The following is a 115343-nucleotide window of genomic DNA, read 5'->3' on the forward strand; positions in this document are numbered from 1 at the left end:
CCTGCGCGGCGCGCGCGGCCATCTGGTTGCGGTCCCAGCCCTTCATTTCGCCAGACATCAGGCTTCCTCCCGCTTGCGGACAGTCCGCTGTTCGATGCGTTTCTCGTGCTGCCCCTGGATCAGGCGATGCACGTAGATCCCCGGCAGGTGGATGTGATCGGGGTCGATCGAGCCGCGCGGCACGATCTCTTCGACTTCGGCCACGCAGACACGACCGCACATCGCCGCTGGCGGGTTGAAGTTGCGCGCGGTCTTGCGGAAAATCAGGTTGCCGGTGTCGTCGGCCTTCCAGGCCTTCACGATGGAAAGGTCCGCAAAGATCCCCTCTTCGAGGATGTATTCCTTGCCATCCCAGACCTTTACTTCCTTGCCCTCGGCGATCTGGGTTCCCACGCCGGTCTGGGTGTAGAAACCCGGAATGCCCGCCCCGCCGGCGCGCATGCGCTCGGCCAGGGTGCCCTGCGGGTTGAACTCCAGCTCCAGCTCGCCGGACAGGTATTGGCGCATGAACTCGGCGTTCTCGCCCACATAGGACGACATCATCTTCCTGATCTGGCGGGTCGCCAGCAGCTTGCCCAAGCCGAAACCGTCAACGCCGGCGTTGTTGGACGCCACGGTCAGGTTCTTGACGCCGCTTTCCACCAGCGCGTCGATCAGCAGTTCGGGGATGCCGCAAAGGCCAAAGCCCCCGGCTGCGATCAGCATCCCGTCGTGCAGGAGGCCGTCCAGCGCCTCTGCCGCCGATCCGTATACCTTTTTCATGCTGCTTGTCCTTTCCTGGCATTCTCAGGCAGGCGCAGGCCAAGAATGCGGCGCGCGTCCTGCCAGCTCGCCACGGGGCGATTGTTCCTTTCACAGATGTCGACGGCCCGGCGCACCAGCGCGGCATTGCTGGGGGCAAGCCGGTCGCGGTCGAGGCGGACGTTGTCCTCGAGCCCGGTGCGGGCATGGCCGCCTGCGGCGATCGCCCATTCGTTCAGCGTCAGCTGATTGGACCCGATGCCTGCCGCGCACCAGGGCGCATCGGGGCCGAACAGGCGGCGCACCGTGTGGATGTAATAGTCGAACACGTCCCGATCGACCGGCATCGCGTTCTTCACGCCCATGACGAACTGGACGTAGGGGGTGCCCGCCAGCTGACCCTTGTCGGCCATGTCCTTGGCTTTCAGGATATGGCTCAGGTCGAAGGCCTCGATCTCCGGTTTTACATCGTATGTCAGCATTTCACTGGCCAGCCAGTCGACGAGGTCGGGCGGGTTCTCGTAGACCCGGGTCGGGAAGTTGTTCGATCCGACGGACAGAGAGGCCATGTCGGGCGACAGCGGTAGCATCCCGCCGCGTGTTCGACCGGCGCCTGAGCGCCCTCCGGTCGAGAACTGGATAATCATGCCGGGGCAGTGTTTCTCGATCCCCTCTTTCAGAGCGGCGAATTTCTCGGGGTCCGATGAGGGCGTCTGATCGTCGTTGCGAACATGGGCGTGGACGATGGTGGCCCCGGCCTCGAAAGCCTCGTGAGTGGATTCCACCTGCTCTGAAACAGTGATCGGAACCGCGGGGTTGTTGGCTTTCGTGGGCAGGCTGCCGGTGATCGCCACGCAGATGATGCAGGGAGTGGTCATGTGATCTTCATCCGTTGGACGTTGCGGGTTGGGGGCCGGTGCGCCCGAGTCCCTCAGGCGCCAAGAACGCAAAGCCGAAACGGGTGGGGCTTGCGTTCGATTCCTCGATGGCCCGGCGCTCATGCTCGGTGAAGAACATCCAGGCGGCATCGGCCTTCTTGTGTTTCTTGCATCCGGGGCATGGTGTTTCGGCGTTCTTGCACATGGCTCCTCCTCCTGCGCAGGGTTGAACGGTCAGGCGGCCGCCGACGTCGACTTCGGCATTTTTTCCAGCGCTTCGACGAAGAATGGACGGAAGCCCTCGGGATGCTCGCTCATCGGGAAGTGACCGAGCTCGTCCATGACAGCCAAAGTGGCGCCGGGGATGGCCTTGGCCGTCCGCGCCGCATCTTCGGGTGTGCAGGTCAGGTCGTAGGCGCCAACGATGATGTGCACCGGTGTTTTCGCCGTGTTGATCGTGGGCAGACGCGGGATCAGGCTGTCGTCGCGGGTGTAGAAGCTGAGGTCACCGCGGAAGACACCGGGGCCGCTCTGCATGAACATCCACAGCGTATTCCAGCGCTCTGCATCTGGGGCATAGGGCGAGATATTGGCCGAAACCAGCGCCGCGCCCATCTCGCCGCCATGGGCGTCGGGGCGGTGGAACCAGTCGATGTCGTACCAGGCAGGCTGGAAATCCGAGGCCTCGATGGCGATGAACCCGCTGAACTTGTCAGCGTGCAGCGCCGCCAGTTGCAGCGCGATGCGCCCGCCCATCGAACAGCCGGCCAGCACAGGGCGATCAAGGCCCAGCCCGTCGATCACCGCCAGAACGGTTTCGATGTAGGCCTCGGTCGTCAGCAAGTATTCCTGGGTCTCGAAGCCTTCGGGCGGAAGCGACTTGCCATGCCAGGGCATGTCGAAGGCGATCAGGCGATGCGACGCCGTGATGCCTGCGTCGTTCATCAGGTGGCGCCATTGGCGGGTATCGGCGCCTGCGGTGTGCAGGCAAACGACGGGGCGCCCCTGTCCCGCCTCTTCGAAATAGATGCGGCGCGGCGCGCCTTCGATCTCGACAGTCAGGTAACGGCCGGTGATGGGTTCGATGCTCATGCTGCAAGCTCCTCTTTCGCACGGGCCAGCGTCAGCACATCCTTGAAGAAGCGCAGGTTCTTGACGAGGCTGAGGATGTCGCCATCGATCCGTCCGCGGCCGATCTTGACCAGGCCAAAGATGTCGTGAAAGCCCGGCTCGGGACGCGCCTGCCAGAACTTGTCCAGCGCTTCGGCATCCGTGCGCAGGGCAAAGCGCCACGGCGTCTTGCGGCTGGGACCTTCGGCGATCGAGACGATGCGCCCCTTTTCGAAGGTCAGGTAGTATTCGGCGCCGTCGACGTCGATCAGCACCGTTTCCGAGAACAACCGACCGAGTCTCAGCAGGTGCGGCGTCGCCTCAAGGCTTGTCTGGATTTGTTTGAAGGTATCGAGCACCTTTGCCTCCCTGTGCGCTTGTTGGTCGGGACCGAGATGCCATGACCGTGGGTCAGCAGGCCATGCCAGCGAGGGTATGGGGCAATACTCTTCGGCGGCGTCAGCCAAAGCGAAGGTTCGAGAAAGGCACGTTCGACGGTTCTGCAACGCGCAGGCCAGCATGGGTATCACCCGATACCGCAGCAGGCATTGGGCAGCGGCGTGGTTTCGACGACATCTATTCCACGACGAGAGGCGGCGAGGCTTCTCGTAGCCGAACACCGCACTGCCAGGAGGAGGATTTACCCATGGGCATCGTCAACCAAGACAACATCACCGACGTCGTGATCGACAGCCTCGGCAAGAATGGCGAGATCACCGATCGCCAGCGCGAGATCATGACATCGCTCATCAAGCACATGCATGGTTTCATCAAGGAGGTGAAACTGCAGCACAGCGAGTTCCTCGAAGCCTGCAACTACCTCGTTCGTGCGGGCAAGCTCAGCAACGACAATCGGCAGGAATTCATCCTGCTGGCCGACATCCTCGGCGTCGAGGTCCTGGTCGACATGATGACCAACCCTGCCGACGGCACTGCCAGCGAATCCACCGTGCTGGGCCCGTTCTATCGCGAAAACCCGCCGGTGCTGCCGAAAGGCGGCTCGACCATCCAGAAGCACTTCGACAACGAGGAAACCGCGTATTTCGAAGGCTACATCAAGGACGAGAACGGCAAGGGCATCGCCGGTGTCACGCTGGACGTCTGGGAAGACGCCCCGAACGGCATCTATGAAAACCTCGACCCCGACCAGCCGGAATACAACCTGCGCGGCCGCTTCGAGACCGACGAGAACGGCCACTATGCCTTTGTCGCCGTGCGCCCGGTACCCTACCCGATCCCCGAGGACGAGACCGCCGGTGAGCTGCTGCGCTTCATGGGCCACCACCCGAACCGCCCCGGCCACATGCACTTCATCATCTCGAAGGACGGCTACCGCCCGCTGATCAGCCAGATCTACGACGCCGACAGCAAGTGGCTGGAAGACGACAGCGTCTTTGCGGTCAAGGAAAGCCTGATCGGCAAGTTCAAACCCGCACCGAAAGAGCTGGGCACCGACCTGCACTTCGAGTTCGATTTCGTGCTGAAATCTGAAGCCCGCGCGCAGGCTGTCGCCGCCGAGTGATCCCCGATACCTCCCTGAGAACTGGCCCCCGTTTCGTCGGGGGCCTTTTTTCGTTTCGCGCAATCGCCTAACGTCACGGTGCGGGGGAGAGACATGAATGAACTTCAAACAGTTGACATATTTCATCGCGGTCGCGGAAGAGCTGCATTTCGGGCGTGCCGCCGAACGGCTGGACATGGCTCAACCGCCGCTCAGCAGGCAGATCAAGCAGCTGGAGGATGAGCTTGAAGCGGTTCTCTTCAACAGGGGCCGCAGCGCGATCACGCTGACGCAAGCGGGTGAACGCCTGCTGCAAAGGGGGAAGGCGATCCTTGCACAGCTCGAGGACACCAAGCTCGAAGTGCGCCGGCTTGGCCAAGGGGCCGAGGGCAGGCTTCGGATCGGCTTCGTCGGATCGGCAACCTTCGGCATCCTGCCGAACATCATCAGGTCCTACCGGGCAAATTTCCCTGACGTGAACCTCAGCCTCGTGCCCATGAACAACGCGGAATTGTACCGGGCACTGGTTTCGCGCGAACTCGACGTCGCCTTCGCGCGACCGGCGCTGAAGGACCCAGAGTTCCTGACGAAACACCTGATGGAAGAAAAGCTGATCCTTGCCCTGCCCGATACCATCGATACCGAAGCCCGGACAGTCGCGAAACTCGAACGCCTCGAGACCCACAATCTGATCCTCTATCCCGAACGGCCCCGGCCCAGCTACGCGGACATGGTGCTGAACGCTGTCGAGGCTGCCGGGTTCAAGACGCCGCTGCGCATCTGGTGCATGGATCTGCAAACCGCCCTGAGCCTGGTCGCTGTCGGAGAAGGCGTCTGCATCGTGCCGGAGTCTGTCGCAAACGCGCCCCGCAAGGGTATGAAGTTCCTGAACATCGAACCCGAGATAGCGCGGACCGAGCTGTCGGTGAATTACCGCCTGGACGAACAGGGCGTGCACGTGAAGAACTTTGTTGCGATGGCGCAGAAGGTCGCGCGGAAAAGCCCGATCAAGAAATGAAGCCAAAGCTGTTAGCGCCAAAAAATATCGGAGCCTGACAGCTTGATGCGACGTCCCCCGCGGAAGGCGGACCCGCGTGGGCCTTCCGCCTGCGGGGTCGGATGCACCTTCCCCGCAGAACGTTTGCTCAGACGCCGAGCCAGGTATGCTGCGTCTCGTGGTCGGCCCTGATCTCTTCCGCGCTGCCCGTCCAGACAACCTGCCCCTTGCCGACGACGACCACATCGTCGGCAAGCGACGTGGCAAAGCCAAAGTTCTGCTCGACGATGATCATCGACAGGCCCTCGGCCTTCAGCTCCTGCAACTTGTCGTGGATCAGCTTGACGATGATCGGGGCCAGCCCTTCGGTCGGCTCGTCGAGGATCAGAAGGCGTGGGTTCATCAGCAGCGCCCTGGCGATGGCCAGCATTTGCTGTTCGCCACCCGAGAGTTGCGTGCCGCCGTTGTCCAACCGCTCGCCAAGGCGCGGGAAGAGGTCCAGCACCCGCTCCATCGTCCAGCCTGAAGTGGCAGCTCCAAACCGCTTGGCCGCGATCTCGAGGTTCTCGCGCACTGTCAGGGACGGAAAGATGTCGCGTGTCTCCGGCACGTAGGCGATGCCGCTCTTGGCCACATCGAAAGGGCGGTCCGCGATGGGCTTGCCGTCAAAGACGATCCCGCCCGATTTCAGCGGAAGCAAACCCATGATCGTCTTGAGCGTCGTGGACTTGCCGGCCCCGTTACGGCCAAGGATGGCCAACACCCGGCCCTGTTTCGCTTCGAGGGACAAGCCGTAGAGAACCTGCGTCTCGCCATAGCCGGACTGGACTGCGCTCAGTTCAAGCATCTTCCCAACTCCCCAGGTAAATTTCCTTCAACAGCTTCGAGCCGCGTGCCGCGTCGGGCAGGCCGTCGAAAACCACTTCGCCATAATTCAGCACGGTGATCGTGTCGGCGACATCGAAGGCGAGATCCATGTCATGCTCGATGATCAGCATGGTCAGGTCCCTCGGCAGATTGTTGAGCAGGTCGTGGAACCCCTTGGACATCTCGGGGCCGACGCCGCTCGTGGGTTCGTCCATCAGCAGGACGAGCGGCCGGGTCGCCAGAGCGACGCCGACCTCCAGTTGCCGCCGCACGCCGTAGCTGATCTCGGAGACCTTGGCATGCAGGTAGGGCATCAGCCGGACCTGCTCTGCCACCTCGTCGACGATCTCGCGCACTTCGCGTTTTGCCAGGCTGTCGGACCAGAGCTGCGTCGCATTGCCGGTGTGAACAGCCGCGGCGAGGCCCAGGTTCTCCTCTACCGTCAACCCGTCGAACAACGTGTTCTTCTGGTAGCTGCGGGACAGTCCGCGCCGGGCGCGCTTCGCCACAGGAAGCGCGGTCACGTCCTCGCCCGCGAGATGGACCGAGCCGCTGTCCGGCGCCAGTTCCCCCACCAGCAGGTTGAACAGCGTGGTCTTGCCGGCGCCATTCGGCCCCAGGATCACCCGGCGCTCACCGCGTTCCAGCTTCAGCGAAACCTTTCGCGTGACGTGAACCGCACCGAAACTCTTGTCCAGATTGCGTGTCTCAAGCATCGTTCACCACCTCCCCGGGCTGCTGCTTGCGCGTGGCGTCGGCCACGCGTCGGTCTATGCGTGCGCCCCAGCGGGCTTCGATCCAGCCGAAGATACCGTTGGCGCGGCTCATCACGACGGCGATCAGGATGACGCCGACGACGAGATGCCAGTAGGTCGTCACGGCGCTCAGTTCATGTTTCAGGACGACGAAGGCCGCAGCGCCCACGAGCGGGCCGACCAGCGTGCCGAGGCCGCCCAGGATCACCACCACCAGCGCCTCGCCCGAGACGGTCCAGCTCAGAAGACCCGGCGAAATGAACATGATGTGTTGTGCGGCCAGAACGCCCGCGAGACCCGCGATCATGCCCGACAGCCCGAAGACGTCCGCCTTTACCCGCCAGACCGTCAGGCCGAGCGCGCGCATGCGCTGTTCGTTGTGCATGACACCAGACAACGAACGGCCAAGGCCGGAGCGCAGGATCAGGACCGAAGCACCGTAGACTGCGCCCAGAACGGCAAGGCAGAACACGGCAAAGGTCCGGCTGTCGTTCAGGTCGAGACCGATCAGGCTCAGGTCCAGCCGTTCGATCCCACCAAGGCCGTCGTCGCCGCCAAAGACCGGTGCCTCGAACACGTAGGAATAGGCCATTTGACCAAAGGCGAGCGTCGCCATGATGAAGTAGATCCCGTGGCTGCGCGAGCAGACCGCCCCGATCACCCAACCCGCGACGCCGGTCAGGGCGACGGCCCCGGCCATTGCCACCGGAGGTGCGACACCGGCCTTTGTCGAAAGAAGCGCGTAGGCATAGGCGCCGACGCCCATCAGAGCACCGTGGCAGAGCGATACCATGCCGGCGAAGCCCGCGACGATATCAAGCGCCAGCACAAGGATCGCCAGGACCAGGATCTCGGTCAGGATCTCCAGCCCGAAATACTCAGCGGTGAAAGCCTGAAAAAGGGCAGCGACAGCCAACAGGATCAGGACGGCATAGCGAAGTGAGTTGTGACGAAACATCGACTTATCCTTTCGCCGGGAAGAGGCCCACGGGCTTGATCACGAGGACCGCGGCCAGCAGGGCGTAGATGAGGACAGAGGCGAGTTGCGGGGCCAAAACGGCGCCGAAGGTCTGCACGAAGCCGTAGATCAGCGATCCGGCGATCGCGCCCTTGAGTGAGCCAAGACCGCCGATGACGATCACGATCAGCGTGGGGATCAGGATTTGCAGCCCCATGTCGGGCGTGACGCTCAGAAGCGGTGCGGCCACGGCCCCGGCAAGTCCAGCCAACGCACAGCCGAAGCAGAAGACGATGAAGAAAAGCCGCTCGACGTTGATACCTAGGCAGGCGGCCATGGCGTCGTTGTCAACGCCTGCGCGGATCATCGCGCCGATCTGGGTGCGGCTCAGCACGAAGGCCAGCGCCGCGAAGATGGCGAGGCCCAGCCCGATGATGAACAGCCGATAGGTCGGGTATTCGACCCCGAGAAAGGCCAAGCGGCCCTCCAGAAGCGCCGGCACCTCGATGGCAAGCGCGAGGTCACCCCAGAAGATGCGGGTGAGGTCGAGAAGCGCGAAGATCAGACCGAACGTGACCAGCACCTGTGCCATCGGGCCGGACTTGCGCATCCGCTTGATGAGGCCGGAATAAAGCAGGACACCCACCCCAGCGACCGCGACCGGCGCGAGGAAGAAGCCCATCCAGTAGCCGCCAACCGCTGCCAGTGACGCCGCGAAGTAGGCACCCAGTGCGTAAAGCGACCCATGCGCGAGGTTGACGAAATGCATCAGCCCGAAAATGACCGTCAGGCCGATGGAGAGCAGAAAGAGAAGCATCGAGAGTTGCAGCGCGTTGAGCGCCTGAAGCGTCCAGAAGCCGAGATCATGTGCCATTGCCGGGTCCTCCTCCGGGGTAGATCCGGCCGTCTGCGACGGCCGGGCGCTGTTGGGTCAGTTGGAGACAGGCGCCATCTGGCAGCCGTTGACGGGATCGGCCTCGGCCGGCAACTGCGCCAGGACCTTCTGGGTCAAGCCGTTCTCGCCAGCGACGGTCTCGTAGACGTAGATCGGCTGCACCACGTTGTTGGTGGCCGGGTCGATCGAGGTCTTGCCGCGCGGGCCGTCGAAGCTGACCTGGCGCAGCGCAAGTGCCAGAGCTTCGCGGTCGGTCGCCCCGGTCTTGGCGGCCTCGATCAGCGCGCGGGCGGCGTCATAGCCCTGCACGGCGAATTCGGAGGGCACCCGACCGGTTTCGGCGGTGAAGGCTTCGGCAAAGGCTTTGTTCTCGGCGTTGTCGATGGTCGGCACGTAGTGCAGCGCCGTGATCACGCCTTCGGCGGCGGGGCCTTCGGCGTTCACATACAGCGGCGAGGTCAGGAAGCCCGAACCGTAGAGCGGCAGCTCGGCCTTGAGCCCGAAGCTGTCGTACTGCTTGACGAAGGCGATGGCCTCGCCACCGGCATAGAAGACATAGACGGCGTCGGCGCCGCTCGCCTTCGCCTGCGCCAGGTAGGGACCGAAGTCCTGCGTCTTCTGGAAAGGCGTGAACTCCTGCCCGACGATCTCACCGCCGGCGGCAGTGAAGCTCGCGGAAAAGGCATCGATCATCTGGCGTCCAGCGGCGTAGTCGGGCGCCAGCGTGAACACCTTCTTGATGCCCTGCTCCGCCATCCAGTTGCCCATCGGGCGGTTGACCTGCCCGTTGGAGAAGGACACGCGCGTGATGTAGGGCGAGCAGTCGGCGCCGGTGGCTTCGTCATTGCCGGCATTGGCGACGATCAGCGGAACGCCCGCGCCGTCGATCATGTTACGCACTGCGCCCAGCACGCCCGAGGAAACGATGCCGGCGACCACGTCGACCTTGTCCTGCAGGATCAGTTTCTTGGCCTTGCCAAGCGCAACCGGCGGCTTGACCTCGGTGTCCTCGCGGACAATTTCGAAGGTTGCGCCGGCATCGGAGCCAAAGTGCTTGAGCCCGAGTTCAAAGCCCGCATCGATGTCGTTGCCGAGTGCCGCGTAAACGCCCGAATAGGGCAAAAGCAGGCCGACCTTGATGTCTTCGGCCGTTGCAGGCAAAGCGAGAGTGGTGGCGAGCCCGAGGGCCGCCAGGATTGCGCGTTTCATTGTGGATCTCCTCCAGTTTGTGTCTGACCCCACCTCGGGGTCTATCCCAGGTCTCCCCCACCCACCGGTACCGTAACGCCGGTGATGTAGGAGGCTTCGTCCGACGCAAGAAACAGGATTGGCCCTGCCTGCTCGTCGAGCGTTCCGTATCGTTTCATGAACGAGGACTGGATCGTCTGGTCGACGATGGTCTTGTACCAGTCCTCGCGCTGTTCCTCTTCCGCGTTCGGGTTACGCGGCACGACGCGGGGCGGCGCCTCGGTCCCGCCGGGCGCGGTGGCGACGACGCGAATGCCGCGTTCGGCCACTTCCCAGGCGAGGCTGGCGGTGATCGCGTTCACACCGCCCTTGGCCGCCGCATAGGGCACGCGGTTCAATCCCCGCGTGGCGATGGACGAGACGTTGACGATCACGCCGCTTTCACGCGGCAGCATGTGGTCGATGGCCGCGCGGCAGCAGTAGAGCGTGGGAAACAGCGACCGCCGCACCTCGGCGTCGATCTGCTTCGGCTCGTAGAACTCGTAAGGCTTGGCCCAGATCGTGCCGCCGACGTTGTTGACGAGGACGTCGATCCGGCCCCAAAGGTCCACGGCCTTTTGCATGGCCTTCTCACAGCCCGCCCAGGTCTCGAGATTGACCGAGATCGCCTGTGCCTCACCACCTGCCGCGCGGATCGCCTTCACCACCTCCGAGCGGGCCGGAGACCGGTCGACGATCAGCACGCGGGCGCCTTCGGCCGCGGCGCGTTCGGCGACGCGGCGGCCGATGCCCTGTGCCGCGCCGGTCACGACCATGACCTTGTCTGCAAAGCGGCCGGTCATGCGACCGCCTTCTCTTCTGTCGGGTTGAACTTCTCGTAATAGAAGTTGGCAGGCTCGACACCCAATTTGCCGAAATGGCCCCGGACGGCATCGACCATCGGCGGCGGGCCGCAGAGGTAGACGTCGCACCCGCCCTGCACCAGGTCGTCGGCGGTGACGTGATCGGTGACAAAACCCTTGCGCTCATGTGCGTCTTCCGCGGCGGCCAGGATTGTGATGACCGTCACGTTGCCGATCCGGTCGGCCAAGGTCTTGACGCGGTCCAGTTCCACAAGGTCCGCAGCGCGGGTCACGGCGTAGTAAAGCGTGATCGGATGATCCGTGCCTTGTTCCGCCACCTGTTCCAGCATGGACAGGAAAGGCGCAAGACCGGTGCCTCCCGCCAGCCAAAGCTGCGGCCGTTCGATTGGACGCAGGTAGAAGGCGCCCATCGGGCCGGTCAGCGTGACGGCATCGCCGGGCCGGGCATGCTGGCCCAGATACGTGCTCATCACACCGCCCGTCAGGTTGCGGATCAGGAATGTGGCTTCATCCGCGCCCGGCGCAGATGAGAACGAATAGGACCGGTGCTTGCCGGTGCCCGGGACCGTGACGTTGACGTACTGACCGGGCAGGAAACCGACCGGCTTGGCCAGCTTCACCCGCAGACCGAAGGAGGTTTCCGACAAGTGGTCGACGCCGAGAACTTCACCGTCAACCGCTTCCGGAGCCGTCTTGCAAACCGCCGACGACGCCGGGACGCGCAGGACGCAATCGCTTTCCGGGATCATCTGGCAGGTCAGGACATAGCCCTGCTCGGCCTCCTCGTCGGACATCGACTCGTCCATGTAGAATTCCAGCTCGTACTCGCCCTTTTCGGCAAAGCACTTGCAGGTGCCACAAACGCCGTCGCGGCAGTCCATCGGCAGGTTGATCTTCTGGCGGAAGGCGGCGTCCGTCACCTTCTCGTCGTCGTCGCATTGGATGACGCGCGTCACGCCATCTTCGAAGTTCAGGGCGATGTTGTAGGTCGTCATGGCATGCTCCTCCCTTGGCCGCGCACCGGGAACGGTGCGCGGAGGTTCGTTTGTCGTCCGCTTGGGCGCGATCAGATGTGGTAGACGTCGATCACGTGGTGGATGTGATCGTTCTTCAGGACCACCTTCTTGTCGGTGATGAGCGGTTTCGGACCACTGGTGTCGATCGAGTAGAACGACGTGCCCCAGTGCTGGTCTGTCTTGCCGTAGCGGTAGCTGAGCGTCTGCCAGTTGAAGCGCAGGTCGATCTGCGATCCATCCCTGCTCAGCACCTCGATTCCGGACAGGTAATGATTGGTCCGCGGCTCCGGCAGCGAGGTGGCCGAGGACCGGTCGGTCTTGATCCGGAACACGCGATCCTCGATGCCTTGCTTGTTGGGGTAGTACATCAGGGACATCTCGTTGGCCGGATCCTCGGTCAATTTGTCCTCGTCGTCCCAGGTCGGCATCCAGAACGGGCAATCCTTGTGGTAGAAGGCCAGCCAGGTATCCCAGTCGCGGTCGTCCAGAGCGCGGGCCTCGGCGAAGAGGAAGGCCTGGATGTCCTCGAAGGTCATTGCGTTGTCGGCGGCGCGTTCAAGCGTTGCGGTTGTCATTGTCTTTCCTCCTCACTCGGCTGCGACCGACGCCTTGGGCGCGGTTTCGCGTTCCTTGGCGATGGCGTCGCCCATCCGCTCGGACCAGTTGCTGTGTTGAATGACGAAGAGACCTTCGTCTTCGGTGCGGGCGCCGGACAGGATCGGGTTGATCCCCAACGCCTTGGCGTCCTCATCCGGGCCTTCGATCCACTGGGTGGCACCGCGGGTCAGGTCGTTCCACTTGGCATGCGCCGCGCCGGCATAGCCGCGCTGGGTTGCCCGGAACTCCTCGGTGTCGTCCGGCGTCGCCATCCCGGAGGCGTTGAAGAAGTCCTCGTATTGGCGGATGCGGCGGGTGCGCGCCTCCTGGCTTTCGCCCTTGGGGGCGATGCAGTAGATCGTGACCTCGGTCTGGTCGACACTGATGGGTCGGAACACCCGGATCTGGCTGCTGAACTGGTCCATCAGGAAAACGTTGGGGTAGAGGCAGAGGTTGCGCAGCACGCCCACCATCCAGTCGGCTTTCGTCTTGCCGTACTTCTCGGTCCACTCCTCCTTGCGCGGATAGTTCGGGCGGTTGGTCGGGTCGGCCCATTCGGTCCAGAGCAGGATGTGGCCGTTCTCGTAGGCGTGGAAGCCGCCGCGCTGCTTGGCCCATTTCGAGGCGTCGGTCGCCTTGATGTTGTCTTCCTTGCCGTCGTCGGTGCGGTGCGCGGTGGTGGCCACGTAGTTCCAGTGCACGGCCGAGACGTGGTAGCCGTCGGCGCCGTTTTCGGCCTGCAGCTTCCAGTTGCCGTCATAGGTGTAGGTCGAGGAGCCGCGCAAAACTTCCAGACCCTCGTCGGCCTGGTCGACGATCATGTCGATCATCTTGCGCGCCTCGCCCAGGTATTCCTCCAGCGGTTTCACATCGGCATTGAGCGAGCCGAACAGGAAGCCGCGGTAGTTCTCGAACCGGGCAACCTTGGTCAGGTCATGGCTGCCGTCCTTGTTGAACTGCTCGGGATAGCCGGCACCCTTGGGGTCCTTGACCTTGAGCAGCTTGCCGGTGTTCGAGAAGGTCCAGCCGTGGAACGGGCAGGTGAAGGTCTTCTGGTTGCGGCGCTTGAACCGGCAAAGCTGCGCGCCGCGGTGCGAACAGGCATTGACCAGCGCGTGCAACTCGCCGTCCTTGTCGCGGGTGATGACGACGGGCGTCCGGCCCATGGTCAGGGTGAAGTAGTCACCTGGCTCGGGAATCTGGCTTTCATGCGCCATGTAGATCCAGTTGCCTTCGAAGATGTGCTTGATCTCGAGCTCGAACAGTTCTTCGTCGGTGAAGATGTCACGGCGGCAGCGAAAGACACCGTTTTCCGGATCGTCCTGGATTGCGCCATCAAGCCGCGCTTCGAATTCGTCGAGATTGGATTGGGTGAACATTATTGGTCCTCCTCCTGACTGCCTCGGCGCTTTGGTACGCGCCTTGGCTGGGTTTGATGTGGTGTCGCGGGCTTATTTGCCGACGACGGCTTTCATGGTCCGCCCGCCATCGCGGCGGAAGAAATCGATCTTGTCGGTATCGAGCGTGGCGCCGATGCCGACCCCCTTTGGGATCTCGACGCAGAAATCGCGGTAAACGATCGGTTTCGCGAGAATGTCTTCGGTCAGCAGCAGCGGGCCAAAAAGCTCGGTGCCCCAGGCCAGATCCTCGACGGTCGAAAACAACTGCAACGCCGCGGCGGTGCTCAGCCCGGTTTCCAGCATCGTGCCGGCGTAAAGGCCAAGACCTGCGGCCTCCCCGATCGCAATCACCTCGGACGCGCGCTTGAGCCCGCCCGACTGCCCGATCTTGACCGCGAAGACATCCGCCCCGCGCACTGATGCGACTTCCAAGGCATCCTCGGGACCGTTCAGCGCCTCGTCCGCCATCACGGCGATCTCATAGCCTTTGGTCAGCTCTGCCATGGCGCGGCGATAGCGTGCGGGAACCGGTTGTTCGACCAACTCGCAACCTGCGCCCTGAAGACCCTTGAGACCCCAGCGTGCGTCCTGCAGGGACCATGCCGTGTTCACGTCGACGCGCACGCTCGCGGCGTCGCCGACGGCTTCTTTGATCCGCGCCACATGCGCCACGTCTTCACGCACGGACCGCTTGCCGATCTTCAGCTTGAAGATGTTGTGGCGGCGGGTTTCGATCATCTCCAGCGCCTCGGCGATGTCGGTGTCCGAATTTCCAGAAGCCAGGGTCCACGCAACCGGCAGTTTCTCGTGAACGGCGCCGCCGAAGAGTTGCGACACCGGTACGCCCAGGCGCTTGCCCAGCCCGTCCCAAAGCGCGATCTCGATGGCTGTCTTGGCGATGCGGTTGGCCTTGACCAGCTTGTCGATCAGCTGGATCGCGCCATTCACGTCGTCACCATTTCGTCCGAGCAGCGCCGGTGCGATATAGGTATCGATCGCGGACTGGATGCCTTCGGGGCTTTCGGGGCCATAGCTGAGGCCGCCTATCGTCGTGCCCTCACCGATGCCTTCGGAGCCGTCCGAGAACTTGATCTTCACGAGAACGGCGGTTTGCGTCCGCATCGTGGCCATTGACAGCACGTGACCGCGAATGGTCGGGATGTCGAGGATCATGGTCTCGATCTGGTCAATCTTGGTCACTGGGGCTCACCACATCTGCAGGTTTCACTTGGGTGCAGATTGCCCGCCCGAGCCGGATTCTGTCGATGATTGGGGGGGTCTTGGGTGATACCCTGGCGAGTCACAGGCTGCCTGCGACCCCCGGAAACGAAAACAGGCGTCACGAATTGCGACGCCTGTCTCGGATCGTCTTCGGGAATGGCGACAGGTCAGAAATCGACCTCGATGGCAACGCCACGCGCAACCGCGAGATCGACCACCGCCGCGGCAACGGCAAGGTCTTGCAGGCCGACGCCGGTACCGTCGAAAAGCGTGATCTGATCGTCCGAGCCGCGACCCGGATGGGTGCCGTTGATCACGGCACCAAGCTGCGCGATGTCGCTTTCCGCGATCAGGCCCTGTTCAATCGCGTGCTGCGGTTCGCCGATGCTGATGGACTGGGCCACTTCATCGGTAAAGACCGCCGCGCGGGCCAGCAGCGCGGCCTCGACCTCCTGCTTGCCTTTGGTATCTGTTCCCATGCAGGCGATGTGGGTGCCGGGGCTGACATGGTCGGCCATGAGCGACGGCGCAAAAGCCGAGGTGATCGAGACGATCACATCTGCGGCGCGCATCCCGGGCAGGTCCACCGCTTCGAATGAAACACCGGCTTCCGCCGCGACCTTTTCGATATTTGGCAGCATCTCGGGGTGGTAGTTCCAGCCGATGACCTTCTCAAAGGTCCGTTGTTCCAACGCAGCCCGCAGCTGAAAGGCGGCCTGATGCCCTGCACCGATCATGCCGATGACCTTGGCATCGGCCCGGGCCAGGTGCTTGATCGACACCGAAGACGCCGCTGCCGTGCGCAGCGCGGTCAGCAGATTGCCGCCCACCACCGCAGAGGGCTTGCCGGTATCGGGATCGAACAGAAACACGGTTGACTGGTGATTGATCAGGCCACGTTTTTCCAGATTGTTGGGCCAATACCCGCCCGCCTTGAGGCCCAACGTCAGGCCAGCACGGTCGAACCCACCTTTGAATCCATAAAGCGCATCTTCGTGACCGATCGCCTCACGCACCACCGGAAAGTTGTAGGCATCGCCTGAGGCCATCGCGGCAAACACCTTTTCGACGGCATCAAAAGCCGCTGCGCGCGTCATCAGATCGGCAATTTCCCGTTCCGGTACGATCAGCATGGGTTTCTCCCCGGTTGAAATGTCATGGGAAAAGCAGGTCCGCCTCTAGTTGGCGGACCGCAACTTGCTGCAATCCGAAGGTCAGTAGGCGCGGCCGCGGGCCGAGACCGGCCAGACGCATTCGACCTTGCCGTTCCGCACGCCGACATACCAATCATGCACATTTGCCGTCGGATCGCAGTGGCCGGGCACCAACCGCAGCTTTTCGTTGACCTTCAAGACACCGTTCGGATCAGAAATGACACCATGCTCATCCGAGCACTTGATGTATTCCACGTCGTCGCGCCCGTAGATGACCGGTAGGCCACTGTCGACCGATTGCGCCTTCAGACCCGCATCGCAGATCGCCTTGTCGGCCTTGGCATGGGACATGACCGAGGTCAGGATGAAGAAGGCGTTTTCCCATTCGCCCGCGTCGATGCGCTTGCCCTCGTGATCGAGGATACGGCCATAGTCGGCATCCATGAAGGCATACGAACCGCACTGCAATTCATTGTAGAGACCGGAATTGCTCTCGAAGTAATACGAGCCCGTGCCACCGCCTGATACCAAATCGGTTTCTATCCCTTCGGCTTTCAGCGCATCGACCGCGGCCTGCACCTGGGCAATCGCTGCGTCGATCTTGGCCTTGCGGTCTTCGAAGCTGTCCATGTGCTGCATCGCGCCCTGATAGGCCTGAATGCCGCGATAGGTCAGGTGGTCCGCCGCGACGACAGCCTTGGCGATCTCAACGACCGCCGGAGTCGTTGTCACGCCGCAGCGTCCGGCACCGCAGTCGATTTCCACGAAGACACCCAGCTGGGTGCCCGCCTTAACGGCAGCCGCCGACAGGTCCGCGACGTTGGCGACATCATCGACACAGACGATCACTTCGCCACCGCTCAGCCTGGGCAGTTGCACCAGCCTCTCGATCTTGCCCGGGTTCCGGACCTGATTGGACACGAGGATCTCCTTGATGCCAGCGCGGGCAAAGACCTCGGCCTCGGACACCTTCTGGCAACAGACGCCGACGGCGCCGCCCATCTCCATTTGCAGTTTCAGCACATCGACGGATTTGTGCATCTTGCCATGGGCGCGATGCCGCATGCCTTGCGCCTTTGCATAGTCGCCCATCTTCTTGATGTTGCGTTCCAACGCATCGAGATCGAGCACAAGAGCAGGTGTCTGGATGTCCGCCGCGTCCATTCCGGGTTTGGCCGGGATGTCAAAGCCGACCTCGTAGGCGTCAAAATCAATCATGTCTTTCATCGGAATTCTCCTTCTCAGCCCAGCATCCAGGGCAGTTTGTCCAGATCGACGTTGCCGCCGGTGATGATCACGCCGACGCGCTTGCCTTTGAAGGCGTCAGGGTTCTTGAGGATGGTGGCGAGCGGCACGGCGCTCGAGGGTTCCATCACGATGCGCAGGTGCTTCCAGATCAGCTTCATCGCATCGACGATTTTCTGTTCCGAGGCGGTGTAGATCTCGGACACGTGGTTCGACACGAAATGCCAGGTCAGGTCCTTGAGCGGCACCAGCAGACCGTCAGCGATGGTCTTGGGCGCATCGTCGGCAATGATGTGACCCGCCTTGAAGCTGCGATAGGCATCGTCCGCCTGTTCGGGCTCGGCGGCAATCACCTTGGTCTCCGGGGCCAGCGTCGACAGCGTCAGACAGGTGCCCGAGATCATCCCACCGCCCCCGATTGGAGCCACCACCATATCCAGCCCGTCGGTCTGCTCCATGAATTCCTTGGAACAGGTGCCCTGCCCCGCGATCACGCGCGGATCGTTGTAGGGGTGGACGAAATCGCCTCCCGTCGCGGCCTGCACTTGCGCGAATGTTGCCTCACGGCTCGTCGTGGACGGCTCGCATTCGGTGATCACGCCGCCATAGCGGCGCACCGTGTCCTTCTTGGCCTGCGGCGCGGTGCGTGGCATCACCACGTTGCAGGGGATGCCGCGCAGCATGGCGGCGTAACTCAGGCACGAGGCGTGGTTGCCCGATGAATGCGTGGCGACACCTTTCGTGGCCTGGACCTCGTCCAGGCCAAAAACCGCATTCGTGGCCCCCCGCACCTTGAACGCGCCGGGTTCCTGGAAATTCTCGCATTTGAAGAACAGTCGGCACCCGGCCAGTTCGTTCAGGTAATCCGAAGTCCGCACCGGCGTACGGCGGATATGCGGGGCGATCCGGACATGCGCGGCGAGCATGTCGTCGTAGGAAGGAATTTCCATCACACGGCCCCCTGCGTTCTCAGCGAAGCGGGAGCGCCGATGGATGCGCCGTTGGACCGATTCACCGTGCGGGATTCCGCGACGGCCTCCGCCACCATCTCCGCAGTCACGGCTGACAAGGTCCATCCAAGGTGGCCATGCCCGGTATTGTAGAACACCCGGTCGCGAACACCCTGCCCGACCTTCGGCATCATGTTCGGCATCATCGGACGAAGGCCCGCCCAGGGAATCGCGTGCTCGGTGCTGACGCCCGGGAAGAAGCGTTCGCACCACTTGACCAGCGGGCGGACACGGTCATCCCGGATATCGAGGTTGTAACCGTTGAACTCCGCCGTTCCGGCGATGCGGAACCGGTCCTTGCCAAGGCGGCTGGTCACGACCTTGGCCTCGTCGTCGAGCAGGCTGATCCAGGGTGCAGAATGCTGGCTTTCCTCGTCATCGAGCCGAACGGTGATGGAATAGCCCTTGACCGGGTAAACGTTCACCCGGTCGCCTAGCTGCGCCGCGATGGCCCGGCTTTCGACACCGGCACAGACAACGATGCCATCAAACGTCTCGGTCTGGCTTTCGTTGTTCCGGCTCCAGGTCAGGCGCACCTCGTTCTTGTCCACAGTCAGGGCGTCAACGTCCGTTCCGAACCGCAGTACCGCCCCACCCCGCTCAACGGATTTGGCCAGAGCCGCGCGAATTGGCATCCCGACGATCGCGCTCGCCGGGACCATTGGCAAGGGCGTGGATCAAACCTTCGCCCACGGGATCTCGGCCTTCGCGTCGATCCTCAAGCGTCCCTGCACGCTGGAAGAGGCCATCCGCGACGGAGAGCGCCTGCTGCGCCGCGCGGCGGAAGACGCCATGCGCATGATGAGCGTTGGCATACGCATGTCACGAAGACACAAGGCGGCGTGACGTTAAAATCGGTGCCGGTCTGCAATTCTTGACCGGCACCAAAACCCACGGGCGATACGGAATATCACGAAATCACACGATCGAAACTTGAACCTTGGACCTGCACAAAGCCCGTCGACCTGTTGAAATCGTGTTTCTTTCGCCGCCACCAATGACCGAGACCGGGAACAACCAGCGCGGCCGCGATGGTTGCGCTGAATGGCATTTGGTGATCTCCTCGGATCGACTTGCGTTCGGAGTTGGCCCGCGATGCGCCGCTTGCGCACAGGACAGGTACTCCGCCGCCCTGCCCCGTGCGTTGACAGGCCGCCGTCGGGGATTGGGTGTGGCGCTCGGATGATCGAAGGAGCGAACGCCAAACCGCATTCCATGAACGGACACGGGTTGCGCCGTCTCTTGGTTCATGCCGGATCCGTGCGATCTCAACAGGCCGCAGTCACGATGATTTCGACCTTCAGTTCGGGGCGGGCCAGTCTTGCCTCTCCGCAGGCTCGGGCCGGGGCATGCCCTTGGGGTACCCACGCGTCCCAGACGGCGTTCATCTCGGCGAAATCGGCCATGTCGGCCAACCAGATCACCACCTGGAGCATCTGCCTGCGCGAAGACCCGGCCTTGTCCAGCAGGGTGTCGACGCGCGACAGGCAATCGCGGGTCTGTTCGGTCACTGTCGCGCCGTCGCCCACCTGGCCGCAAAGATAGGCAACGCCGTTGTGCTTGACGATCTTGCTCATGCGCTGCCCGGTGTCGATCCGTTCGATCATGTCGCTGTCTCCTTTTCGGCGGTTTCTGTCGCGGACCCCTCCATCGCGGCCAGTTCACCGAGGGTCACGGGCTTCAGGGGCGGACGGATGCGATAGTATCCCGTGTCGTCCGGGCTGCGCCCGCTGGCCTCGGCAAGAAGTGCCGTGACCGTGAGGCCGCAATACCGCCCCTGGCAGGGCCCCATGCCTGCGCGACCGAATGCCTTGGCCTGGTTCGGACCCAGGCAACCCAGCCGGGCATGTCCGCGGATACTGCCGGCGGTTACTTCCTCGCAGCGGCAGATCACGGTGTCGTCCGCCGGCGACAACGCCTCGGCAAAGGGCGGAAAGGCCGCATCCAGAAAAGGGCGCGCGGCCAGATCACGGGCCAGCGCGACGCGCAGGGGCGCGGCGTGACGGTCGCGTTCGGCTTCGGTCAGGCGTCCTGCCTGCGCGGCCAACCCGAGCACGGCCAGACGCCCGGCGATCTCGGCCGCCTTTGCGCCGCCGATGCCGGCGCCGTCGCCCGCGATGAAGAGCCCCGGCACATCGGTGCTGCCCCAGTCGTCCAGCACCGGCGCGAAACAGCTCTGCCCGGCGCGCCAGCGATGGGTCACTCCGAGCGACCGCGCGGCCTGGGTGTTGGGCACCACGCCGTGGTGCAGGAAGACCGTGTCGCAGGCGATGCGATGCGCCCTGCCCCGGCGGGTAAAACGCAGGGCTTCTGCCCGGCCCTCGCCCTCGATGGCGATACCGGTCGCGCCGATGTGGCGCGGCACCCGCGCGCGGGCGATCTCGGCCAGCATCTTCACGCCCTTGAGCATGTACCGCCAGCCGCGCAGCGCGCCACCGAGATGCCGCATGGCGCGCACCCGGTCGGCAAGCGTCTGGGTTTCCACCATGGCCAGGGGCGGCGTGCCCGCCCGCACCATCTGCGCAGCGATCAGGTACAGCAGCGGGCCCGATCCGACCAGGACCGCGCGGCGCGCCAGCACACCCGATTGCTTGAGCATGATCTGCCCGGCGCCCGCCGTCATCACGCCCGGCAGGGTCCAGCCCGGCAGTGGCATGGGCCGCTCCAGCGCCCCGGTCGCCAGAAGCACCCGGTCGGCCGCGACCTGAGCGCCGCGCCCATCCTTCGTGTAGCACAGACGGAACCCCTCCTCGATCGCCCAGACCACCGCGGCTGTGACATGGTGGATGGCGTCGTGCCGCAGGCCCGCCGTCAGGCGCGCGCCGTTTGTGTAGTCGGCGCCGAGGATGTCGCCGCGCAGCCGCGCCACCCGGTCGACGTCGCGGTATATCTGACCGCCCGCCCGCGCCTGTTCGTCGAGAAGCACAACCCGCAACCCATGCCCGGCCGCCTCCTGCGCCGCACTCATCCCCGCCGGGCCGGCCCCGACGATGGCGAGATCAAACCGGTCCATCATCGCCCCCGTGCGGTTTGCGAATATCCATGCCGCCCTTTACCGCCACCATGCAGGCCTGCCGCACGACGCCCTCGATCTCGACCAGGCAGTCGAAACAGGCGCCCATCATGCAATAGGGCGCCCGGGGCGCACCCGAGACGGGCGTATGGCGGAAGACATCGACACCGGCGGCCAGCATCGCGGCGGCCAGGTTCGCGCCCTCGGGAAGGTCCAGCGTCGCCCCGTCGAAGGTAACCGACACGCGCGGGCCTTCTTCAAGCTCAAGAAACGGCGAAACGGGCTTCACTGAAGACCTCCAGATCAGGGGCCGCGTCGGTGCCTTCCAGCCAGTCGGGCAAAAGGCGCGCATGGGCGGCAGCCAGCGTGATGCCACTGTGGCACGTGACAAGAAAGGCGCCCGGCATCTCGGCGCTTTCCTGATAGATCGGCAGCCCATCGGGCGACAAGACACGCAATGCGCCCCACGACCGGACAAGCTGCGCCTTGGCCAGCGCCGGGTAGGCCGCGATGGCCTTGGCAGCCAGTCCGGACAAGCCCGGCTGCGTCACCCGGTCGTCCAGCCCGACCTCCTCGTTGGTTGCACCGATCTGGATGCCGCCCTCGTCGACCTGGCGCGCGATCAGCGACGGGCGGTTGATCAGCTTCGGCATTTTCTCGGTGATCAGGACCTGTCCGCGCTGCGGACGGATCGGCGCCTTGAACCCCATCTTCGGGCCAAGCTGGGCGGCGCCGAGGCCGGCGGACAGGATCACGCGACCTGCGCCGGTGATGGTTCCGTCGCTGCAGAGGATGCGGAACCCGTCAGGCCTGGTCACGTCCGTCACGGTCTTTCCGGTCAACACATGGCCGCCCATCCGCCGCACATCCGCGGCCAGCGCCTGCAACAGCTTCAGCGGGTTCGCATGCCCGTCCTGGTGGTGCAGGATCGCTCCGACGACCTTCGGCCCGATATTCGGCTCTTCCCTGCGCAGCGCGTTGTGGCCAAGAACCTCGAACGGGTAGTCGCCGCCCAGGTCAGCCTTGAGTTTTCGATATTTCGAGACGGTGTCTTCAAGCGTCTGCTCGGAGAAATGCAGATCATACCCGCCGTTCTGTTGCAGCGGCACCGCTTGTCCGGTGGCCGCGCCCAGTTCGCTGGCGAAATCCGCCCAGATCGCCGCGGATTGCTGCGACCATCGGGCATAGCGCGGCTGGTTCATGCCCTTCGACTGGACCCAGACCAGGCCGAAATTGCCGCGGCTTGCCCGGAATGCCCCGTCATCGCCGTCTAGAACCGTGACCGTCAACCCACGCCTGAGCAGCCCCCAAGCGACCGAAAGGCCGACGACCCCGCCTCCGATGATGGCATAATCGGTATCCATTGATCCGCCCGTGAAGGTAAACGCGTCGGGGCGGCGATCCCCGCCCCGACGCTTTTTCGATCAGTTGGTCGCGGCCGCGACCTGGTCAAGGATGGACTGGCCCCATTCAGCGCCCACATCCTCGAGAACCGCCGGCCAGACATCAGCACGAACCTTGGCCGCCATGGCGGCGAGCTCCTCGTCGGTCAGTGCGATGACCGTCGCGCCAAGCTCGTCGACAAGGCGCTGCTCGTTGCGGCCCTGGTCGGCTTCAGCCACCTCCCAGCGGGTCGCCTCGAAGGTCGCGGCCTGTTCCCTCAGCGCCGCCTGGTTTTCCTCCGAAAGCCCGGCAAGGCTCTCGTTCGAGATGATCATGTACCACACCTCGAAATGGGTGTTGGCGGGGATATAGGTCTTGGTCACGTCGCGGAACGACGCGTAGTAACCTTCGGCACCAGAGCCGATCACCCCATCCACAACGCCGGTCTGAACAGCCGTGAAGGCTTCGGAGAAGGGGATCGGCGACGGGATGTAGCCAAGCGCTTCGCCGGTCAACTGAAAGCTCTTGATACCCGGGACGCGCACCTTGATCCCGTTGGGCTCGATCGAGCCGGCATTCGGGTTCTCGACGTTCAGCGCGATGCCCCCGAAATAGACCGGATAGGCCGCCAGCATGGTGATGTCCTGCGCGGCATAGAGCTCGGCGATCACCTCGCGGACCACACCGCCCGGGCCATAGACGGCGCGCGCCTGGTCCCAGTTTCCGGCGAGATAGGGGAACGAGCTGATCTGCATCCGCCGGTCGGCAGCGGTCGCGGCGGGTTGGGTCGCCATGTCGATGGCACCGACGCTGATCCGTTCCTGCACGGTGGTATAGTCGCCAAGCGCCGAGGCGGGAAATATGTCGACGGTGACGTCGCCGCCGGTCGCCTCGCTCACGGCCGCCGCGAAGGCGCGCAGCTCGACGTCGATGGTGGCGTCCTGCGGGCGCACGTGGCTCATCTTGAGCTGCTGTGCTTCGGCATAGCTGCCGATCGCCATCAAGGCCGCCACGGCGGTGGTCAGGAATGCATGTTTCATTTCAGGTTCCTCCAGGGTTTCTATTGCGAGGTCAGGACGATCAGGGCGCCACGTCATATCCGAAGAAGCGCGGCAGAAAGAGCGACAGGTCGGGCCAGAGCGAGGTCAGGAACACCACCGGCACATAGCCGAACAGGATCAGTTTCATCGCCGGCGGAATGACCTTGGTGACCTTCACCTTGCCGATGCGTGCGCCGAGATAGAGGATCGAGGCATAGGGCGGGGTGACGCCGCCCATCGCGGTGTTCACGCCCATGATCGCGGCGAACTGGACCGGGCTGACCCCGATCGCCTGCATCAACGGCAGAAGCAGCGGCGCGATCAGGATGATCGCGGTCACGTCGTTCACGACCATGCCGACAAGAAACAGCAGGATGTTGATCATGATCAGCAGCAGCACCTTGTTCTCGGTGATCGAGAAGATGCCCTGGACCAGTTGCTGCGGAATGCTCTCGTAGACGAACATCTGGCTCAGGATCATCGAGAACAGGATCATCATCATGATCGCCCCGACTGCTGTCGCCGCTTCCTTTCCGGCCGACAGGAAGTTCTCCCAGCGAAGCCCCTTGTAGATCAGGAACCCCACCGGCACGGCGTAGATCACGGCAACAGCGGCGGCTTCGGTCGGGGTCATCACGCCGCCATAGATGCCGCCGAGAATGATCACCGGCATCAGCAGGGCGGGAAAGGCGTGAAAGCCGCGGCGGGCGACTTCGCCTGACAGTTCTGAGAATGACGGCTTGTCGTCCAGCACCAACGGGAACTTGCGCGCCATGAACAGGTTGATGACCGAGAACGCCACCATGATGAGAAGACCCGGCCCCAGCGTCGCCAGAAAGCAGGCCAGGATCGAGGTGTCGGTAACCCAGCCGTAGACGATCATCGTCACCGAAGGCGGGATCAGAAGCCCGAGGATCGACGAATTGGCGATCAGCGCGGTCGCGTATTCACGCGGATAGCCGCGCTTTTCCATCTCGGGGATCAACAGCGGGCCGATTGCCGCGATACCCGTCAGCCCCGAGCCAGAGATGGCCCCGATCACCGCGCAGGACACCGCGGCCACGACGCCAAGACCGCCGCGCACATGCCCGATGAATGCGTTGACAAAACGCAACAGCGAGGCGGCAATGCCGCTTTCGGACATGATCGTGCCGGCCAGAACGAATAGCGGGATGGCCAGAAGCACAGGGTTGCCAAGCTGCTGGAACCCCCACAGCATCATGCCCTTCATCGTCACGTCGCCGATGAAATACATCACCATCAACGCCGCGCCGAAACAGTAGGGCAAGGGCACGCCCAGCGTCAGCGTGATCACCAGCACGGCGATGGCGAGAAGCGCGATCTCGATCATGCTTCTGTTCCCCCGTGCAGGCTGCGGACGTGGCGGGCAAGGTGCCAGGCCGTGTAGACCATCATCAGCGCCAGACCCGTGAGAAGCGCGATGTCCGAATAGAAGGTCGGGATGTACAGCGTCGGGCTTTCGCGCCAGACCCGCCAGGCATAGCGGGTGTAGTCCCAGGCCCAGGAAAGCAACCAGAGGCCGACGACAAGGCTGATGATCTCGCCGACGATGGCGAGGACGGTATGCCCGCGTTCCGTCTTGATGAAGATCTCGAGCACGTTCGCCCGGATATGCGTGTTCTCGCGCGAGGCGTTCACCGATCCCAGGATGTACAACCAGAGGGTTGGATACAGCATCGTTTCCTCAAGCCCCATGACCGGGACCTGAAGCACATATCGCGTAACGACCTGAACGAACTGGCCAAGCGCCACGACGCAGATCAACGCCGTCAGCAGATATCTTGCAAACTTGTCCATGCACTCCCCCCGCCCCGACTCCCTCCGGGGCTGGTGCAAGTGTCGATGGAACGGGCGCATAAACTCAATTTGATTATTTCTCTGAATTAATAAATCTGCTTTATGCTTGGTCCATGAACCTGTCGTTCCGCCAAATGATGACCTTCCGCGAAGTCATGCGATCGGGCTCGATCACCGAGGCGGCCCGCGCCCTTGGTCGGACGCAACCCGCGGTCTCGACCATGATCCGGACGCTGGAGGATCAACTGGGCCTGCGGCTGTTCCTGCGGTCGCACGGAAAACTGGCGCCCACGCCCGAGGCGCGCTTCTTTCTCGAGGAGTGCGAAGAGATCCTCGCTCGGGTGGAACGCACCGAACGCACGATGGATCGCGTCAGTGCGCTGCAATCGGGCAAGCTCAAGCTCGCCAGCCATCCCGCGGCCTCGAGCGTGTTCCTGCCCCGGCTGCTGACCCGGTTCCTCGAAGGCAAGGACGATCTTGAGGTATCTTTCATCATGCGCTCCTCGGACGTCATCGAGGACCTGATCGCGTCGCAGCAGTTCGATGTCGGGTTTTCCGAAACCCCCGCGCCCCGCGCCTCGATCCGTCAGGTGGATTACGACCTCGAATGCGTCTGCGTGCTGCCGCCTGACGACCCGCTTGCCAGCCGCCACGCGATCACCCCGACCGATCTCGATGGGCGCTCCATGGCGGTGCTCTTCGACCAACACCCCACCGCGATCCAGACAGAGGCCGCGTTTCGCGCCGCCGGCGCACGGTTCAACAAGCGGCTGGAATTGCGCACCTTTCTGCCCGGCCTGCAATTCGTCGCTGCGGGGGTCTGCGTGATTGTGAGCGACATGATCACCGCGTACAGTCACCTGATGCAGGCGCCCCAGGACGCGCGGCTTGTGATCCGGCGGTTCCGGCCGCGGATCTCGAACAGCGTGTCGATCCTGACACCGGGCTATGCCACGCAATCGCTTGCCGCGCGCGCCTTCATCTCCGACCTCGAAGCCGCGGTGGAGCGGATGCGGGCCGAGATCGAACGGGAACTGACGGCGCATTGACGGCCAGCCCAACCGCGCCGGACACGCCTTGCCGGGATCAGCATCCGTGGACCTGATCGACGGGTTTTGATGCCAGAAAGTGCGGCCGGTTCGGACGCGCGGTCGGTAGGGAAAGCCCGGAAATGTCCCAGTCGTCGACCATGGCGCGGACAAAGGCGTCTTCTTCGGCGCCGGTGATCGATGCAAGATCGCCGTCGACCATGTCGGTCGGGATGGCAGCGTGCACCCAGCCGACGGTTTCGATCGGCACCTTGCCCGCGTGACCGATCCGGGGACCGCGCCTCAGCCCTCGTAGGCGTAGCCGACACCATAGACGGACCGGATCGGGTCCCAGTCGGTCTTTGAATGGATCTTTCGGCGGATGTTCCGGATGTGGCTGTCGATCGTCCGGTCGAACACCTCGGTGTCATCGGGAAACGCCAACGAGAGCAGTTGATCGCGCGAAAACACCCGACCCGGGCGCGCAGCCAGCGCCGCCAGAAGCGAAAATTCGCGACGCGTCAGATCGAGATCGGCACCGTCCAGCGTTGCACGCCACTTCTCCGGGTCGATGTGCAACCGCACCGCTTCCGTCTCGGTCGCCTGCCCACCCGAGGGACGCCGCCGCAGCACGGCCCGCACCCGAGCCACCAGCTCTCGCGGGGAATAGGGTTTGCAGACATAGTCGTCCGCGCCAAGCTCGAGCCCGAGAAGGCGGTCGATCTCCTCGACGCGGGCTGTCGTCATGATGATGGGCACGTCCGACCTCTGCCGCAGTTCGCGGCAGATGGTCAGACCGTCCACGCCCGGCAGCATCAGGTCGAGGATGATGAGGTCATGGCGCTTGGCAAGGACCGTCTCGACCGCGTGGGTGCCTGTCGACAACAACTCCACCTCCATACCATCGGAGCGCAGGTAGTCGCGCACCACCTCGGCAAGCGCGATCTCGTCCTCGACGATGAGGATGCGGACATTGGTCATGTCCGCTCCTCCGGCAAGGTGAAGGTGACGTTCAGGCCGCCCAAGTCCGATGGCGCGGCGACGATCCGCCCCCCATGTGCCTCCACGATGGCCTTGCAGACCGACAGGCCCAACCCCGATCCGCCGAGCGCACGCGAGCGCGACCCTTCAGCTCTGTAGAACCGGTCGAACAGACTGGGCAGCACATCATCCGGCGCCCCCGGCGGCGTGTCGTCAATCGAGACATGCGCCAGGCCGTCGGCGCGCCAGATCCGCAACCGGACCTTGCCGGGCGCATCGGTATACCGCGCGGCGTTCTGCAGAAGGTTGTCGATGACTTGCGCGATCCGGGTCCGGTCACAGTTCAGCGGAAGCGTTTCGGGACACGCGCAATCGATCTCGAGCCCGGCTGCCTCGAGCGTCGGGCGCGCGGTTTCGGCGGCCTCCAGAGCGATGTCCGCCAGATCCTCGCGGCCGATATCGGCCACCAGTTCCGGTTCGCGGGAATAGGTCAGAACCTTGAGATCCTGCACCAGGCGCGACAGCCGCATCTGCGCCGCGTGCATCTCGGCCAGCGTTTCTTGGTTGGGCTGGCGCACGCCGTCCTGCAACGCCTCGATCTGTGCGCGCAGCACCGCAAGCGGTGTCTGCAGTTCGTGCGAAGTGTTGGAAATCCACTCTCGTTCGGCTTGCGAGGTCCGTGCCAAGGTCTCGGCCAGTACGTTGTAATGCACGATCAGATCGCCCAGTTCGTCGGTCCGGTCCTTGTCGATCCGCTTGCTGTAATCACCCGATGCAAGTGTCTTTGCCCCGGCTTCCAGCCGCTTGATCGGTACGAGGATTTGACGGGCGATCAGAAAGGCCGCCGCGGCGGACACCAGCAGCGCGATCAGCGCCGAGAACGCAAGCGACGCGTATTGGCCGCGAATGAAGAAGGCATCACTGGTGCTGTCGGAAAACACCGGCGCGTTCAGGCGGATGTAGCCGAGCGGGTCGCCCTCCTCGCATCTGCGATCGATGCAGACGGGACGCTGCTCGTGAACCGGGGTGCGCACGATCGCACCAGCGATGCGTGTGCCGGAGGCGTCAAGCAGCGCCAGCCGGTCGCCGATCATCAGGGGGTCAGCGTTGATTTCTTCCTGGTCCGGGTTGCCCGGCGGCGTGAAATGCGTGCGCACGAAATCGTTCCATGCTCGCGGATCGTCCGCCAGCTCCGGCCAGCCCGGCGCATCGGGATCATGCGCCAGCGCCAGTTCGCGCACCAGCGTGTTGAAGCGGATCATTTCCCCTCTCAGCAGGTATTGCGAGAACCCGTCGCGCATCGACAGCGCCACCAGCAGCGCCATGGTACCGATAACCAGCACCGCGGTGGCCGCGATGGCGAGAAAGATCTTGGTGGTCAGTGACAGGCGCAAGCGGTCCATTCCCCATCCTGGCCCGGGATTGTGCAGAGAGTATGCAGGCCACCGCCGGGAGCCGAGTTCAAATTCGCAGTTTAAGCGTTTGAACGTATTTGTGAAATCCCGCCTGACCTGCCGGCTCCGGAATGACCGGCATCTCGGTATTGGCTGCACATTCCAGCGCCAGAATCCGGGGCAGATCGATTCTGCAAGGACTGCAACCATGTTGAGAAACATCAGGATTTCCCTTTGGGGGCTCATCGCGGGGCTGACTGTGCTTTGGCTGCTTGCCAATCTGCCGTTTCCCGATGATCTGACCGTCATCACGCTCCGCAACCTGCTTGTGCAGTATTCCGGTGTGATCGGCATCAGCGTGATGAGCGTTGCGCTGATCCTTGCCGTGCGGCCCGTCTGGCTGGAGCCCTGGCTCGGCGGTCTGGACAAGTCTTACCGGCTGCACAAATGGCTGGGCATCGCGGGTCTCGTGGCCGCGATCTTTCATTGGGTCGCTTCGAACGTGCCGGAATGGGCCGTGAGCCTTGGTGTGTTGGCAGCACCCGAACGGCGTGCACCGCCCGCAGGTGGCGCAACCGTGGATATCGTGACCATCGAGTCGGTCTTGAACGGGTTGCGGGGCACCGCCGAGGGGCTGGGTGAAAAGGCGTTCTATGTCGCGGTGCTTCTGATCGCGCTGGCCCTGATCAGGCGCTTTCCCTACCGGCTTTTCGCGAAGACGCATCTGTTCATCGCCGTTGCCTACCTGGTTCTCGTCTTCCATTCCGTGGTGCTTCTGGATTTCTCCGCGTGGATGCTGCCGCTGGGCATCGCCACGGGGCTTCTGATGCTGGCGGGCACCGTTTCGGCCGTGCTTGTCCTGACGCGGCAAGTCGGCAAACGGCGCAAGGTCGCCGGGACGGTCGAAGAGCAGCACCTTTTCAAGGATATGAATGTGCTCGAGACCACCATCCGGCTTGATGACGGATGGACGGGCCACAAGAGCGGCCAGTTCGCCTTCGTGACTTTCGACCAATCAGAGGGCGCGCATCCGTTCACCATCGCCTCTGCCTGGGATGCGAGCGATCCGCGCATCATGTTCATCACCAAGGGATTGGGCGACTACACCGACGACATGCCCGAGCGGGTACGGGTCGGCAGCCAGGCGATCGTCGAAGGGCCCTATGGCGGGTTCACCTTCGAGGACACCGCGGCGCGCCAGATCTGGATCGGAGGCGGCATCGGGATCACACCCTTCATCGCGCGCATGAAGCACCTCGCGAAGAATGCGGGCAGTCAAACGGTGGATCTTTTCCACACCACTCCGCGTCTGGCGCCCGAGGCGCGCGAGAAGCTGACCGCAGACGCCAAGGCGGCCGGGATCAGGCTTCACGTCATGGTCGACGATGAGGACGGGTTGCTGACCGGCGAAAGACTGCGCGCCGCCGTGCCGGACTGGCAATCCGCAAGCGTCTGGTTCTGCGGACCCGCGGCCTTTGCCAAGACGTTGCGCCGCGACCTTGCCGCGCACGGAATGGCCTGCGCTGCCTTCCACCAGGAATTGTTCAACATGCGCTGAAGACGCAAACGCCAAGGAGAATACTCATGCCGACAAGATCCATCTTCAGAACCGTTTCGCTGGCTTTGCCGACCTATGCCGTGGCAGCAAGCGTGTCATTCGCCGAAGCCCCGTTTCCGATCCCCGATACGATGCAGAGCGCTTGCTATGACGCGACGCGGGAAATCGGCTGCCCTGCTCCCGGCGAACCGTTCTACGGGCAGGATGCGCAGCATCTGGGTCCGCAGCAAAGCTATACGGACAATGGCGACGGTACGGTCACCGATGAAGTCACCGGCCTGATATGGGTGCAGTCGCCCGACCTGAACGGTGACGGCGTTATCGACATCGATGACAAGTTGACCTACGAGGAGGCGCTGGCAGGCGCAGAGACCTTCGAGCTCGGCGGCTATGACGACTGGCGGCTGCCGACCATCACCGAGATGTATTCGCTGATGAATTTCAACGGCATCGACCCGAGCGGCCTTGAAGGTGACGATAGCTCGGCCATCCGGCCCTTCATCGACACCACTGTTTTCGATTTCGGCTATGGCGACACCGAGGCGGGCGAACGCCTGATCGACGGGCAACTGGCGTCGAGCACACGCTACGTTTGGAACACCATGCACGGGCAGGACGAGACTCTTTTCGGCGTGAACTTCGCCGACGGTCGGATCAAGGGCTACGGCCTGACCCTGCGGGGACAGCCCAAGGAATTCTACGTTATGTATGTGCGCGGACCTGTAGGCTACGGAGTGCCGGACCTTGCCGACAACGGCGACGGCACCGTGACCAATGCCGCCACCGGGTTGATGTGGGCGCAGGCCGATAACGGCGAGGCGATCAGCTGGGAAGACGCGCTGGCCTGGGCGGAGGCGATGAACGCGGCGGACTATCTCGGATACGACGACTGGCGCGTGCCGAACGTCAAGGAACTGCAGGGTCTCGTCGAATACACCCGCTCGCCCGATACCACCGGCTCGGCGGCGCTGGACCCGGTGTTCCGGATCAGCGAGATCATCAACGAAGCGGGCGAGCCCGACTATCCGTTCCACTGGAGTTCCACCACCCACGCCAATTTCACCGACCATCCCGGCACCTTCGCCGCCTATGTCAGCTTTGGCCGGGCGATGGGCTACATGAACGGCTGGACGGATGTGCACGGAGCGGGGGCCCAACGTTCCGATCCCAAGGTCGGCGACGCCGCGAATTACCCGAAAGGCAACGGCCCGCAGGGCGATGCGATCCGGGTATTGAACCACGTTCGGCTCGTGCGCGACGCCGACTGAGCGGCGAGGGCATGAATTGGCCTATGTGACCAGCTACTCGGTGGGGAATCCACCGATCAGGCGCGCGATCCTGGATATCGCAGTGATCGCCGCGCTTTGGTCGCTGTCTTCGGTCGGCTACTACGCGATCAGGGATCAACTGGGCCTGGCGAACGGCTATCGCGATGCGCCGTTCGTCTACGCGGTCTATTATCTCGGCTTCACGATGGTGGCGGTGCCGCTTTTCCGGCACCGCCTGCGCACATGGCACCCCCCTGCCCACGGTGTTCTGCCGATCATCGCGGTTGTGGGCATGATCGTCGCGTTCACGGTCGGAATCCTGCCCGTGCTGCCCGAAATCGACCTGTCGCTTGCACCCCGCAATCCTCCGGAGTTCATGTTCGCCGACGCGATGTATTACGTCGCGAAATCCTTCGAGATCCTGTTCCAGCAGTTGTTGATCCTGACGCTGGTCCTGGTGTTCCATTCCTTCGGCTGGAGGATGCTGCGTATCGGCATCGTGACCGCCGCGCTGTTCGGTCTGTTTCACCTGTCCCTGGTCTTCAACGGGGCAACGTCCTTTTACGTCGCCCGCTTCACGATAGCCGCGACCTGTTTCGGCGCTGTGGTGCCGAGCCTGATCTTGGCAACGCGCAATGGAGCGACGCTGTCCTTCGGGTTGCATTGGGGGTTTTACGTGGCAGACAACATCTTCACCCACTTTATGTTGTCGTCACCATCCTGAGGACCGGCTGGATGCGCAGGGCACATTCGCGGTCACCGCGATTGGCCGGTTGCCGCCAAACAAAGATTCCTGAGGGTTTGCAGCAACCGGACGAGATGATCCCGGTCACGCGCCACGCTGCCGGCCGACTTGGCGGAGCGCTGAACGAAATCCGACAAATCCGAAAGGTCGAGACCCGCGTTTGCCAGCGCTTTCCGATGGGGTGACAAGAGGCGTTGGATCACGAGGCGGAATTCTTCTGCCGAAGCCGTCATCTCTTCCTGGCCGGCGGCATTGAAACCATCGATCAGGTCCTGGGCGTTGGGCATCTCCCGGACAAGATCGAAGCCACCAAGAACCATTCGGTCAAAAACAATGTCGAGCTGCCCGCCAAGGTGGTCGATGCCGCCAAGTTCAGCCTCGATTTCCGATAGTGCGTTCCGGGTATGGAACCGGATCAGCGCCCTCAGCACGTCGTCCTTGTTCTTGTAGGTATTGTAGAGCGTCTGGCGGCTGACCCCGGCTTCCTGGGCCAGATCCCCCATGCTCGTTCGCTTGACCCCATAGCGGGTGAACATCCGCACAGCGGCGCCGAGAATGGTTTTTTCGGTTTCGGTCATGGTTGACATATTGACATTCAGAAAAAGATTGTCAAATAGACAAACGAACGATCGATGTCAATTTGACATGCCTTCAGGCCCTGAACGGACAGCGACCACGGCGCCCTGACAGCGAACGGGCCATCTCACACCGATGGTGTCGTTTTCGGGCCGGGCGGCTGGCGGTATCGGGCGAATTCGACAGCGGAACCGCCACCACGCTGACCGGATCGACAATTCGCCTGGCCCATCCCGCGGCGCGGGAAACAACCACGGGGTGCGGCCCCAACAGATTGGCGGCGCCCCCCTTTTCCAAGCGTCCGACCCCGAACAAACAGGAGACCAAGCATGGCAGACACGACATTCGGACCGAGGGGCTGGACGCCCGAACGCCTCGGATCGCTGAACGGCAGGACCTACCTAATCACCGGCGCGAATGCCGGTGCAGGCTTCCAGGCCGCACGTATTCTTTTGTCGAAGGGTGCAAGGGTGGTGATGCTGAACCGAAGCGTCGACAAATCCACCGCAGCGATTTCGGATCTGAAACAGGAGTTCGGCGCGGACGCTGACGTGAGCTTTGTCCGCATCGACCTTTCCGAACTTGCGAGCGTGCACGCCGCAGCGGCAGAAGTGCTCGAGACCATTCCACGGATCGACGCGCTGATCTGCAACGCAGCCATAGCGCAGGTGCCGACAAGACAGCGCACCTTGGACGGTTTCGAGAGCCAGCTTGGCACAAACCACTACGGCCACTTCGTGCTTTGCGGCAGGCTGTTCGACCGCATCGAGGCCGCGAATGGCCGGATCGTCGTCGTCGCCAGTCTGGGCTACAGGATGGGCCTGCGGACGATCCAGTTCGACGATCTGAACTGGGACAAGAACTATGGCGCCAATCGGGCCTACAGCCAAAGCAAGCTGGCTCAGATGATGTTCGCCTACGAACTGCAGGACAGGATCAAGGCCGCAAACAAGAACGTGGGTGTGTATGTCTGCCATCCCGGGTCGTCGGCGACGTCGCTCATCAGCACCAGCGGCGGTCTTTTGACCCGGATCACCTGGTGGCTCGTGACCAAGTCGCCACTGGTTCAAACTGCGGAAAAGGGTGCCTATCCGGAGATCATGTGCGCGACGGAAGAAGGCCTGGAACAACGCGCCCTGTACGGCCCCACGGGACGGATGGAATTCGTCGGCCCGGTCGGCAAGGGTACGCTGGAACCCCACGCACACGACAAGGCGGTGATGGAAAAACTGTGGGAACGCTCGGAACAGGAAACGGGTCTGAGCTGGTCGCCATAGCCACTCTCGACCGCACCCTTGGTCGGCAGGCCCGTTCGGGTGGGGGAACGCTTAGATGATCGTCATTGCCTTTCGGCATGTCGACGGCCAGTGCCGCATTCCGACGTCAGAACCAGCCGATGATCACGTCGTAGGCATAGAGGCCGAGATAGGCCAGCGCGATGTTGTACAGGACATTGCCGATGGTCAGCGGCACGACCGTGCGCCAGTACCCGTAGCCTCCGATGCTGAGGGAGGCGACGACGAAATCGTTGGAAAACGGCGAAACTGTTCCATAGGCGATCAAGGCCGGCGTCACGAGGCGCGGATGGCTGAGGAGATAGCCGGACAGCCGGTCGATCGTCGCCCGGACACGCGGTGGCAGGCTGCCTTTGACCTGCTTGCCGATCACGAACATCGTGCTGTCGCCCATCATCACACCGATGGCGGTGCAGAGCCCCAGCCAGATCGGGTTCAGCCCACCGGCGGCAAGGCTCATCAACACGAAATGGTAGGGAATCCCGGTGAAGGTCGTGAAGCCCCCGATCATGCCCAGCACGAACATCAGGATATAGGCATTGTCGCTTCCGACCATGTCGATCAGGTCTTCGGCAGGGAAGCTGGCCAAGAAAACGGAAAGCGCGAGGTAAACGGCGACAACCGCGGCCGCCCTGAGGATCGCCCTCCGACGGCCCGACCGAAGGGGTTGGGCGACCGTCATGGACGATCCGGGCCCCGAATGACCCTGAGCCGGTCGACGACGAATGTACCATCGTCCGCAAAGCTGCCTCGTGTCATGACGTGCTGGCCGATTTCCAGCAGGGCGATATCGGCGACACCCCGCAACTCGGTTTGCGGCTGAACGGTCAGCACCGTGATCGCCCCTCGGGCGTTCCGGATATCGAGGCTGTCGCCGGCCACGGCGACAACCTCGCCCGCAAGCCTGTGATAGGCGTTCTGGGCCTGCATATAGAGAAAGAACAGAGACAACAGCGCAAAGGCCGCCGCAATGCCCAGTCCCACGGCGATGGTGCGTCCCAATGAATAGGGTTTGGCGTCCTCGCTCATGTCACCACACCTAAGAAACGGTTTCGAACATTTGCATTCCACCAGGGTGGATCGAATCCATTGTCGCACAGCACGAAGCCGCGGGATCACACCGTGCACAAGGACAACGAAGATCACCTCGCAAACAACTGAAAAACAGCGGAAAACGCCCAGGGGCTGTCAAGGGCGCAAGAGACGGCTGCGCGACCTCGATGACTGCGTTCGGCGGCATTCAGCGATCTCCTGCGCGCGGCCGGCATTCGGAACGGGCCCGCAACGCACAGCATATGCACGCTGCATCGGACTTGCCACCCTTCCCGGTTCGACGTCATCCGTCCGGACAACCCCGGAACGCCGCGCCGACAGGTCGTTGTCAACAAGCAGGCCCGTTATTGCGGAAACGGCGGGACGGCTTCCGGTCGGCCTGTCCTGTCCGCCGACCACATGACCATCCCGGCGTCGTCGGTGCGCGTTTCCATCGCCCGTGGTTTTCGAACATCCGGCGGCTTTGGGAACCGCGGGCCTGCCTTCGCGGGAATGCCAACTCAGGCGGCGGACACAGGGAATTGCGGATGGCGGTTTCGGATCATCGGCTTCTGGACGCGGTGTTGCGTCCGCGGGTTTCAGCATCCTCCGCTCCACGACCCGGCCCAGCCGCGCGATGCCGGCTGACTGCGCGGCACTGCATTCCGAGACGTCGAGGCGTTTTTGTCCGCATTCAGTGCGCGCCGGATGGTCCCCAACGATGCCGGTGCCGTTCGCGGCATCGGCATCGGTCTGTAGTCTTCCGGCGCGGAGTGTTGCACCAGAAGGGCGTCACCGGCGTGATCCATTGCGCATGTCGAATCGATCGCTTGACCGACCATATCGGCGCGACCGAAGTCGATTTGCCAGCGGGGTATCGTGCTGCCGTTGCGGCGATACGCTATTGGGCGGTCCAGCCACCATCGACGGGAATGGTGGTTCCGGTGACATTGTGCGCCATCGGGTGACAAAGCCAGAGCGTCAGCGCGCCGATCTCGGCAGGGTCCGACGTCCGGCGCGAGGGTTGCTTTTCCGCCAGCAGGTCCGCGATGCCCTTGTCGCGATCGCCTCCGAACTTTTCGGCCCGGGCCGCGACCTGTGGCTCGATGATGGCGGTTTCCGTCCAGCCCGGCGCGATGCAATTGACCGTGACCCCGCCCGAGGCCTTGTCGCCCGCCGCGGCGTATTCCAGTGCCGCGACCTTGCTGAGACCGACCAGCCCGAATTTCGACGCGACATAGGGCGCCTTGTTGACCGACGCGACCAGCCCATGCACCGAAGCGATGTTGATAACGCGCCCGTAGCCCCGGTCGGCCATCGCCGGCATCGCCAACCGCATGGTATGGAACGCGGCAGACAGGTTCACGGCCATGATCGCATCCCAGGTCGCGGCATCGGCCTGGGCGAGGCTGACGGTCTTCTGGATGCCGGCGTTGTTCACCAGGATATCCGCACCGCCCCAATCCGCCACCTCGGCCATCATTCGTTCGATGGCCGGGACATCGCGCATGTCTGCATCGAAGAATCGCGCATCAGCTGCGCCGGCGTCGCGCAACCGCGACACGGCGGCGGCTGCGGCTGCGGGGCTGGCGAGCCCGTGCACCCCGATCCGCGCCCCTGCCCCGGCCAGCGCCTGCGCGATGGCCAGGCCGATCCCCTGGACCGATCCGGTGACCAGCGCGGTCCGCGCCTTCAGATCCCCCGTCATGTCGCATCTCCTTTCAGTATCTCGCGCAGGTCGGTCTTCACCACCTTGCCATAGTTGTTCTTGGGCAGCGCATCGACAAAGCGGTAGGTCTTCGGCCGTTTGAACCGTGCGATCCGGTCAAGACACAACGCATCCAGCACCGCGGCATCGGCCGTCTGACCGGGCACGCAGGCCACGAAGGCGACGACCACTTCGCCCCATTCCGGGTCCGGTTTGCCCACCACGGCGACCTCGTGCACCGCGGGATGGGTCAGCAGCACCTCTTCGACTTCGCGCGGATAGATGTTGCTGCCACCCGAAATGATGACGTCCTTCGAGCGGTCCTGCAGCGTCACATAGCCGTCTTCGTCCATCCATCCGATGTCACCGGTCCAGAGCCAGCCGCCCTTCAGGGTCTCCGCCGTCGCCGTCGGGTTTCTCCAATATCCCGGCATCACCGTCGCGCCGCGAACGGCGATCTCGCCGACATCGCCGCGGGGCAGTTCCCGACCGTCCGCATCGAGGATCGCGACCTCGACCGTGCATTGCGCGCGACCCACGGAATTGAGCCGCGCGCGCCAGCGCGGGCTTTTGCGATCGGCGACATCCAAGCGGGACAGGGCGGTTATTCCCATCGGGCATTCGCCCTGCCCATAGATCTGCACGAAACGCGGCCCCATGACCTCGACCGCTTCGAGGATGTCGGCCTCGTACATCGGCCCGCCGGCATAGACGATGGTGCGCAAGCCTTCGCCGTCGTGTCCCGTCGCCTTGGCTGCATCAACCAGGCGGCGAACCATCGTCGGCGCCGCGAACATCGAGACAGGCCCGACCTGCGTCGCCAGCGAAAGGATCTCGCGCGCGTCGAAGCCTCCGCTTTCCGGCACCACGTGGCGCGCCGCGCGCAGGACATGCATGAAGTTGTAGAGCCCCGCACCGTGACTCATGGGGGCGGCGTAGAGTATCGCGTCCTCCATTCTCACGTCGTCCACATCGACGAAGTAGCTCAACGTCATCGATGCGATGTTGGCGCAACTCATCATCACGCCCTTGGGTCGGCCCGTGGTACCCGAGGTGAAGAAAAGCCAGGCGATGTCTTTGTCGGCAAGTGGCACCGGCTGCGGGTTCCCGGTCTGCTCCCGCATCCGGTCGAAGCCCGCACCCTGGGTCGAGATGATGTCGACAGAGACACGGTCGGCCAGCGCCGCCGCGCTTTTGTCGTCGGCAAAAACCAGCGACACATCGGACTCGCCGATGATCCAGGCTGCCTCGTCCTCGTGCAACTTGCCATTGATCGGAACCGCCGCGGCGCCGGTCCACCAGATGCCGTAAAGCGCCTCGAGGTACTCGGTGCTGTTCTGCATGAACAACGCCACCCGGTCGCCCTTGCCGATACCCCGCTGCGCAAGCGCGGCACCGACGCCAGCGGCGCGGGCGGCAAACGCCGCGTAATCGGCCTCTTGCGTTGTTCCCTTGAACAGCGCCGGTGCAGTGCCGTGACGGGCCGCTGCGCGGGCAAGCCAGGTCGCGGGGTTCATGCCATCCGCTCCAGGATCGAACAGTAGTTGGCGACACCAGAACCACCCATGTTGAATACCGCCGCCAATTCTGCACCGGGCACTTGCATGGCATCGGCCGTTCCGGTCACCTGACGTGCGGCCAGAACATGCATGGACACCCCCGTCGCGCCCACCGGATGGCCCTTGGCCTTGAGCCCGCCGGACAGGTTCACTGGCAACCGCCCGTTGCGCGCGGTTTCGCCATGGGCGACCAGCGCCGCCCCTTGACCCTTGTCAGCCAGACCCATCGCCTCGTAGATCAACAGCTCGGCTATCGTGAAACAGTCGTGCACTTCGGCCAGGTCCAGGTCGTTCACCGTTATCTTCGCCTGTTCGAAAGCAGCGGCAAAGCAGCGCCGCGCCGCTGTCAGTTCGGTCGGATCACGCCGCGACATCGGCAGGACGTCGTTCATCTGAACCGCGCCGCGGAAACGCACTGCGCGCGGGAAGTTGCGCGCCATATCATCCGCAACCATGATCAACGCCGCCGCGCCGTCGCTGACCGGGGAACAATCGGTCAGGCGCAAGGGCGGCGCGATCATGGGGTTCTTGTCCGAAACCGTGTTGCAGGCTTCAAGGCTCAGGGCCTTGTGCAGATGTGCCAGCGGGTTGTCGAGCGCCGCCGCGTGGTTCTTGGCGGCGATCCCCGCCAGGGCGGCCGACTGGTCGCCATAAGCCTGGAAATAGGCCTGGGCGAAGCGGGCGAAAATCTGCGGAAACGACATCCCCGCCTCTTCCGCCTGATAGGACGCGCCGGCCAGGGCTTCGGTCACTCGCCCGGTATCCTGTTCGGTCATCTTTTCCGCCCCGATGACCAGGGCCGTGCGCACCCGGCCCGCGGCAATGGCGTCGCGCGCGGCATAGATGGCCGCCGAGCCCGAGGCACAGGCGTTTTCGACCCGCGTCGCTGGCGTGAACCGCATCGCCGGATCGAGCGCAAGCGCCATCGACGCGGCGAAGGCGTCCGGGACCAGTCCGTTGTTGAAGTGGCCCAGCCAGATCGCGTCCACGTCGCCGGGCGTCAACCCGGCGTGGTCCAAAGCCGCGCCCGCAGCTTCCAGCACGAGCGCCTCGAATGGTTTTTCCTTCTGCGGACCGAACGGGGTATGCCCCCAACCCACGATCATCGCTTCCATGCTTGCCTCCGTGTTCGGACCACGGATACTACGGCCGCAGCCATCCGGCCAATTCCGGAAGACTACGTAACGGGACGGACATGCAGGACCTTGCGACCCTGGCATTCGATCACGCGCCGGTCGGGCTGATCTATTCCGAGGATCGGGTGATCCGGCGCTGCAACCCGGCATTCGCACGGATGTTCGAGTATCCGCATGACGCGTTCGAGGGCCGATCGCTGTCGTTCCTCTACCCGTCGGATGCGGAATTCGAGCGTATCGGGCGGCTCGGCGCAGAAAAGATGTCGGGCAGCGGGCGTTATCGGGATGAACGCATCATGCGACGCGCCTCGGGCGAACTGTTCTGGTGCCGTGTCAGGGGGCAGTCGCTCGAAGCCGCGACACCGTTCGCGCGCGCGGTGTGGAGCTTTGCCGACATATCCGAATCCCGTCCCGCAACCGGCCTGACGACGCGGGAAAGGCAGGTGGCCAAGATGCTGGCCGAGGGGTTGACCTCGAAAGAGATCGCCCGCGGTCTCGGCATATCGCCGCGCACGGTCGAGGTGCATCGCAGCCGGCTGATGGCCAAGTTCAATGCTCGAAACAGTCTCGAACTGGTGGCCCAGCTTGCCGGAATACCGCTCTAGCTCGGTGGCGCAGACGGTTGCTCGATCCCGGCGCGGTCGATCGATGGTGTGTACCAAGCCCAAGGCGGCAGCGATCTGCCTTGCGCCTTTTCTTTGGCCGAAATCTCGGCCCTGCAGCGGTTTCGCCTTGGCGTGACAGACCATCACCCACGCACCGTGCATGTGCGGCCATGACTGCAACGTGATCCCGGCAAAGGATCCAGAGGCCGCAGGCGCTGGCGCAAGCGGTACCTCCCGCGTCGATCAAACGATTGTCGCAGCGTCCCGAGGATGCCGGCCCACTGCCTTGTCGGACCGGGCCGGGACACCGTGACGGATATCTCTGCACACCTGACGCTGGCCGACGAACCTCGGCCTGACGGGATCAGAAAACGATGGTGCTTTCGTCGCCCTTTGATCGAAACGCTTGGGGTGTTTCATCCACCAAGGGCATAGCGCCGGATCAATTCGAACCTGCCATCCTGCCGTTCACCGACCAACGCCACGGCGTCCAGGACGAAGGGCGCCGGCAGCTCTGGCATGACGGACAAAGCGCGTTCGGTCCACAACGCGATCTGCGCGACCGGCAATCGATCCGTCAGCGTCAGATGAAACCGGAACTCCTCCATGACATAGGGGTACCCCCAACGCCGCAGCAAAGCGTCTTGCCTGTCCGACAATCCGAACTTGCGTCGGCGCGCAAGTTCCACCGCGTCCATGGGTGCGCGGAACCCGTCCAGCGCCTCGACGCAGGTGGCCGCGACCCGCGCGATTTCCACAGCTTTTCCCAATGGCACCAGAGCAAGAAAGCGACCCAGGCGCGAAAGGGTCAGGCCCTGGGCCTGGCCGGGTGGACACGTCGTCGCCATTCGCGCCACGGCCCGCTGCAACCCCGACAGGTCCGTGCCATCGGCCAGTCGGAAAGGTGGTTTGAGCGTGCCGTGAAAGCCGTATCTGCGCGGTGACCCGGTCACGTCATCCAGCCCCGGCATGTCCGGATGGCGGACCGGTTGACCGGCGGCGACATCCCACCCCAACCACGTCGCTCCGAAATCGGCCAACGCACCGGCAGGCGGCAGATAGAAGATCGCGTATCGGCTGAACGACATGGGCACTCGCTTCGTTTCGGCCTCTTGGACCAAGGCGCGTATCGGTTCCATGTCAGATGTGCCGGCTTTCGCCAATGGCCGTCTTGCGCTGTCCGAACCTGTCGAGACCGGCCGGACCGCGGCGACCGGCGAAAGCGGCACGGGGCCCGCCGGGGTCATCGACCGCGCCGCCCGCCCCGCGGGGGTGCAGCCGGGGGTGACGGGCCGTTCACCTGCGTTCGTCGTATCCGTCGTGGCGGGAATCGCGCAGTTCACGCCGGGTCAGAGCATCGACGATGCTTTCCCGGTCAGCCAAAAGGTAAACCCGGGCTGCGTGCAGGGCAACGGCAAGGCCCCAACCCATCAAGGGCCAGACGAACCACATCGTTCCGGGCGACGTGAGCAGATTGACAATCACCAGCAGGACCATGACCGCCGCATAGACCCCGACATGAGCAAAGAAAGCGTATTTGACCTCGGCGCGCCCTCTCGCCTTCTCATAGTTTTCCGTCGATGACATCGTCGCGCCCTCCAAGCCATGTATCCAGTGCGGGACAACCCTAAAACGAACGAGACGCGTCGGTTGTGACCAAGATCAATCCCGCAATCGGATTGGCTTGCCTTTGCCGGGGCGCCGCACGCGACGCCGCACGCTTCGCCCCGCAAATCGACTTCGTGTTCCGTCAGATCGCGCGAAACCTCGACCTCGGGGTTCTGCTCAATGAGTTTCGGCAAGGCGGGGATCACCCAAGTTTTCCAAAGGCACTCATGGAGACGATCCTGAGCTTGCCGTGCGGAGTGCGGTCGACATTTAGGAAGAAACCTGTACCCTTTTCTGAACCGTTCGGTCATCGCACTGTACTTTTCGTGAAGGTCCAGCCCTTCCTGCGTCGGCGATACACCCGTCCGCGCGCGGTCGAGCAGACGACGGCAAACATAGTTGTCCAGCAATCCGATCGGCCCACCGACCGCCGAAGGCGTATGCCTGCTAGAACTTGCCCAAACCGAGTTGCTTTTCTGCTCGACCACCGTCGGAACGATCAGCATTGCTGCATAGATGTCCGTTTCTGCGGCCCTCCTTTTCGTGTGGCCACGGACGCCGTGCCGGATTGCGAACGCGCATGAGCCACCAGGAAAACCTGTGTCCGCTGCGCAGCAAGAATTCCGCAACGCACCAAGGCTAGCGGAACGAACGTGGCAATCAGACGTTCGACAGGCCGCGACGACGGGACACGGCATCCGGCACTGCTGTTATCCGGGCCCCACGGCTTTCATCGGGGCGCTCTGGTCCACTTGGCGAGTTCGAGATTGTCGTTTGCACATTCCAGAAGAACCGGGCTGATCTTCCATGCCACGGGATCTTCCAGGGAAAGCGCGCCCAGCCTGCGAACGATTTCCGCAGCACCCAGTGTATCTGCGTGATGCAGCAAGCCACCGCGCCACCTGGGAAAACCGTAGCCGAAGACCGTGACAAGATCGATGTCGGCGGCGCTTTGCGCGATGCCTTCGTGCAGGATGTCGCAAGCTTCGTTGATCATCGCCAAAACCAGCCGGTCGCGGATGTCTTCAGCCGAAAAAACCGTGCGTGAGACACCGGCCGAACGGGCTTCGGCCAGAACGATGTCCGTGACGATCGGGTCTTCGATCCTGGTGCCGGTATCCGAATACCGGTACCAGCCCGCGCCCGTCTTCTTGCCCAGCCTGCCCAAAGCGACCAAGCGGTCGGCGATCGGAACATAGCGGCGTTGGGGATCGCGCGTGGCATCCTGGCGGCGGCGGTTGGCATGGGCGATCTCGAGCCCGGACAGATCCTGGGCTTCATACGGGCCCATGGCGTAGCCGAATTCCACCATGGCCGCATCCACTGCACTCGGGGTCGATCCATCGATCAGCAGGGTATCTGCCGCCTCGCGGTACCGCGACAGGATACGGTTGCCGATAAAGCCGTCGCAGACGCCAGCCAACACCGGCACCTTGCGCAACCGCTTGGCAAGGGCAAAGCCGGTCGCCAGCGCCGCGTCGCTGGTCTTTGCCCCGCGCACGATCTCGAGAAGCTTCATGATGTGCGCCGGCGCAAAGAAATGCAGGCCCAGAACACGGGTCGGATCGGGCAGGCTGGCCGCGATCTCGTCGATATCGAGATAGGACGTATTCGTGGCAAGGATCGCGTCGCTGGGCAACGCTTCGGACAGTCTGGCGAAAACGGCGCGTTTCACGTCCATGCTTTCGAAGGCGGCCTCGATCGCCAGGCGCGCGCCACCCGCCGCCGAATAGTCGTCCGTCACCCCGATCCGCCTGCGGCGATCATCGGCCCCGGCCCGGTCGATGAGGCCGCGCCCAAGGCTCGTTTCGATGATCCTTGCGACATTGTCGGTGGCCCGTGCCGCGCCTTCGGCGTCGGTTTCCACAAGCGTGACGGTCAACCCGGCGTTCGACAGCGCATAGGCGATGCCTGCCCCCATCGTGCCGCCGCCGACCACCGCCACACGGGCAATCTCGGCGGGATCGGATCTCAGCCAATCCGGCGCCTTTGCTGCGCGTTCGGCAAAGAAGACATGGCGCAATGCCCTGGCCTGTTCCCCTGAGCGCAATTCGAGAAACACGGCCCGTTCCATCGACAGGGCCTGCCCGAACGGCTTGTCCAGCCCGTGTTCGATCACGTCGATGGCACGCAGGGCCGCGACCTGCCCGCGCGATTTCGCGGCGACTTTTTCTCGGGCCGCGGCGATCAGCGAGATGTCGGTTTTCGGCGCCGGCAGTTCCCGGGTCGGGACGATGCAGGCCAGTGTCTCGCCGGGAATCGCGAGGGCGGCGTCGACCGGATCGTCTTCGACCGCGTGAACAAGTCCGGTCCGCAAGGCATCCGCGGCCACAAGCGGTTTGCCGGTCGTGATGATTTCGAGCGCATCCGAAAGACCGACCAGCCGAGGCAACCGGACCGTGCCCCCTGCCCCGGGAATGACACCCAAGGTCACTTCGGGAAGGCCGATCTGTGCCCCCGGCGCGATGATCCGCATCCGGCACGCCATAGCGATTTCCGCTCCGCCCCCCAACGCGACCCCGTTGATCGCCGCCACCCACGGAACGTCGCTGGTTTCGATGGCGTTCAAGACATCCGGCAGATGCGGTTCGATCGGCGCGCCGTCGAATTCCCGCGCATCGGCCCCCGCAGCGAACGCACGGCCATGACCGGTCAGGATGACCCGCGTCAAACGCTCCTGTTCCGCCCAACGGACCGCGTCAAGAAGACCCTGCCGAACCGCCTGCCCGATGGCATTGACGGGCGGATTGTCGATCTCGACAAACCCGATGTCCTTGTCGCGGTGCTTGGTGACGCTCATCGAACTCTCCTGGCGGCGGCAATCGCGGGCGGACGCAGGTCAATTCGCCCAGCCCCTCTTGGCCGTCTTATCGACCAACCAGGGCCGCAACGCCACAGGCAAGCATCGCGCGCCGGGCGCGCCCGTCTTCGGAACGACCGACGCGGCCGCACAGCGCCGCGCGTTTCGCCATGCGTCCGCCCGAACGATCCGAACGCGCGCGTGGGGCGGCGGGCTTTTGCGCCATTGCCAGGGTATCATTCGCCGTCGCAGGCATCCCCGGCAAGATCGCTGAGAATGGGACAATCCGGCCGGTGATCGCCGTGGCACGATCGCACGAGATGGGCCAGCGTTTCGCGCATCGCGGCAAGCTGCGCAATCTTGTTGTCGATCGCCGACAGGTGTTCTTCGGCAATGGCCTTGACCTGCGCGCTTTCGCGCGCCTCGTCCTCGTACAGGCTCAGCAAAGTCCGGCAATCCTCGATCGAAAACCCAAGCGCCCGGGCGCGGCCGAGAAAGGCCAGCTTGTGCAGGTCGCTTTCGCGGAAGGCCCGATAGCCGTTTTCGCTGCGTTGCGGACGCACCAGACCGATATCCTCGTAGTAGCGGATGGTCTTCGCCGGAAGGCCAGAGCGTTCCGCGACTTCGCCGATGTTCATCTCGATCCTCCTATTCAGCGGGTTGCGGCCGGCCTGCATAGCCTGGCGTGCCGGTCGACGGCTTGTCGGTCATGGCGGGGGCGATCCGGCGCAGACGCAGCGCGTTGGTCAGAACAGAAACCGAGGACAGCGCCATGGCACCGGCCGCGAAGACCGGCGACAAAAGCAGGCCGAAAGCAGGATAGAGCACCCCGGCCGCGACCGGGATGAGCGCGACGTTGTAGCCGAATGCCCAGATCAGGTTCTGGCGGATATTCGTCATCGTGCGCCGCGAAAGCTCGACGGCATTGACCACGCCGCGCAGATCGCCGGACATCAGAACGACATCGGCGGATTCGATGGCCACGTCGGTGCCGGTGCCGATGGCGATTCCGACATCGGCATGGGCCAGCGCGGGCGCGTCGTTGATGCCGTCGCCGACAAAGGCGATCTTGCGAGCGCCCTGCCTGAGATCGTCGAGGGCGGCGACCTTGCCGTCGGGCAAGACACCGGCGATCACGTGGTCGATCCCGGTCTCGCGGGCAATCGCCTCGGCCGTCTCTTGCTTGTCGCCCGTGATCATCGCCACCTTGAACCCCCTGTCGTGCAGCGCGGCGATGGCGGCGCGACTGGCGGGCTTGACCGGGTCCGCGACCGCGATCACGGCCGCCAAGGCACCATCCACGGCGGCGTAGAGCGCGGTGCGGCCCCGACTGGCGAGGTCCTTTTCGGTCGCGGCCAGTGGGGCGGTGTCGATGCCTTCCCGCGCCATGTAGCGATCCGCGCCCACAAGCACCGCGTGATCCCCGACCCTTGCCGCAACCCCGTAACCCGTAACCGATCGGAATTCCGTCGCTTTCGCGATGGTGATGCCGGCTTCGCGGGCACTGCGGAGGATCGCTTCGGCGACAGGGTGTTCGGATTGCGCCTCGACCGCAGCGATCAGGCCCAGGACCTGATCGCGGTCAAAGCCACCGGCGACGACAAGATCTGTCAGCGCAGGTTTGCCTTGGGTCACCGTTCCGGTCTTGTCGAGCGCGATGACAGCGACCTCGGACAGCGCCTGCAGCGCGTCCCCCTTGCGGAACAGCACACCCATTTCCGCCCCGCGCCCGGTGCCGACCATGATCGACGTGGGCGTCGCCAGGCCCATCGCACAGGGGCACGCGATAATCAGCACCGAAACGCCCGCAACCAGCGCAAAGGTCAATGCCGGGTCCGGGCCGACAGCAAGCCACACGAGCACCGTCAGCAGCGCCGCAGCCATGACCGCCGGGACGAACCACATGGTTACCCGATCGACGAGTCCCTGAATGGGCAGCTTGGCACCCTGCGCCTGCTCGACCATGCGGATGATCTGCGCCAGCGTCGTGTCCGCGCCCACCCTTGCCGCCTTCAAGATCAGGCTTCCGCTGCCGTTGACCGTTCCCCCCGTGACGGTCGCTCCGACCGCCTTCGGAACCGGCGCCGGTTCACCGGTAATCATGCTTTCGTCGACATTGCTGGCGCCCTCGGTCACGGTTCCGTCCACGGATATGCGTTCGCCCGGGCGCACGATCACGATGTCGCCGACAGCCAGGTTGTCCACCTCGACTTCCTCGGTCAGTGTGCCGCGCATCACACGGGCGGTGCGCACTTGCAAGCCCAGCAGTGCCTGGATCGCCGCCCCCGTGCGACCCTTGGCCCGCGCCTCGAGCCAGCGCCCGACAAGGATCAGGACGACGATGACCGCAGCGGCCTCGAAATAGACCGCGCGCACGCCCTCGGGCAGCACTCCGGGCAGAAAGGTGGCGACAACGGAAAAACTCCACGCCGCGCCCGTGCCCAAGGCAACCAGGCTGTTCATGTCCGGCGCGCCCCTGGCCAGCGCTGGAAGTCCCGTGGTGAAGAAATGCCGCCCCGGACCGAACAGCACGATGGTCGCAAGAACGAACTGGATCACCCAAGACGTCTGCATGCCGATGCTGGCCTCGATCGCTTGATGGAAGCCGTGAAACAGATGCGCGCCCATCTCGAGAACGAACACCGGCAGGGTCAAGGCCGCCGCGAACGCGACCCGCCGCGACAGCGCGCGGGCTTCGTCCGCCTTGCGTTCGGCACGGGACTGGCTGCTATCCGCGGCCGCAACCCGGGCGGGATAGCCGGCGGCGGCAGAGGCCGCCATCAGTTCGCCCGGCGAAACCGCACCTTCGACATATTCGACCGATGCGCTTTCCCCTGCCAGGTTGACCGTCGCGGAAAGAACGCCGGGAACTGCGGCAAGCGCCTTTTCGACGCGCCCGACGCAAGAGGCACAGGACATCGCATCGATGCTGAGGGTGGTCCGTGCTCGGCGCGCAGGGTATCCCAGCTTGTCCAGGGCCTCGACGGCGTCAAGCAGGTTGGCCGGGGTGTCGATAGACAATTGCGCCGAATCAGACGCGAGGTTGACCGCGACGTCAGAAACACCGTGCACGGCCGACAGAGCCCTTTCGACCCGGCCTACGCAAGACGCGCAGGACATGCCGTCTATGCTGAGGTTCACCTGTGTTCGTCCGGGCATGGCAAGCGGCCTTTCGTTGTTTGACGATCATATAAGGCTTCCAGTAACTGGAATCTCAAGGGCAAAGAGGCATTCTTTTCCTGGTCGATGGATCGAATATTCGGATCGTTGCCGGAAATCGCATTCGACCCGACCCCGCGGCAAGACGCGATTGACTGCGCCGAACGACCGGATCGATGCGGAAGGTGCCTTGGTCTGTCATTGTTCGGTTGACAGACATGCTGCGGCAGGCCGATGCATGGGATGCGGCCCCTCCTGAGCTTCGAACCGCAGGACGCGCGATGGCCGCTGCATAGCCGAGAGAGCGCCATGAAGTTCCACGTTCCCGACATGAGCTGCGGCCACTGCACCGCCGCGATCACCAAGGAAATCGCCGCGCTTGATCCACAGGCGCGGGTCACGACGGATCTGAACGCAAGAACGGTCGACGTCGACACGAAACAACCGTCTGCGGCTGTGTCGCAGGCCATCACGTCTGCCGGATATGACGCCACGCTTCTGTGACGCCACGATGACTGCCGGCGTGTGTCGTATCGAACGGACGCGTCGTATCCGACCGGCGCGCCGTTCAACGCCGGACACCCGGCGAACCCGAGGGGTCAGCCGCGCTTGTCGTCCTTCACGATGTGGCCATCCTCCATCGTGACGAGGCGATCCGCCATTTCCAGAATGCGGTTGTCATGCGTGACCATCACCGTGGTCGTACCGCGTTGGCGACCCAGCTTTTTCAGCATTTCGACCACGGTACGGCCAGACACCTTGTCCAGCGCCGCGGTGGGTTCATCGGCAAAGACCACTTCGGGGTTTGACACGAGGGCACGGGCGACGGCGACGCGCTGTTTCTGACCGCCCGACAGGTTCGCCGGCAGGTAGTCGAGACGGTCTCCCAACCCAAGCAGCCGCAAGACATGGTGTGCGGATTCGCGCTGTCGCACCGCATTCAGACGGCCATGCACCTCCAGCCCCATCAGCACGTTCTGCGTCGCGGTCAGGCTTTCATGCAGGTTGTGGGCCTGAAAGATGAACCCCAGCCGCCGGCGTAGCGCGACGGCCTGCGGCTCGGTCGTCCCATTCAGTTCCGCGCCAAGCAATCGAACGCTGCCATCCTGCACTTCGCGCAGGCAACCCATCAGCGTGAGAAGCGTCGTCTTGCCCGAACCGGACGGCCCCATGAGCACGGTCAGACTGCCCTTGGCAACCGACAGGTTCACATCCCAGATCGCCTGCTTGCGGGCATCGCCGGTTCCGAACCAGTGGTTCAGGTTCTTTGCGACGATCGGTGCGAAAGTGTCGGCGCTCTGTTCCATCAGAACAGATCCGCGGGATCGGCACCGGCAAGCCTGCGTGTCGCGATCGCGCCCGATACGGCGCAGGCCAACAGGGTTCCGACCAGCACGGCGAGTGCGCGATCGGCCCCCATCTCCAACGGCAGACCGGTGGCCGCAGACATGCCGGCGTAAAGTCCGATCGATGCCAGCAGCCCGGGGATGAAACCGAACAGCGCAAGGATGGCGGCCTCTTCGAAAACGATCCCGAGAAAGAAGGAATGGCCATATCCCATTGCCTTGAACGTCGCATATTCGCGCAGGTGATCGGCCACGTCGGTCGACAGGATCTGGTAGACGATCACCACCCCGACAAGCACACCGATCAGCACGCCGAAACCGAAGATGATCCCGGTCGGCCGTTCGGTCGTCTGATGGCTCAGGTCGGCGCTTGCGGCATCTGCAAAGGTGTTCACCTTGACACTGCCCGGGGGCAGGACGTTCCGGAGCCTTTCCACCACGACGACCGGATCGATGCCGTCATCGACACGCAGAAGGATATGGTTGGGTGCGCCGGAACCGCGATTGCCGAACAGCCGCAGAAATGTCTGATCCGACGTGAACAAGGTACCGTCCACGAAAAAGCCGCCCCCGATATCCAGCGTACCGACCGCCGAAAGCGTGCGGCCGTTGGCTTCGAAGTGGAAAGGCGTGAACGGTGATATGCCGTCCAGCGCTCCCGGCGACACGCCACGGGTGCTGCGGTCGATCAGCACCGTATCCTCAATCACCAGGGCATCGAATGCGGCGGCGACCCGGGCATCGAGGAAACCGGCTGCATCTGCCGCCAGACCAAAGGTCTGCAGCGTCGACGACGAGCCGTCGGACCGTTGCCAGTCGAGGTTGGCGATGAACAGTGGCGTGCCACTTGCGACGCCGGGCACGCCAAGCGCCTGGAACAGCCGTTGACGGGCGACATTGCCACCGTCAGTCAGCGTGTTGGCGTCGGAGGACGACACGATGATGTCGGCATCGAACAACGCATAGGCCGCCGTGGTAGTGCTGTTCAACGCCCCCAGAATGCCGAGTTGGACGAAAACCAGCAGGTTCGCGAACCCGACCCCGGCAATTGCCGCAAACAGCCGCATCCGGTTGTGCGAAAGCTGCAACCACCCGATCGGCAATCGCCCGAAAACCCATGTCAGCAGCGTGGTCATGGCAGCGTGCGCCCGGCATCGATGCGGGCAACGACCTGAAGGTTGGTCAACCGTTCGGCACGTGCGCTCGAAGCGGGATCGAGCATGATGACGACATCGACCACGCGGGCATCGGTGTTGGCGGCGGGATCGTCCGACGTGATCGATTGCCGCCCGATCTCAAGTCCGATCGCGGACACCTGGCCGGACATCGCACCGTCGATCGCGGGGGCCGTGATCGTCGCAGGATCCCCGACCGCCACACGTCCGATCAGGGTCTGATAGACTTCGGCCTCGACCGTCATCCGGGTCGTGTCGCCCAGGTCGAGAACGCCCTCGGCGCCGGGCCGTTCGCCGGGCCGCACGTGAATATCCAGAACGGTGCCGTCCAGAGGCGCCCGCACATAGGCTTTTTCGATGTCGAGTTCAGCCTGTATCAGTTGCGCCCGGGCCGCTTCGAGATTGGCAAGGGCCACCGCGACATCGGCCTGGACACCGTCCCCGTTCGTTTCATATCGCGACAGCGAGGCACGGGCTTTTTCGGCATCGCGCGCAGCTTCGGTTGCACGGGCGATGGCCGTTTCCAGGTTCGCTCTTGTGGTTACGCCGCGTTCCAGTAGCGAGGTCGTGCGCGCCAGGTCTTCGCCCGCGGCGCGTTCCGTGGCCAATGCACGCTCGAGCGCGGCCTGGGCTTCTTGCCGACCGACACGTATCGACGTTTCGGTTTGGGCAAGCGTGGCCTGGGCTACCGACAGATTGGCCTTGGCCGTCGTCAGTTGCCCCCGCAATTGCGCAAGACTGTCCAGGACGGCCAGGATATCACCGGCACGGACGACATCGCCTATCGCGACGCGCAGATCGTCGACACGCGCATCGCCGGCGCCGAAGGGCGGTGCAACCGTCGCGATATCGCCCTTGGGTACGATCCTCCCAAGGGCGACGACGTCGCCTTCGCTCAGGATCGCCAGTTCCTCGCCCTTGGTTACGCGCTGGATCGCGACGGCAATCGGGGTGTCGGTCCCACCGCCCGGCTGCAAACCCGTCGCCCGGAACAAAGCCTGCAAGCCCGGTGGTTGGAAATACAGTCCCACGACACCGCCCGTGAACAGAACCAGGAAAAACGCCGGCACGAGCAACCATCTTCGGCGTCCGCCACGCGCACGGGCCGGTCGCGACTGGCTTTTGGTTATCCCCGCGTCTTCCAGCGGAAGGTCGGTGGACGGCTCTGTCCCGGGTTTCATGGTGGTCACGCGATTTGCACGATTCTTAATGACAGGTATGTCATTAATGGGTAGGTCACAAGGGAAGCGATGAAAAACACTCTCCCGCCCCGCAAGCGACGCAAGGACGCAAGGCCCGCCGAAATCATCGCGGCGGCACTGGAGGAATTCGAGGTCAGGGGCTTTGGCCGCAGCACGCTGGCCGGTATCGCCAAACGCGCGGGCATCTCGCGTACCACGATATACCTGTATTTCGACACCAAGGAAGCGATCTTCGAGGCGGCGATCCGCAGTTCGGTCGAGCGGGCCATCGACGACGTCGCCGAGATCGCCGGAAGTGCCGAAGGTGACTTCGGCACATTCTTCGCGCGCGCGGTCGATTTGATCTACGACCGCCTGGTCGAAGGAAAGGCAGCTGTCTTCATGAAGATCCTTGTCGCCGAGGGTCAGTTCATGCCCGACCTGGTGGCGTTCTATCGGCGCGAAATCCTGTCCAAGGGCGAAGCGGCGATCGGCGCCTTGATCGCACGCGGGATCAAGACCGGCGAATTGCCCGAAAGCTGCCGATCCGAAGACGTGCGTGTCTTCATGGCGCCCGCGATTTTCGCCGCGCTCTGGTTGCGCGTTTTCGACAAGGTCGACCCGCTCGATATCGAGGCCTTCAAGCAGGCCCATGTGCGGCTGGTGGTCGATGCGTTGCGGGGGCGGGCCTAGGCCGTCTGCGAATGCCGCGATACCCGCGTGATGTCCGTGCCGACGACCGACGCAAGATCGCGGGCCGTCGGATCGTCGGCCTGCGCGGCGGGTGCCGTGCTGTCCTTCGCATCGGCAAAGACGCTGCGCGGCAAGCAAGACAGACATCGCACAAGACGCGTTTCAGCGGATCGAACGAACGGATGCGCGTTCTGCCTGCACCGTCAATCCCGTTCGACCCTTTCAGTCCGGCGAAAGCCCCCCACAGGCCTGCTCGGCCTTGTGGAGGTGCCCCGCCAGTCCGGCCATCCGATTTCCGGCCGATGACTCAGAGGAAGTCGCTGCCGTCGCTTGCCGAAGCGATTGCCGCGATCTCGAACGGGTCGTCGTCGACGCGCCTGTCGAACTCGAACCCTTCCAGTCGCAGCCCCTTCCGTCCGCCATCGGATATCCGGACCTCGTCGAACAGGGTTGCGGTTTCGATCTCGAATTCGCCGCCTCGGAAGCGGAACACATCTTCGCCGACGAGCTGGCCGTCGTCGAAGAACGCGATTTCGACGCGACCGCGGTTCCCCTTGAAGTCAAGCGCAAGACGGTCGGCATCGCCGCCAAGATCGATGAACAGGAATTCATCGTCGTTGATTTCCCGGCGATCCGCCCGCCGTTCTCCACCAGACCAGATCCCCAGATGACCATTCCACGGCAACAGAAAGTCGACCCCCGGCCCTTCGGAACGCAACGTGACATCGGCAAAGTCCAGCACTTCGGTTTTCGCGAACAGCGACAGGTGTTCCCGTGCGCTGTTTTCTCCGACGGTGATGTCGGCCACGGTTTCCCGGAAGAAAAAGAAGTTGCGCGCCGTATTGAATGCCACGGTCACGGTTTCCGTTTCCGGTACCGCCGGTTCGATCACGAGGCCCGCAACCAACGGATCGTGATCGGACGCGCGTTCGTCCGTGCTGGCGAATTCCGCGTTCACGTGCACCGCGTCGAACTGCGCGCCACCGGCCAACGCCTCGCTGACCAGGATATGGTCCAGCGACTGGCTGTTTCCCTGGAAGACGAAACTGTAGCGCTCGTCTTCGGGCAGACTGTTGGTGAGGTTGGTCAAGCCGGCCTCTTCGAGGATTTCCAGCGGACGTACGAACTCGAACTCGTTGAAATCACCCACGACGGCGATCTTTGCATCCGGGTCGTCGACCAGCCGTTGCTCCACTTCGTAGGCCACCGCCGTCGCCTGTACCAACCGTTCGTCGAGGCTGCCGTTGACCACCGGCGAGCCGTCCGGGTTCAGCGCATTCTGCAGTTCCTCGAACGGCTGAGTGGTGCCCATGATCGGCTGCGAGCCGCCTTTCGACGAGAAATGGTTGTTGATGACGGTCACGGTCTCGCCGTTGAACGCGAAGGACGCGACAAGCGGCAGGCGCGCCCCGTCGAAGCTGCCGCCGGGCGCTTGCGTGCCGATGGTGCCGACCGACCCTTCGACCAGGCTGACGCGCTCGGTGTTGTAGAGAAACGCGGTGCGGATATTGGCACCGGGCTGTCCGCCCGAGGCGTTGTTGTCGATGAAGGTGTTGTCGATGAAGGCATAGCTTTGCGATCCGTTCACCACGCCGTCATCGACCCGGTCGAGCGCCTCGAGAAGCCGGGCCAGCGTCTGATCGGCTGCCGTGACGCCGTCGTCGTCGCTGCCGGTGTTGTCCTGGATCTCCTGCAGGCCGACGATATCGGGGGTGCCCATGTTTTCCAGGATATGCCGCGCCACGGCCTCGAACCGTCCGTCCGCCACGTCAGTATCGCCATCGGCGTCGTTGGGATCGAGATTGAGCACGTTGTAACTGGCGATGGTCAATTGCGTGGCCGACGCCGCGATCGACGTGGTTTCGGCTTGCAGGCCGCCATCGATCACGGCCCCCAGTGCCTGTGTCGGCAGGATCTCGTAGTTGCCGAACGCATAGGACACCACGCCGGTGACGTTCGCGACGATGTCGCCGACATCCAGCAGCGGCGCCGGTTCGTCGAACACGCCCCGGTCGAAATTGAACTGGATGCGTTCGGGATTGAAATCGTCGGGAGAGATGTTCAACGTGCCGCGTTGCGAAAGCCCGGTAGCATTGCCGGACACGCCGAAGACCTCGCCGAACCGGTTGGTGGCTTCCGTGACGTGCAGGTTGTCGACGGAAACGCGCATGCCTTCGAGGCTTTCGAAGAAATCCAGACCATCGGTAGCGGGGTCGAAGGTGGAAGGATCATCATCGATCGCTTCGGTCGGGAGCGCCCGCCCACCTTCGCCGATGGTCACCGCCGCGGGTAGCACCTGCCCGGTCTCGACGGTGAAGATCGACGTGACGCCGGATATCTGGGTCGTCGACTGGTTGCCGGTCGATGCGCCGCCCGGTGTGAATTCGCTGACGGTGCCGGAAATCACGATCTCGTCGCCAGAGGCGACGGTTGGGGCCGACCCGGTGAACACGAACAGCGCATCCGAAGTGGCGTCATCGCCGTCACCATATTCGTCCTGCAGGTAAAAACCGTTCGAGTCGACTGCCGTGACAATGCCGCGGGTCGTGACCGACTGGCCCAACAACGGCGAGACCAGCGCCGCGCCCTGGATCGCGTAGATCGGGGTGTAGTCGTTGACCGACAGGATGCGTTCGTCGAAGGCACCGGCAACGTCTGCCTCGTCGAATGCCGCGCCGCCGGTGGCGGGGTCGAAACGGTCGCTCAGGTATTCGGCCAGGGCGTCCTGTTCGGTGCCGTCATCGGCGAAAATGGCGTCGCCGGTGGCGATGCCCACCTGTTCCAGCGGCGTGGCGTTGACGCGGGCGATGACCGCCGGGTCGCCGACCGCGCCCAGCGCCGGATCGGTGTTGGTGTTCGGGAAGGGATAGCCGTCACCGCCGCGGATGAAGTTGCCGGCCGCGTCGAACCGCGGAGCGGCCAGGAAATCGAGCGTCACGACGCGGTATTCCGCCAAAGGTTCGACGATCTCGCCGTTCTGGACAAGGCGCGCAACCGGTCGGCCGTTTTCGTCGACGATCTCGGCGTTCAGGATACGCGATCCAGCCGGCAGATCGGGGTCGTAGGTGAATTCGACTCCGCCGACCTGCGCGAATTGCCCGGCCACTCCGGGCAGCGCGGCGACCCCGTGTTCCAGCAGCGCCACGATCTCGGCCGCGCTCAGCGTCAACAGCGTCAGACCGTTGTTGAAGGCCAGGGTCGTCTGGATATCCTTCTGCGATATCCCTCCGGCGGGTTTGACGATCGCACCATCGCCATCCACGATCTCGGCATTCGGCAGGCGTTCGGCCTGTGTCCCGCCGGGCGGAACCAGCGTTTCGCCGATCGAGGCGCGAATACCGCCACCGTTCTTGATCGACATGACAACATCGCCGTCAAAAGCCTGCGCATAGGCCAGGTTGGCATCCGCCGTCAGGTTGCCCAGGTTGGTTTCCTGCGTGCGCACGCCATCGGTGGCCTCGCCCGACCGGTTGCCGTTCAGAAACACGTTCGACACGCCGAAGACATTGCTCTCGGTGGCAACGATCTGCGCTTCGACCGCCTCTGCGATGGCCCGGATTTCCGGGTCGACCAGCGCCTCGGCGCCAAGCGCGGCGACGCCGGCGGCATCGGTCGCATAGGCGCCCGAGACATCGGCATCGTAGCTGCCAGGAACGATCCGCCCGTCTTCGTCGAAATCGATGACCAGTCGGCCGACATATTTGTAGCTGCCATCGGTGTTGACGACGGCCGTCACACCGCCATCGGCATCGGCGACGAATTGCGGATACTGTCCCTGATCGCTGTCGCCGGCGCGCGGGATGTCGTTGTCGTCGAAAAGCCGGGTATTCGAACCGCCGCCCACGATCACGTCGACGCCGGACAACCGCTCGGCCAGGGCAAGCTCGATCTCGAATCGCTGCATATGAGCCAGCAGGACGATCTTGTTCAAACCGTCATTGGTAGCCAGCAGCGCGTCGACATCGGCCTGGATGATCGCGGCCAGCGCGTCCAGTTCGGCATCGCTGGGCATGGCGCCGAACGGCGCGGGCTGGATTCCCACGCCGCCGCTGGACGAGATCGACCCAAGCGTCGGCGTGGTCGCCCCGACGACGCCGATCAGTTCGCCGTTTTCGACCAGCACGACCGAGCCGGTCAGCGTCCCGGCAAGCGGCGCGCCGCCATCGGCCACGGCCAGGGGGGCGAGACTGGCGTCGGTCGAGAAATCGAGATTGCCCGACAGGTAGGGAAACAGGGTTCCGTCGAACCCGGCGATCCCGGCGCCCGAAATCAATGTCGCCAGTTCGGCCGTTCCGAAATCGAATTCATGGTTGCCAAGCGCGATGGCCTGAAGGCCCAATTCGTTCTGGATCAGGATATCGGCAACCCCGCCCTGGCCATAGATCGCCTCGGACGCATCATAGAACACGCCGGGGATGAACGCGTCACCGGACGACAGGCGAAGCGTGTTGTCCGCGACCCCGTCCGCTCCGAGATCCTGCGCTTCCAGGGCGTTCATCACGGCTGACAGATTCGGCGCATCGATCACTGCTGCCGCGCCTGCCTCCTGATCGGCGACATGCAGGATTTCGAGCGTGAAGACGCCGCTGGTCGGGCCGCCGCCGCCGCCACCTCCGGTGTCGTCGTCATCCGCGATCGTCTGACCGGTATTCACGCCCCCCGGCGTTTCGCCCTGCGGTGTGGACCAGCCGAAGAAATCCGCGGCTTCGCGGCCCATGCCGATCCGCTGCAAAGAGAAGCCGATCGGCGTGCCGCTGTTCTCTGCTTGGCCGATATCCAGCGACGTCATGCCGTCCGCGGGTCCGCCCACGGCGGTGAAACTGCCTTCGTAGCTGAGGAATTCGATCACCGTGCCGCTGTCATCCACAAGCGCGATTCCGTCCGGCGCACCGTTCTGGATACCGTTCGAAGGATAGGTCACCGTCCAGAACCCGATCCCGTTCAAAACGCCGGTGGGCGCCAGTCCCATCAGGCTTTGGGTGCTGTATGCCGTGCCGTTCGACCCGTTGTAGAGCACGATGGACCAGCCGGTCAGATCGGTGCTTTCCGGTCCGGCGAGTTCGATGAACTCTCCTGTGTCGGTTCCGTCGTTGTCGTAATGAAATTCGTTGATCCAGAGTGTCACGGCCAATCCCTCATGTCATGTCAGAAGTCGGGAATGCCGCGTGACTGCGATGCACCCCCTAAATACACTTTAAAGATGTTTCTGCGGTCTATGTAACAATTTAAAGATGATACCACCTTCGACGACCAGCGCAGCGAACGCGCCAGAGGCGTCGCAACCCCCAGCACCCCGAATCCGGTACGATCCATTGCCTGACCCGGCCGCACGCCTCCGTCCCCACGTACCGCCCAACCATGACGACACGAGGTGACGAATTCACGACAGGAACAGGCAAACCGGCAAGCGACAGCTGCCGGGTCGATTTTGCGCGGCGGTGGGCGCTGTCAGGTGCGCCGGGCCTCGAACCGGGCCCAGGCGGCTTCCAGCGTGTCGATGGTGAACCCCGGTTCGCGGGCTGGTCCGAGGATGATGGCCTCGTTCGCGAACACGGTGTCGATCGCGGCTTCGAGAGCAGGCAGCACGTCTTCGGGGATCACAACCGCCCCGTGGCGGTCGGCATGGACCAGGTCGTCTTCGGCGACCTGCAAGCCCATGATCGTGACCGGTTTCCCCAAATCGCGGACGTGAACGAATCCGTGGCTGGGCCCGATCGACCCGGCGAGGATGGGAAAGCCGTCGTCGATGACGTCGAGATCGCGCATCACGCCGTTGGTCAGCGCACCCGTCATTCCCAGACCCTTGTGGACCGCCACATGCACCTCGCCCCACCAGCCGGCGATGCAATCGGGATAGTCGACGTCTTCGATCACTGCGACGGTCGGGCCCGGTCCGCGCGCCATGGCGCGGAAATAGGCCAGCCGCCGCGCCTTGATGGTGGCGTTGTCCTCGGTCGGCGGTGCCAGACCCGCGATCCGGGCGGTGCGCGCCCGCCCGACCATCGCGGGCATTCCGGGACGGCAATGCTGCATCGTTCCCCTGGTGAAGCGGTTGAACCCGCGCTTGCCCTGGGCCACTTCGATCGCATTGCAGACGGTCGGCGTGTCGACCTTCCGCAACCGTTCGAGCAGCGATGCCGGGATGGTGTCTTGCGTCATGATCCTGCCTTTCGCTTACGGCGTCGGCAACCGGGCCCGCGCCACGCTATTGCGCAACCAATGCATAGCCCGGTATCAAGTGCGCCTCGGCGACATGGCCCTGCGCATCCAGCGCCCAGCCGCGCGCCAGCGCCGCCTCGATGACCGTGTCGCGGAACATGGGTCGTTTCTGGTGGTCGCCCGCGACGATGACCAGCGCTTCGACCTCGGCGTCGCCGGTGTTCTCGAACGACCGAACGACATCCCCGGGCACCGAAACCGTATCCCAGCCGCCCAGGTCGAGCGCCACATCGGCAGCATCGTTCAAAGCGATGCGCAGTCCTTCCTGCCGGGGGATCACCACCATCTTGTCGGCCAGCACGAAGGGCGCCACCTTTTGCCCGGGCCTGAGCCTGAGCCATTCCATTGAAAACCCGTGCGGGTTCGTAATGGGCGCGGCATGGTCGCGATTCTGGGAAATGCCATGACCGATCACCGGTGCAATTTCGGCGCCGCAATCGTCAAGCGCGCGGTCGATGAATGCCGGGCGGTAGTCGCGGTCTTCGGCCTTGACGACGCGCTGACGCATGTCCCGGGGGCTGTAGCTGCGCAGCCTCGCCACGTCCTGGGCCGACATGGGGGCCATGCGGACATCGTCGTCCGGAACCGGATCGCCCCGCGAAGTGTCGATCAGGCGGTTGTCCCGGGATAGATACAGCCCGTATTCCGCTGCCTCGCGAAGGATATCGGGGTGAAAGATGACACCGCCGGTATTGTCACCGCCAAGCGTCGTGAAGAGCCATCCGTCGCCTGCGCCGGTATTGGTGAACCCGCGGAAGATCCACGTTGGGACGGACAGGATATCGCCGGGGCGGCCGACGATTTCGTTCTCGCCATTCGAGCCCCAGCGAAAGGTGTATTCTCCGTCGTACACCATGAACACCTCGGCGGTGAAATGGATGTGCAGGTTGTTGGTGATGCCCGTCGGCATCGCAGCCGCACCGATGTTGAAGCCATGCGGCTCGGGAAGATTGATGACCTGCTCCGAAGAGGACGTCACCCCGGGCCCGATGATCGAGTAGTTCTGCTTGAGGTGCGACCCGGGTTTCTTGCAGTCGATGAAGGCGACGGTGCAGGACCGGTAGTCGCTGCGCTTCACGTGGCGGGCGTCGGCCTGGGCTTGCGTGATCCGTGTCATTTCCGTGCTCCTGTTGGATCGGGCCGCTGGCAACCCGCGACCGCTTCCTTTTCGGCATCGTGCCATCCAACCGGGATGCGCGCGGAACCGCGAACCACCAGTTGCCCCGGAATTTCAACCTTTTCCGGCTTGCGGTTTTCGCCCTGGATTTCACCCAGCAGCAGCGCGACCGTGGCCTCGATCATCCGGTTCAGCGGTTGGCGCACGGTCGTCAAATCGAAAGTCTTCCAGGCAGCCATCGGCGCGTCGTCATAACCGATGACCGAAACGTCCTGCGGCACGCGCAACCCCAGTTCCTCGCGCAATACCTCGAGCACACCGAAGGCCATGTGATCGTTGGCCACGAACACAGCATCCGGCACTTGCGGCTGCGCGAACAGGCGCCGGGTTTCCTGCATCGCGACGGTGCGCCGGAAATGACAGTCGGTACAGGCTGCCGGTTCCATACCGGCGGCCTGCATCGCGGCCAGGAAACCCTGCATGCGTTCGACGCCGTTCAGCGCCTCGCGCCATCCGGCAAGATGGGCGATCCGCTTGTGACCGGCCGCGATGAGGAACTCGGTCGCCCGCTTGCCGCCGTCGAAATTCGACGCGGTGACCATCGACGTCTTGGGATCGCTTTGACCGCGGTTGAACAAGACGCAGGGGATGCCGGAATTGCGCACCCGTGACACCAGCGTGTTGCTGAGACTTATGCTGGCCAGAACGATCCCGTCCACGCGATCGGCCAGCAGGTCGTCGACGATGGCGTTGACCTCGTCGGCGCTGTTGCCCGCGAAGTAGACCGTGACCGAATACCCCTTGGCGTTCAACGCCTTGGAAAGACGGTGCAGCGCTTCGCTGAAAAATCCGTTCTTGAGATAGGCCAGCACGATGCCGATCCTAAAGGAATTGCCCGAGTTCAGCGATCGCGCGACCAGATTGGGAATGTAGCCCAGTTCGCGCGCGACCTTTCGGACGCGCTCGGCCTTTTCGGGGTCGACCGATGTCGAGCGGCTGAAGACGCGGCTGACCGTCGGCTGACTGACACCAGCCGCCTTTGCCACATCGCTTGCCGTCACCCGCGCCGACCCCATCGCCCTAGACCCTGATCCGGTTTTCGGTTTCGGGATCGAACAGATACAGGTGATCGGTGTTCAGACTGATGCCGACGATATCATCCTGTTCCTTGCGCAGGTGCCGGTCGCCCCGCGCGATCACGCGCTGTTTGCCCCACTGCACCGTCAGAAGCGTGCTTTCCCCGGTATTTTCGAAAGCATAGATCTTGACGTCGATGTCGCCCTGTCCGGCTTCGTGCACCGTCATGTCATCGGCGCGCACACCCAGGATGACGGAGGCGCGATCCTCGGTCGGCACCGGAACCAGGCGTGTGCCGCCGGTTGTGACGAACATGCCGTCGCGGATCGAGCCGTTGATCAAGTTCATCGCGGGCGAACCGATGAATCCCGCGACGAACAGGTTGGCCGGATCGTTGTAGATTTCGTCCGGCGTGCCCAGCTGCTGGATCACGCCGTGCTTCATGACCGCGACGCGATCGGCCAGGGTCATCGCCTCGATCTGATCATGGGTGACGTAGACGGTGGTGATCTGCAATTCGCGCGACAGGTGCTTGAGTTCGGCCCGCATCGTCACGCGCAGTTTCGCGTCGAGGTTCGACAGCGGCTCGTCCATCAGGAACACCTTGGGTGTTCGCACGATGGCGCGCGCCAGCGCCACGCGCTGACGCTGGCCGCCGGACAGCGCCTTGGGCTTGCGGTCCAGGAATTGCGTCAGTTCGACCTGTTCGGCGGCTTTCTGGACCCGCGGCGCGATTTCGGATTTCGCCACACCGCGCACCCGCAGCGGATAGGCGATGTTCTCGAAGATCGTCATGTGCGGATACAGGCCGTAATTCTGGAAGACCATGGCCACATCGCGATCCTTGGGCAGGTCGTCGTTGACCTTGCGATCGCCGATCCAGATTTCGCCGCCGGTCGGGTCTTCGAGCCCGGCAATCATGCGCATGGTCGTGGTCTTGCCGCAGCCGGATGGGCCCAGCAGCACCAGGAATTCCCGGTCGAGGATGTGCAGCGACTGGTTGTCGACTCCAATGAAATCGCCCCACCGTTTGGTCAGGTTCTTCAGGATGACCTCGGCCATCAGCGCATCGCCTTCGATTTCATCGCACCGCTCCCATGGTCATTCCTTGAACGAAGTATTTCCGGATCATCAGCGCCAGCACGAACATCGGCGCCATGATGATGATTCCCGCCGCGCTCAGCAGGTTCCACAGATCGCCCTCTTCGGCCTTGAACAGCGCCAGCCCGATCGGCAGCGTCACCGCGTTCTTGTTGGTCAGGATCAGAGCGAACAGGAATTCGTTCCAGGCGATGATGAAACAGAAGATCGCGCTGGTCAGCAGGCCGGGCGCGGCCATCGGCAGCACGATGTTGCGGATCACCTGCAGGCGCGACGACCCGTCCACCATCGCCGCTTCCTCGGTGTCCAGCGGGATGCCGTCGATGAAGCCCTTGATCATCCAGATCGCGAAGGGCATCACGATGGCCAGGTTGACCAGGATCAGGCCGCTCCGCGTGTCCAGCAGCCCGATATCCCGGAACATCACGAAGAACGGCAGGATGATCACCACCGCGGGCACGAACTGCGTGGCCAGAATGGTCACCAGCATCATCGTCTCGCCGGTCAGGCGGAAGCGGCTGAACGAATAGGCCGCCAACGTCGCGATGGGGATCGCGATGATCACGGTTACCAGGGCCACGATGGTCGAGTTGAAGAGTTTTTCGCCCAGACGGTACGGATCGTCGAACACGATGCCGAAATTCTCGAGCGTCGGGGTGAAGAACAGCTTGAGCTGGTAGACGTCGACATGGGTTTTGAACGCCGCCAGGAAGATCCAGATGATCGGCACCAGCATCACGAACATGGCGATCAGGATCAGCACGGTGTGCACCGCGCCCCAAAGCTGTTTTCTTTGTCTGCCGGTCATCGCGTCATGCCTTTCGGAACACGAACTTGGCATAGGCGTAGGTCAGGAAGATCATCGGGATCACCATCAGCCAGGCGACCGAGGCGGAATAGCCGATCTGCCCGTATTTCATGCCGTTGAAGTAGATGTAGTGGCTGAGCGTCTGGGTCGCCGTGCCGGGCCCGCCATTGGTCAGCATGAAGACCTGGTCGAAGGTCTTCAGGCTGAAGATCGACTTGAGAATGATGACAACGGCCAGCACCGGGGCAAGCTGCGGCAGCGTCACGTCGCGGAAGACCCGCCAACCGCTGGCGCCGTCGACCTGCGCGGCCTCGATCGTGTCGCGCGGGACGCTGGCCAAGCCGCCGATCAGGACAAGTGTCAGGAACGGTATCCAGCCCCAGACATCGGCCATGACCACGACCGCGAAGGCCAGGTTCGGATCGGCCAGCCAGCTGACATCGGCCAGCGGCGGGATCAGCACGCCGAAGAAGGCATCGAACAGACCGAATTCAGGGTTGAACATGAAACGGAAGGACACACCGATCAGCGCCGGGCTCATGGCGAAGGGCAGGATCAGAAGCGTCTGGGCCGAACTGCGCAACCGCCCGCCTGGCGCCAGCAAAAGTGCCAGCGCCAAGGCGAAAACCGTCGTCAGCCCCACCGTCAGCACGGTGTAGACGGCGGTCACCCAGACTGAATTCCAGAAGGCGGGTTCCTCGAAAAACGCCCAGGTGTAGTTTTCCCAGCCCAGGTATTGATCCAGCGATCCGGGCCGGTTCAGCCGGCCCACGGTGAAGGACAGCCGCGCCGCTTCGATCAGCGGCCAGATCGCCGTCGCGAACACGACAACGACTGCCGGCATGACAAGCAGGTATTTCAACGTGTTGTCGCGCATCGCAAGTCACCCGGACCGCCCGTTGTGAGGGGCGTTCCCGTTAAATGCGGGGCGCGACGTATCGCGCCCCCTTTCGTTTCGCGAAACGGTGACGCGTGTCAGAGCCGGCCGGCGCGACGCAGCACCTTGTCCGCCCGCTCGGCCGCGTCCTTCATCAGCGTCTCGACATCGCCACCGGCGGCTGCCTCGGCGATCGCGGCCGACAGGATGTCGCCGATCTCGGGCCATTCAGGGATCTGCGGCATGATGTCGGATTCCTTCAGGCTTTCCCAGGCTGCGGCCTGGATGCCGTCATTGGCCGCGTTCACATCCGCGTCCTGCAGCGACGAGATATGGGTCACCACGTTGTTGACGATCGGCTTGCCAGCCACCTCGCGTTCGATCGCGTTGGCCTTGTCCATTTCAGGGTTGGACAGCCATTTCAGGAATTCCCAGGCGGCATCCTGGTTCTGCGAATAGGTCGAGATCGAGAACGGCATCGAGATCGCGTAGGTCTTGGTCTTGCCCTGGTAGGACGGCATGCCGGTAAAGGCGACCTGGTCCTTGGTCAGGGTCGAGCTTTCGGGGTTGTAGAAACCCGAATAAGCCCACCACCAGACCGGGATCATCGCCGAATTGCCCTGCATGAAGGACTGCCGCGCATCCTGTTCGACGAAGGCCAGCGAGTTCGGGTTGGTCACCTGGTGGACGGTGTGCAGTTCGATATAGTCCTTGGTGGCCTGGATGCCCTCGGGCGAGGCCCACGCGGCGCTGCCGTCCTCGTTGAAGATGTCGGCCCCGGCCGCCCAGAGGAAATTGATCCAGATGAACAGGTTCTGCCGGTTGCCGTCGTTGTTGTAATACAGCGCAAGCGGCGCGATATCGGGATGGGTTTCCTTCAGCTCCTTGCCGATCCGTATCACGTCATCCCAGGATTTCGGCGGCTCGGGGATCAGGTCCTTGCGATAGAACATCAACTGCGGATGGGCGCGCAGCGGAAAGCCCAGCGTTTCGCCTTCGTATTGCGCCGACCGGGCGAAGGCCGCGGGGTAGCGGTCCATCGAGATGCCGTCGCGCGCCATCAGTTCGTCGATACGCTTGAGCCAATGGGCGTTCGGCGGCCCCCAGCTGTCGAGGTAATTGACCACGTCGAAGGTGCCGTTGGCGGCGATGCCTTCGGCGTTGATCTTTTCCTGGAGCGATCCGAAGGGAATGAAGGTCCACTCGGTTTCGATGCCGGTCAGTTCGGTGAATTCCTCGTCGCGCAGCATCAGGCCGTCGAATTGGGGGGTCACCACGCTGAGGATGTTCAGCTTGGTGCCGGCAAAGGGCTTGTCCGGCAGCAGATTGTATTTCTCCAGATGCCCGCCGGCTACCAACGCCATCGGTGACAGCGCAATCGCGGCGGCCACGGCAGCCGTAGCCATAAACGTTCTTTTACGCATTGATTCCTCCCGTTCACATGTTTTGTTTTCTCGACCATAGCGAGCCGTGAATGCGTATTCAACAGTTATGAATGCGCATTCATCAGCAGGCGTCCCCCGCCGGAACCGGCAAGGAACTGCCGCCGATGCGCGTTTTCTCAGCCCGGCTCTCCGACGCGCGGGTGTTCGTGTTCGGCGACGTCGCCCGCGGCAAAGCGATATGACTTCCGTCAAGGTTTTTCGCGGGTCGCTGGGTTAGGTCGGGATACCACGACTCGCACCGGCACTCTGCGCCACGAGGGTGCGCAGCGTCGCGACGGCGGCGCGCGTCGGCGAAAAGGAAAGGGCTTCGCGATGTTCCAGATCAGACTTCACGGTCGCGGAGGGCAAGGCGTCGTGACGGCGGCCGAGATGCTTTCGATCGCCGGTTTCATCGAAGGCAAGCACGCTCAGGCCTTTCCGTCCTTCGGGTCGGAACGCACCGGCGCACCGGTCGTGTCTTTCTGTCGGCTGGACGACAAGGAAATCCGCCGACGCGAGCCGATCCTCGAACCCGATTGCCTGATCATCCAGGACCCGACGCTGTTCCATGCGCTCGATGTCTTCCAGGGGCTGAAGGCGGACGGCTTCGTTCTGATCAACACCACCAAGGATTGGCACGAGTTGGGGATCGCCGACAAAGTCAGCCACCTGCCCCGAGGTCACGTGGTCGGTGTGAACGCCACGGCGTTGGCCAAACAGCATGTTGGCCGCCCGGTGCCCAACGCGGCGCTGCTGGGCGGCTTCGCCGCGATCACCGGCGAAATACACCTGGAGAGCGTCGAAAAGGCGATTGCAACGAAATTCAGCGGGCCCGTTGCCGCCGGCAACATCGCTGCCGCGCAGGCCGCTTATGCCGCGGCCCTGGGAAAGGACCTTGAGAATGCTTAAACAGCTCGAAGGCAGCCATGCGGTCGCCGAAGCCATCGCGCTCTGCCGCCCCGAAGTGATCTGCGCCTATCCGATCAGCCCGCAGACCCATATCGTCGAACACTGCGGCGAACTGGTGCGCGAAGGCAAGATGGGCCGCTGCGAGTACATGAACGTCGAAAGCGAATTCGCCGCCCTGTCGGCCTGCATCGGCTCGTCCGCTTGCGGTGCGCGCACCTACACGGCCACGGCCAGCCAGGGTCTGCTCTACATGGCCGAAGCGGTCTACAACGCGTCCGGCCTGGGCCTGCCCATCGTGATGACCATTGCCAACCGGGCCATCGGGGCGCCGATCAACATCTGGAACGACCATACCGACAGCATGTCGATGCGCGACGCGGGCTGGATCCAGCTGTTCGCCGAAACCAACCAGGAAGCGCTGGACCTGCACATCCAGGCCTTCAAGATCGCCGAACGCCTGTCGCAGCCGGTGATGGTCTGCATGGACGGCTTCATCCTGACGCATGCCTATGAACGGGTGGACATGCCGACGCAGGAGCAGGTCGACCAGTTCCTCCCGCCGCTGCAGCCCCGCCAGGTGCTGGACCCGTCGAACCCCTATTCCATCGGCGCGATGGTGGGCCCCGAGGCATTCACCGAGGTGCGCTATCTGGCCCATGACAAGCAGATGCAGGCGCTGGACGTGATCCCCGAGATCGCGGCCGAGTTCCGGGACATCTTCGGACGCGACAGCGGCGGGCTGATCCGCGAATACCGCACCAAGGGCGCCGAGACGATCGTCGTCACGCTGGGCTCGGTCGCCGGCACCATCAAGGACACCGTCGACGAAATGCGGGACGCCGGCGAAAAGATCGGCGTCGTGACCATCGGATCGTTCCGTCCCTTCCCCGGTGCCGCCCTGCGCGCGGCGCTGCAGGGCGCGAAACGCGTCGTGGTGGTCGAAAAGAGCTTTGCGCTCGGCTTTGGCGGGGTCGTGGCCAATAATATCATGATGTCGATGCAGGGCACCGGCATTCACGTGCACACCGTCGTCGCCGGCCTGGGCGGGCGGCCGATCACCATACCATCGCTGCATCGGCTTTTCGCCACGGCCGTCCGCGACGAACTGGAAGACGTGCATTTCCTTGACCTGCGATGGGACATCGTCAAGGCCGAGATCGCGCGGCAGCGGGCACAGATCGCGTCCGGCCCGGTCGCCGAAAGCATCCTGCGCAACATCCAGTCAGACACCGCCGGACAATCGGCCAGCCAGGGGGTCCGGGCATGAAACAGATCGACGAACTCAGCCCCGAACAGAAGGTCAAGTTCTACCAGAAGGGCACGTTCACCGTCGGCAACCGGCTGGTGGACCAGGCCAACCGCACGGTCCAGGCCTCGATGGCCCGGTCGAACGCGATCACCAGCGGCCACCGTGCCTGCCAGGGCTGCGGCGAAGCGCTCGGCGCGCGCTATGCGCTGGACACCGCGATGCGGGCGACGGGCGGCAACATGATCGCCGCCAATGCGACCGGCTGTCTCGAGGTCTTTACCACGCCCTATCCCGAGACCAGCTGGCAGATGCCGTGGATGCATTCGCTGTTCGGCAACGCGCCCGCCGTGGCCAGCGGCATGCAGGCGGCGATGAAGGCCAAGGGCCGCGACACCCGCATCATCGCCCAGGGCGGCGATGGCGGTACGGTGGATATCGGCTTTGGCTGCCTGTCGGGCATGTTCGAACGCAACGATGACGTGCTCTACATCTGCTACGACAACGAAGCCTACATGAACACCGGCGTGCAACGGTCCGGGGCGACCCCGGGTGGCGCACGCACCGCGACAACGATGCCGGTGGGCGAGCAATATCCGGGCAACGTGTTCGGCACCGGCAAGAACCTGCCCCGCATCGCCATGGCCCATAACATCCCTTACGTGGCGACGGCGTCGGTTGCCTATCTGCAGGATCTGGAAGCCAAGGTGGAACGGGCCATGCAGATCCACGGCGCACGCTACATCCACGTCTACGTCCCCTGCCCGCTTGGCTGGGGTTGCGCGTCGCATGAAACGATCAACCTCGCGCGGCTCGTGGTGGAAACCGGGTTCTTCCCGCTGTTCGAGGCCGAACACGGCAGGGTGGTCCGGACGCGCCCGATCCGCAGCCGCGTGCCGATCGAGGAATATCTGAGGCCGCAGCGCCGGTTCGCGCACCTGTTCAAGACCGAAAGCGGGAAGGCGGCGATCGCCAAGCTTCAGGCCATGTGCGACCACAACATCGCGGAATTCGATCTTCTGCGCGAAGAAGAGGAGACGGGCCGATGACCCTTCCCACCACCGCACCGTTCGCCGTCACGCTGGATGTCGGCACCTCGCTGGAAAACCACACCGGCAGCTGGCGCACCGAACGTCCCGTCTATCTGGACCGTCTGCCGCCCTGCAACAACGCCTGCCCGGCAGGTGAGAACATCCAGGCCTGGCTGGCGATGGCCGAAGAAGGCCGCTATGAGGATGCCTGGCGCGAGATCATGAACAACAACCCGCTGCCCGGGATCATGGGCCGCGCCTGCTATCACCCCTGCGAAACCGCCTGCAACCGCAAGGACATCGACAGCCCGGTGTCGATCCACGCCGTGGAACGCTTTCTGGACGACGAAGCGCGCAAGCAGGGCTGGTCCCCGCACGTGCCCGAAGCGGGATCCGGCAAGAAGGTTCTCGTCGTCGGCTCCGGCCCCTCGGGTCTGTCGGCCGCCTATCACCTGCGCCGGCTGGGTCATGCCGTGACGATCTACGAGGCCGGTCCGGTGGCGGGTGGCATGATGCGGTTCGGCATTCCCGCCTACCGCCTGCCCCGCGACATCGTCGAGGCCAACATTAAACGCATCGAAAACATGGGCGTGGAGTTCGTTCTTAACAAACGTGTCGAGGACATCGCAGCGGAAAAGGAGGCCGGCGGATTCGACGCCGTCTTCCTGGCCATCGGCGCCCATCTTGCCAACCGGGCCTATATCCCCTCTGCTGATGCCGGGCGCATCCTGGATGCGGTGGGCGTGTTGCACGACATGGAAATCGCGCAGGACAAGCCGATGCTGGGTCGCCGCGTGGTGGTCTATGGCGGCGGCAACACCGCGGTCGACGTCGCCCGCACCGCCAAGCGCATGGGCGCCGAAGAGGCGATCATCGTCTACCGCCGCACCCGCGACCAGATGCCGGCCCATGATTTCGAGATGGACGAGGCGATGGAGGAAGGCGTCATCGTCAACTGGCTGACCACCATCAAGGAGGTGGGCGACGGCGGCAGGATCGTCGTCGAGCGGATGGAATTGGACGAGAACGGCAAACCCCAGCCCACGGGCGAGATGGACGAACTGGAGGCCGATACCGTCGTGATGGCGCTTGGGCAGAACGTCGATACGTCCTTTGTCGAAAAGCTGCCCGGCGTCGAGATCGAGAACAAGGTGATCCAGGTGAACGGCCAGTTCATGACCGGACATGCGGGCGTCTTCGCCGGGGGCGACATGGTGCCGTCTGAACGCACGGTGACGGTCGCTGTCGGGCACGGAAAACACGCCGCCCGCGCCATCCATGCCTGGCTGCAATCGAGTACCTACGAACGGCCGGCAAAGCCCGAGATCGCCGATTTCGACAAGCTGAACCCCTGGTACTACACCGACGCGCCGGAAACCGTTCAGCAGGTTCTGGACATCGAGCGCCGCAAATCGACCTTCGGCGAGGTGGTGGACGGGCTGGACGAGACCAATGCGCTTTACGAGGCGCGCCGTTGCCTGAGCTGCGGCAATTGCTTTGAATGCGACAATTGCTACGGCGTCTGCCCCGACAATGCGGTCATCAAGCTGGGTCCCGGCAAGCGGTTCGAATTCGACTACGATTATTGCAAGGGCTGCGGGATCTGCGTGGCTGAATGCCCCTGCGGCGCGATCAAGATGGTGCCCGAGGAAATCTGACCGCGGGCGGCCCCGCCACGATCAAGCGCAGCCGCAAGATTAATAAAAGGCCCGCGCCGGGATACCGGCGCGGGCCTCTGTTCTTTCGGCTGCTTTATTCCGCCGCTATCACGGCGGCGTCCGGCGCCTTGCCCGAACGGTTCATCCACATCGCGGCGATGACCAGCGCCAGCCAGCCCGCGGCGGCCAGCCACCAGACGTTCATCCCCCCGATGATCAGCGCGGTGCCGATCAGCCCGCCCTGTACCGCGTAATAGGTCATCGGCAGCAGGGTCTTGCGGATGATCATGCCTTCGCGGTCCACAAGTCCGACGGTGGCGGATGCCGCAACCACGTTGTGCACGCAGATCATGTTGCCCGCCGCACCGCCCACGGCTTGCAGGGCGACGATCAGGCCGGCCCCGGCGGCGCCCAGTCCGATCTGTTCGGCGGCCGAGAACTGGAACAGGCTGAACATCATGTTCGAGATCGTGTTCGATCCGGCCACGAAGGCGCCCATCGCCCCGATCCAGGGCGCGAACAGCGACCAGCTTTCACCGGTCACGGCCGAGACGCCCTGGGCCAGCATGATCGGCATGCTGACCATCTCGGCCGAGGCCGAGTTGATGAAGACCTGCACCATCGGCACCGCCAGCAGCAGCGCGGGCGCCGCGGCCAGCATCGTGTGACCCGAGGATTTCAACGCCCGGCCGAAAGCCGGCAACGGCATGCGGTGCAGGACCAGCGTGGCCAGCGCCGCGACGATGAAGACCGTGCCGGGCAGGTAAAGCGGCTTGACCACCGCGTTGATGCCCGACCCGAACAGGTCGTTGAAGGCCAGTGTGACTTCGGGTGCGACCAGCAGCGACTTGACCCATTCCACCGACCGTGTCAGCACCAGCAGTCCGACGACCAGCGCGTAGGGCGCCCAGGCGCGGGCGATCGACATCATCGGCTTTTCTTCCTCGACCAGATCGACCGTCACATTGTCCATCTTGCCCATCCATTCGTGTTCCCATTCGCTGCGCGCCGGGAAATCGAAACTGTCCTTGGGCAGGAACCAGCCGCGCCGGGCCGCGGGCACCACGATCAGCAGCGAAACGATGCCGCCCAGCAGCGACGGGAATTCCGGCCCCATCACGTTGGCGATCAATGCATAGGGCACGGTAAAGGCGACACCGGCGAACAGCGCGAATTTCCAGGCGCGCAGCCCTTCGCGGAACGACCGGTTCGTACCGAAGAACCGGGTCAGCATGCCGACCATCAGCAGTGGAATGAACACCCCCACCAGCGCATGGATGATCGCCACGTTGCCGGCGATCTGCATCAGGTATTCGGTGAACCCCATCGGTGCGATGGTGGCTTCGACCAGGGGCTGGTCGGCGAGGCCGGTCTTGACGCCCACCAGGATCGGCGTGCCGACCGCGCCGAAGGACACCGGCGTGCTCTGGATGATCAGGGTCACCATCACCGCCGCCATGGCCGGGAAGCCAAGCGCGACAAGCAGCGGCGCCGCGATCGCGGCAGGTGTGCCAAAGCCCGATGCACCTTCGATCATCGCCCCGAACAACCAGGCGATGATGATGGCCTGAACCCGCCGGTCGGGCGATATGCGCGAGAACCCGGCGCGGATCGCGCGGATGCCGCCGCTTTGTTCCAGAGTGTAAAGCAGCAGGATCGCTCCGAACACGATGAACAGCAGGCTGATCGCGGTGACGGCCCCGTTGACCGTGGCGCCCATCACCTTTTCGGGCGCCGTGCCCCAGATGGTCAGGGCGGTCAGTGCCGTCACCGCATAGGCGACGGCCATGGAAAGCTTGGCCGATCGGGCCAGAACGACGAGCAGCAGGAACACGGTTGCAATGGGCAACAGCGCCAGCAGAAATCCTAGGGTAAGCGACATGATCTCCTCCGGGGGTGCGGCAGCGCCGCGCAGGTTGGTCAAAAAGAAACCCGGCCCTTTCGGGCCGGGGTCAGGTCAGTGCCAATGGGCACATTTCGAGGTCTGCCCGATGCCCGGGTTCATGCAGTTTGTCGGATCGAGTTTCTTGTAGAACTGCGCGAGTTCGGGCTTGGCCTTGTAGAGATGGCCGACATTGTGTTCGGCCGGGTATTCCGCGCCGCGCTGGTCCAGCAGGCGCCACATGGCGTGTTCGACCTCAAGGCAGTCATGGCCTTTGCGGATCACGTAATCCTGGTGGAAGACCTGGCAGAAGAAATGGCCGTAATAGAGCTTCTTCTCGATGGCGCGGTCGATTTCCGGCGGCAGTGTTTCGACCCAGTCGCGCGTGTTGCGCGGCAGCGCGATGTCCAGCGCCACGATATCCTCGACGGTCTTGCTGTGGATCGCGCGATAGCGCACCGCAGCCCCCGCCACGGCAAAGCGGTGCAGAAAGGCGGCCTTGCCTTCGTCGGGCGTGCATTCGAACATGTCGCCCTTGTCCGAAGGAAAGCGATCGGCCAGATAGGCGCGCGCCTCGGCGATGCCCGCCCCGCCCATCTTGAGCAGAAGGTGGTGTTCGAACCGGTCGCGGAACTGGTTCATGCGCCTGGGCAGGTGCTGCGGAAACAGCGATGCAACGGTTTGCGCGACCCTGTCCGACGCTGTCGCGCCCAACCCCAGCCGGTCGGTCAGGGCATCGACACGGGCCTTGGTGGCGAACAGCGCCGGCATCCGGTCGGTGCCGGCCTTCTGGATGAACAGAAAGGTATCCTTGCCGTAGCGGGCGGCGATGTCATAGGCGTCGCGGTGGATGTATTCGCCCGCGATCGGCAAATTGTCGAACTGACCCAGGATGTCACGGCGCAGATCCGTGAGCACCTGCGGGTCGTTGGTGCCGATGTAGAAGACCGCAGTTTCCGGCTCGGCCTCGAAGGTATCCAGCCGGACAGCGAAGACGCCCAGCTTGCCGGCGCATCCCGACGCGCCGTTCAGCCGGCGCGGGTCGGCGTTGAACCGGGCGGGTGTATCGGCCTCCACATCGCGGACATGGTCGACATAGTCCCGATCTGACGCCCAGGCGTTGGTCTGCTGCGCATCGGGCAGGTCGCCGCGGTCGAGACGACCCAATATCTCCTCCGGCGTCTCACCCAGATCGAGACCCAACGCGTTCACCAGCGCGACCGATCCATCCTCGCGGACTTCGGCATAAAGGCTGAGTTCGGTATAGGCCGGGCCGCGCTGCACCAGCGCCCCGCCGGAATTGTTGCAGATACCACCCAGAACCGAAGCGCCGATGCAGGACGACCCGATCACGGAATGCGGTTCGCGGCCCAACGGACGCAGGGTCTGTTCCAGCCGGTCCAGCGTGGCACCGGGCAGGCACAGCACCTGTTCGCCGGCACCCAACAGATGGATGCCTTTCAGACGCATCACGTTGATGAGCACGATTTCCCGGTCGTAGTCGTCGCCCCACGGCGTCGAACCACCCGTCAGACCAGTGTTCGCGGCCTGAAAGATCACCGCCCTTCCGGCCTCGACCGCGGTCCTGAGCACGCGCCATTGCTCGACCAGCGTCCCCGGGCAGACCACTGCCACAACCGGACCCGAACCATACCGGATCCCCTTGGTGAAGCGTCGGGTCGTTCGGGGCTTGGTCAGAACGTTGCGGCTTCCGACGATGGCCCGCAGGTCGTGCAGCAGCGCAGCGGCCGGCTTTGGTTGGGTCGCCGTGCTGATGAACGGTTCGGCAGGCTGCTTTGCTTGGCCGCGTGAATCGTGAACGCTTTGCCGAGACGTGGTCATGTCTGTCCCCCTCCGGTGCCATTGCGCGACGCCGCTCCCTGACGCGCACAGTGGTTAATTCAACTTTCCGTTAGGTCATGTTGGTAAAATGTTTTGACCACACGGGTCAACAATGAAAGACGCCTTTACCTAATTTGTCGCATCCCCTAGGCTTGGCGACAGACAAGCCATTGAAATCAGTCGATGGACACCGGGATCTTTCGCCATGCCTGCATCCGCCAAAGCCACAGGGGTCGCCGACCTGACCGCCCGGCAGATCGAAGACCTGATTCTCGAAGGTTCTCTGCGCTCGGGCGAACCGCTGTTGTCGGAACGCGAAATGGCTGAACGCCTGCAGGTGTCGCGCCCGACCCTGCGGCAAAGCCTCAAGCTGCTGGAGGAGCGCGGACTGATCGTGTCGGGGCCGGACGGCAGCAAGTCGGTGGCCCGACTGGCGGTCGGTCTGATCGATCCGCTGATGGCACTGATCGCCACACGGCCGGACATCTCGGACAATTACCTGGAACTGCGTGCCACGCTGGAACGGATGGCAGCCACGCTGGCCGCAACCCGCGCGACGGATGTGGACCGCGACGCGCTGCGAGCCTGTGTCGCCCGGATCGAGGCCGCCCACGGCCTGGCCGATCCCGCAGCCGAAGCCGAAGCGGATCTGGACCTGCATGTCACGGTCTACGAAGCCTGCCACAACGCCGTTCTGCTGCAGATCATGCGCGCGCTGATCGGCATGTTGCGGCAGGGTGTCTTTCTGAACCGCGAACGCCTGTACGCACTGCCCGAAGTGCGCGAAACGCTGCGCAACCAGCATATCGCCATCGTCGACGGCATTCTGGCACGCGATCCCGAAGCCGCGGGTGCCGCGGCAGAGGCCCACATGATCTATACGCGCGAGGTTCTGGCCGAAATCGCATCGGCGGAAAAGCGGTTGCAGGTATCCCTGCGCCGGATCGCCGGGGGCGACATCGCGCAGCGCAAGGTGCGGTCAGGCGGCTGAACCCGAAGCGTCGCCTCCGACGACATCGCCCCTGCGCGACAATGCACCGGTGGTGTCGCGCACCACGAGCTCGGCCGTGACCTCCGACGTGGTGGGCGGCATGTCCGGATCCTCGATGCGATCCAGCAGGATTCGCGCCAGTCGGCGGCCCAGTTTGTGCGGCGACACCGCCATCGTCGTCAGCGGCGGCGTGGCCACGGCCGCATCCTGGATGTCGTCGAAGCCGATGATCGACATGTCGCGTCCAGGCTGCAGTCCCGACCGGGTCACGGCCAGGCTGGCTCCTAGCGCGACCATGTCACCATTGCACACCAGCGCCGTCACTTCCGGATGGGCGCGGCGCAGCGCCGTCATCGCCTCGAGCCCCGCGAGCTTGTTGTCGTCGCAATCCCAGACCACCAAAGACCCAAGCCCGCGATCGACCATCGCCTTGCGATAGCCGTCGACCCGTTCGCGCCGAACGATGCTGGAATCATTGCCGCCCAGATAGGCGATGCGTCGGTGTCCCAGACCGATCAGGTGTCCGGTCGCTGTCGCGGTCGCGTCGGCATTGCGGATACCGACATGATCCAGATCGCGCCGCACGTTTCTCAGGAAAGTCACGGTCGGGATGCCCTGCGCGCGCAACAGGTCGAATGTTTCTTCCGGCGTGTCCATCGCGGGCACCCACAACAAACCTCCGCGGCCGTGCCGGATGAAGGCCTCGAGTTGCCGAGACTGCCGCACCGGATCGTCACGCGTGTCGACGATGGATACCAGATAGCCTTCGGCTTCGAGCAGATCCACGACGCCGCCAATCACCTCGGCGTTAAAAGGGTTCTGCAATTGGTTGATGACAAACCCGATTTCGTGGTTGTCCCCGGATCGGATCGCGGCGGCGCGAGAATTCGGTACATAGTGCAGCTGGCGGGCCGTCTCGAGCACCTTGTCGCGGGTCTGCTCTGAAATGCGGCCGGTTCCGCGCAATACCTGGCTCACCGTGGGAATCGAGACCCCCGCAGCTTTGGCGACGGTACCCAAGGTCGGTTTGCCGGACACGAACTGCCTCACAATCAGATATATCGTTACGCCCAAGTCTTTGACAAAAATTCCCAGAGTTTCAACCATTTTCGACCGCCATTTGCGGAAGGGGGTGTCGTCGTCTCGGAAAAAATGTTGACGCAAGGTATAACGATGTATCACGCTTGAGCCAAGGGAGGAGATTCGCGGCCACTTCGCCAAAGTGACGCGTCCTTCCCCCTCGGCGCGCGGAACCTCGAACGAAGTCGAGGCGCGGCGCTTCACTGCGGAAGCCACGACAAGATCCGGCCCCGCGCGACATTTTTGGGAGGAACCATGACCCTATTTTCCAGGATTCTCGGCGCGACATCCGGCGTCGCTTTCGCATGCAGCGCCTTTTCGGCCCAGGCGGATATGCTGTTCTGGTCAACGCAGGCCAAACCCGTCGAAGAAGCGCAGGCGATGCGCGAACAGGTGCTGGCCGGATTCGGCGAAACCGTCGATTACCAGCCCAATGACGGTGGCCCCTGGCTGACACGTCTGCAGGCCGAACTGCAGGCCGGTTCGGGCACCATTGCCGTCTTGGGCGCGCTGCACGGTGATTTCTCGGCGATGAACCCCGATGATCTGGTCGACCTGTCGGACATGGGTGTCATGAGCGCATCGGGAACGTTCAACACGCTTGCCAAGCTGGGAACCGACAGCTTGCAGTACATTCCCTGGATGCAGGCCAGCTACGTCATGGCGGCCAACAAGGAAGCGCTGCAATACCTGCCCGAGGGCGCAGACATCAACGCGTTGACCTACGACCAACTGATCGAATGGGCCGCAAATGCGCATGAAGCGGCAGGTGAACCCAAGTTCGGCTTCCCGGCCGGCCCGAAGGGACTGAAGCACCGCTTTTTCCAGGGCTATCTCTATCCGTCCTACACCAACGGCGTCGTGCGCACCTTCGCCAGCGACGAGGCGGTCACCGCGTGGGAAAAGATGCGCGAGCTTTGGACGCACACCAATCCGGCCTCGACCAACTTCTCGTTCATGCAGGAACAGCTTTTGTCCGGCGATGCCTGGATCGTTTTCGATCACACCTCGCGTCTTGCGCAGGCGTTCAACGAACGCCCCGACGATTTCGTCGCCTTCCCGGCGCCGGCTGGTCCGACCGGGCGCGGCTTCATGCCTGTTCTTGCCGGTGTCGCAATCCCGCGCACCGCGCCCGACATGGAGGCGTCCAAGGCGCTGATCGAATACATGCTCAAGCCGGAAACGCAGATCGCGACGCTGCGCGCCACCAACTTTTTCCCGGTGGTCGACGTGGATCTTCCGGACGATCTGCCGCCATCGGTCAAGGCCGCGGGTAACGCGATCGCCAAGATGAGCGGCTCTGCCGATGCCAATCCGGGGCTTTTGCCGGCGGGCCTGGGCGACAAGGGCGGCGAATTCAACCAGGTCTTCGTCGACAGCTTTGAACGGATCGTTTTGGCCGGCCAGGACATCCGCGCCGTGCTCGACGATCAGAAGGCCACGCTGGCGGCGATCATGGAAGCCACCGGCGCGCCGTGCTGGGCGCCCGACGCACCGTCCGAAGGCGCCTGCCCGGTCGAATAAGGCCAGCGCCCTTTCACACCTCCCGGTGTCCGGGCCGCCTTTTCACCAGGCCCGGACACGTCCTTCCCCGCAAAGCACGCCCTCAGCGCCCCAGAAGGAGCGACCCGATGAACGCTCGGTTGCTACCCTATGTCCTGATCCTGCCGGTCACCCTGTTCCTGTGCCTGTTCTTTGTGTATCCGTTCCTGCTTGTCTCCAAGCAGGCCTTCAGCACCGGCGAAGGGTTCTCGCTCGACAATTTCAGGCAAGTGACCAGCTACTGGAAATTCCCGATCTCGTTGCGCAATACGTTGTTGCTGGCGGCGGCTGTCGTGCCGATCCAGCTGGCGCTGGCGCTTCTCATGGCCACCATGGTCAACCGGATGGAGAAGGGCCGCGACCTGGTGCTTTACGTCTGGACCATCCCGCTGGGGATCTCCGACCTGGCTGCAGGCATCATCTGGTTGGCCATCTTCGAGCAATCCGGCTTTCTGAACTCGATGATGACCGGGCTTGGGCTGATCGACAAACCGGTCAACCTGCTGACGTTCCAGAACCCCGGGATCGTGTTCCTGGCCATCATGCTGGCCGAGATCTGGCGGGCGACGGCGATCATGCTGGTGATCCTGGTGGCCGGCATCGGCCTGATCCCCAAGGAATACTACGAGGCGGCCGAAGTCTTCGGCGCCTCCAAGTGGAAACAGTTCCTGCGCATCACGCTGCCGCTACTTCGGCCGTCCCTGCAAACCGCGCTGGTCCTGCGGGTCATCCTGGCCTTCGAGGTTTTCGCGGTGGTCGCAGCCCTTGGCGGCACGCTGTTTCCGGTCCTCATGGGCGAAACCTATACCTATCAGTTCGACCTGCTGAATAGCGGAGCTGCCGCGGCCATGGCCTTGATCATCCTCGCCATTTCGATCGCGGCGACACTGGTGATCCTGCGGGTCCTGCGCGTTCCGAAAGGAGCCACGATATGACCGCCGTCGCCACCGATGTCGCGGTGCCCGATACCCGCAGGGCCGGCCGCCTGGTCTATGCCGCCGCCGTGGTGCTGCTGTGCGCCTGGGTACTGGTGCCGATCTACTTTCTGCTGATCAACACGCTGAGTTCGCCCGACACCGTGAACGGGTTTCCAAAGCCGTTCATCCCGGAATTCGATCTCGCGTCGCTGCAATTCTTCGCTGGCTTCGCGGGGATGCTGACTGCGCTCAAGAACTCGGTTCTGGTCGCCGGCCTGACGATGGTCATGTCGATCCTGATCGGCGCGCCGGCCGGTTACGCGCTGTCCCGTTTCGAATTCCGCGGCAAGGAGTTGTTCCGCCTGCTGATCCTGCTGACGCGCGCGTTTCCCCTGCCCCTTCTGGCGCTTCCGCTGGCGGTGATGTTCATCCGGACCGGGCTTGACGACACGGTATTCGGCCTGGCGCTGGTGCACACCACCCTGGCGATCCCGTTCTCGGTGCTGATCACCTACTCGCTGTTCTCGGGCATCCCGCTGGAGTTGGAAGAAGCGGCCTGGACCCTGGGCTGCACCCGGTTGACGGCCTTCACCAAGGTCGTTCTGCCACTGATCCTGCCTGGCATCACCGCATCGGCGATCTTCGCTTTCGTGATCTCGTGGAACGAGGTCTTCGCGGCCGCTGTTCTGACCATCGAGAACCGCACGCTGACCGCCTTTTTGCTGCAAAACCTGGATACCTCCCCGCTGCATCTGAAATTCGCGGGTGGCTTCATCCTCGTCGTGCCGGCGTTGGTCTTCATATTCGCCGTGCGCAAATACCTGTTCGCCATGTGGGGCATCGCCAACCGCTGAAGCGGGGCGACCGGAAAGGAGCTTCGAAGAATGGCCGAGATCCAGATCAAGAGCGTCGCCAAGAAATTCGGCGATTACCAGGCGCTTCACGACATCAACCTGACCATCGCCGACCAGGAATTCATGGTGCTTCTGGGCGCTTCGGGCTGCGGCAAGACCACGCTTCTGCGGATCGTCGCCGGTCTTGAAACCGCAACCACCGGCGAAGTCTGGATCGGCGGGCGCCGGGTGGACCACCTTGCGCCCAAGGATCGTGGGATCGCCATGGTGTTCCAGAACTATGCCGTCTTTCCGCACCTGACGGTGTTCGAGAATATCGGTTTCGGCCTGCGCATGCGCAAACTGCCCAACGCCGAGGTCGCGGCTCGGGTCGAACGTGTGGCGGGGTTGATGCATATCGACCAATTGCTGAAACGCTATTCCGGTGAACTGTCGGGCGGTCAGCGCCAGCGCGTCGCCGTGGCCCGGGCGCTGGCTATGGAGCCCGACGTGATCCTGATGGACGAACCGCTGTCGAACCTCGATGCGCTTTTGCGGATGGAAATGCGGGCCGAGTTGAAAGGCGTGCTGGCCGAAAGCAACACCACGGCGATCTACGTCACCCACGACCAGGTCGAAGCGATGTCGATGGCCGACCGGATCAGCGTCATGCACCAGGGAAAGATCGTGCAGGCCGCATCGCCGATCGAGGTCTACCGCAATCCCGCGGCGGAATTCGTGGCCAGCTTCATCGGCAACCCGCCGATGAACTTCCTGCCTGCGCAGTCAAAGGGCGACGGCAAGTGGAGCGTGGCGGGTCAAGTCATCGACGGTCCGAAAACGGGCAAGCCGCTGACCTTTGCGATCCGTCCCGAAGACATGCGCCCGGCCTCCACCGGGCTGACGGCGACGGCCAAGGTGGTGGAACCGCTGGGTGCGTATCTTCTGGTCACCTGCGACGTGGGTGGCGCGTTGTTCCGCGCGGTTTTGGACAGCGACACGCCCGTCAAGCCCGGCGACAGGCTGACGCTTGCGCCGCAACCCGACCGGGTCCGCTGGTTCGATCCCGAAACCACACTGGCCGTTGCCTGAGGAGAACCCATGAGACAGGACCTGATCGAGCAAGCGCGCGGCGTGCTCAGGCGCAACGACCGCGGTGCCTATACCGTTCCGACGCACGGCCTCTACCCGTTCCAGTGGAACTGGGACTCGGCGCTGAGTGCGCTTGGCTTTTCGCATTTCGACGAGGCCCGAGCCTGGACCGAGATCGAGACGTTGTTCGCCCACCAATGGGCTGACGGCATGGTGCCGCACATCATCTTTCACCAGCAGGACGACGGCTATTTTCCGGGACCAGACGTCTGGGACACCGGTCGGCCGGTGCCGACCTCGGGGATCACGCAACCGGCCGTCGCGGGTTTTGCCATACGCCGGATCTTCGACCGTGCAGGCAACCGCACCCTCGCGGAACGCAAGGCCCGTGCACTGCTGCCGCGCGTTCATGCCTGGCATCAGTGGTTCTATCGCGACCGCGACCCGCAGGGCACGGGGTTGGTGGCGATCCTGCATCCCTGGGAATCCGGGCGCGACAATTCGGTCGATTGGGACGACGCGTTCGACCGCGTGCCCACCGACGGCGTCATGCCGTTCAGGCGCCGCGATACCGCGCATGCCAACCCGGCGCACCGACCGACGGACGAGCAATACAAGCGCTATATCTGGTTGGTGCAGCATTTCCGCAGCCTCGGCTGGGACAACGCGAAGCTGCACGATGCCTCGCCCTTCCGCATCGTCGATCCGGGTTTCAACGCGATCCTGATCCGGTCTTGCAGCGACCTGGCCGGCCTCGCCGAAAAGCTGGGCGAGATGGAAATCGCCGAACAGTCACGCGCCTTTGCCACGCGCGGCATCGCGGCGATGGACACTCTGTGGAACGGCAAGCTGGGCCAGTACGCGTGCCAGGACCGGGCGCTTGGCGCGCTGATCGACAGCCCGTCCATCGGCGGGCTGCTGGCGGCTTTCTGCGCCATTCCCGAACATCGCGCCCAAGCGATCGCCGAACGGATCGGGAAACTGGCCCAGAGCGCGCGGTTCCTGGTACCCAGCCACGATCCGGAGGCACCGGAATTCGACAGCCTGCGCTACTGGCGCGGCCCGGTGTGGCTGATCGTCAACTACATGATCGCCGACGGGTTGAAGAACGCCGGGCAACGGGCGATGTCCGAACGGATCTTTTCCGATTGTATCCGGCTGATCGAGGAAAGCGGCTTTGCCGAGTATTACGATCCGATCACGGCCGAAGGCTGCGGCGGCGGAGACTTTACCTGGACGGCGGCAATGGTGATAGAAATCCTCAGCACGCAGAAGGCCCCGGCATGAAACGCTCGCGCATCAACGAAATCATGGCCGCCGCGGACGACATGATCCGCCGGTACGGCTTTACCCTTCCGCCTTTCGCGTATTGGACCCCCGACGAGTTCAAGGCGCGCAAGACCGACGCACGTCATGTGATCGACGCCCGCTGCGGATGGGACATCACCGACTACGGCGCGGGGCGTTTCGACGAGATGGGGCTTTTCCTGTTCACCTTGCGCAATGGCTTGCTGGCCGATCTCAGGCGCGGCGGCGGCATGTGCTATGCCGAAAAGCTGCTGATCTCGCGACGCGATCAGCTTAGTCCGATGCACACGCATGTCATCAAGGCCGAGGACATCATCAATCGTGGCGGCGCGACGCTGGTGGTCGAGCTGTTCGGCTCGGACGACGCAGGCGGTTTCGCCGAAGACCGCGGCGGCACGGTCTGGTTGGACGGCATCCGCCACGACTATGCGCCCGGTGAAAAGCTGCGATTGGCTCCCGGTGAAAGCGTCACCTTGCGCCCCGGCGACTGGCACGCCTTCTGGGGCGATGGCGGCGACGTGCTGATCGGCGAAGTGTCGACCGTGAATGACGACGAGACCGACAATGTTTTCCGCGAACCGATCGGCCGCTTCGCCGAGATCGAGGAAGACGTTGCGCCGACGCATCTGCTGGTCAGCGACTACCGGCATCGGCTGGACTAGGGTGGTGTCGGCGGCCGCCTTCCCCAAAAGCCCGAAAAACGTCGCGCCACCCTCACGACGCCGGTTCGGCTATCCGCGGCCTGGCTATGGAGGAACTATGGCGCCCGGAAATCGGTGACGGCGATCTGCCCGGCCAATGGCCCGCTGTTTTTCGACAAGGCGGCCCCGATCGGATGGGATGAGCGGCGCGCCATGTTGCCGTTTCAGAACTTCGATGCCCATCTCGGATGGTGCTCATCGACTATCAGCGGATGGGAATGCCGCCGTTGCCCCTGCAGATGGGGATGGTCCAGCGGCAGGTTGTCGTGCCTGTGCTCGACCGTTTCGGGATCCTGCCCGGGCCAAACCCGCAGCGACACGACCAAACCCGCCGACGCCAGACTTGCCAGAAGGATCAACGCCGCGACCGGGCCGAATTGCGTCATCAGCCACCCCGACAGCGGATAGGTCAGCAGCCAGCAGGCATGGCTGAGCGCGAATTGCGCTGCGAAAAGCGCGGGCCGGTCTGCGGCATGGGCCGAACGCCGCAGCAGGCGACCCGACGGTGTCAGAACGGCGGAATACCCCAGCCCGATCAGCACCCAGGCGGCCAACAAGACGGACCAGGCAGGGCCAAGCACGGCGATCCAGGTCGCAGAGCCAACCAGGGTCACGATCATCAGCGCCGCTCCGCCGATCATGACCGGCCGGTCCGGCAGGCGGTCCAGCAGTCGCGGCAACGCCAGTGCCGCCAACATCGACCCCGCCCCGAACGCGAACATCGTCCAGGCCAACGCGCTTTCAGGCAAACCCAGCACGCCGCGCACCAGAACGACGGAATTTACCAGCACCATCGCGCCCGCGGCGGCCGCGGCAAGGTTCAATGCCAGCAGGCCACGCAGACGCGGTGTGGCCAGGTAGATCCGGATGCCGCGCGTGGTGCGATCGTAGATGCCGCGATGCGTTGACGGAGCCGGGTTGGGCAGCAGTACCGAGACCACCAGCAGTGCCGAAGCGGCAAACCCCACCGCCGTGCCCAGGAACAAAACGTTATAGCTCATGACCGCCAGCAAAAGCGCGGCAAGTGTCGGGCTGACGATGTTTTCCACATCATAGGCCAGGCGCGACAGCGAAAGCGCGCGGGTATAGCGCGCCTCATCCGTCAGGACATCGGGTATCGTGGCCTGGAACGTGGGCGTGAAGGCGGCGGAGGCCGATTGCAACACAAAGATCAGCCCGTAGACCTGCCAGATCTCGCTCACGAAAGGCAGGCAGACGGCAACGGCCGCACGGATCAGGTCAAGCGTCACCAGCGAAGCGCGGCGCGGCAGCCTGTCCGCAAAGGCGCCCGCGATCGGCGCGATGCCGACATAAGCGACCATCTTGATGGCAAAGACCGTCCCCAGCACCATCGCGGCGCGGTCGCCGGCCAGGTCGAAGGCCAGCAGACCAAGCGCCACGGTCGCAAGGCCGGTGCCCAGAAGGGCCACGATCTGGGCCAGGAACAGGTGGCGATAGGTGCGGTCGGCAAGGATCTCGATCATGGTCAGACCGACGCTACCCTTCCAGAGCGACGTCAACAATACGGAGGGCTCAAGACATCGGTCAGATGCGCCTCAGGACCCGATCAGCGATGGCAAGGTCAGCGAGATCGCCGGGACGAACGTGATCAGCATCAGCGCCACGAGGATCGCGATGTAGAAGGGCCAGATCGTTCGCACGGCCTTTTCCATCGGGAGCTTGCCCACGGCGCAACCGACAAACAGGCATGACCCGACCGGCGGCGTACACAGCCCCAGGCCCAGATTGACCAGCAGGATCATTCCGAACTGGTACGGATCGACCCCGATGCTGGCCGCGACCGGCAGGAAGATCGGCGTGCAGATCAGGATCAGCGCCGCCATGTCCATGATCATCCCCAGCACCAGCAGCACGAGGTTGATCAGCAGCAGGATCATGATCGGGTTGTCGGTCAACCCGGTCAGCAGGTCCACCGTCTTGTTGGGCACCCGGTAGAAGGTCAGCATGTAGGCGAAGGCACCCGCACAGGCGATCAGGATCATCACCATCGCCGTGGTGCGCACGGCCGATACGACCGCAATGCGAAACTTCTCGAGCGTGAGGCTGCGATAGACCAGCAGCGTGACGACGAAGGCATAGATCGCGCCGAACGCGCCGGACTCGGTCACGGTGAAGACCCCGGACAGCACACCACCGACGATGATGACGGCCGTCATCAAGCCGGGGATCGCCCCGACAAAGCTGAGCGCCAGCGCGGTCAGGCCCGGGAATTTTTCGGCGCTGTATCCCCGTCGCACGGCAACCAGGTAGGCGGCGACGGCAAGGCAAAGGCACATCAGCACGCCCGGCACGACACCGGACAGGAACAGCTTGGAGATGGAAATCCCGCCGCCCGCGGCGATGGCGTAGATGATCATGTTGTGGCTGGGCGGAATGATGATGCCAGCGATCGACGACGTGACCGTGACGTTCACGGCATAGTCCGCGTCATAGCCCTTTTCCTTCATCACCGGCACGAGGATCGACCCCAACGCCGAGATGTCGGCCACCGCCGAACCCGAGATGCCGCCGAACAGCATCGACGAGAAGACGTTGACGATGCCCAGCCCGCCACGCACCGCGCCCACTGCGGCCGAAGCGAATTTCACCAGCCGCATGGCGATGCCGCCGTGGAACATCAACTCGCCCGCGAAGATGAAGAACGGGATGGCCATCAGCGAAAAGACGTTGATGCCCGAGATGATCCGCTGAAAGCCGATCATCAGCGGCAAGCCTTCATAGGCAAAGGCGGCGATGGCCGAGATGCCAAGCGCAAAAGCCACGGGTACGCCGATCACGACGCAGAGCGCGAACAGGCCAAGCAGAACGAGAAGCCCCATGATCGGTCCTTACTGGATGGTGTCGCTGCGCAGGTCGCGCCCCAGCGCCAACCGAACCAGATGCGCCAGAGAAAATACCAGGATAAGCCCACCGCCGACGGTCAGCGGCAGCGACCGCAGTCCTTCCGGCAGCTGAATGAGCGGGATTTGCGAATCCCATTTGAACACGGTCAGCCGCGCGCCGTAGATCAACATCAGCGCCCCGAACCCGGCCATCGCAAGGTCCGTCACGATGACGAAAACCTTGCGCAGCCGGTCCGGCACCGCGCTGCGCAGCGCCGACACCGACAGGTGTGTGTGTTCATGCACCCCCACGGCGGCACCCAGAAACGCGATGACCATGACCAGCAAAAGCGCGGCCTGTTCCACCCAGGTCGGCGTCGCGTTCAAGACGTAGCGGCCGAAAACCAGCCAGCCGAATATCGCTGTCAGGACGACCATCGACACGCCGGTGATCAGCTTGCAAAGGCCCGCTATGCGGTCCAGCGCGGTATCCACCGGGGTCATGAAATCCGCGTGCGGTTTGGTGTCGTCCATCATGCGATCCTGAGCGAAGGGCCCCCGGCGGTGAAACCGCCGGGGGTGTCTGGCGATGTTATTCGGTCGCCTGGATCAGTTCGACCAACGGCCGAAGGTCGGGATTGGCGGCCAGGTACGCCTCGTAGACCGGGGCCATCGCGGCCTGGAACGGCGCCTTGTCGGCAATCTCGTTGGTCACCACGCCGGCCTTTTCGACCATCTCGCGGCTCGTCGCCTCGCGTTCGTTCCACAACTGCTGCTGCAGTGCGGCGGATTCCATCGCCGCCTCTTTCACCGCGGCCTTCATGTCGTCGGACAACGCGTTGTAGACATCGGCGTTGATGCAGACGCATTCGGGAATGATCAGGTGCTGGCTGAGCGAGTAGTATCCCGCCACCTCGAAATGGCCGGTCGATTCATAGGACGGCCAGTTGTTTTCCGCCCCGTCCACGACACCGGTCTTCAGCGCCTGGTACACCTCGGCAAAGGCCATCGGCGACGGGTTCCCGCCCAGTTGCGCGATCATGCCCGAATAAAGATCGTTGTTCATGACCCGCACCTTCATGCCGGCCACGTCTTCGGGCGTGTTGATCGGCTTGGTGCCGTTGTAGAACGACCGCGCTCCGGCATCGTACCAGGCCAGCGGAACCAACCCCTTGGCGGCCATGCCTTCGGCGATCATCGCGCCGGCCTCGCCGTTCAGGACGCGGAACATGTGCGGCACGTCCTTGAAGATGAACGGCAGCGACACGACGTTGGCTTCGGCGGCGATAGGGCCGATCGGGCCAAGGTTGAAATTGCCGATCTCGAGCCCGCCAAGGCGAACCTGTTCGATGGCGTCCGGCTGGCTGCCCAGCGTGCCCCCGTGGAACATCTGCAGGGTGATTTCGCCGCCGGTCTTATCGGCAAGCAACTCGGCGAACTTGTCCATCGCGACGGTGTTCGGATAGCCCTCGACATGGATGTTCCAGCCACGCCATTCGGCTGCCGACGAAGCGCTGCCCAACATTGTCAGCGCAGCAACCGCGCCGATGAGAAATGCCTTGGATGTCTTGTACATGAGGTCCTCCCTAGGATTTTGTTAACCAGGTCTTGCTCGGTCATGCCGCAACCCTGTTGACCAGGTTGTTCAGCGAACCGGTTCCGTGTGGCCGGGCCGACGACGTATGCGGCCTTGTCTTTCGCGAAGTGGAGACTAGTATCCCAGTATTGTCAAGTGCATTCGTTGCGGGTTGGCGACGTGCGGACTGTGTTCGTCACACACACCCGCGCCGCCAGAGTAGCACCGCCAACTTTCGCCGCTTGAGAAACCTGCTAGATACCGGCCTCAGGGAAAAGGAACCGATGCAGAAAACAGCAATGCCCCTGGTCTCGAAAACCACCACCGATATGGTGTTCGACACGCTTTACGAAGAGATCGCGTCGCTCGATCTGCTGCCCGGCACGCGCATATCCGAAGCCGAAGTTGCGACGCGTCTCGGCGTATCGCGCCAGCCCGTGCGTGACGCCTTCAACCGATTGGGAAACCTCGATCTCTTGCTGATCCGTCCGCAGCGCGCGACCGAAGTACGCGGGTTTTCGATGCCCAAGATCGCGAACGCGCGCTTTATCCGGTTGGCGGTCGAGCTGGAAGTGGTGACGCGGGCCTGTTCGGTCTGGGACACCCGTCGCGCCGACACGCTCGAAGCCAATATCGCCCGGCAGGCCGAGGCAATCGAGGCCGGACAGATCGACGCCTTTCACGCTCAGGACTACGAGTTTCACCGGCTGATCTGCGCGCTGAGCGGCTATCCCCTGGCCTTCGAAACCATCGAACAATGCAAGCGGTCGATCGACCGCCTGTGCGTGCTGAGCCTGAGCAAGGCGTATGAAGCTTCGGCGGTTCTGGAAGACCATCGCGAAATCGCCAGTGCGCTGGCCGGCCGAAGCGTCGACGCTGCGCGTGCGGTGGTCACGCGTCATCTGTCGCGGCTGGACGAAACGATCCGCGAAATCCACGAACGCCACGCCGAGTATTTCGAATAGGCAGCGCGGCGGCGCCACGGATTCAGTAATTCCACATCGTGCCATCCGGCAGCCGCACCACCGGATGGCTGCCCGGCTCATAGCTGTAGCGGGCGGCTTCGGTTTCGTCGAAATCAACCCCCAGGCCGGGGGCGTCGCTGACCAGGACCATGCCGTTTTCCATCCGGTGTTCCGAAGGAAACAGCGCGTCGCATTCCGGCGTGCCCAGCACGAGGTATTCCTGGATACCGAAATTCGGCGCCCAGGCGTTCAGATGTGCATGCGCTGCCATGCAGATCGGCGAATGGCTGGGCGCGCCGTGGAAACCGGTGCGCACATGGTGCAGGCCCGCCAGGTCGACGATCCGTTTCACCGGAGTGATCCCGCCGGCATAGGTCGCGGCGACCCGGATGAAATCGATCAGCTCGTCTTCGATCAACCTGTTGCAGTCCCAGATCGCGTTGAACACCTCGCCGATGGCGATGGGTGTCGTCGAATGCTGCCGGACAAGCCTCAGCGCGTCCTGATCTTCGGCCGGGGTCGGGTCTTCCATCCAAAACAGCCGCACCGGTTCGACCGCCTTGGCGAATTCCGCCGCCTCACGCGGCAGCAAGCGGTGATGCACGTCGTGCAGGATATGCAACCGAGGGCCGAACCGTGCCCGGATCTCGGCCAGCGCGTCGGGCATGAAACGCATGTAGCGGTCGGTTTCCCAGATTTCGAGCTTGGGCCGGATACCGGCGTAGTCGGTGATGTAATGCCGCCGGGCGCCCTTGTGTTCCGGCACGGCATAGCTTGCGGATGGCATGCCGGGGATTCCGCACTGGACGCGAACGGCCTGGTAGCCCTGTTCGACATACCAGGCGATGCTGTCCATCAGATCGTCCAGATCCGCTCCGGTGGCGTGGGCGTAGACCATGGCGCCCTCGCGGCTCTTGCCGCCGAAAAGCTGGTACAACGGCAGTCCCGCCAGCTTGGCCTTGATGTCCCACAGGGCCATGTCGATGGCACCCAGCGCCGCCATGGCGATCGGGCCACGCCGGAAATAGGCGCCGCGATAGAAGAACTGCCAGATGTCCTCGGAATTGCGGGGATCCATCCCGATCAGGTTTGGGATCAGGTAGTCGCGCAGGTAGGCGGCGGGCAGCGTTTCGCGATTGTTCAGCGTCGCGTCGCCCAGTCCGTAGACGCCCGCATCCGTCAGGATCTTGAGCGTGACATAGTTCTTGCCGGGTCCGCCCACAAAGACGCGTGCGTCTGTGATCTGCATGTCGAATCCTCCTTGGATCGGGTCATCCTGCCACCTCCGAGCGCTTCCAGTCACCGCGCAGCAGCCGACGGTGGAAAGCCGGAAACTTCACGAGCTCCTCCCACAGCATGATCGACAGCACCCAGACGGCGGCCCAGTCGAGATAGATCACCGCCAGTGCCGTGACAGGCACGCGGAACAGCCATTGCGACCAAAGGAAGATGTGCATGACATGCACGGTGTCGCCGCTGGCGCGCAGCGTGTTGCCGCAGATCGCGTTCGAGCCCTTGGGGAACGGCAATACCAGAAGAACGGGAAGAAAGCCGGCAAGGATCGTCACGGTTTCGGCGTCGAGGTCGGTGTAGATCGCGGCCGCAGACAGGCAAACCACCGCGTAGACACTGGCGACCGCCGCTGCCGCGACAAAGGCGCCGCGCCAGGCGCTGGCCAGAAACCGGTCAAGCACCGGCTCGGGGCGCCCCTGCCCCAGCAATTGCGCGACGATGATCCCCGTCGCCTGTGCCCACTGCATGCCAAAGGTGCCCGCGACCATGATCCAGGGCATGATCAGCGTCATCGCGGCGAATTCGTTGAGGCTGAGCCGCGCGAAGATCAGCGCACAGACGTGATTGGCGAAGTTGGCACTGATGAAGGTCGCCGCGATGGGCAGCGAAAAAACCACGTGCCATTTCAAGGCCTGCAAGAAACCGGCCTTGTGCCAACCGGCAACCCCGCGCAGATGTCCATCCAGCCGGCGCAGCTGCGACACGAGGAACAGCGCCTGGATACCGATTGCGATGGCGCTGCCCATCGCCGCGCCGGCCACACCGAAAGCCGGCAATCCCCACAGACCGTGGATCAACACGACACTCGCAACGACGTTTATCGGCACCGAAAGGCAATATCCGTACAGCGGCAAGCGCGTGCGACCGCAGCCATTGAAATAGCTCGACAGACATTGCGATACCGCTTCACCCAGGATGACCAGCGAAAAGATAGTCAGGTAGGACCACGCCAATTCCGCGACATCCGCGCTCGGCGCCATTGCATTCAGAAACCCGCGCCCGAACACCGCCAGCAACGCAAGCCCCACGGCCCCGAGGGCCAAGCTGACAACCAGGCCCGACGCCAGGGCGGATTTCATCAGGACGGGGTTCCGCGTGCCGAACACCTGTGCCGTGCGGATCTGCATCGCATTGGAAAATGCAAACACCACGCCCAGGACGAATCCCGCCGTCGTCGCAGCCAGGCCCATTGCCGCCAGAGCGGCTTCGCCCAAGGCCGATACAAGATAGCCGTCGATGACGACGGTCCCAAAGAGAAAGACCGCCTTGAGCGTCATCGGCCAAGCCAGCGTGAAAACGGCTCTGGCCGTAGGACCGCCATCAGCTTCGAGATCGGGGGCGTTTGATTGAAAGGACATCTGTCAGGTGTCAAAGGGCAAGGCCGCCACGCGACGGGCGTGACGGGAAGGGAAGGCCGCGATCACGCGGTCGATACACGCGATCGCACCGACCTGATGTCAGGCATCCGCTGGCTCGAAGTAATTCGCATTGATGCGCGCGATCTGTTCGATGGTTTCGTCCAGACGCGACAGGTGCAGCTTGCCGGCCCGCACCGCGGCATCCGGATCGTGCGCCTTGACGGCTTGGGCGATCGCCCGGTGGTCTTCGACCAGTTCGGGCATCCGTTCCTTCTTGGACAGGCTCAGACGGCACAGCCGGTCAACCTTGGATTTCTCCAGCATTATGACATCAAAGGCGAAATCCACGCGGGCGATCTCGCACAGGGCCTTGTGAAAGTCGTAGTCCAACTGCCCGAAGCGTTCCACATCCCCGGCGGCCACGGCCCGCTCCTGCCGGGAGAGTGCCGCATCCAGCCGTTCTGCGCCTTCGGTGTCGCACCGTTTCGCGGCGCAGCGCAGGGCTTCCATTTCGACCGCGGCGCGGACAAACCGGGCCTTTTCGATCTCGCGCGCCGAAAAACGGCGAACCTCGGTGGCGCGCTGCGGACGGATCAACAGCAGATCGAGATTGGCAAGCCTGCTGAATGCATCGCGCACCGGTTGGCGCGACACGCCGAAACGGGTGGCGATATCGGCCTCGGATATCCGGTCGCCCGGCCGCAACCGCAACGACGCGATCTCCTCGTAGAGGTAATCGTAGATATCGTCGACGCTGGTCCGCCGTTCACTGATCTGGGTCACATGCGCCATCTACTCTTCGCTTTCTTTCGATCATTCCCAAGGCTCCAGGTCGGAGTCGGCGGCCCGAAAACCGGCAGCATCCGGCCTTGGCACGCATCGCGTGCGAGGCACGGATCCGCGCCCCGTTTGCCGCCAGGCCCATCACGCTTTCTTGCCTCCAACATTTTTCCCTTGCTTTTCCGTTGCTTGAAGCGGGCGCTCTTTCCTTACAACAATTTCGACTAGTATACCAGTTAATTTACTAGTATCCCAGAAAGCATGCAGAGCGCGAATCATGCGTTCTACTGTGTGTGCTGCGAACCCGGCACATGAGAGGGAGGAACCATGGCTGGCGTAAGTCTCGATGGCATCGTAAAGGCCTACGGCGCGGTTCAGGTGGTCCACGGAATCGACCTGGAAGTCCGCGAAAAGGAATTCGTCGTTCTTGTCGGCCCGTCGGGCTGCGGAAAATCAACGACCCTGCGGATGATCGCGGGCCTTGAGGAAATCACCGACGGCACGCTGTCGATCGACGGTCGGGTCATGAACCGCGTGGCGCCCAAGGACCGCGACGTCGCGATGGTTTTTCAGAACTACGCGCTGTACCCGCATCTCAATGTCGCCGAAAACATCGCCTTCGGCCTGCGCATCCGAAAGGCGCCCAAGGCGGAAATCGCGCGCCAGATCAAGGAAGTCGGCGGCATTCTGGGTCTGACCGAATACCTTGACCGGCGTCCCGCCGACCTGTCCGGGGGCCAACGCCAGCGGGTCGCCATGGGGCGCGCGATCGTGCGCCAGCCCAAGGTCTTCCTGTTCGACGAACCGCTTTCGAACCTCGACGCCAAGCTGCGCACCCAGATGCGCGCAGAAATCAAGCGGCTGCACAAGCGGCTGGGCGCCACATCGATCTACGTCACGCACGACCAGGTCGAGGCGATGACGCTGGCCGACCGCATCGTCGTCATGCATGACGGGCGGATCGAGCAGATCGGCACGCCGATGGAGCTTTTCCTCAACCCCGCAAACACCTTCGTCGCCTCCTTTCTGGGTGCGCCGCCGATGAACATGGTCAAGGCCACGGTCGGCAATGGCACGGACCGGCCCGTGGCGGAATTCGACGGGCAGACCTTGGCGCTGCCCGAACTGCCCGCGCTGCGAAACAGCCAGGGCCGCGAGATCGTCGTCGGGATCCGGCCGGAATTCGCGACCATAGCCGACACCGCGTCACCCGGTCATGTCGCGGTCGAAGTCGATCTCGTCGAGACGCTGGGCTCCGAGGCGCTGATCCATGCAACCCTGGGCGACAAACCCTTTGTCATCCGCACCGAAACGGTCGGCAACATGCAGGCGCTGGACCATGTGACGGGCTTCACCGTTCCGCCGCACCTGATCCGCATTTTCGATGCCGACAGCGGAACCGCCCTGCCGGGTCAGGTGCACGAGTCATGAGCACCGAGACCGATCCGACGACGGGACGCACCGAAAAACTGGTGGTACGAGCCAGTGAATCCCAGCGTTTTCGCAGATCCGGCCGGATGGAGCGCATCGGAGATCACCTGAAACGGGAATGGCAGCTTTACGTGATGCTGCTGCCGACAATCCTGTGGCTGCTGGTCTTCCTGTACAAGCCGATGTACGGCCTTCAGATCGCGTTCAAGGATTACTCGATCTTCCGCGGCATCGCAGGCAGCCCGTGGATCGGGCTGGAGCATTTCGAGACGCTTTTTTCCAGCGAACAATTTCTCCGGGCGCTCAAGAATACCATCATCATCAGCTTCTACGGGCTGCTTTTCGGGTTCCCGGTGCCGATCCTGCTGGCTTTGATGTTCAACGAGGTGTTGAACCAGAGATTCAAGAAGACCGCGCAGACCATCGTGTACCTGCCGCACTTCATTTCGTCTGTCATCATCGCGGGCATCGTCATCACGGCGTTCTCGCCATCGGCGGGCATCGTGAACACGATCCTCGGCTGGTTCGGGATGGACTCGATCTACTTCCTGACCAAGCCCGAATGGTTCCGCCCGATCTTCATCGGGACCGGCATCTGGCAAGAGGCGGGGTTCCAGTCGATCGTCTACCTTGCGGCCATCGCGGGCGTATCACCCACGCTGTACGAAAGCGCGGTCGTGGACGGGGCCAGCCGCTGGCAGATGATGTGGAAGATCACCATTCCGTCGATCATGCCGACCATCATCATCATGCTGATCATCCGCATCGGCAACATCCTCGAAGTGTCGTTCGAGATGATCATCCTGCTGTACCAGCCGGCGACGTACCAGACCGCCGACGTGGTGAACACCTTCATCTATCGGCAGGGCATCCAGGGCGGCCAGTACGACTTTGCCGCCGCCGCCGGCCTGTTCAATGCGGTCGTGGCCTTCATCCTCGTGATGACCGCGAACACGATCTCCAAGCGCTACTCACGCACGTCGCTCTGGTGAGGGGGACCACCGAATGGCCAACATGAACCTCTACTCGCGCGGCGACAAGCTCTTCGTTATCGTCAACATGGTGCTGATCGCGCTGTTCACGATCTCGACGCTCTACCCGTTCATCTACATCGCGTCGCTGTCGATGAGCACCGGCTTCGAGGCGCGCGCCGGCAACGTGGTCCTGACGCCGGTGGACTTCACTGTAGAAGCCTACAAGCGCGTGCTGAGCGAGCCTCTGTTCTGGAGTTCGTACAAGAACACCTTCATCTACACGATCGGCGGCACGCTGATGAGCCTGGCGTTCATCATCCCCGGTGCCTACGCCCTGTCGCGCCCGCAACTGTACGGACGTCGGTTCTGGAACCTGATGGTGGCGTTCACGATGTGGTTCAACGCGGGCCTCATCCCGTTCTTCCTGAACATGCGGGACCTCGGCCTGCTGGACAGCTATTTCGGCATCATCATCGGCTTTGCCGTCAATGGCTTCAACATCATCCTTCTGCGCAACTTCTTCGAAGCGATCCCGCAATCCTTCGAAGAAGCCGCCCGGATGGATGGCGCGAACGAATTTCAGGTGCTCTGGAAGGTCTACGTGCCGCTCAGCAAGCCGGCCATCGCGACGGTCGCCCTGTTCTGCATCGTATCGCGCTGGAACGGGTTCTTCTGGGCGATGGTCCTGCTGCAGGACGAGGAAAAGATCCCGCTGCAGGTCTACCTTCGCAAGGTCATCACCGAACTGACCGACGACGAGAGTTTTGCCGCGACCCTCATCAACGCGCCCTACTCGGTCGAAACCGTCAGCGCGGCGATCATCGTCTGCTCGATCATCCCGATCCTGCTGATCTACCCCTTCCTTCAGAAATACTTCAGCAAGGGCATCCTGCTGGGTGGGGTGAAGGAATAACCATGCTTCGCAACAGGAGGAGACCAATGCGAAAACTCTCTCTTACACTGGCCATTCTGGGCACAACCGCCATCACGGCGCCCGCCCAGGCCGACGGGCATCTGCGCATCGTCGACGAGCCTCTGGAACTGACGATCCACATGCACTGGCCGCGCGCCCAGGGCTATGGCGTCAACGGCGACAGCAGCCAGATTTACCCCGTCGAAGAAAAGGCGCGTGAACTGACCGGCATTCATCTGATCGACGACACGTCCGGCAAGAACACCAAGGACAACAACGAAGCGATGAACCTGCTTCTGGCCAAAGGTGATCTGCCCGACATCGTCGGCGGCAACCGCATCCAGCAGCCGGTCAACCAGTACGGCCCCGAGGGCGCCTTCATCCCGCTGAACGATCTGATCGACGAACATGCGCCCAACATCAAGGCGTGGTTCGACGCACGCCCCGGCCTGCTGGACGCGATCTCTGCCTATGACGGCAACGTCTACTACATTCCCTACCTGCCGGACGGCAAATACGGCCGGGCGTGGTTCATCCGCCAGGACTGGCTCGACAAGCTGGGGCTCGAACAGCCGCAGAATGTCGACGAGCTCTACGAGGTGTTCAAGGCGTTCCGCGACCAGGACCCGAACGGCAACGGCCAGAAGGACGAGGTTCCCTACTTCGCCCGCGACTGGGAAGAGGTGCTGCGCCTGATGACCCTGTGGGATGCCCGGACCTCCGGCTCGGACACCTACCACGACTTCTACGTCAAGGACGGCAAGATCGCCCATCCCTATGCCGAAGAAGCCTATCGCGACGCGCTGGCCAACGTGGCCCAGTGGTATGCCGAGGGCCTGATCGACGCCGAAGTCTTCACCCGCGGCTCGTCCGCCCGGGACTACCTGCTGGGCGAGAACCTGGGCGGCGCGACGCATGACTGGTTCGCTTCGACCTCGGGCTACAATACCGCCCTGGCCGACAAGATCGAAGGCTTCAACTTCATCCCGTTCCTGCCACCGGCCTCGGCCAACGGCGTGCGGATGGAAGAGCACCGCCGCATCCCGATCAAGCCGGACGGTTGGGCGATCAGCTATGCCAACGAGCACCCGGTCGAGACGATCAAGTATTTCGACTTCTGGTTCACGCCCGAAGGCAGCCTGCTGGCAAACTTCGGGATCGAAGGCGTGCACTACGACATGGTCGACGGTGAGCCGATCTACAAGCCGGAAATCCTTGAAAGCGGCCGTGCGGTCAACAGCCAGATGTACGAGATCGGCGCGCAGATCTACCGCGGATATCCGCAGGACTACCGCTACGAATGGCAGTGGACCCGTGAATCCGCGCGCGAAGGGATCGAGCTGTACGACCAGCACGATCTTCTGGTCGATCAGTTCCTCGGCGTCGCCTTCAACAGGGACGAACAGGCGGTCTATGACCGGTACTGGCCGTCGATCCAGACCTACATGCTGGAGCGGCAGCAAGCCTGGGTTCTGGGTACCGGCGACGTCAAGCAAGACTGGGACGACTACATTACCGCCATCAACAAGATGGGCATGCAGGAAGTCCTCGACGTCATGAACACTGCCTACAAACGGCAATACGGCGGCTGACACACTCCCCAGCCACCTCGGGCGCGGTCGCTTGCCGGCCGCGCCCGAAATCAGACCCCTGCGAATACGGAAAGCCAACCAGATGCTCGCCAAGACCCTTCCCGCTCTCGATGAACCCAAGGCGGGCCGGCTGACGATCCAGTACGCCCCCGACGCGGGTCGCGAGATCGTCGAGAACCCGCCACGGTTCACCTGGCTGCCGGTGATCGAGGACGAAGCGCATTACGTCCTGCGTATCTCGACCGATCCGGCATTCCCGGTCAAATCCACCCAGTTCCACTCCGCCATCCCGCTGAATTTCTTCACCCCGGACATGCCGCTTGCGCCGGGCGACCATCACTGGTCCTACGCGGTCTGCGATCCCGAGACCGGAAAACCGGTCACGACCTGGAGCACGACCCGTTCGTTCACCATCGCCTCGGGCCTGCCCGAAACGCCGCTGCCCGCACGCGCCACCCGCCTGAAGGACGCGACCCGCGCCCATCCCCGACTGTGGCTGACGCCCGACCGGCTGGACGCGTTCCGCGCGGCGGTCAAAACCGATCCCGGCCATTGCACGTGGTCGACCTTCTACGAAAAATCCGTCCTGCCCTGGATGGACCGCGAGATCATGGCCGAGCCCGCGGGCTATCCGGACAACAAGCGCGTCGCGTCGATCTGGCGGAAAACCTATATCGATTGCCAGGAACTGCTCTACGCGATCCGTCACCTCGCCGTCGGCGGCGCGGTGACCGGCGACGACAAGATGCGCGCCCGTGCCAAGGAATGGCTGCTGTCCGCCGCGCGCTGGAACCCGGCAGGCACCACGTCGCGCGCCTATACCGACGAATGGGCGTTCCGGGTGAACCTGGCTCTGGCCTGGGGCTACGACTGGCTGCATGACCTGCTGGACGACAGCGAACGCGCATTGGTGCGCGATGCATTGCTGGCGCGCACCCGCGAGACCGCCGATCACGTCATCCGAAATGCCAGGATTCAACTGTTCCCTTTCGACAGCCACGCCGTGCGCGCGGTCTCGGCGGTCATCGTGCCAGCAGCCATCGCATTGCTGGACGAGGCGGACGAGGCCGAGGACTGGCTGCACTATGCCATCGAGTTCCTCTCCACGGTCTATTCGCCCTGGGGTGACAGCGATGGCGGCTGGGCCGAGGGGCCGCATTACTGGATGACCGGCATGGCGTATCTGATCGACGCCGCCAACCTGCTGAAAGGCTATGTCGGCTTCGATCTCTACCGGCGGCCATTCTTCCAGAAGACCGGGGATTTCCCCCTTTACACCAAGGCACCCGACACCCGCCGCGCCACCTTTGGCGATGACAGCACCATGGGCGACCTGCCCGCGGTCAAGATCGGCTTCAACCTGCGCCAGTTCGCAGGGGTCACGGGCAACGGCGCCTACCAGTGGTATTACGACGAGATCACCCGCACCAATCCCGGCACCGAGATGGAGTTCTACAACTGGGGCTGGTGGGATTTCCATTTCGACGAGATGACTTACCGCTCCGATTTCCCGCAGGTCGAGGCCGCGCCGCCGGATAGCGGCCTGCGCTGGTTCAAGGGAATCGGCTGGGTCGCGATCCAGCACGACATGGACAAGCCCGACAAGCACATCCAGTTCGTGATGAAATCCTCGCCTTACGGGTCGATCAGCCACAGCCATGGCGACCAGAACGCGTTCTGTCTCGCGGGGTTCGGCGAAGATCTCGCCATCCAGTCGGGCTGGTACGTGGCGTTCAATTCGACCATGCATCAGAACTGGCGGCGCCAGACGCGATCCAAGAACGCCATCCTGATCGATGGCAAGGGGCAGTATTCGGGCAAGGACAAGGTCCAGGCGATGGGCGCGACCGGCCGCATCGCCACAGCCGAAGACAGGGGCGACCACATCTATGTTCGCGGCGATGCGACAGCGGCATACCGCAGCCTCACGCCCGAGGTCACCAGCGTGCTGCGCGACGTCTATTTCGTGAACCGCGAATACTTCGTGATCGTAGACGCGGTTGATGCCGACAGCCCGGTTTCGATCGACTGGCTGTTGCACGCCAACGCACCGATGACACTGGGCAACAGCACGTTCCGGTATTCGGGCGAAAAGGCCGGCTTTTACGGGCAGTTCCTGTGGTCCGAAGCAGGAACCCCCGAGCTGTCGCAGTTCACCGGCTTTTCCGATGTCGATCCCGCCGAGATCGCGGGTCTGGCCGAAAGCACCTGCCTGACCGCGCGCTTTCCCAAGGCCACGCGCCACCGGATCGCGACCCTGCTGGTGCCCTATCCGCTGTCCGCTCCGCGCCGCGTCTTCAGCTTTCTCGACGACCAGGGCTACGACTGCGACCTCTATTTCACCGATGCCGACGACCGCAGCTTCAAGGTCGTTGTTCCCAAGACATTCGATGTCGGCGCCAAGGCCGGCGGACAAACCGACAGGAAGGACAAGACATGAAACTGGCAGGACAAAGCGCGATCATCACGGGCGGCGGGCGCGATATCGGCCTGGCCGTGGCCCTGAAACTGGCATCCGAAGGGGCCAGCGTCGCGATCAACTACTTCTCCAGCGGAACCGGCGCCGACGAGGCGGTGAAAAAGATCACGGCAGCCGGTGGCAAGGCCTTCGCCATGCAGGGTGATCTGACCAAGCAGGATGATGTCGATGCGCTCGTGGCCAGGACCGTGTCGGAATTCGGCGGGGTCAACATCCTGGTGAACAACGCCGGAGGGCTCGTGGCCCGCAAGACCATCGCCGAAATGCCGCTGGATCACTGGCGGACGGTGATGGACCTGAACCTGACCAGCACCTTCATGATGACCAAGGCGGCGCTGGCGCACTTGAAATCCGGCGCCATCGTCAATCTCGCCAGCCAGGCCGCGCGCGATGGCGGCGGGCCCGGTGCGGTGGCCTACGCCGCATCGAAAGGCGCGGTGATGACCATGACCCGTGGGCTGGCCAAGGAACTGGGGCCGGACATCCGGGTCAACGCGCTTTGTCCCGGCATGATCGACACCGATTTCCACAACGTCCACACACCCGATGCCGGCCGGCGCGGTTACGAGGCGAACGCGCCGCTCAAGCGGCAGGGCACGACCGAGGACACCGCGAACCTTGTCCTGTTCCTTGCTTGCAGCGACAGCGCCTTTATCACCGGCACCAATATCGACATCAACGGCGGAATGCTGTTTTCCTGACACCCGTGGGAGGATCGCAAATGTCCGGATTTCCAATCGTGCCGACCGGTGAAAACGTCACCCGCCAGGTTCTGTCCGACCATCCCGAACTGATGGTGGTCGCATTTCGTTTCGGCGCGAGGGGAGCCACCGGCGATCCGCACAGCCATCCGCACGTGCAATCGACCTACGTCGAAAGCGGTCGCTTCCGCTTTACCCTGGGCGAGGAGGAACGCGAGGTCGGCCCGGGTGACAGTTTTGTCATTCCGTCGGGGTTGACCCACGGTTGCGTCTGTCTGGAACCCGGCACGCTGGTGGATTGCTTCACGCCGCGCCGCGACGATTTCCTGTAGGCGTCATGCGCGTTCTTTCGATCGGCGAATGCATGGCCGAACTTGCGCCTTCGGATCGCCCCGGCGACTATCGCCTGGGCTTTGCCGGCGACACGTTCAACACCGCTTGGTATCTGGCGCGCATCGCGCCGGACGTGGAGGTGTCATATTTCACTGCCGTCGGCACCGACGCGATTTCCCAGAACATGCGCGCTTTCGTCGTCGCCAGCGGCATCGACGACGCCCATCTTCGCGCGGTGCCGGACCGCACGGTGGGTCTTTACCTGATCACGCTCGACCAAGGCGAACGCAGCTTTTCCTACTGGCGCGGCCAATCCGCGGCGCGGCGGCTGGCCGACGATGCCGGCGCGCTTCAGGCCGCGATGGACGATGCCGATCTGATCTATTTCTCGGGCATCACGCTGGCCATCCTGGACGGTGCGGCGCGCGAAACGCTGCTGGATTGTCTGCGCAAGGCCCGCAGCGCGGGCAAGCGGATCGTCTTCGATCCCAACCTGCGCCCGCGGCTCTGGTCCGACCCGTCGGCAATGCGCGCGGCGATCATGCAGGGTGCCGCCGTCGCCGATGTCGCCCTGCCCTCGTACGAGGACGAAGCGCAGTGGTTCGGCGATGCCGACCCCGCCGCGACCGCGCAGCGCTATGCGGATGCCGGGGCCGCGACGGTGATCGTCAAGGACGGCGCGGAACCCGTGCATTTCCGCGACCACGGCGCGGCAGGCGTGGTGCCGGTAGCTCCGGTGACCGCCATCGTCGATACCACGGCGGCAGGAGACAGCTTCAACGCCGCCATTCTCGCCGCCTTCGATGCACAGATGCCGCTGCCCGACGCCATCGCCCGCGCCGCACGCCTGGCGGCCCGGGTGGTTCAGGCCAAGGGCGCGCTGGTACCGGTCACATCGGCCGATCTGGGCTGACCACAGATCTTTTCCGCCGGCGCCGCCTGGATGCCGCCGGGCAAAGAAAAAACCGCCCGGCGGTCGGCGCCGGGCGGTTTCTCGATGCCGGTTGCGCAAAGTCAGTCGACCAGTTCGCCCTCGTCCTCCTTGGCGCGGGCCAACCGCATCCGCCGCCGCAACGCCGCGCCGAAGATGATCGGCAGGATGAAGCCCACGAAGGCGATCACCCACAGCCCGATGGCCAAGGGCGAGCCGACCAGCGTCGACCAGTCGCCGTTCGAGATCGAGATCGCCCGGCGCAAGTTCGCCTCCATCGCGTTGCCCAGCAGGATGCCCAGGATGATCGGCACCAGCGGCACGTCCAGCTTGCGCAGGATCCAGCCCAGCACGCCGAAGGCAACCATCACCATCAGATCGAAGCTGGAGCCGGAGATGCCGTAGATCCCGACGAACGACACCATCGCGACGATCGGCATCAGGATGCGTGGCGGCACCAGCAGCACGCGGGTGAACAGCCCCACCATCGGGATGTTCATCGCCAGCAGCATGAAGTTACCGATGAACAAGGCCGCGATGAGACCCCAGACCACGTCGGGGTTCTGGGTGAACAGCAGCGGGCCGGGGGTGATGTTCATCGCCAGCAGCACCGCCAGCAGCACCGCGGTCGTGCCCGAACCCGGCACACCAAGCGCCAGCATCGGCACAAGCGCACCGCCCGCGGCGGCGTTGTTGCCGGCCTCGGGCGCCGCGACGCCGCGCGGATCGCCGGTGCCAAAAGTGCCCTTCTTGTCGACCAGCCGCTTTTCCATCGAATACGAGATGAACGAGCCCAGCGAGGCGCCCGCCCCCGGCAGAACGCCCGCGACAAAGCCCAGCACCGAAGTGCGCAGCATCGTGGGCGTGCAGTATTTCAGCATCGAAAGCGATGGGGTGATGCGGCCGATCTCGATCTTCTTGTGTGCGGCATCGGATTCGCCATGCCGGTGTTCGAGAAAGATCAGCACCTCGGACAGCGCGAACAGGCCCACCAGCGCGACCAGAAAATCGATGCCGTCATACAGATGCACCTCGCCGAAGGTGAAGCGCGGCACGCCGGTCTGGCCATCGACCCCGATCATGGCGATCAAAAGACCCAGGGTGGCGGCAAAGGCCGCCTTGGCCTGGTTGGTGGACGAGATACCGCCCAGCGTGGCGAAGGCCAGCGTGAACAGCGCGAAATACTCCGCCGGTCCGAACAGCAGCGCGACCTTGACCAGCTGCGGCGCGATGAACACCAATCCCCAGGTCGCCAGGAACGCGCCGACGAAGGACGCCACGCCCGACAGGGCCAGCGCTTCGCCCGCGCGGCCCTGCTGGGCCATCGGATAGCCGTCGAGGCAGGTCATCAGCGCCGGTTCGTCGCCGGGGATATTGAGCAGGATCGAACTGATCCGGCCGCCATACATCGCGCCGTAGTAAACCGAGGTCAGCAGGATCAGCGCCGCGGTGGGCGGCAGGCCCAGGGTGAAGGCCAGCGGGATCAGGATCGCCACGCCGTTCGAAGGGCCCAGCCCGGGCAGCGCGCCCATGACCGTGCCCAGAAAGCAGCCCAGCGCGGCAAGCATCAGGTTTTGAAAGGTGAAGGCGACCGCGAAACCGTCGCCAAGGGATGCAAGTACGTCCATGGTTGTTCCCCCGGATCAGAAACCGAACGGACCCTTGGCGAGCGACAGCCCGAGGATCACGCGGAAGACGAGATAGATACCGCCCGAAGTCAGCACGCCCACCAAGACCGATTGCAGCGGCGGCGAACCCAGCCGCCAGGTCAGGTAGGCCGACGCCAGAGCGGTCGCGATCAGGAAGCCCAGCACCGGCAATAGCTGGGCATAGGCCAGCATGACGGCAACGGCCATCGCGATCTCGAAAAGCCGCGCGGCAGGTGGCCAGGTCGGTTCGGCGTCAGGCTTGACCAGAAAATACAGCGCGCTCAGGCCCAGGACGGCGCAGATGATGATCGGAAACACCGTCGGCCCCACGATGTCTGAGAATGGGCTTTCCTGGATCAGGGTCGCCTGCCAGATGAAGAACAAAGCCAGCAAAAGGCCGACGCCGCCCAGAATTCGGTCGCTCATGGTGTCCTCCCGAAATGTGACTGTTCGTCAGGATCGCCGCGCGGCCGACCCGGCCGCGGCGGAACGATCCTAGTCAGGGCACCGGCACCCGTGGCGCCGGCGCGCAGCGGAGCGGGCACGTGCGCCGCTCCGTCGCCTGGTTGATTACTGCGTGATCTCGGCCGTCAGCGTCTGGATCTTGGCCACCGATCCGGCGACGAATTCCTGGAACGCCGCGCCCTGCAGGTCCAGCGGTTCAAGCCCGTTGGCCGCCATCACCTCTTTCCACTCGGGCGAGTCATACAGCGTCTTGATCTGGGTGACCCAGTAATCATAAGCCGCGTCCGACATGTTGCCCGGCGCGTAGAAACCGCGCCAGTTGGCGCCGACGGCCTCGATGCCCTGCTCCATCGCGGTCGGGAACTTGTTGAAGTCGCCCGACAGCCGCTCGGGTGCCAGCACGGCGATCACCTTGATGTCGCCCGAATCCACGAAGCCCTTGGCTTCCGAGATGTCGCCCGAGAACGCCTGCACCGATCCGGCCAGCAACTGTGTCACGGCCTCGCCGCCACCGTCGAAGGCGATGTACTTGACCGACCGGACATTCTCGACACCGCCGGCCTGCGCAGCGATCAGAACCTTGAGATGGTCCCAGCCGCCCACGGCCGAACCGCCCGCGATGGCGATCGAGGTCGGGTCCGCCTTGATCTGGTCGATCAGCTGCGGCAGCGTCTCGATTTCGGACGCGGCAGAGACCGCGATCACGCCGTAATCGGCGCCGATCGTCGCCAGCCAGCGCACCTGGTCCATGGTGTTGCCCGGATAGGCGCCGGTGGCCAGGCGGGTGGCCGTCGCGGTCGAGGCGGCGACGATCAGGTCGTTTTCGTCGTTGCGCTTGTTCACCACTTCGGCAAAGGCCACGCCACCGCCGCCACCGGCCAGGTTCACGACCTGCATGGTGCTGTCGATCAGGCCAAGATCCTGCATCGACTTGCCGACCTGACGGCAGGTGAAGTCCCAGCCGCCGCCGGGGTTGGCCGGGGCGATGCATTCGGGGTTTTCGGGGGTGAAGTCCTGGGCCAGCGCAGGGGCCGCAAAGGCAGCCACCGCGGCGAGCGCCGCAAAGATATTGGTCTTGCGCATATCGTTGGTTCCTCCAAACCTTGTTTCCTCCCACCGGGCGGGTCGGAACCGGCCCGGAATGGCGCCTTTTACTCCCCGAGCCTGTCGCGAACCTGTCAATGGACACGCGCGGGGCTTTTGACGGATGGTCTGCCCGGAAATGCGGCGTATACTGCGACGATCACCGGCAGAGGGGAGGCTCCGGTTGCGTATCCTGCTTTTGGAAGATGCCGTCGACGTGGCCGAAGCGATCTGCACCAGTTTCGCGCGCCGCGGCGACGCGGTGGATCATGTCGCCACCGTCGCCGATGCGCAGGCCAGCGTGGCGGTGCAGGATTACGACGTCGCGGTTCTGGATATCGGCCTTCCGGACGGCGACGGGACCGAGGTGCTGCGCGCGCTGCGCGACCGCAAATCGGCCACGCCGGTGCTGATGCTGACCGCACGCACCAAGGTGGACGACCGCGTGTCGGCGCTGGACAGCGGTGCCGACGATTACCTGGTCAAACCGTTCGACCTGCGCGAGCTCGAGGCGCGGGTGCGCGCGCTCAGCCGGCGGTCCGGGCCGGACCGGTCGGGCACCGTCAGTTTCGGCGACATCGTTTTCGACCCGGCCAGTTCGACCGCCACGGCACATGGCGAACCATTGGCGTTGACCCGGCGCGAAGCCAGCCTGCTCGAGGTCCTGCTGGCCAACCGCGGGCGGGTCGTCGCCAAGGACAGGATCCTAGAACGGATGTTTTCCTTCGACGACGACGAAGTCGGCCTGAACGCCGTGGAAACCTATGTCGGCCGGCTGCGCCGCAAGCTGCAGGGCAGCCGCGTGTCGATCCGGACGCTGCGCGGATTGGGCTATCAGCTGGTCGCCGATGTCTGACCCGGCGACCGCGCGCGCCAGCTATTCCGTCACGCGCCGGCTGGGCATCGCGCTGACGCTGGTCTTTGCCTTCGGCGGCATCGCCCTGGCCGTGGCGGCGCTGGCCTATGGGCGCAGCGCGGCGCAGCAATCCTTTGACCGGTTGCTGGTCGGCGCGGCCAGCCAGATCGCCGAAGCGATCGCCCTGCGCGACGGCACGGTGGTCGCGGACCTGCCGGTTTCGGCCTTCGAACTCTTGTCGCTGGCCGACGAGGACCGCATCGTCTATGCGATCTACGACCGTCAGGGCGCGCTGGTCACCGGCTATGACCAGCTGACCCTGCCCACCGAACGCCAGCCTTTCCACAACGCCGAATTCAAGGGCGAACCGATCCGCGTCGCGCGGGTGGTGCGCAACTTTTCCGAACGGGCCTATGTGGGCTCGGTCGATGTGCTGGTGGGTCAGACGCTGCGGGCGCGGCGGCAGCTGGCCAACCAGATCACCCGCAATGCGCTGATCGCCGCGGGGTTCGCGGGGCTGGCGATGTCGGGGCTGGCCTTCTTCGCCGTCCGCTCGGCACTCGGGCCGCTGCGGCGGATCGAGCGCAACATCGCCAGCCGCGCGGTCGAGGATCTGACCCCCATCGATGTCGCGATCCCCAGCGAAATCGAAAGCCTGGTCGCCGCGCTCAACCGCTTCATGCGGCGGATCGACCGGCAGATCGGCGTGATGCGCACCCTGATCGCCGACGCCTCGCACCAGTTGCGCACGCCGATCGCCGCGCTTCGGGCACAGGCGGAACTGGCGCAGGACGAAACCGATCCCCGGCGCCTGCAGGCGATCCTGGAACGCATCCATACGCGGTCGCACAACCTCAGCCAGTTGACCGACCAGTTGCTGAACCACGCGCTGATCATTCACCGCGCCGATTCCGTGCCGCTGGAACGGGTCGATCTGCGGATCGTGGCGATGCAGGCGATCGAGGAGACCGACCATGCTCTTTTCGCCAGCCACACGCGACCCGGGCTCGATCTGCCCGAAGACCCGGTCTGGTGCCGCGGCGATGCGCTGTCGCTGAAAGAAGCCTGCAAGAACCTGCTCGGCAACGCGCTGCGCTACGGTCGCGATCCGGTGACGCTGGCGGTGGAAACCGGCGCCGACGACCTGCGCCTGGTGGTCCGAGATGCCGGCTCGGGGATCCCGCGGGATCACTGGTCGGATGCCGGCACCCGGTATTCGCGCAGCTCCGGCGTGTCGCCGCAAAGCGCGGGCCTGGGCCTGGCCATCGTGCAGGCCGTGGCCACCGCGCATCGCGGGCAACTGGTGTTCTCGCACAGCGGCGCGATGTTCGAGGCCGCTCTCGTGCTGCCGCAGAAAGGAGCCCGGCAGACATGATCACCCGCCTCGCCGCCCTGCTGATCGCGCTGAGCGCCCCCGTCGCCCGGGCCGAACCAGAGGCCGTCAGCCGATATGGCGATGACGCGGCCGCGCGGTCCCTGCTGGTGCGTGGTACCACCGACATCGCCCTGTTCGATCAATTGCTCGACCGCTTCGCCGCGCGTTTTCCCGACACGCGCATCACCTATGAACAATGGGGGTCCAACGATCTGTACGCAGTGACGGCCGCGGAATGCGAGACCGGCGGCCCGGCGGCCGACGCGGTGATCAGCTCTGCCGTCGATCTGCAGGTCAAGCTGGTCAATGACGGGTGCGCGCGCAGCCACAGATCGCCATTGACCGCTGCTTTGCCCGACACGCTGAACTGGCGCGACGAACTGTTCGGCATCACCCGCGAACCCGCGGTGCTGGTCTACAAGCGCGACATGGTCCCGGCCAACGAAGCGCCGCGGTCGCGTTTCGACCTGATCGACCTGCTGCGCCCCGAGGACAGCCGCTATGCCGGGCGGGTCGCGACCTATGACATCGAACAATCCGGCCTGGGATATCTTTTCGCCTTTCTCGACTCGCAGCAGGCAACGACCTTCGGCAGCCTGATCGAAGCCTTCGACCGCGCCGGGGCCGTGGCGACCTGCTGTTCGGCGGAAATCATCGACGGCGTGGTCAGCGGCCGCTACCTGATCGCCTACAACGTGCTGGGTTCATACGCGTTGGCGCGCGCCGCCGAGGTGCCCGACCTGGTGGTGGTCGCACCCGAGGACTACACGCTGGTCCTGGCGCGCGCGGCGCTGATCCCGCGCGGCGCGCGCGACCCTGAATCGGCGGGTCAGTTCGTCGATTTCATGCTGGGTGAAGATGGCCGCCGGGCGATGGCGGCAGAGCGGTTGATCATCGACTTCACCGATCCCGATCCGGATACGGGGTCGTTCTATTATCCGTCGGGCAACCAGTCGGCGTTCCGGCAGATTCCGCTGTCGCCGGTTCTGCTGGTCGGGCTCGACCGGCAGAAACGCGCGCTGTTTCTCGAACGCTGGCGCGAGACGTTCACCCGGTACTAGACCCGTCCGACAAGAAATCCGAGACCAACCGGTTGAACAGCCCGGGCCGTTCCATGTGCACGGCATGGGCGCAACCCGGCAGCACCGCGAGGCTTGCACCGGGGATCGTGCGCCACAGCCGTTCTATCTGCGCCCACGGATAGGTGCGATCGCCATCGCCCCACAGAACCAGCGTCGGAACGCCGATCGCAGCCAGGTGGTTCTCGCCCGACCAGTCGCGCATCGCACCGAGACCGGCAAGGATCGCGGCAAGCGAACTGCGTTCGGCGATGGCGGCACAGTCGGGGAATTGCGCGGCTGCATCGCCTTGCAGGAACCACGTCGCGGCGATGCGGCGGGCGGTGGCGGCGGCGCCGTCGTCGCGGGCGCGCTGCATCGAGGTTTCGATCGGTTCGAACCGGCCGGGCAGCAGACCCTTGGCCCCGGTGCTGTAAAGCACCAGACGCGCTACCCGGTCGGGCGCCTGACGCACCATGTCCTGCACGATCATGCCCCCCATGGAATGGCCCAGCAGGTCGAAACGATCGATGCCTTGGCGGGTGACCTCGTCCAGCACCCAGGCGGCGTAGGCCGGGATATCCGGCAATGGTGCCATCGCCGCATTCTGCCCGAAACCCGGCAGATCGACCGCTATCAACCGGCGGTCGTCGCCAAGAGGCTGTTGAAGCGCCCATTGCCCGCTGCCGCCCATGAAGCCATGGACCAGGACAAGCGGTCTCACCGCCGGCCGCCCTGCACGATACGGTCCAGGATCATCGCGCAGAACAGGATCGAGAAGCCCGCCAGGATCCCCTGCCCCACATTGGCGTATTGCAGCGCCTCGAGCACGTCTTCGCCCAGCCCCTTGGCGCCGATCAGCGATGCGACGACCACCATCGCGAGGCTCAGCATGATGGTCTGGTTGATGCCGGCCCGGATCGACGGAGCGGCCAGGGGCAGGTCGACGCGGGTCAGCAGGTACCACTTGTTCGCACCGAAACTGACCGCCGCCTCGCGCACCGATTCCGGCACGCCGCGCAGGCCCAGAACGGTCAGCCGCACCACCGGCGTGCCGCCGAAGATCATCGTGGTGACGACCGCTGCGGGTTTGCCGGTGCCGAAAAAGGCGATGACCGGGATCATGAAGACGAAGGCGGGCATGGTCTGCATGAAGTCCATGATCGGCTGGATGAAGGCATAGAACCGCGGGCGGCGGGCGGCGAACATGCCCAGCGGAATGCCGATCAGGATCGACAGGCAGGCCGCCGTACCCAGCAGCGCCAGCGTGGTCATGGCTTTTTCCCAAAAGCCCAGCAGCCCCATATAGGCCAGGAAGGCACCGGAATAGATCGCCATTCGCACCCCGGCCGTCAGCCATGTCAGCAGCACGATCAGCGACACGATCACGATCCAGGGCGTGCTGACAAAGACCAGCTCCAGCGCGTCCAGCACCAGGCGGATGACATAGGTGATGCCGTCGAACAGCGCCTCGCCGTTCAGTACCGCCCAGTTGAAAAAGGCCTCGACCCATTCGATGCTGACCAGGCGGATGTCGGGATCGGTGGGAAAGTCGGTGAGCAGACCGAAGCGGCCCGGAAAGCTGTAATGCACCATCGCCGCCGCGACCATCACGGCCATGAAGGCGGCGCTGAAGGCGATCTGGCCCACCGGCATGCCCGAGCGGATCGACCTGTCCGACAGCCAGTCGGAAAACCGCGCCTCGAGCGCCCAGTTGGCGACGATGGCCTGTACCGCCTTGATCGCCAGCAGGATGCCCAGCCCCGTCAGGGCGATCCTCGGGCCCTGGGCGGCCAGCGCCTCGGCCTCGGCACGGATGCCGCCGATATTGGCCTCCAGCGCCTCGACCGTACGGCGAAAGGCATCGACCCGGTCGGACCCGGATTCGACCGCACTGGCCAATTGCTGGCGGCGCAGTTCCAGCGTGCCCTCGATGGATGCGATCCGTTCCATCGCGTCGGCCGCGAGATCCCCGAACAGGCCGCGGGCGATCTGCACCAGCGCCAGCGCCTCGACGATCAGGAACGGCAGCGCCCAGGACCACAGGCCGCGCGCCCCGAACCAGACCGGACCGAACAGACCCGCCATCAGGTTGAAGGTGGGGGTAAAGCGCGACGACGCGCCGATCCGGTCGAAATTGCGGATGTAGTAATCGGGGCTGGTGCGGACGAAGCGGCGGATGTTGTCGCGGCGTTCCTCGGCATAGGCCAGCGCCGCTTCGCTTTCGGTGTCTTCCAGCGGGTTCAGGGTTTCGTCCTTCATGAGACTTCGGTCCCCTCGATCACCGTGCGCAGCAGATCGGCCCGGGTGATGACGCCGACATCGACCCCGGCATCCTCGACCAGGATCGGGTTCTCGTCGTCGATGGCCAGGTTGATCAGCGTGCTGAGCGTCTCGGCCTCGTTGACGCGCGGCGCGCCTGCGGGCAGCGGCCCCCGTGCAGAGACGAAAGCCTCGAGCGGCTGCATCACCGCATGGGCATGCACGACCTTGAGCCGCGAAATGCCGGCAACGAAATCGGCGACATAGTCGTCGGCGGGGTGCATGACGATGTCTTCGGCCGTGCCGATCTGCACCATCTTGCCGTCACGCATGATGGCGATGCGGTCGCCGATGCGCACCGCCTCGTCCAGGTCGTGGGTGATGAAAACGGTGGTCTTCTTCAGGATCTTCGACAGGCGGATGAATTCATCCTGCAACTGCCTGCGGATCAGCGGATCGAGCGCCGAGAACGGCTCGTCCATCAGCAGCACGTCGGGATTGGCGGCCAGCGCCCGGGCCAGGCCCACGCGTTGCTGCATCCCCCCGGACAGCTCATGCGCGAATTTCGACCCCCACGCCCCCAGTTCGACGATGTCGAGGATCGCCGCCGCCTGGCGCATCCGTTCGTTCTTGGCGACCTGGCGGATTTCCAGCGGCATCGCCACGTTGTCCAGCACCGACCGGTGCGGCATCAGCGCGAAGTTCTGGAACACCATGCCGATCTTGAGGTTGCGAAAACGCTGAAGCTCGCGCGGGTTCAGCGCCATCACGTCGGTGCCTTCGATGGCGATCTTGCCCGCCGTCGGCTCCAGCAGCCGGTTGAAATGACGCACCAAGGTGGACTTGCCGCTGCCCGACAGCCCCATGATGCAGAAGATCTCGCCGCGTTTGACCGTCAGGCTGACATCGGCGACACCCACGACCGCGCCCATCTCCGACAACACCTGCGCCTTGGTCAGTCCGCGTTCACGGATCGCCTGCAGGGCTTTGTCCGGGTGGGCGCCGAAAATCTTCCAGACGTTGGATATCTCGATGACGGTGTCGTCGGTCATGGCCCTGCCTTTGCCAGCGGAATGTCGGCCGGCCCCGGACATCCGGGACCGGCCGCCGGGTCACCTGTGGTGGCTCAGAGACCCAGCATCGCGTCGACGCGGTCCGAATTCGCCTCGACCCATGCCTTGGCCACCTCGGCCGGATCGCGTCCGTTGGCGCTGATCTCGAAGGCCAGGCTGGAGACGTCCTGCGCAGTCAGGGCAAAATTCTGGAAGAACTCGGTGATCGCGGGCGAACGGTCGGCAAGCGAGTTGGACCAGGCGATCTGGACCTGCTTGAGGTCGTCCTTGGAGGCCACCATCGACTTGTTGTACCAGTCCGCGTCGTCCGAGGGCTGGACCATCACGTATTTCGCCGGGTCGTAGGCGGGTTCGGTCAACATCGTGACATCGAACATGAACCAGACCGCGTGCGGCTCGTAGCAGTAAAAGGCATAGCCTTCGCCCTTGGCGATGCTGTCCTTGATGCGCGCGGTCTTGACCGCTTCTTCGGCGCGGATCGGCTCGAGGAAGTCGAGCAGGCCGTAGTCGCGCACCTTGACCTCGTTGACGTTGGCCGAAGCCCAACCCGGCGCGCCGATCCACATCTCGCCCTTGCCGTTGCCATCGCTGTCCATCGCCGCCGCAACGTCCGGGCGGCCGAGATCGGCGATATCGGTGATGTTCATCTTGGCAGCGAAGTCCTTGGACACGCAGAACCCCTGATTGCCTTCGTAGGGATTCGACGACAGGGTGACCGTGCCCTTGCCGTCCACGTATTCCTTGGTGAAGCTTTCCTGGTTCGGCAGCCAGACATCGGGATGGACGTCGATATCGCCCTTGCCCTGGTCCATGGCCTGGAAGATCGTCGCGTTGTTGCCGGGCACGTATTCCACCGTCCCGCCGATGCGCGAGGTCACGATTTCACCCAGCACATGGGCGATTGCCTGGGCGCCGGTCCAGGACGGCACGCCGATCTTGACCTCTTCGGCCGCCAGTGCTGGCAGCGCCACAAGGCTGGCCGCGGCGGCAAGACCAAGCGATTTCAGGGTCGTCTTCATGTCAGTCTCCTCTGTTGGGATGCGCCCTGTGCGGGCGTCGTTCAGGTCAGTGATGCCAATAGCTGGTCCTGGTAGGCGAACAGCGCCGTCGATCCGCCGGTATGCAGGAACAACACGTTGTCGGACGGCTTGAAAAAACCCTGCCGCACCATGCCGATCAACCCGGCCATGCCCTTGGCGGAATAGACCGGATCCAGCAGGATACCCTCCTGCCGCGCAAGCAGGCGGATCGCCTCCAAAGTGGACTCGGCCGGAATGCCGTATCCTTCGCCGACATACCCGTCATCGACCAGGATCCTGTTCAGCGGCACACCGGCCGCGCCCAGTTTTTCCAGTGTCTTCTGCGTCAGCCCGTGCACGGCGTTCATCTGCCGTTCGCGCGGCTGACGAACGCTGACGCCCATGACCGGCAGGTGGAAATCCAGCGCCGCGAAGCCCGCGACCAACCCGGCATGGGTGCCGGTGCTGCCGGTCGACATGACGAGCCAGTCGAAACGCTGGCCCGTGTCGTGGCTATGGTCGACGATTTCCTGGGCGCAATTCACGTATCCCAGGGCGCCGGTCGGGTTCGACCCGCCGCCGGGGATGAAATAGGGCCGGTGGCCCTGTGCCCGCAGCGTTTCGGTCACCGCTTCGGCTTCGGCGTTCATGTCCAGACCGGCGGGACGGAATTCGTGCGTGGCCCCGAACAGCGCGTCGAGCAACACGTTGCCGGTGACCTCGTACGCGGCGTCGCGGTTCGGCACCCGCCGTTCCAGCAGAACGTGGCATTTCATGCCCACCTTGCAGGCCGCGGCGGCGGTCTGGCGCACATGGTTCGACTGCACCGCGCCTTGCGTGACGAGCATGTCGGCTTTCTGGTTCATCGCCTCGCCGACCAGGAATTCCAGCTTGCGGGTCTTGTTTCCGCCCATGGCCAGTCCGGTGCAATCGTCGCGCTTGATGAACAGGCTGGGCCCGCCCAGAAATTCACTGAGCCGCGGCATGGCTTCGATCGGCGTCGGCTGGTGGCAAAGGCTGGTACGTGGGAAACGATCGAAGTTGATCCGGGTCGCGCTTCGCGGCAGCGTTTCTGTATCGGCCATGTCACATCCTGCGGTCGGTTGCTTCGACCGAAGCTTGTGACAGGGCGGTGCCAAACGCCAATGCCATGTTTGAATGACATTATGCAAATTTTGCATTAGCTTTGCCGGCATGGACATCATGCTGTTCCGCGATCTCGAACGCCTGCAGAGAACCGGCAATTTTTCGCAAGCCGCGGTTCTGGCGAATCTCAGCCAGCCTGCGTTCAGCCGCCGCATCAAATCGCTGGAGGCCTGGGTCGGCGCGATGCTGGTCGACCGGTCACACCAGCCGGTGCGCCTGACCCAGGCCGGCGAACAGATGCTCGAGGCCGGGATGCAGGCATTGGCGCGGATCGAACAGGAGCGCAGCCAGATCCGCGAGGTGCAGTCGCTGCCCGACAAATACGTCGTCACCTTTGGCGCCCAGCATTCCATCGGCTGGCGGTTCTACCCCACCTGGTTGCAGGCGCTGGAAGAGGCCCATGGCCCGGTCCTGTCGCGGTTGCGGGCGGACGACCTGCCCAATTGCATGCGCGACCTGAGGAACGGAGATGTGGATTTCGTCATCGCCTATGTGGGTGCCGAAAAGCCACCGGGCGGGCTGATCGACGCGGTCACGATCGGCGAGGACCAGCTTGTCCCGGTCTGCAAACCGAACGCGGACGGCGCGCCGCTGTTCGGGTTCGAAACGCCGGGCCTGCAGATGCCGTTTTTGCGTTTTGGAGATTCGGCACCGATCGGCCGCCATCTTGAACCCCTGTTCGATCGGCACGGGATTTCCGACCGGTTGCGCACCGTTTACGAAAACTCCATGGCCGGGGCGCTGCGCATCCGGGCGCGCAACGGCGACGGCGTGGCATGGCTGCCGAAAAGCCTGGTCCAGCCCGACCTCGATGGCGGCATCCTTGTCCGCACCGGCCACCCCGATTGGGTTGTCGACCTGTCGATCCGGCTGTTTCGGAACAAGGAACGGTCGAACCGCGTGACGCGCGCGATCTGGACGTTTCTTGAAGTGCGGCAATCGGTGTCGCTGGTGCCGCCGGCGTGACGCGGCGCACCGTCTTGTCTAACCGACGAAGTCCTGCACGGCGGCGCGCGCACCCCTGTCTGCCAAGACCTCGAAGGCCCGGGTGACGACCCGGGTGAAGTCCGGGTTCCGGGTCAGTTTTTCGGGAAAAACGGCGTCCACGGAAAGCAGGGCCGCGACCTTGTCTTCGGGCGTTGCCGCGCTGTCCGACGCCGCGCGCAAGCGATTGGCCAGCGGATCGCGCACATCGATGTCGCTGCCGCCCTCGTCGACGCCTCCGACATAGCGCATCCACCCCGCCACCGCCAGGCACAGGCCCTTTGGCACCTGCCCCCGGTCGAGGTTGTCGATCACCGTTCCAAGAATGCGCTGAGGCAGCTTCTGGCTGCCATCCATGGCGATCTGCCAGGTCCGGTGACGAATGGCGGGATTGCGGTAGCGCTCCAACAGCGCCGCGGCGTATGCGGGCAGGTCTTCGCCTTCCGGCTGCGGCACGGTCGGCAGGATTTCCTGCGCCCAAAGCCTCTCGCACAGCCGGGCAAAGGCCGGATCCGCCACCGTTTCGGCAATCGTGGCGTATCCCGCCAGATATCCCAGATAGGCCAGAGTGGAATGCGTGCCGTTGAGGCAGCGCAGCTTCATCAGTTCGTGGCGTTCGACGTCGCGGACGAACTGCGCCCCGGCCGCATCCCAGGCGGGGCGCCCCGTTGGAAAATCATCCTCGATCACCCATTGCCGGAACGGCTCGTGCGCGACCATGGCATCGTCGCGATATCCCTGCGTTTCGGCCAGGTGCGCGATGTCGTCGGCGGTGGTGGCGGGTGTGATCCGGTCGACCATGGTCGACGGGAAACGCACGTGATCGGCGATCCAGCCGGCAAGCTCCGGGTCGCGCGCGCGGGCGAAATCCAGCACCACGCCACGCAACAGACGGCCATTGGACGGCAGGTTGTCGCAACTGAGCGCCGTGAATGGCTGCACTTGCGCCGCGCGGCGCCGTGCCAACGCCTCGACCAGAAAGCCCGGCGCCGAGCGCGGCGCCTGGGACGCGGCGAGGTCATGCGCGATGTCGGGATGGTCCATCTCGAGCCGCCCGGTCGCCGGGTTGTGACAATAACCCTTTTCGGTGATCGTCAGCGAGACGATCCGCGTTTCGGGCGCGGCCATCGCGGTCAGCACGGCTTGCGGATCCTCGGGGGCGACGAGGATAGCCGCAATCGACTCGATCACGCGGCATTGCGTTTTGCCGGGCGCCAGGGTGACCGAGGTATAGGCGCATCCCTGCGGCTCCAGCTGGTCGCGCGCGTCGGTACTGCGCAGGCTGACCGCGACGATCCCCCAGTCTTTGGCCGCTGCGTCCATGGCATCCGCGGTGTAGATCGCGTTGAAGGCGCGAAAAAAGGCCCCGGGACCCAGATGCACGATTCCGGGCTTTGGACGGGGCGTGGTGCGGGCAAGACGGGGCATGTCGGCCAAACCGGTCTCCTTTTATGCGCTGTTCCCGTTTCGTGACCGGCTCCTGCGCGGGATGCAATGCCCCCGAGCGGCAGGTCTGTCTGCCCGGATAGGCAAGCGGTGCCGCCAGGGTGGCGGAATTCGAAGCGGACGCGGTCACATTTCCTTGTTCTTCCGATCTTAGGATACTAACATACCAGTTGAGTGCAACCGAAACGCCGCGACGACTTTGTTGGAAAGGATAGCCGATGCTGACCGTTCGTTCGCTTTATGCCGTGAGCCAGGCCGAAACCAAAGCCATGGACGCAACCGGGCTTCGCGACAATTTTCATTCCGGCGGTCTGTTCGCGCCGGGCGAGATACGGCTGGTCTATACCCATTACGATCGGATGATCGTGGGCGGAATCACTCCGGACAATGGGGATCTCACGCTCGATGCGGTCAAGGAATGCGGGACGGAATCCATCCTGGACCGGCGGGAGATCGGCATCCTGAACGTCGGAGACACCGCACAGGTGACGGCTGACGGCGCCGCTCACAGCCTGAATCGGGGCGACGTTCTGTATCTCGGCATGGGCGCAGGTCCGGTGACTTTCGGCACGGGCGGGCGATTCTACATCGTTTCGACGCCGGCCC

Annotated in this window: 106 protein-coding genes and 1 pseudogene (1 of these 107 running past the window's edge); 37 read left to right on the forward strand and 70 right to left on the reverse strand. The window is 63.9% G+C overall.

The annotated features are described in order from the left end of the window. Positions 1–57: 57 nt before the first annotated feature. From KUH32_RS17045 to KUH32_RS17065, 5 genes are read right to left on the reverse strand one after another with little or no spacing between them, the layout of a single operon-like run. Entirely contained in the window at positions 58–762 is a 705-nt protein-coding gene (locus KUH32_RS17045) for a CoA transferase subunit A (protein ID WP_217779865.1), read from the reverse strand. Next, the gene (locus KUH32_RS17050; protein WP_217779866.1) at positions 759–1619 is read right to left on the reverse strand and encodes a 3-oxoadipate:acetyl-CoA acetyltransferase; all 861 of its coding nucleotides are present in this window, start codon (positions 1617–1619) and stop codon (positions 759–761) included. Before KUH32_RS17050 ends, KUH32_RS17045 begins: the two co-directional genes overlap by 4 nt. Before the next feature lie 7 nt (positions 1620–1626). After that, a complete protein-coding gene (locus tag KUH32_RS17055) occupies positions 1627–1824 on the reverse strand; it encodes a hypothetical protein (RefSeq protein WP_217779867.1) in 198 nt (65 codons plus the stop codon). A gap of 29 nt (positions 1825–1853) precedes the next feature. After that, complete coding sequence (locus KUH32_RS17060; protein WP_217779868.1) at positions 1854–2711, reverse strand: alpha/beta fold hydrolase; 858 nt, start codon at positions 2709–2711, stop codon at positions 1854–1856. Then, a complete protein-coding gene (locus KUH32_RS17065) occupies positions 2708–3088 on the reverse strand; it encodes a hypothetical protein (RefSeq protein ID WP_217779869.1) in 381 nt (126 codons plus the stop codon). Before KUH32_RS17065 ends, KUH32_RS17060 begins: the two co-directional genes overlap by 4 nt. A gap of 287 nt (positions 3089–3375) precedes the next feature. Between KUH32_RS17065 and KUH32_RS17070 the strand changes: the two genes are divergently transcribed. Then, complete coding sequence (locus KUH32_RS17070; protein WP_217779870.1) at positions 3376–4251, forward strand: dioxygenase family protein; 876 nt, start codon at positions 3376–3378, stop codon at positions 4249–4251. Between the two features lie 97 nt (positions 4252–4348). Next, positions 4349–5248 carry a LysR family transcriptional regulator gene (locus KUH32_RS17075; protein ID WP_217779871.1) on the forward strand — a complete coding sequence of 300 codons (900 nt, stop codon included), beginning with the start codon at positions 4349–4351 and terminating at the stop codon, positions 5246–5248. 127 nt (positions 5249–5375) lie between these two features. On the opposite strand, the gene KUH32_RS17080 is transcribed toward KUH32_RS17075, so the two are convergent. The 14 genes and pseudogenes from KUH32_RS17080 to KUH32_RS17145 form a co-directional block, all read right to left on the reverse strand. Next, positions 5376–6074, reverse strand: a complete 699-nt coding sequence (locus KUH32_RS17080) for an ABC transporter ATP-binding protein (protein WP_217779872.1) — start codon at positions 6072–6074, stop codon at positions 5376–5378. Then, complete coding sequence (locus KUH32_RS17085; RefSeq protein WP_217779873.1) at positions 6067–6810, reverse strand: ABC transporter ATP-binding protein; 744 nt, start codon at positions 6808–6810, stop codon at positions 6067–6069. The genes KUH32_RS17080 and KUH32_RS17085 overlap by 8 nt, the downstream gene beginning before the upstream one ends. Continuing rightward, positions 6803–7807, reverse strand: coding sequence for a branched-chain amino acid ABC transporter permease (locus tag KUH32_RS17090; RefSeq protein ID WP_217779874.1), 1005 nt, complete (start codon positions 7805–7807; stop codon positions 6803–6805). Before KUH32_RS17090 ends, KUH32_RS17085 begins: the two co-directional genes overlap by 8 nt. A 4-nt stretch (positions 7808–7811) precedes the next feature. Then, positions 7812–8681 carry a branched-chain amino acid ABC transporter permease gene (locus KUH32_RS17095; RefSeq protein ID WP_217779875.1) on the reverse strand — a complete coding sequence of 290 codons (870 nt, stop codon included), beginning with the start codon at positions 8679–8681 and terminating at the stop codon, positions 7812–7814. Positions 8682–8738: 57 nt separating this feature from the next. Then, a complete protein-coding gene (locus KUH32_RS17100) occupies positions 8739–9911 on the reverse strand; it encodes an ABC transporter substrate-binding protein (protein WP_217779876.1) in 1173 nt (390 codons plus the stop codon). A gap of 41 nt (positions 9912–9952) precedes the next feature. Further along, complete coding sequence (gene benD / locus KUH32_RS17105) at positions 9953–10732, reverse strand: benzoate diol dehydrogenase BenD (RefSeq protein ID WP_217779877.1); 780 nt, start codon at positions 10730–10732, stop codon at positions 9953–9955. Further along, positions 10729–11748, reverse strand: a complete 1020-nt coding sequence (gene benC, locus KUH32_RS17110) for a benzoate 1,2-dioxygenase electron transfer component BenC (protein WP_217779878.1) — start codon at positions 11746–11748, stop codon at positions 10729–10731. Before benC ends, benD begins: the two co-directional genes overlap by 4 nt. 71 nt (positions 11749–11819) lie before the next feature. Next, positions 11820–12344, reverse strand: coding sequence for a benzoate 1,2-dioxygenase small subunit (benB, locus tag KUH32_RS17115; RefSeq protein WP_217779879.1), 525 nt, complete (start codon positions 12342–12344; stop codon positions 11820–11822). A 12-nt stretch (positions 12345–12356) separates the two neighbouring features. Beyond that, on the reverse strand, positions 12357–13745 hold the full coding sequence (gene benA / locus KUH32_RS17120; RefSeq protein WP_217779880.1) for a benzoate 1,2-dioxygenase large subunit: 1389 nt from the start codon (positions 13743–13745) through the stop codon (positions 12357–12359). A 72-nt stretch (positions 13746–13817) separates the two neighbouring features. Beyond that, positions 13818–14966 carry a muconate cycloisomerase family protein gene (locus tag KUH32_RS17125; protein WP_217779881.1) on the reverse strand — a complete coding sequence of 383 codons (1149 nt, stop codon included), beginning with the start codon at positions 14964–14966 and terminating at the stop codon, positions 13818–13820. A gap of 188 nt (positions 14967–15154) precedes the next feature. Further along, on the reverse strand, positions 15155–16120 hold the full coding sequence (bhcD, locus tag KUH32_RS17130) for an iminosuccinate reductase BhcD (RefSeq protein ID WP_217779882.1): 966 nt from the start codon (positions 16118–16120) through the stop codon (positions 15155–15157). Between the two features lie 81 nt (positions 16121–16201). Then, complete coding sequence (gene bhcC / locus KUH32_RS17135; protein WP_217779883.1) at positions 16202–17368, reverse strand: 3-hydroxy-D-aspartate aldolase BhcC; 1167 nt, start codon at positions 17366–17368, stop codon at positions 16202–16204. A gap of 14 nt (positions 17369–17382) precedes the next feature. Then, on the reverse strand, positions 17383–18336 hold the full coding sequence (bhcB, locus tag KUH32_RS17140) for a beta-hydroxyaspartate dehydratase BhcB (RefSeq protein WP_217779884.1): 954 nt from the start codon (positions 18334–18336) through the stop codon (positions 17383–17385). After that, positions 18336–19013, reverse strand: a pseudogene (locus KUH32_RS17145) (FAD-dependent oxidoreductase); the annotation flags it as partial. The pseudogene KUH32_RS17145 and the gene bhcB, both read right to left, overlap by 1 nt. Positions 19014–19068: 55 nt before the next feature. Between KUH32_RS17145 and KUH32_RS18540 the strand changes: the two are divergent. Next, positions 19069–19242, forward strand: a complete 174-nt coding sequence (locus KUH32_RS18540; protein ID WP_348541142.1) for a glycerate kinase — start codon at positions 19069–19071, stop codon at positions 19240–19242. Positions 19243–19664: 422 nt separating this feature from the next. On the opposite strand, the gene KUH32_RS17155 is transcribed toward KUH32_RS18540, so the two are convergent. From KUH32_RS17155 to KUH32_RS17185, 7 genes are read right to left on the reverse strand one after another with little or no spacing between them, the layout of a single operon-like run. Then, a complete protein-coding gene (locus KUH32_RS17155; protein ID WP_217779886.1) occupies positions 19665–20003 on the reverse strand; it encodes a RidA family protein in 339 nt (112 codons plus the stop codon). Beyond that, positions 20000–21409 (reverse strand): FAD-dependent oxidoreductase, encoded by a 1410-nt coding sequence (locus KUH32_RS17160; protein WP_217779887.1) that lies wholly within the window; start codon positions 21407–21409, stop codon positions 20000–20002. The genes KUH32_RS17155 and KUH32_RS17160 overlap by 4 nt, the downstream gene beginning before the upstream one ends. Further along, the gene (locus tag KUH32_RS17165) at positions 21396–21698 is read right to left on the reverse strand and encodes a (2Fe-2S)-binding protein (protein WP_217779888.1); all 303 of its coding nucleotides are present in this window, start codon (positions 21696–21698) and stop codon (positions 21396–21398) included. Before KUH32_RS17165 ends, KUH32_RS17160 begins: the two co-directional genes overlap by 14 nt. Continuing rightward, positions 21673–22773, reverse strand: a complete 1101-nt coding sequence (locus KUH32_RS17170) for an NAD(P)/FAD-dependent oxidoreductase (RefSeq protein WP_217779889.1) — start codon at positions 22771–22773, stop codon at positions 21673–21675. The genes KUH32_RS17165 and KUH32_RS17170 overlap by 26 nt, the downstream gene beginning before the upstream one ends. 60 nt (positions 22774–22833) lie before the next feature. Then, positions 22834–23832, reverse strand: a complete 999-nt coding sequence (dctP, locus tag KUH32_RS17175; RefSeq protein ID WP_217779890.1) for a TRAP transporter substrate-binding protein DctP — start codon at positions 23830–23832, stop codon at positions 22834–22836. Positions 23833–23872: 40 nt separating this feature from the next. Then, on the reverse strand, positions 23873–25183 hold the full coding sequence (locus tag KUH32_RS17180; RefSeq protein WP_217779891.1) for a TRAP transporter large permease: 1311 nt from the start codon (positions 25181–25183) through the stop codon (positions 23873–23875). Then, the gene (locus tag KUH32_RS17185) at positions 25180–25650 is read right to left on the reverse strand and encodes a TRAP transporter small permease (RefSeq protein WP_217779892.1); all 471 of its coding nucleotides are present in this window, start codon (positions 25648–25650) and stop codon (positions 25180–25182) included. Before KUH32_RS17185 ends, KUH32_RS17180 begins: the two co-directional genes overlap by 4 nt. A 113-nt stretch (positions 25651–25763) precedes the next feature. Here KUH32_RS17185 and KUH32_RS17190 point away from each other — a divergent pair, with 113 nt between their 5' ends. Further along, a complete protein-coding gene (locus KUH32_RS17190; RefSeq protein ID WP_217779893.1) occupies positions 25764–26699 on the forward strand; it encodes a LysR family transcriptional regulator in 936 nt (311 codons plus the stop codon). Positions 26700–26736: 37 nt separating this feature from the next. Here KUH32_RS17190 and KUH32_RS17195 read toward each other — a convergent pair whose 3' ends face one another. From KUH32_RS17195 to KUH32_RS17205, 3 genes are read right to left on the reverse strand one after another with little or no spacing between them, the layout of a single operon-like run. Beyond that, the gene (locus KUH32_RS17195) at positions 26737–26949 is read right to left on the reverse strand and encodes a hypothetical protein (RefSeq protein ID WP_217779894.1); all 213 of its coding nucleotides are present in this window, start codon (positions 26947–26949) and stop codon (positions 26737–26739) included. 32 nt (positions 26950–26981) lie between these two features. Next, entirely contained in the window at positions 26982–27659 is a 678-nt protein-coding gene (locus KUH32_RS17200; RefSeq protein ID WP_217779895.1) for a response regulator, read from the reverse strand. Continuing rightward, positions 27656–29062: an ATP-binding protein gene (locus KUH32_RS17205; protein ID WP_217779896.1), complete on the reverse strand. Its 1407-nt coding sequence runs from the start codon at positions 29060–29062 to the stop codon at positions 27656–27658. The genes KUH32_RS17200 and KUH32_RS17205 overlap by 4 nt, the downstream gene beginning before the upstream one ends. Here KUH32_RS17205 and KUH32_RS17210 point away from each other — a divergent pair. The 3 genes from KUH32_RS17210 to KUH32_RS17220 are packed head-to-tail and all read left to right on the forward strand — an operon-like array spanning position 29016 to position 32603. Beyond that, the gene (locus KUH32_RS17210; protein WP_254899275.1) at positions 29016–30611 is read left to right on the forward strand and encodes a ferredoxin reductase family protein; all 1596 of its coding nucleotides are present in this window, start codon (positions 29016–29018) and stop codon (positions 30609–30611) included. The genes KUH32_RS17205 and KUH32_RS17210 overlap by 47 nt on opposite strands. 26 nt (positions 30612–30637) lie before the next feature. Next, a complete protein-coding gene (locus KUH32_RS17215; RefSeq protein ID WP_217779898.1) occupies positions 30638–31879 on the forward strand; it encodes an Lcl C-terminal domain-containing protein in 1242 nt (413 codons plus the stop codon). 16 nt (positions 31880–31895) lie between these two features. Beyond that, a complete protein-coding gene (locus KUH32_RS17220) occupies positions 31896–32603 on the forward strand; it encodes a hypothetical protein (protein ID WP_217779899.1) in 708 nt (235 codons plus the stop codon). A 32-nt stretch (positions 32604–32635) separates the two neighbouring features. Here the strand turns inward: KUH32_RS17220 and KUH32_RS17225 are convergent, their stop codons facing one another. Then, complete coding sequence (locus KUH32_RS17225; RefSeq protein ID WP_217779900.1) at positions 32636–33202, reverse strand: TetR/AcrR family transcriptional regulator; 567 nt, start codon at positions 33200–33202, stop codon at positions 32636–32638. 327 nt (positions 33203–33529) lie between these two features. Here KUH32_RS17225 and KUH32_RS17230 point away from each other — a divergent pair, with 327 nt between their 5' ends. Next, positions 33530–34477 (forward strand): SDR family oxidoreductase, encoded by a 948-nt coding sequence (locus KUH32_RS17230; RefSeq protein ID WP_217779901.1) that lies wholly within the window; start codon positions 33530–33532, stop codon positions 34475–34477. 106 nt (positions 34478–34583) lie between these two features. Here the strand turns inward: KUH32_RS17230 and KUH32_RS17235 are convergent, their stop codons facing one another. The 5 genes from KUH32_RS17235 to KUH32_RS17255 all read right to left on the reverse strand — a co-directional run bounded on the left by KUH32_RS17235 (position 34584) and on the right by KUH32_RS17255 (position 39909). Further along, complete coding sequence (locus KUH32_RS17235) at positions 34584–35051, reverse strand: hypothetical protein (protein ID WP_217779902.1); 468 nt, start codon at positions 35049–35051, stop codon at positions 34584–34586. Positions 35052–35173: 122 nt separating this feature from the next. Next, positions 35174–35524 (reverse strand): hypothetical protein, encoded by a 351-nt coding sequence (locus KUH32_RS17240; protein WP_217779903.1) that lies wholly within the window; start codon positions 35522–35524, stop codon positions 35174–35176. Between the two features lie 904 nt (positions 35525–36428). Then, entirely contained in the window at positions 36429–37235 is an 807-nt protein-coding gene (locus KUH32_RS17245; RefSeq protein WP_217779904.1) for an SDR family NAD(P)-dependent oxidoreductase, read from the reverse strand. Further along, a complete protein-coding gene (locus KUH32_RS17250; protein WP_217779905.1) occupies positions 37232–38752 on the reverse strand; it encodes an AMP-binding protein in 1521 nt (506 codons plus the stop codon). The genes KUH32_RS17245 and KUH32_RS17250 overlap by 4 nt, the downstream gene beginning before the upstream one ends. Beyond that, positions 38749–39909 carry a thiolase domain-containing protein gene (locus tag KUH32_RS17255; RefSeq protein ID WP_217779906.1) on the reverse strand — a complete coding sequence of 387 codons (1161 nt, stop codon included), beginning with the start codon at positions 39907–39909 and terminating at the stop codon, positions 38749–38751. The genes KUH32_RS17250 and KUH32_RS17255 overlap by 4 nt, the downstream gene beginning before the upstream one ends. Before the next feature lie 80 nt (positions 39910–39989). On the opposite strand from KUH32_RS17255, the gene KUH32_RS17260 reads away from it, so the two are divergent. Then, entirely contained in the window at positions 39990–40535 is a 546-nt protein-coding gene (locus tag KUH32_RS17260; RefSeq protein WP_217779907.1) for a PAS and helix-turn-helix domain-containing protein, read from the forward strand. A 416-nt stretch (positions 40536–40951) separates the two neighbouring features. On the opposite strand, the gene KUH32_RS17265 is transcribed toward KUH32_RS17260, so the two are convergent. From KUH32_RS17265 to KUH32_RS17285, 5 genes are all read right to left on the reverse strand, one after another. Continuing rightward, a complete protein-coding gene (locus KUH32_RS17265) occupies positions 40952–41623 on the reverse strand; it encodes a DUF1045 domain-containing protein (RefSeq protein ID WP_217779908.1) in 672 nt (223 codons plus the stop codon). A 208-nt stretch (positions 41624–41831) separates the two neighbouring features. After that, entirely contained in the window at positions 41832–42122 is a 291-nt protein-coding gene (locus KUH32_RS17270) for a 2TM domain-containing protein (RefSeq protein ID WP_217779909.1), read from the reverse strand. A gap of 751 nt (positions 42123–42873) precedes the next feature. Beyond that, positions 42874–44943: an FAD-dependent oxidoreductase gene (locus tag KUH32_RS17275; protein ID WP_217779910.1), complete on the reverse strand. Its 2070-nt coding sequence runs from the start codon at positions 44941–44943 to the stop codon at positions 42874–42876. Between the two features lie 236 nt (positions 44944–45179). Next, positions 45180–45581, reverse strand: coding sequence for a Cu(I)-responsive transcriptional regulator (gene cueR / locus KUH32_RS17280; protein WP_217779911.1), 402 nt, complete (start codon positions 45579–45581; stop codon positions 45180–45182). Positions 45582–45591: 10 nt separating this feature from the next. Next, positions 45592–48102 carry a heavy metal translocating P-type ATPase gene (locus KUH32_RS17285; protein ID WP_217779912.1) on the reverse strand — a complete coding sequence of 837 codons (2511 nt, stop codon included), beginning with the start codon at positions 48100–48102 and terminating at the stop codon, positions 45592–45594. 309 nt (positions 48103–48411) lie between these two features. Between KUH32_RS17285 and KUH32_RS17290 the strand changes: the two genes are divergently transcribed. Then, positions 48412–48606: a heavy-metal-associated domain-containing protein gene (locus KUH32_RS17290; RefSeq protein WP_217779913.1), complete on the forward strand. Its 195-nt coding sequence runs from the start codon at positions 48412–48414 to the stop codon at positions 48604–48606. A gap of 95 nt (positions 48607–48701) precedes the next feature. Here KUH32_RS17290 and KUH32_RS17295 read toward each other — a convergent pair whose 3' ends face one another. Genes KUH32_RS17295 through KUH32_RS17305 form a run of 3 tightly spaced genes read right to left on the reverse strand, consistent with a single transcriptional unit; the run spans position 48702 to position 51693 of the window. Further along, complete coding sequence (locus tag KUH32_RS17295) at positions 48702–49409, reverse strand: ATP-binding cassette domain-containing protein (RefSeq protein ID WP_217779914.1); 708 nt, start codon at positions 49407–49409, stop codon at positions 48702–48704. Beyond that, positions 49409–50584 (reverse strand): ABC transporter permease DevC, encoded by a 1176-nt coding sequence (gene devC / locus KUH32_RS17300; RefSeq protein WP_217779915.1) that lies wholly within the window; start codon positions 50582–50584, stop codon positions 49409–49411. The genes KUH32_RS17295 and devC overlap by 1 nt, the downstream gene beginning before the upstream one ends. Continuing rightward, a complete protein-coding gene (locus tag KUH32_RS17305; protein ID WP_217779916.1) occupies positions 50581–51693 on the reverse strand; it encodes an HlyD family efflux transporter periplasmic adaptor subunit in 1113 nt (370 codons plus the stop codon). The genes devC and KUH32_RS17305 overlap by 4 nt, the downstream gene beginning before the upstream one ends. A gap of 180 nt (positions 51694–51873) precedes the next feature. On the opposite strand from KUH32_RS17305, the gene KUH32_RS17310 reads away from it, so the two are divergent. Then, complete coding sequence (locus KUH32_RS17310) at positions 51874–52497, forward strand: TetR/AcrR family transcriptional regulator (protein WP_217779917.1); 624 nt, start codon at positions 51874–51876, stop codon at positions 52495–52497. 307 nt (positions 52498–52804) lie between these two features. Here KUH32_RS17310 and KUH32_RS17315 read toward each other — a convergent pair whose 3' ends face one another. From KUH32_RS17315 to KUH32_RS17350, 8 genes are all read right to left on the reverse strand, one after another. Continuing rightward, a complete protein-coding gene (locus KUH32_RS17315) occupies positions 52805–57622 on the reverse strand; it encodes a DUF8508 domain-containing protein (RefSeq protein WP_217779918.1) in 4818 nt (1605 codons plus the stop codon). Positions 57623–57945: 323 nt separating this feature from the next. Next, on the reverse strand, positions 57946–58656 hold the full coding sequence (locus tag KUH32_RS17320; protein WP_217779919.1) for an RraA family protein: 711 nt from the start codon (positions 58654–58656) through the stop codon (positions 57946–57948). Between the two features lie 46 nt (positions 58657–58702). Further along, positions 58703–59833, reverse strand: a complete 1131-nt coding sequence (locus tag KUH32_RS17325; RefSeq protein ID WP_217779920.1) for a cupin domain-containing protein — start codon at positions 59831–59833, stop codon at positions 58703–58705. Next, entirely contained in the window at positions 59830–60894 is a 1065-nt protein-coding gene (locus KUH32_RS17330) for a LacI family DNA-binding transcriptional regulator (RefSeq protein WP_348541143.1), read from the reverse strand. The genes KUH32_RS17325 and KUH32_RS17330 overlap by 4 nt, the downstream gene beginning before the upstream one ends. Positions 60895–60913: 19 nt before the next feature. Beyond that, entirely contained in the window at positions 60914–61972 is a 1059-nt protein-coding gene (locus KUH32_RS17335) for an ABC transporter ATP-binding protein (RefSeq protein ID WP_217779922.1), read from the reverse strand. 19 nt (positions 61973–61991) lie between these two features. Beyond that, positions 61992–62819, reverse strand: a complete 828-nt coding sequence (locus KUH32_RS17340; protein ID WP_217779923.1) for a carbohydrate ABC transporter permease — start codon at positions 62817–62819, stop codon at positions 61992–61994. Positions 62820–62823: 4 nt separating this feature from the next. After that, entirely contained in the window at positions 62824–63696 is an 873-nt protein-coding gene (locus KUH32_RS17345; RefSeq protein ID WP_217779924.1) for a carbohydrate ABC transporter permease, read from the reverse strand. A 98-nt stretch (positions 63697–63794) separates the two neighbouring features. Next, complete coding sequence (locus KUH32_RS17350) at positions 63795–65102, reverse strand: ABC transporter substrate-binding protein (protein ID WP_254899267.1); 1308 nt, start codon at positions 65100–65102, stop codon at positions 63795–63797. 89 nt (positions 65103–65191) lie between these two features. Here KUH32_RS17350 and KUH32_RS18605 point away from each other — a divergent pair, with 89 nt between their 5' ends. The 5 genes from KUH32_RS18605 (at position 65192) to KUH32_RS17370 (ending at position 69964) form a co-directional block, all read left to right on the forward strand. Beyond that, a complete protein-coding gene (locus KUH32_RS18605) occupies positions 65192–65323 on the forward strand; it encodes a hypothetical protein (protein WP_284438360.1) in 132 nt (43 codons plus the stop codon). A 130-nt stretch (positions 65324–65453) separates the two neighbouring features. Continuing rightward, positions 65454–66029 (forward strand): 2-oxoacid:acceptor oxidoreductase family protein, encoded by a 576-nt coding sequence (locus tag KUH32_RS17355; protein ID WP_217779926.1) that lies wholly within the window; start codon positions 65454–65456, stop codon positions 66027–66029. Next, entirely contained in the window at positions 66022–67296 is a 1275-nt protein-coding gene (locus KUH32_RS17360; RefSeq protein WP_217779927.1) for a transketolase C-terminal domain-containing protein, read from the forward strand. Before KUH32_RS17355 ends, KUH32_RS17360 begins: the two co-directional genes overlap by 8 nt. Then, positions 67293–68324: a thiamine pyrophosphate-dependent enzyme gene (locus tag KUH32_RS17365; RefSeq protein WP_217779928.1), complete on the forward strand. Its 1032-nt coding sequence runs from the start codon at positions 67293–67295 to the stop codon at positions 68322–68324. The genes KUH32_RS17360 and KUH32_RS17365 overlap by 4 nt, the downstream gene beginning before the upstream one ends. Then, positions 68321–69964, forward strand: a complete 1644-nt coding sequence (locus KUH32_RS17370; RefSeq protein ID WP_217779929.1) for an NAD(P)-binding protein — start codon at positions 68321–68323, stop codon at positions 69962–69964. The genes KUH32_RS17365 and KUH32_RS17370 overlap by 4 nt, the downstream gene beginning before the upstream one ends. 94 nt (positions 69965–70058) lie before the next feature. On the opposite strand, the gene KUH32_RS17375 is transcribed toward KUH32_RS17370, so the two are convergent. Both KUH32_RS17375 and dld read right to left on the reverse strand, forming a co-directional pair. Beyond that, entirely contained in the window at positions 70059–71846 is a 1788-nt protein-coding gene (locus KUH32_RS17375) for an L-lactate permease (RefSeq protein ID WP_217779930.1), read from the reverse strand. Between the two features lie 75 nt (positions 71847–71921). Continuing rightward, positions 71922–73688 carry a D-lactate dehydrogenase gene (gene dld, locus KUH32_RS17380; RefSeq protein WP_217779931.1) on the reverse strand — a complete coding sequence of 589 codons (1767 nt, stop codon included), beginning with the start codon at positions 73686–73688 and terminating at the stop codon, positions 71922–71924. Positions 73689–73893: 205 nt separating this feature from the next. Between dld and KUH32_RS17385 the strand changes: the two genes are divergently transcribed. Continuing rightward, positions 73894–74679 (forward strand): FCD domain-containing protein, encoded by a 786-nt coding sequence (locus KUH32_RS17385; protein ID WP_217779932.1) that lies wholly within the window; start codon positions 73894–73896, stop codon positions 74677–74679. Here the strand turns inward: KUH32_RS17385 and KUH32_RS17390 are convergent. Continuing rightward, positions 74668–75975 (reverse strand): LacI family DNA-binding transcriptional regulator, encoded by a 1308-nt coding sequence (locus KUH32_RS17390; protein ID WP_348541144.1) that lies wholly within the window; start codon positions 75973–75975, stop codon positions 74668–74670. The two genes, KUH32_RS17385 and KUH32_RS17390, sit on opposite strands and share 12 nt — an antisense overlap. A 39-nt stretch (positions 75976–76014) precedes the next feature. On the opposite strand from KUH32_RS17390, the gene KUH32_RS17395 reads away from it, so the two are divergent. The 6 genes from KUH32_RS17395 to KUH32_RS17420 all read left to right on the forward strand — a co-directional run bounded on the left by KUH32_RS17395 (position 76015) and on the right by KUH32_RS17420 (position 82113). Then, positions 76015–77283 carry an ABC transporter substrate-binding protein gene (locus tag KUH32_RS17395; RefSeq protein ID WP_217779933.1) on the forward strand — a complete coding sequence of 423 codons (1269 nt, stop codon included), beginning with the start codon at positions 76015–76017 and terminating at the stop codon, positions 77281–77283. Positions 77284–77390: 107 nt separating this feature from the next. After that, positions 77391–78236: a carbohydrate ABC transporter permease gene (locus tag KUH32_RS17400; protein WP_217779934.1), complete on the forward strand. Its 846-nt coding sequence runs from the start codon at positions 77391–77393 to the stop codon at positions 78234–78236. Beyond that, positions 78233–79072, forward strand: a complete 840-nt coding sequence (locus KUH32_RS17405; protein WP_217779935.1) for a carbohydrate ABC transporter permease — start codon at positions 78233–78235, stop codon at positions 79070–79072. The genes KUH32_RS17400 and KUH32_RS17405 overlap by 4 nt, the downstream gene beginning before the upstream one ends. A 30-nt stretch (positions 79073–79102) precedes the next feature. Next, entirely contained in the window at positions 79103–80143 is a 1041-nt protein-coding gene (locus tag KUH32_RS17410; RefSeq protein WP_217779936.1) for an ABC transporter ATP-binding protein, read from the forward strand. Between the two features lie 9 nt (positions 80144–80152). Next, a complete protein-coding gene (locus tag KUH32_RS17415) occupies positions 80153–81430 on the forward strand; it encodes an amylo-alpha-1,6-glucosidase (RefSeq protein WP_217779937.1) in 1278 nt (425 codons plus the stop codon). Next, entirely contained in the window at positions 81427–82113 is a 687-nt protein-coding gene (locus tag KUH32_RS17420; protein ID WP_217779938.1) for a D-lyxose/D-mannose family sugar isomerase, read from the forward strand. The genes KUH32_RS17415 and KUH32_RS17420 overlap by 4 nt, the downstream gene beginning before the upstream one ends. A 203-nt stretch (positions 82114–82316) precedes the next feature. Here the strand turns inward: KUH32_RS17420 and KUH32_RS17425 are convergent, their stop codons facing one another. The 4 genes from KUH32_RS17425 to KUH32_RS17440 form a co-directional block, all read right to left on the reverse strand. Then, the gene (locus tag KUH32_RS17425; RefSeq protein WP_217779939.1) at positions 82317–83636 is read right to left on the reverse strand and encodes an MFS transporter; all 1320 of its coding nucleotides are present in this window, start codon (positions 83634–83636) and stop codon (positions 82317–82319) included. Positions 83637–83708: 72 nt separating this feature from the next. Further along, complete coding sequence (locus tag KUH32_RS17430) at positions 83709–84992, reverse strand: TRAP transporter large permease (RefSeq protein WP_217779940.1); 1284 nt, start codon at positions 84990–84992, stop codon at positions 83709–83711. A 9-nt stretch (positions 84993–85001) separates the two neighbouring features. After that, a complete protein-coding gene (locus tag KUH32_RS17435) occupies positions 85002–85529 on the reverse strand; it encodes a TRAP transporter small permease (protein WP_217779941.1) in 528 nt (175 codons plus the stop codon). Positions 85530–85587: 58 nt separating this feature from the next. Next, positions 85588–86571, reverse strand: coding sequence for a TRAP transporter substrate-binding protein (locus KUH32_RS17440; RefSeq protein ID WP_217779942.1), 984 nt, complete (start codon positions 86569–86571; stop codon positions 85588–85590). A gap of 284 nt (positions 86572–86855) precedes the next feature. Here KUH32_RS17440 and KUH32_RS17445 point away from each other — a divergent pair, with 284 nt between their 5' ends. Beyond that, positions 86856–87536, forward strand: coding sequence for a GntR family transcriptional regulator (locus tag KUH32_RS17445; RefSeq protein WP_217779943.1), 681 nt, complete (start codon positions 86856–86858; stop codon positions 87534–87536). A 22-nt stretch (positions 87537–87558) separates the two neighbouring features. Here the strand turns inward: KUH32_RS17445 and manD are convergent, their stop codons facing one another. The 3 genes from manD to KUH32_RS17460 form a co-directional block, all read right to left on the reverse strand. Continuing rightward, positions 87559–88785: a D-mannonate dehydratase ManD gene (manD, locus tag KUH32_RS17450; protein ID WP_217779944.1), complete on the reverse strand. Its 1227-nt coding sequence runs from the start codon at positions 88783–88785 to the stop codon at positions 87559–87561. Positions 88786–88807: 22 nt separating this feature from the next. After that, positions 88808–90187, reverse strand: coding sequence for an MATE family efflux transporter (locus tag KUH32_RS17455; RefSeq protein WP_217779945.1), 1380 nt, complete (start codon positions 90185–90187; stop codon positions 88808–88810). A gap of 99 nt (positions 90188–90286) precedes the next feature. Further along, positions 90287–90979 (reverse strand): GntR family transcriptional regulator, encoded by a 693-nt coding sequence (locus KUH32_RS17460; RefSeq protein WP_217779946.1) that lies wholly within the window; start codon positions 90977–90979, stop codon positions 90287–90289. A gap of 315 nt (positions 90980–91294) precedes the next feature. Between KUH32_RS17460 and KUH32_RS17465 the strand changes: the two genes are divergently transcribed. From KUH32_RS17465 to KUH32_RS17500, 8 genes are all read left to right on the forward strand, one after another. Then, a complete protein-coding gene (locus KUH32_RS17465; protein ID WP_217779947.1) occupies positions 91295–92398 on the forward strand; it encodes an ABC transporter ATP-binding protein in 1104 nt (367 codons plus the stop codon). Next, positions 92395–93390 (forward strand): ABC transporter permease, encoded by a 996-nt coding sequence (locus tag KUH32_RS17470; RefSeq protein WP_217779948.1) that lies wholly within the window; start codon positions 92395–92397, stop codon positions 93388–93390. Before KUH32_RS17465 ends, KUH32_RS17470 begins: the two co-directional genes overlap by 4 nt. A 13-nt stretch (positions 93391–93403) precedes the next feature. Then, on the forward strand, positions 93404–94285 hold the full coding sequence (locus KUH32_RS17475; protein WP_217779949.1) for a carbohydrate ABC transporter permease: 882 nt from the start codon (positions 93404–93406) through the stop codon (positions 94283–94285). A 26-nt stretch (positions 94286–94311) separates the two neighbouring features. Then, a complete protein-coding gene (locus tag KUH32_RS17480; protein WP_254899268.1) occupies positions 94312–95877 on the forward strand; it encodes an extracellular solute-binding protein in 1566 nt (521 codons plus the stop codon). 82 nt (positions 95878–95959) lie between these two features. After that, the gene (locus tag KUH32_RS17485) at positions 95960–98317 is read left to right on the forward strand and encodes a heparinase II/III domain-containing protein (protein ID WP_217779950.1); all 2358 of its coding nucleotides are present in this window, start codon (positions 95960–95962) and stop codon (positions 98315–98317) included. Further along, positions 98314–99057 (forward strand): SDR family NAD(P)-dependent oxidoreductase, encoded by a 744-nt coding sequence (locus KUH32_RS17490; protein ID WP_217779951.1) that lies wholly within the window; start codon positions 98314–98316, stop codon positions 99055–99057. The genes KUH32_RS17485 and KUH32_RS17490 overlap by 4 nt, the downstream gene beginning before the upstream one ends. Positions 99058–99077: 20 nt before the next feature. Beyond that, positions 99078–99389, forward strand: a complete 312-nt coding sequence (locus KUH32_RS17495; RefSeq protein ID WP_217779952.1) for a cupin domain-containing protein — start codon at positions 99078–99080, stop codon at positions 99387–99389. 5 nt (positions 99390–99394) lie between these two features. Further along, positions 99395–100303, forward strand: a complete 909-nt coding sequence (locus KUH32_RS17500) for a sugar kinase (protein ID WP_217779953.1) — start codon at positions 99395–99397, stop codon at positions 100301–100303. Positions 100304–100404: 101 nt separating this feature from the next. Here KUH32_RS17500 and KUH32_RS17505 read toward each other — a convergent pair whose 3' ends face one another. From KUH32_RS17505 to KUH32_RS17515, 3 genes are all read right to left on the reverse strand, one after another. Further along, complete coding sequence (locus tag KUH32_RS17505) at positions 100405–101949, reverse strand: tripartite tricarboxylate transporter permease (RefSeq protein ID WP_217779954.1); 1545 nt, start codon at positions 101947–101949, stop codon at positions 100405–100407. Positions 101950–101964: 15 nt separating this feature from the next. Beyond that, a complete protein-coding gene (locus tag KUH32_RS17510) occupies positions 101965–102396 on the reverse strand; it encodes a tripartite tricarboxylate transporter TctB family protein (RefSeq protein ID WP_217779955.1) in 432 nt (143 codons plus the stop codon). 144 nt (positions 102397–102540) lie between these two features. After that, complete coding sequence (locus KUH32_RS17515) at positions 102541–103518, reverse strand: Bug family tripartite tricarboxylate transporter substrate binding protein (RefSeq protein ID WP_217779956.1); 978 nt, start codon at positions 103516–103518, stop codon at positions 102541–102543. Positions 103519–103702: 184 nt separating this feature from the next. Here KUH32_RS17515 and KUH32_RS17520 point away from each other — a divergent pair, with 184 nt between their 5' ends. From KUH32_RS17520 to KUH32_RS17530, 3 genes are read left to right on the forward strand one after another with little or no spacing between them, the layout of a single operon-like run. Next, entirely contained in the window at positions 103703–104374 is a 672-nt protein-coding gene (locus tag KUH32_RS17520) for a response regulator transcription factor (RefSeq protein ID WP_217779957.1), read from the forward strand. Further along, on the forward strand, positions 104367–105749 hold the full coding sequence (locus KUH32_RS17525) for a sensor histidine kinase (protein ID WP_217779958.1): 1383 nt from the start codon (positions 104367–104369) through the stop codon (positions 105747–105749). The genes KUH32_RS17520 and KUH32_RS17525 overlap by 8 nt, the downstream gene beginning before the upstream one ends. Then, a complete protein-coding gene (locus KUH32_RS17530; protein ID WP_217779959.1) occupies positions 105746–106810 on the forward strand; it encodes an ABC transporter substrate-binding protein in 1065 nt (354 codons plus the stop codon). Before KUH32_RS17525 ends, KUH32_RS17530 begins: the two co-directional genes overlap by 4 nt. On the opposite strand, the gene KUH32_RS17535 is transcribed toward KUH32_RS17530, so the two are convergent. From KUH32_RS17535 to cuyA, 5 genes are all read right to left on the reverse strand, one after another. Then, positions 106797–107531, reverse strand: a complete 735-nt coding sequence (locus tag KUH32_RS17535; protein WP_217779960.1) for an alpha/beta fold hydrolase — start codon at positions 107529–107531, stop codon at positions 106797–106799. The two genes, KUH32_RS17530 and KUH32_RS17535, sit on opposite strands and share 14 nt — an antisense overlap. Next, positions 107528–109069, reverse strand: a complete 1542-nt coding sequence (locus tag KUH32_RS17540) for an ABC transporter permease subunit (protein ID WP_217779961.1) — start codon at positions 109067–109069, stop codon at positions 107528–107530. Before KUH32_RS17540 ends, KUH32_RS17535 begins: the two co-directional genes overlap by 4 nt. Further along, positions 109066–110121, reverse strand: a complete 1056-nt coding sequence (locus tag KUH32_RS17545; protein WP_217779962.1) for a quaternary amine ABC transporter ATP-binding protein — start codon at positions 110119–110121, stop codon at positions 109066–109068. The genes KUH32_RS17540 and KUH32_RS17545 overlap by 4 nt, the downstream gene beginning before the upstream one ends. 74 nt (positions 110122–110195) lie before the next feature. Next, positions 110196–111161, reverse strand: a complete 966-nt coding sequence (locus KUH32_RS17550; protein WP_217779963.1) for an ABC transporter substrate-binding protein — start codon at positions 111159–111161, stop codon at positions 110196–110198. Positions 111162–111202: 41 nt separating this feature from the next. Beyond that, positions 111203–112207, reverse strand: coding sequence for a D-cysteate sulfo-lyase (gene cuyA, locus KUH32_RS17555; protein WP_217780047.1), 1005 nt, complete (start codon positions 112205–112207; stop codon positions 111203–111205). 148 nt (positions 112208–112355) lie between these two features. Between cuyA and KUH32_RS17560 the strand changes: the two genes are divergently transcribed. Continuing rightward, positions 112356–113273: a LysR family transcriptional regulator gene (locus tag KUH32_RS17560; RefSeq protein ID WP_217779964.1), complete on the forward strand. Its 918-nt coding sequence runs from the start codon at positions 112356–112358 to the stop codon at positions 113271–113273. Between the two features lie 18 nt (positions 113274–113291). Here the strand turns inward: KUH32_RS17560 and KUH32_RS17565 are convergent, their stop codons facing one another. Then, on the reverse strand, positions 113292–114719 hold the full coding sequence (locus KUH32_RS17565; RefSeq protein ID WP_217779965.1) for a mannitol dehydrogenase family protein: 1428 nt from the start codon (positions 114717–114719) through the stop codon (positions 113292–113294). Positions 114720–114955: 236 nt separating this feature from the next. Between KUH32_RS17565 and kduI the strand changes: the two genes are divergently transcribed. Beyond that, a protein-coding gene (kduI, locus tag KUH32_RS17570) for a 5-dehydro-4-deoxy-D-glucuronate isomerase (protein ID WP_217779966.1) crosses the window boundary here: on the forward strand, positions 114956–115343 show its beginning. Its footprint extends 437 nt past the window's final position; only the first 388 of its 825 coding nucleotides appear in the window; it begins with the start codon at positions 114956–114958; its stop codon lies off the right edge, out of view.

This window comes from Thalassococcus arenae (genome assembly GCF_019104745.1).
In the GTDB taxonomy this organism is placed as follows: domain Bacteria; phylum Pseudomonadota; class Alphaproteobacteria; order Rhodobacterales; family Rhodobacteraceae; genus Thalassococcus_B; species Thalassococcus_B arenae.

Coding starts and splice junctions, on each gene's coding strand:
- KUH32_RS17500 (WP_217779953.1), top strand. CDS start 99,395: ATGCGCGTTCTTTCGATCGGCGAATGCATGGCCGAACTTGCGCCTTCG.
- KUH32_RS17415 (WP_217779937.1), top strand. CDS start 80,153: ATGAGACAGGACCTGATCGAGCAAGCGCGCGGCGTGCTCAGGCGCAAC.
- cueR (WP_217779911.1), bottom strand. CDS start 45,581: ATGAACATCGGCGAAGTCGCGGAACGCTCTGGCCTTCCGGCGAAGACC.
- KUH32_RS17375 (WP_217779930.1), bottom strand. CDS start 71,846: ATGTCGCTTACCCTAGGATTTCTGCTGGCGCTGTTGCCCATTGCAACC.
- KUH32_RS17275 (WP_217779910.1), bottom strand. CDS start 44,943: ATGAGCGTCACCAAGCACCGCGACAAGGACATCGGGTTTGTCGAGATC.
- KUH32_RS17370 (WP_217779929.1), top strand. CDS start 68,321: ATGACCCTTCCCACCACCGCACCGTTCGCCGTCACGCTGGATGTCGGC.
- KUH32_RS17510 (WP_217779955.1), bottom strand. CDS start 102,396: ATGAGCGACCGAATTCTGGGCGGCGTCGGCCTTTTGCTGGCTTTGTTC.
- KUH32_RS17545 (WP_217779962.1), bottom strand. CDS start 110,121: ATGACCGACGACACCGTCATCGAGATATCCAACGTCTGGAAGATTTTC.
- KUH32_RS17420 (WP_217779938.1), top strand. CDS start 81,427: ATGAAACGCTCGCGCATCAACGAAATCATGGCCGCCGCGGACGACATG.
- KUH32_RS17185 (WP_217779892.1), bottom strand. CDS start 25,650: ATGGACAAGTTTGCAAGATATCTGCTGACGGCGTTGATCTGCGTCGTG.
- KUH32_RS17430 (WP_217779940.1), bottom strand. CDS start 84,992: ATGGGGCTTCTCGTTCTGCTTGGCCTGTTCGCGCTCTGCGTCGTGATC.
- benA (WP_217779880.1), bottom strand. CDS start 13,745: ATGTTCACCCAATCCAATCTCGACGAATTCGAAGCGCGGCTTGATGGC.
- KUH32_RS17365 (WP_217779928.1), top strand. CDS start 67,293: ATGAAACAGATCGACGAACTCAGCCCCGAACAGAAGGTCAAGTTCTAC.
- KUH32_RS17355 (WP_217779926.1), top strand. CDS start 65,454: ATGTTCCAGATCAGACTTCACGGTCGCGGAGGGCAAGGCGTCGTGACG.
- KUH32_RS17160 (WP_217779887.1), bottom strand. CDS start 21,409: ATGGACCGGTTTGATCTCGCCATCGTCGGGGCCGGCCCGGCGGGGATG.
- KUH32_RS17045 (WP_217779865.1), bottom strand. CDS start 762: ATGAAAAAGGTATACGGATCGGCGGCAGAGGCGCTGGACGGCCTCCTG.
- devC (WP_217779915.1), bottom strand. CDS start 50,584: ATGACCACGCTGCTGACATGGGTTTTCGGGCGATTGCCGATCGGGTGG.
- KUH32_RS17515 (WP_217779956.1), bottom strand. CDS start 103,518: ATGCGCAAGACCAATATCTTTGCGGCGCTCGCCGCGGTGGCTGCCTTT.
- KUH32_RS17395 (WP_217779933.1), top strand. CDS start 76,015: ATGACCCTATTTTCCAGGATTCTCGGCGCGACATCCGGCGTCGCTTTC.
- KUH32_RS17465 (WP_217779947.1), top strand. CDS start 91,295: ATGGCTGGCGTAAGTCTCGATGGCATCGTAAAGGCCTACGGCGCGGTT.
- KUH32_RS17095 (WP_217779875.1), bottom strand. CDS start 8,681: ATGGCACATGATCTCGGCTTCTGGACGCTTCAGGCGCTCAACGCGCTG.
- KUH32_RS17270 (WP_217779909.1), bottom strand. CDS start 42,122: ATGTCATCGACGGAAAACTATGAGAAGGCGAGAGGGCGCGCCGAGGTC.
- KUH32_RS17385 (WP_217779932.1), top strand. CDS start 73,894: ATGCCTGCATCCGCCAAAGCCACAGGGGTCGCCGACCTGACCGCCCGG.
- KUH32_RS17215 (WP_217779898.1), top strand. CDS start 30,638: ATGCCGACAAGATCCATCTTCAGAACCGTTTCGCTGGCTTTGCCGACC.
- KUH32_RS17550 (WP_217779963.1), bottom strand. CDS start 111,161: ATGAAGACGACCCTGAAATCGCTTGGTCTTGCCGCCGCGGCCAGCCTT.
- KUH32_RS17445 (WP_217779943.1), top strand. CDS start 86,856: ATGCAGAAAACAGCAATGCCCCTGGTCTCGAAAACCACCACCGATATG.
- KUH32_RS17320 (WP_217779919.1), bottom strand. CDS start 58,656: ATGACGCAAGACACCATCCCGGCATCGCTGCTCGAACGGTTGCGGAAG.
- KUH32_RS17190 (WP_217779893.1), top strand. CDS start 25,764: ATGAACCTGTCGTTCCGCCAAATGATGACCTTCCGCGAAGTCATGCGA.
- benB (WP_217779879.1), bottom strand. CDS start 12,344: ATGACAACCGCAACGCTTGAACGCGCCGCCGACAACGCAATGACCTTC.
- KUH32_RS17060 (WP_217779868.1), bottom strand. CDS start 2,711: ATGAGCATCGAACCCATCACCGGCCGTTACCTGACTGTCGAGATCGAA.
- KUH32_RS17350 (WP_254899267.1), bottom strand. CDS start 65,102: ATGGCTACGGCTGCCGTGGCCGCCGCGATTGCGCTGTCACCGATGGCG.
- KUH32_RS17225 (WP_217779900.1), bottom strand. CDS start 33,202: ATGACCGAAACCGAAAAAACCATTCTCGGCGCCGCTGTGCGGATGTTC.
- KUH32_RS17090 (WP_217779874.1), bottom strand. CDS start 7,807: ATGTTTCGTCACAACTCACTTCGCTATGCCGTCCTGATCCTGTTGGCT.
- KUH32_RS17255 (WP_217779906.1), bottom strand. CDS start 39,909: ATGGAAGCGATGATCGTGGGTTGGGGGCATACCCCGTTCGGTCCGCAG.
- KUH32_RS17265 (WP_217779908.1), bottom strand. CDS start 41,623: ATGTCGTTCAGCCGATACGCGATCTTCTATCTGCCGCCTGCCGGTGCG.
- KUH32_RS17210 (WP_254899275.1), top strand. CDS start 29,016: ATGGCGAGAAAGATCTTGGTGGTCAGTGACAGGCGCAAGCGGTCCATT.
- KUH32_RS17180 (WP_217779891.1), bottom strand. CDS start 25,183: ATGATCGAGATCGCGCTTCTCGCCATCGCCGTGCTGGTGATCACGCTG.
- KUH32_RS17475 (WP_217779949.1), top strand. CDS start 93,404: ATGGCCAACATGAACCTCTACTCGCGCGGCGACAAGCTCTTCGTTATC.
- KUH32_RS17075 (WP_217779871.1), top strand. CDS start 4,349: ATGAACTTCAAACAGTTGACATATTTCATCGCGGTCGCGGAAGAGCTG.
- KUH32_RS17100 (WP_217779876.1), bottom strand. CDS start 9,911: ATGAAACGCGCAATCCTGGCGGCCCTCGGGCTCGCCACCACTCTCGCT.
- benC (WP_217779878.1), bottom strand. CDS start 11,748: ATGACGACCTACAACATCGCCCTGAACTTCGAAGATGGCGTGACGCGC.
- KUH32_RS17245 (WP_217779904.1), bottom strand. CDS start 37,235: ATGACGGGGGATCTGAAGGCGCGGACCGCGCTGGTCACCGGATCGGTC.
- KUH32_RS17085 (WP_217779873.1), bottom strand. CDS start 6,810: ATGCTTGAGACACGCAATCTGGACAAGAGTTTCGGTGCGGTTCACGTC.
- KUH32_RS17290 (WP_217779913.1), top strand. CDS start 48,412: ATGAAGTTCCACGTTCCCGACATGAGCTGCGGCCACTGCACCGCCGCG.
- KUH32_RS17540 (WP_217779961.1), bottom strand. CDS start 109,069: ATGAAGGACGAAACCCTGAACCCGCTGGAAGACACCGAAAGCGAAGCG.
- KUH32_RS17470 (WP_217779948.1), top strand. CDS start 92,395: ATGAGCACCGAGACCGATCCGACGACGGGACGCACCGAAAAACTGGTG.
- KUH32_RS17230 (WP_217779901.1), top strand. CDS start 33,530: ATGGCAGACACGACATTCGGACCGAGGGGCTGGACGCCCGAACGCCTC.
- KUH32_RS17295 (WP_217779914.1), bottom strand. CDS start 49,409: ATGGAACAGAGCGCCGACACTTTCGCACCGATCGTCGCAAAGAACCTG.
- bhcC (WP_217779883.1), bottom strand. CDS start 17,368: ATGAAAGACATGATTGATTTTGACGCCTACGAGGTCGGCTTTGACATC.
- KUH32_RS17410 (WP_217779936.1), top strand. CDS start 79,103: ATGGCCGAGATCCAGATCAAGAGCGTCGCCAAGAAATTCGGCGATTAC.
- KUH32_RS17490 (WP_217779951.1), top strand. CDS start 98,314: ATGAAACTGGCAGGACAAAGCGCGATCATCACGGGCGGCGGGCGCGAT.
- KUH32_RS17080 (WP_217779872.1), bottom strand. CDS start 6,074: ATGCTTGAACTGAGCGCAGTCCAGTCCGGCTATGGCGAGACGCAGGTT.
- KUH32_RS17235 (WP_217779902.1), bottom strand. CDS start 35,051: ATGGTCGGAAGCGACAATGCCTATATCCTGATGTTCGTGCTGGGCATG.
- KUH32_RS17200 (WP_217779895.1), bottom strand. CDS start 27,659: ATGACCAATGTCCGCATCCTCATCGTCGAGGACGAGATCGCGCTTGCC.
- KUH32_RS17205 (WP_217779896.1), bottom strand. CDS start 29,062: ATGGACCGCTTGCGCCTGTCACTGACCACCAAGATCTTTCTCGCCATC.
- KUH32_RS17480 (WP_254899268.1), top strand. CDS start 94,312: ATGCGAAAACTCTCTCTTACACTGGCCATTCTGGGCACAACCGCCATC.
- KUH32_RS17250 (WP_217779905.1), bottom strand. CDS start 38,752: ATGAACCCCGCGACCTGGCTTGCCCGCGCAGCGGCCCGTCACGGCACT.
- KUH32_RS17050 (WP_217779866.1), bottom strand. CDS start 1,619: ATGACCACTCCCTGCATCATCTGCGTGGCGATCACCGGCAGCCTGCCC.
- KUH32_RS17400 (WP_217779934.1), top strand. CDS start 77,391: ATGAACGCTCGGTTGCTACCCTATGTCCTGATCCTGCCGGTCACCCTG.
- KUH32_RS17260 (WP_217779907.1), top strand. CDS start 39,990: ATGCAGGACCTTGCGACCCTGGCATTCGATCACGCGCCGGTCGGGCTG.
- manD (WP_217779944.1), bottom strand. CDS start 88,785: ATGCAGATCACAGACGCACGCGTCTTTGTGGGCGGACCCGGCAAGAAC.
- KUH32_RS17525 (WP_217779958.1), top strand. CDS start 104,367: ATGTCTGACCCGGCGACCGCGCGCGCCAGCTATTCCGTCACGCGCCGG.
- KUH32_RS17285 (WP_217779912.1), bottom strand. CDS start 48,102: ATGCCCGGACGAACACAGGTGAACCTCAGCATAGACGGCATGTCCTGC.
- dld (WP_217779931.1), bottom strand. CDS start 73,688: ATGACCACGTCTCGGCAAAGCGTTCACGATTCACGCGGCCAAGCAAAG.
- KUH32_RS17310 (WP_217779917.1), top strand. CDS start 51,874: ATGAAAAACACTCTCCCGCCCCGCAAGCGACGCAAGGACGCAAGGCCC.
- KUH32_RS17340 (WP_217779923.1), bottom strand. CDS start 62,819: ATGACCGGCAGACAAAGAAAACAGCTTTGGGGCGCGGTGCACACCGTG.
- KUH32_RS17505 (WP_217779954.1), bottom strand. CDS start 101,949: ATGGACGTACTTGCATCCCTTGGCGACGGTTTCGCGGTCGCCTTCACC.
- KUH32_RS18605 (WP_284438360.1), top strand. CDS start 65,192: ATGCGCATTCATCAGCAGGCGTCCCCCGCCGGAACCGGCAAGGAACTG.
- KUH32_RS17460 (WP_217779946.1), bottom strand. CDS start 90,979: ATGGCGCATGTGACCCAGATCAGTGAACGGCGGACCAGCGTCGACGAT.
- KUH32_RS17455 (WP_217779945.1), bottom strand. CDS start 90,187: ATGTCCTTTCAATCAAACGCCCCCGATCTCGAAGCTGATGGCGGTCCT.
- dctP (WP_217779890.1), bottom strand. CDS start 23,832: ATGAAACATGCATTCCTGACCACCGCCGTGGCGGCCTTGATGGCGATC.
- benD (WP_217779877.1), bottom strand. CDS start 10,732: ATGACCGGCCGCTTTGCAGACAAGGTCATGGTCGTGACCGGCGCGGCA.
- KUH32_RS17435 (WP_217779941.1), bottom strand. CDS start 85,529: ATGGACGACACCAAACCGCACGCGGATTTCATGACCCCGGTGGATACC.
- KUH32_RS17325 (WP_217779920.1), bottom strand. CDS start 59,833: ATGACACGGATCACGCAAGCCCAGGCCGACGCCCGCCACGTGAAGCGC.
- KUH32_RS17360 (WP_217779927.1), top strand. CDS start 66,022: ATGCTTAAACAGCTCGAAGGCAGCCATGCGGTCGCCGAAGCCATCGCG.
- KUH32_RS17530 (WP_217779959.1), top strand. CDS start 105,746: ATGATCACCCGCCTCGCCGCCCTGCTGATCGCGCTGAGCGCCCCCGTC.
- KUH32_RS17155 (WP_217779886.1), bottom strand. CDS start 20,003: ATGATCGAACGGATCGACACCGGGCAGCGCATGAGCAAGATCGTCAAG.
- bhcB (WP_217779884.1), bottom strand. CDS start 18,336: ATGGAAATTCCTTCCTACGACGACATGCTCGCCGCGCATGTCCGGATC.
- KUH32_RS17425 (WP_217779939.1), bottom strand. CDS start 83,636: ATGATCGAGATCCTTGCCGACCGCACCTATCGCCACCTGTTCCTGGCC.
- KUH32_RS17405 (WP_217779935.1), top strand. CDS start 78,233: ATGACCGCCGTCGCCACCGATGTCGCGGTGCCCGATACCCGCAGGGCC.
- KUH32_RS17055 (WP_217779867.1), bottom strand. CDS start 1,824: ATGTGCAAGAACGCCGAAACACCATGCCCCGGATGCAAGAAACACAAG.
- KUH32_RS17345 (WP_217779924.1), bottom strand. CDS start 63,696: ATGCGCGACAACACGTTGAAATACCTGCTTGTCATGCCGGCAGTCGTT.
- KUH32_RS17335 (WP_217779922.1), bottom strand. CDS start 61,972: ATGGCCGAGGTCATCCTGAAGAACCTGACCAAACGGTGGGGCGATTTC.
- KUH32_RS17495 (WP_217779952.1), top strand. CDS start 99,078: ATGTCCGGATTTCCAATCGTGCCGACCGGTGAAAACGTCACCCGCCAG.
- KUH32_RS17565 (WP_217779965.1), bottom strand. CDS start 114,719: ATGCCCCGTCTTGCCCGCACCACGCCCCGTCCAAAGCCCGGAATCGTG.
- KUH32_RS17440 (WP_217779942.1), bottom strand. CDS start 86,571: ATGTACAAGACATCCAAGGCATTTCTCATCGGCGCGGTTGCTGCGCTG.
- KUH32_RS17070 (WP_217779870.1), top strand. CDS start 3,376: ATGGGCATCGTCAACCAAGACAACATCACCGACGTCGTGATCGACAGC.
- KUH32_RS17485 (WP_217779950.1), top strand. CDS start 95,960: ATGCTCGCCAAGACCCTTCCCGCTCTCGATGAACCCAAGGCGGGCCGG.
- KUH32_RS17240 (WP_217779903.1), bottom strand. CDS start 35,524: ATGAGCGAGGACGCCAAACCCTATTCATTGGGACGCACCATCGCCGTG.
- KUH32_RS17170 (WP_217779889.1), bottom strand. CDS start 22,773: ATGGATACCGATTATGCCATCATCGGAGGCGGGGTCGTCGGCCTTTCG.
- KUH32_RS17560 (WP_217779964.1), top strand. CDS start 112,356: ATGGACATCATGCTGTTCCGCGATCTCGAACGCCTGCAGAGAACCGGC.
- bhcD (WP_217779882.1), bottom strand. CDS start 16,120: ATGCTGATCGTACCGGAACGGGAAATTGCCGATCTGATGACGCGCGCA.